The sequence below is a fragment of the Sanguibacter suaedae genome (assembly GCF_016342785.1).
GTDB lineage: Bacteria > Actinomycetota > Actinomycetes > Actinomycetales > Cellulomonadaceae > Sanguibacter > Sanguibacter suaedae.
The window spans coordinates 1-114,458 of sequence record NZ_JAEINH010000003.1; the positions used below are offsets into that span (position 1 = coordinate 1).

Sequence of the window (114,458 nt, forward strand, 5' to 3'; positions counted from 1 at the left end):
GGCGCGGGGTACGTCCCCGCCCCCCCGGGGGTGCCGCAGGTCGGCCCCGCTCGACGCACCGAAGTACGTCGCCCGGACGCGCGGGCCCGTCCGGGCGAACGCCCGGGCGACGGCGTCCCTCCCCGCGAACGGTCGGGACGGTCCCATGGTCCGGGCGAGCACCGCCTCCGGACCCCGACGGGTCCTGAGGACCACGTCGAGGAGAGGGCTGCCGAGGACGTTCAGCTCCGCCCGGGACACCGGTGCGCCGTGCGCGGCGCTCGCGGCCAGCACGAGACCCTGCGCGCCGACGTCGTCGCGGACAGCCGCGGACAGCGCGACGAGTCCCCCGCCCGAGTGGCCGACGAGCACGACGTCCCCGACACCGGCCCCGTCGAGGACGGTGACGAGGTCGCGCGTGAGGAGGTCGATCGTCACGGGGGTGCCGCCGAGGGGCGTGGCGCCGTGCCCCCGGAGCTCGACGCGCAGGACGGGGACGCCCTCCGCGACGAGGGCGTCGGCCACGTCGTCCCACGCCTCGGGACCGGACGCCCAGCCGTGGACGAGGACCACGTGGACGTCCGTCGAGCGGCGGAGCGGCTCGGTGACCAGCGCGCGCAGCTCGAGGCCGTCGTCCGCGGTGACGGTCGTCGTGGTGGCACGTGCCACGTCGGCGACCGAGGGCCGCTCCCCCGCACCGTCGACGGTCAGGCGGGCCGCGAGGGCGTCGAACGCGGTGCGCACGCCGATCGAGTGCTGCGCGCCCACGTCCACGACGCGCGCGAGGCCCCGGACCCATCCCTGGGGGACCGCGTCGAACGTCACCGAGAGGCGCGAGGCCGCCCCGTCCGCGAGCGCCTCGACGTCGAACCGCCAGGAGCCGCGGAAGCACCCGTCGACGAAGTCCATCGCGAGGCGGCGGTGCGGCTCGACGGTGCGCGTGGTGGCGACGAACGTCAGGACGGGGCCGCGCGAGTCGCGCCCGCCCGGCCGGACCTCGACGCGCAGGCTCGCGCCCACGCGGTCGACGGGTCCCGACAGCGGGACGAAGGTGTTGTTGGGCAACCACCACCGGGAGCCGCCCGCGAGCTCGGCGAGGAGCTCGCGCCACACGTCCGCGGGTGGCGCCGGGAGCTCCACCTCGTCGCGGAGATGGTACCGGGGCGCGGTCATCCGAAGAAGCCCTGTCCGGGAGTGAGGATCGACCGCGGGTCGTACGCCCTCTTGAGCCTCTTGAACGCGGCGTAGGTGGAGCGGCCCCAGTGGCGTTCCCAGTCGCGGGCCGTCATCCGCGGGATGGCACCGATGATGTACCGCTTCCCACCGAGGGCGACGAGCGCGTCGTAGAGCCTGCGGTTGCGCTCGAGCATGGCGTCGATGGCAGCGGGATCGGTCGTCGGGTGGGGGAACGCGAGGAGGTCGAAGAAGAACGCGGTGCCGTCCGCGCCTCCCTGGAGCGCGAAGAGCGGGGCCCGGACCCGCGCCGGGTCGATCGGGGACAGCAGGCAGAACCCGGCGCCGAGGTCGTCGGCCGTGAGGTCGGGCAGGACGGTCGCGAGGAAGCTCTCGACCTTGTCGCTGGGGACGAGGAGGCTCAACCACGGCTTGCGCTGCGTCCAGTAGCCCCCGGCGAGGAGGCCGGGCATGAGCGGCGCGAGCCGGAAGGCCCAGTCGCGGTAGGGCAGGGAGAACTCCTGGCGCTCGGCGGCGACGTCGCCCAGCCGGGCGAGGACGTCGTCGACGGCGGGCGCATGCTCGGTCGAGTGGTAGCTGCCGACCTCCATCTTGAAGCGCCAGGACGTCCCGTCGGCCGACCGGACGATCTCCCCGGCCTGGTAGTCGAAGCGCTGGGTGCCCATGACGAGGGTCTGGTCCGCGAGGAACCGCCGGATGTCGTCGTAGTAGAAGGACCGCATGGTCGCGGTGGTCTCGGCGGGGACGAGGGCGAGCTCGACCTTGGTGATGACGCCCACCTGGCCGCCGCCTGCGAGGACGGCGTCGAAGAGCGCGGAGTTCCGCCGGGCGGTCGCGGTGACGAGCCGCCCTGCCCCGGTGACCACCTCGACGGACCGGACCATGTCGGCCTGGAGGCCGGCCCGCTGCACGTTCCCGCCGATCCCCCCGACGGAGATGGTGCCGCCGACGGAGAGGTTGAGGTAGTCCGGCAGGGAGGCGACCGTCGACCCGACGGCCAGGGCGGCGTCGACGACCTCGCCCCAGGTGGCTCCCGCGCCGACGACCGCGCACGTCGCGTCGACCTTCTCGATGGTCCGGAACGAGCGGGCGTCGATCTGGATACCGCCGGGGGTGAGCGCCTGCCCGTAGTTCGAGTGGGACTCGAGGACCCCGGGTTCTCCGCTCTGCCCGTTGACTGCCACGGAGATGCAGTGGCGGCGCGCGAAGGTGATCATCGCGACGATGTCGGCCGTCGACCCGGGCCGCAGGACGGCCCAGGGCTCGGCGCGCACGAAGCCCCCGAAGTCGCTGTCGAACCCGGCGGGGACGCCGACCTCGAGGGTGCCGTCGAGGCGGGGGACGTCGGCGCGGCTCGACGAGGCGTGCGCCGTGTCGGCGGTGAGCCACCCGGAGCCGACGAGGCTCCAGGCGACGACGGTCGCGCCGGCCGCGAGGAAGGCGCGCCGCGACGTGCCCTCCCCCGTCGGCCCCACCTCCTGGGTGGTCATGGGGTCGACGGGTCCTGCTGCATCGGTTGCGTACATGGGGATCACCTCTCGGTCACGAGGTCCCGCGCGCGCGCGGAGACCGTCGTCAGCTGGTAGTCGGACGGGACGAAACTCTTGGTCATGCGTGCGAACCGCGCGGTCGTCATGGGCCACACGGACGGGTTGCGGCCGGAGGCGTCGGCGTACCAGCTGCGGCACCCGCCGTCCTCCCAGACGGTGCCGGTGAACCGACGGCGCAGCATCGCGTCGAACCGGTCCTGCACCTCGGTGCGGACCTCGAAGGCGGCGACGGACCGGTCGTCCATGCACCGCAGCGCGGAGAGGAGGTAGCCGACCTGGGCCTCGATCATCACGGTCTGCGAGGAGTGCCCGAGGGCCGTGTTGGGGCCGAGGACGAGGAAGAGGTTCGGGAAGCCGGCGACCGTGGACCCCAGGTAGGCGGACGCCCCGCCGGCCCAGTGCTCGGCGAGCGTGCGGCCGTCGGCGCCCTCGACGAGCCGCGCCACCGGGCGCTCCACGGAGCGGAACCCGGTGGCGAAGACGAGCACGTCGACGTCCCGGACGTCGTCCCCGGCGAGGACGGACGACCCGTGCACCGAGTCCACCCCGGCCGCGACGACGTCGACGCCGGGGCTCGTGAGCGCCTGGTAGTACGTGTTGGAGAACAGCACCCGCTTGCACCCGGCCACGTAGTCCGGGGTGAGCGCGTCACGCAGCGGGCCCTCCGGGACCGTGGCGTGCAGGTGCGCGAGGGCGGACGACTGGAGCGTCTTGCGCATGAGGTCGGGCCGGGCCATGAGGCCGACGACGATCTCGCGGCCCCGCTTGTTGAACTCCCGGCGGAAGCGCTGGTAGCCGGGGACGTTGCGGCGCAGCCACAGCTGACCCGGGCCGATCGCCTTGTCGGGCTTGGGTGCCACCCATGCCGGGGTCCGCTGGTAGACGGTGAGGCTCGCGACGTCCGGCTGGATGCTCGGGATGATCTGGATGGCGGAGGCACCGGTACCGACCACCGCGACGCGCTTGCCCCGGACGTCGAGCGTCGGGTCCCAGCGGGACGAGTGCACGACGGTCCCCTCGAAGCCCTCGAGGCCGGGCAGGTCCGGGACGGCGGGCTCGCTGAGGTACCCCGTCCCCAGGACGAGGACGTCCGCCGTCCAGGCACCCCGGGACGTCGTGACGTGCCAGAGCTTGCGGTCGTCGTCCCAGCGCGCCCGCTCGAGGGCGTGGCCGAAGCGGATGTGCGGGCGCAGACCGAAGGCGTCCGTCGTGCGCCTCAGGTACTCGAGGATCTCCGAGCGTGTGCCGAAGGTCCTGCGCCACTCCGTGGACGGCGCGAACGAGTACGAGTAGAGCAACGACATGACGTCGCACGCCGCTCCCGGGTAGTCGTTCTCGCGCCACGTGCCGCCGACGTCCTCGGCGCGCTCGAGGACGACGAAGTCGTCCCGCCCCGCGGCGAGGAGCCGGATGGCGGTCCCGAGGCCGGAGAACCCGGCCCCGACGATCGCCACGCGGGTGTGCGGCACGTCGCCCGGCCGCCCGGGGGCGTGCCCGCTCGGGGCACCGCCTGAGTTGGTCCGCCGGGCTTCGTCGGCGCTGGGCTCGTCCACGTCGTGTCCTCTCCTCCGGAGCGGACGGGCTTCGTCCCGTCCGGCTGCCAGGCCGATCGTGTCCTCGGACCGCAAGACGACCGTAAGGAGCGCGGCGGCGGCGGGCGGTGCGGGCTCTTGCGGTCCCGTTGCACGCACCGGGTTGCATGACGGTTGCCGCGGCACCGCGGCCGCGGACCCGACCAGGGGCCGACCGAGAGCACGACAGCAGAGGAAGAGCGCAATGATCCCCACCCTCGAAGTACTCGTCGAGCAGATGCAGGCCGTCTCGGGCGCACCGTCGATCGATCCCGACGCCCCGCTCGTCGAGCTGTCCGAGATCGACTCCATGGACCTCATGGAGTGGCTGTTCAGCTTCCAGTCGTCGCACCCCGACGCGGGCGTCGACGCCGCCGTCTTCGACAACGAGGACGGCTCCCTGACCATCCGGACGGTGCACGAGCGTCTCGAGCGCGCCGTCTCGGCGGACGCGGTCAGCGAGCGATGACGACGTTCGGGATCACCGGGTGGGGCACCGCCCTGCCGGAACGCACCCTCACCAGCGCCGAGCTGGGCGAGCGGTTCGGTGTGGACGAGCAGTGGATCGTCAGCCGGTGCGGCATCCGTGAGCGTCGGTGGGTCGAGGACGGGCAGACGACCGCGTCGCTCGCCGTCGACGCCGGTCGCGCCGCCATGGACCGGGCCGGCCTCACGGGCGAGGACATCGCGCACCTCATCGTCGCGACGGCCACCCCGGAGCAGCCGTCGCCCGCGACGTCGGCGTTCGTCCACCACGAGCTGGGCATCTCCGGCAGCGCGCACGACGTCAACGCCGAGTGCTCCGGGTTCGTGTACGCGCTCATCATGGCCACGGCTCTCATGCGCATCGACCCTCGCCCGATCCTCATCATCGGCAGCGACACGCACTCCCTGACGACCGCGCCGGACGACCGCGACCTGGGGATCCTCGTCGGGGACGGTGCGGGGGCCGTGGTCCTCACCCCCGGCGACGGTGAGTGGCTCCTGGGCTGGGACATGGGCGCGGACGGGAGCCGGACGAACAGCCTCAAGGTCCTGGCCGGCGGCAGCAGGATGCCGACCACCCCGCAGACCGTCGAGGACGGCCTGCACTTCGCCACCATCAACGGGAACGAGATCTACCTCAACGCGGTCCGGCTGACCATCGGGACCGTGCGCAGGACGCTCGCGTCCGCCGGGGTCGACGTCTCCGACGTGGACGTCGTCATCCCTCACCAGGCGAACATCCGCATCATCAACTCGATCGCCTCGCACACGGGGATCGTCGACGAGCAGGTGTTCACGAACCTCGAGCGGTACGGGAACACGGCGTCCGCGTCGATCCCGATCGCGCTGAGCGAGGCGCTCGACGCCGAGCGCGTCTCGGCAGGCGACCTCGTGCTCCTCGCCGGGTTCGGCGCCGGGATGACGTGGGCGTCGGTGCTGCTGCGCTGGGGCGGCGCGGAGGTGGCCGCATGAGCGCGCAGCCGGCAGGCCGTCCCGAGCGCCCCGTCGCGCTCGTCACCGGGGCGTCGAGCGGCTTCGGCCGGTCGATCGCCGTGGAGCTCGACGGCCTGGGCTTTCGGGTGGGCGTGCACTACAGGTCGTCGGAGACCGGTGCGAAGGAGACGGCGACGTCGTTGTCCAACGACTCGGCCGTCGTCGGGGGCGACGTCTCGTCGTGGGACGACGCGTTCCGGGTGCACGCCGAGGTCGTGGAGCAGCTCGGGCCCGTCGACGTCCTCGTGAACAACGGCGGGGTGCGCCACGACTCGCTCATGGCGATGCAGAACCCCGAGGAGTGGCGGTCGGTCATCGACACGAACCTCGTGGGCGCGTTCCACCTGAGCAGGTTGTGCCTGCCGTCGATGCTCACGCGGCGGTGGGGGCGGATCGTCAACGTCGTCTCACCGTCGGCCATCGTCGCCACGCCCGGCCAGACCGCCTACGCTGCCTCGAAGGCGGGACTCGTCGGGATGACCCGCACGCTCGCCGCGGAGTGCGCGGCCCGGGGCGTGACGGTCAACGCCCTGTCCCCGGGCTTCATGATCACGGGGATGACGGAGTCGCTGCCGGACAAGGTGAAGGAGGGCATCCGCACCAAGTGCCCGATGCGACGGTTCGGCACGACGGAGGAGATCGCCCGGTCCATCGGGTTCTTCGTCGACACGGACTACATGACCGGCCAGGTCGTGAGCATCGACGGCGGCGTCTCCATCACGTGAGACGGGCGACCGGGCCGCGCGCCCGGTCGCCCGTCCCACGGGCCTCACCCGCCCGTGCTCCCTCCCCGACGACCCGACCACGAGAGGCATCCCGTGCCCGACGCCCTCCACCTGCCCCTGCTCCTCCTCGCGACCGTGACCACCGGTCTCATGGCGGGGTTCTACTACGCGTTCGCGTGCGCCGTCATGCCCGGCCTCGCCCGCACCCGGGACGACGTCGTCGTCCCGGCGATGGTCGCCGTGAACACCGCCGTGCAGAACCTGCTCTTCGCGGTCGGGTTCTTCGGGTCCTTCCTCCTCGTCGCGGGGGCGCTCCTCACCGGTGTCCTCGCCGGGGGTGCGACCGTCCTGCCGACTGCTGCGGCGCTCGCCCTCTACGTCCTCTCGCTCGTCGTGACGTTCCGGGTGAACATCCCCCTCAACGTGGGGCTCGAGGTGGCCGCGACTCGCGGCGACGCCCGGGCCCGCCGCGACTTCGAGCGCCCGTGGGTCCGTGCCAACGCGGTGCGGGGCCTCTGCGCGACCGCCTCGCTCGCCTGCCTCGCCTGGGCTCTCGTCGTCCACGAGGCATGAGGTCCGTGCAGGACCTGCTCGCCGGGCTGATCCCTCCTGGTGCGGCGGCGTGCGCGTCCGCGGCCACCGTCGCGCACGAGCAGGGCGGGCCCGCGGCCCTGCCCGAGGAGGCCGGGCTCGTCGGGCCCGAGCTCTCACCACGACGGTTCCAGTCCCTCCTCGCGCGCGACTGCGCCAGGACCGCGCTCGCCCGCATCGGGGTGCGGCCCGTCGCCATCCCCCGGGGCCCGACCGGCGCCCCGGTGTGGCCGGACGGGGTGGTCGGCAGCCTCACGCACACCACAGGGCTCCAGGCCGCTGTCGTCGGGCCGCGCAGCGTCTACGCCGGGCTCGGGATCGACGTCGAACCCTGCCACCGCCTGCGGCCCGGCGTGGCGAGGACGTTCGCCGCGCCGGTCGAGCTCGCTGGAGCGGCGGAGGTCCTCGGCGACGCGGGGCCGCTGGCCGTCTTCTGCGCCAAGGAGGCGGCGTTCAAGGCCTGGTTCCCCTCGACCGGTGCGTGGATGTCCATGACGGACGTCACGGTGGCCTTCACGCCGGACGGCACGTTCGACGTCCGGGTGAGGGCACGGGGCGCGAGCCCCGACCGGGCGACCGTGCTGGTCGGAGGGCGTGCCGCGGTGCGGGACGGGTTCGTCGTGGCCGTGGCGGAGCGTGTGTCGCGTGTTCTCGATTCGTCGTCGCTTGGCACAGTATTTCATCCCGCGAGTGCGGCGGGACCGTCGCAGGACCTCCGGGGTGCCGACGTCCCGGCATCCGCTTCGTAGAATCGGACCATGCGCTTCCTCGAGGGCCACCGGCCCACCCACGACCTCACCTACGGCGACGTGTTCCTCGTCCCGTCCCGCTCGGAGGTCGCCTCCCGCTTCGACGTCGACCTCGCGACCACCGACGGGACGGGCACCACCATCCCCCTCGTCGTCGCGAACATGACCGCCGTCGCCGGACGCCGCATGGCGGAGACGGTCGCCCGGCGCGGCGGCATCGCCGTCATCCCCCAGGACATCCCCACGGACGTCGTCGCCGACGTCGTGGCCACCGTCAAGGCCAAGGACCCGGTCGTCGAGACCCCCGTCACGGTCTCCCCCACCGACACCGTCCACTCCGCCCTCACGCTCATCGGCAAGCGCTCCCACGGCGCCGCCGTCGTCGCCGACGGCGGACGCCCCGTGGGCATCATCACCGCCTCCGACTGCCAGGGCGTCGACCGCTTCACCCAGGTCCACCAGGTCATGACGAGCGACCCCACGCTCATCGACGCCGCGGTCCTCGAGGCCGGCGGAGCCGACGGGCTCCAGGCAGCCTTCGCGTCGCTCCACGAGTCGCGGCGGCGGCTCGCCCCCGTCGTGCGTGACGGACAGCTCGTCGGCGTCCTCACCCGCACGGGCGCCCTGCGCTCCAGCATCTACCAGCCCGCCCTCGACGCCCAGGGCCGCCTGCGGATCGCCGGTGCCGTCGGCATCAACGGGGACGTCGCCGGACGGGCCGCCGAGCTCCTCGAGGCCGGCGTCGACACCCTCGTCGTCGACACCGCGCACGGCCACCAGGAGAAGATGCTCGCCGCCCTGCGTGCCGTGCGCGCGCTGTCCCCCGACGTCCCCGTCGTCGCCGGCAACGTCGTCACCGCCCAGGGCGTCACCGACCTCGTCGAGGCCGGTGCGGACATCGTCAAGGTCGGGGTCGGCCCCGGCGCCATGTGCACCACCCGCATGATGACGGCCGTCGGCCGCCCCCAGCTGTCGGCCGTCCTCGAGTGCGCCGCCCGCGCCCGCGAGCTCGGCGCGCACGTGTGGGCCGACGGTGGTGTCCGCCACCCGCGCGACGTCGCCCTCGCGCTGGCCGCCGGGGCCTCGCAGGTCATGATCGGATCGTGGTTCGCCGGCACCCACGAGAGCCCCGGGGACCTCCACGACGACGGCTCCGGCCGCCTGTACAAGGAGAGCTTCGGGATGGCCTCGGCACGCGCCGTGGCCGCACGCACCGCGAGCGGCACGCCCTTCGACCGCGCCCGCAAGGCCCTGTACGAGGAGGGCATCTCCTCGTCGCGCATGTACATCGACCCGGCGCGCCCGGGCGTCGAGGACCTCATCGACCAGATCACGTCGGGCCTGCGCAGCGCCTGCACGTACGCAGGGGCCACGTCGCTCGAGGAGCTCGCCGAGCGGGCCGTCGTCGGCATCCAGTCGGCCGCCGGGTACGACGAGGGCCGGCCGCTGCCCGCGGGCTGGTGACGACACCACCGGGGTCGGTGCGGGACGCGCTCGACGCGCTGTGCCGGACCGGTGTCGTGTGGGGGCCGCCGGGAACCCGCCCCGCCCCGGACCTCCCGTCCACGGACGGACCAGGGCGCGGGGCGCCCGGCGTGCCCGTACGGCCCGCGGCGGTCCTCGTGCTCCTCGGCGCGCTCGGCGGCCGGACCTCGCCCCGCGGCGCCGAGGACGTCGAGGTGCTCCTCGTCGAGCGGGCCGCGTCGCTCAGCCACCACCCGGGGCAGGTCGCCTTCCCCGGGGGGAGGCTCGACCCCGACGACGCCGGACCGGTCGCGGCCGCCCTGCGGGAGGCGACGGAGGAGACGGGCATCGACACCGCTGGGGTCGACGTCGTCGGCACCCTCGCGCCGCTCCCCCTCCCCGTGAGCAACCACGTCGTCACGCCCGTCCTCGCCTGGTGGGCGGCTCCCTCCGCCGTCCGGGCCGTCGACGCGGGCGAGTCGGCCGCCGTGCTCAGCGTCCCGGTCTCGGGGCTCGTGGACCCGGACAACCGCCGGGTCGCCCGCATCGACCGGGGCGGGCGCCCCTTCGACACCCCCGCCTTCGTGGTGGGGACGCGCATCGTGTGGGGATTCACGGGGATCGTCCTCGACCGGGTCCTCGACGGTCTCGGATGGACGGTGCCCTGGGAACCCCGTCCGATCACGATGCCGCGCTGAGGCTCCGACGGCACGGAGCGCTCGTCCCCGGCACTCCCTGCCCGGACCCGCCGACCTCTACGCTGGTGCCATGCAGATCACACCAGACCGGTTCTTCGCACTCCAGAACGGACAGCCCGCCGGCTGCGCACACCCCCTGACCGTCCACGACCTCGGAGAGCTCCGCGTGCCGAGCGGACAGGTCGAGGCGTGCGATCCCTTCGTCACCCTGGGCGAGTCGGGATCCTTCCCCGTGCCGCCCGGCACGTACCCGGTCCGCGTCACCGTGGCCGACGTGTCCGACGCGGGCGAGGAGAACCACCTGCGCGAGGCGTATCTCAGCCTCGTCGTGGCGGACGGGGACGTCGCCGAGGTGCGACCTGCGGAGCTCGCCGGGGCCGACCTCCCGGCGGAGGACCGCTACTACGGTGTGGGGGTCGACGCAGGGACCGTCGCGTTCGTGGACGCCACCGCGGCCCGCACCCTCATGCCCGAGGGGACCGACTGGTTCGAGGAGCTCTTCGACACGGGAGCCGAGTCGAGCTGGTTCGCCCGCATGGACGACCCCGACCACCTCCGCCGCGGGGCCGCGAACATCGTCCTGCCCCGGGCGACCGACGGGGAGAACGTCGTCCTGTGCCACTCCGGGTGGGGCGACGGCTTCTACCCCGTCGTCACCACGCACGACGCGACCGGCGCGCTGCTCGGGCTGCATGTGGACCTCCTCGTCGCGGGCGATCTCGACGAGGCCGGGACGGACGAGGACGAGGACCCCCAGGTCGCCGGATGAGGACCTCCCAGCGCCCCGTCCTCGTCGTGCAGCACGTCCCGTGGGAGGGTCCGGGGCTCGTGGGGCGGGCGCTCGACGCCCGAGGCGTCCCGTGGCGCACCGTGACCGTCCTCGACGACGACGCCCCCGACCTGCCTGGCGTCGACGAGCTCGCCGGGCTGATCGTCATGGGGGGCGGCATGGGGGCTCTCGACGACGTGGTGCACCCGGGGCTGGCCACCGAGCGCGCGCTTCTCGCCGACGCGACCGCCGCGGACGTCCCCGTCCTCGGGATCTGCCTCGGAATGCAGCTGCTCTCCGTCGCCCTCGGCGGCGAGCTGTTACCCGCTCACGGCGAGGAGATCGGCGTCGGCCCGGTGTCCATCACCGGGGACGGGCTGCGCGACCCGTACCTCTACCCGCTGACGGTCGACGCCACACCCGAGCCGGAGGTGGTCCACTGGCACGCTGACGCCGCCACCCTCCCTCCGGGCGGGACGGTCCTCGCGTCGACGCCGACGACGCCGGTCCAGGCGTTCCGCCACGGGAGCGCGGTCGGGCTGCAGTTCCACCTCGAGCTCGATGGTCCGATGCTCGACGTGTGGCTGTCGACCCGCGCGATGGTCGCCGACCTCACACCGGAGACGGTCGGGACGTTGCGCTCCGACGCGGCCGCGCGTTTCTCGACCCTCGTCCCTCGCGCTCTCGTGGCGTTCGGTGCGTTCGCGGACGACGCAGCACGTCGTGGCTGACCGGCCGCCCGCCGAGGTCGAGGTGGGCCCGGGGCTCGTCCGGGCGCTGCTCGCCGAGCAGTGCCCGGTCGTCGACGGCATCGGTCCGGTGTCCGCGATGCCCGTGGAGCTCGTGGCGCAGGGCTGGGACAACTCGATGTTCCGGCTCGGCGAGGACCTGGCCGTCCGCCTGCCCCGTCGCCAGCTCGGCGCGGCCCTGCTCCGGAACGAGCAGGCGTGGCTCGGACAGGTCGCGGACCGGGTGGACGTCCCGGTCCCGGTCCCGGTCTTCGCCGGACGTCCGGGGGCCGGGTACCCGTGGCACTGGAGCGTCGTCCCGTGGATCGGCGGGCGGGCGGCGGGGACCGTCGACCGGACGGACCGACGTCGTCTCGCGGAGCCCCTCGGGCGGTTCGTCACGCAGCTCGCCGTTCCTGCACCCCCGGACGCGCCGGTGAACAGGTTCCGCGGCGTCCCCCTCGCAGCACGCGACGCCGTCGTCGACGAGCGGCTGGACCTGATCCGTCATCCACGGACCGACGACCTGCGCTCCGTGTGGGACGAGGCGCGGTCGGCACCGGCCTGGGACGGACCTCCGCTGTGGCTGCACGGCGACCTCCACCCGTTCAACATTATCGTCGACGACAGCCCGCTCCCCCGTCTCCGCGCAGTGGTCGACTTCGGCGACATGACCTCGGGCGACCCCGCGTGCGACCTCGCCGCCGCATGGCTCGTCCTCGACCCGGAGGGCCGCGAGACGTTCCGGCACACCGTGGATGCCGCTCGCGGTCCGGGCGAGGACGCGTGGCGTCGTGCGCGGGGGTGGGCCCTCGTCATGTCGACGTCGATGCTCGCCGACTCCGACGACGACCCGGTCTTCGCGCGACTGGGGGCCGACATCGTCGACGAGGTCCTCGTGGACCGTTGAACCCGCGACCGGCAACGACGACGGGCGCCCACCGTGGTGGGCGCCCGTCGTCGGTCGTGCGTCGTGCGGTCAGCTCGTGACGAGCGACCGGAGCACGTACTGGAGGATCCCGCCGTTGCGGTAGTAGTCCGCCTCGCCCGGGGTGTCGATGCGCACGACGGCGTCGAAGGTGACGACCGATCCGTCGGCCTTCGTCGCGGTGACGGCGAGCGTCGACGGCGTGGTGCCGTCGTTGAGCGCGGTCACGCCGGCGATGTCGAACGTCTCCGTGCCGTCGAGACCGAGCGAGGCCGCCGACTCCCCTGCCGGGAACTGCAGCGGGAGGACACCCATGCCGATGAGGTTCGAGCGGTGGATCCGCTCGAAGCTCTCGGTGATGACGGCCTTGACCCCGAGGAGCGCCGTGCCCTTCGCGGCCCAGTCACGGGACGAGCCGGAGCCGTACTCCTTGCCGCCGAGGATCACGAGGGGCGTGCCCTGGGCCGCGTAGTCCTGCGCAGCGTCGTAGATGAACGACTGCTCACCGGTGACGAAGTTGTACGTGTACCCGCCCTCGACGTCCTGGAGGAGCTGGTTGCGCAGGCGGATGTTCGCGAAGGTCCCGCGGATCATCACCTCGTGGTTCCCACGGCGCGAGCCGTACGAGTTGAAGTCCTTGCGCTCGATCCCGTTCTCCGCGAGGTACTCGGCCGCCGGGGTCCCGGGCTTGATCGCCCCAGCCGGGCTGATGTGGTCCGTCGTCACCGAGTCGCCGAGCTTCGCGAGCACGCGGGCGCCCGAGATGTCGGTGACCGGGTCGGGCGTCATCGTCATGCCCTCGAAGTACGGGGGCTTGCGCACGTAGGTGGACTCGGAGTCCCACGCGAAGGTGTTGCCCTCCGGGGTGGGCAGCGCGCGCCACTTGTCGTCACCGGCGAAGACGTCGGCGTAGTCCTTGGTGAACATGCCGCGGTTGATCGAGGTGTCGATGGTCGACTGGACCTCGTCGGCCGTCGGCCAGATGTCCGCGAGGAACACGTCGGTGCCGTCCTCGGCCTGCCCGAGCGGCTCGTTCTCGAAGTCGAAGTCCATGGTGCCCGCGAGGGCGTACGCGATGACGAGGGGCGGCGACGCGAGGTAGTTCATCTTCACGTCGGGGTTGATGCGCCCCTCGAAGTTGCGGTTGCCGGAGAGGACCGACACGACGGAGAGGTCGTGCTCGTTCACGGTGGCCGAGACCTCCTCCGGGAGCGGCCCGGAGTTCCCGATGCACGTCGCGCAGCCGTAGCCGACGAGGTGGAAGCCGAGCTTCTCGAGGTACGGCCAGAGCTCGGCCTTCTCGTAGTAGTCGGTGACGACCTTGGACCCGGGGGCCATGGAGGTCTTGACCCACGGCTTGGCGACGAGACCCTTGTCGACGGCCTTCTTGGCCAGGAGGCCGGCCGCGAGCATCACGGACGGGTTCGACGTGTTGGTGCACGACGTGATCGACGCGATGACCACGTGACCGTGGTCGAGCTCCGTCCGCGTGCCGTCGGCGAGCGTCAGCGGAGTGCGCTTGTGCGGACGCGTCTCCGAGTTGCCCGCGGGGACGTCGGCAGGTGCGGCGCTGCTGTCGGCGTGCGCACCGGCGGCGATCGGGTCCGATGCGGGGAAGGTCTCCGAGACGGACTCGTCGAGCCCTCGGAAGGCGGCGGCCGAGTCGGAGTCCACGTAGTCGAGGATGGACGTCGCGAACGACTCCTTGGCCGCGGTGAGCTCGATGCGGTCCTGCGGGCGCTTGGGCCCGGCGATCGACGGGACGACGGTGGAGAGGTCGAGCTCGAGGTACTCGGAGAAGACGGGCTCGGTGTACCCCTCGGCCTGCGGGTCGTGCCAGAGACCCTGCTCCTTCGTGTACGCCTCGACGAGCGCGAGCTGCTCCTCGCTGCGTCCCGTGAGACGCAGGTAGTCCATGGTGACCTCGTCGATCGGGAAGATCGCGGCGGTCGAGCCGAACTCGGGGCTCATGTTCCCGATCGTCGCACGGTTGGCGAGCGGCACTGCCGCGACGCCCTCGCCGTAGAACTCGACGAACTTGCCGACCACGCCGTGCTGGCGCAGCTGCTGCGTGATGGTGAGGACGACGTCGGTGGCGGTCACGCCGGACGGGATCTGTCCGGTGAGCTTGAAGCCGACGACGCGCGGGATGAGCATCGACACGGGCTGTCCGAGCATCGCGGCCTCGGCCTCGATGCCGCCGACCCCCCAGCCGAGGACTCCGAGCCCGTTGACCATGGTGGTGTGGGAGTCGGTCCCGACGCAGGTGTCAGGGTACGCGCGGACGACACCGTCGACCTCGCGGGTCATGACGGTCCGGGCGAGGTACTCGATGTTCACCTGGTGGACGATGCCGGTACCCGGGGGGACGACCTTGAAGTCGTCGAACGCCGTCTGGCCCCACCGCAGGAACTGGTAACGCTCGAAGTTGCGCTCGTACTCGAGGTCGACGTTGCGCTGGAACGCGTCCGCGCGACCGGCGACGTCGATCTGCACGGAGTGGTCGATGACCAGCTCGGCGGGAGCGAGGGGGTTGATCCGTGCGGGGTCACCGCCGAGGTCGGCGACGGCCTCGCGCATCGTGGCGAGGTCGACGACGCACGGCACGCCGGTGAAGTCCTGCATGATCACGCGGGCGGGCGTGAACTGGATCTCGGTGTCGGGCTGGGCCGACGGGTCCCAGGCGGCGATGGCCCGGACGTGGTCGGCGGTGATGTTCGCACCGTCCTCGGTGCGGAGAAGGTTCTCGGCGAGGACCTTGAGGCTGAACGGGAGACGGTCCGTCCCCTGCACTGCGGAGAGCCGGTAGATCTCGTACGAGGCGTCTGCGACCTCGAGAGTTCCCTTCGACCTGAACGTGTCGACGCTGCTCACGAACGCTCCTTCTTCTGTTGCGGGTGACATGCTCCGCTCCCGAGCCACGGCGTCGGCCGTCGTCAGGGTCCGGGACATCTGGTTCTGGGGCTGCTGTCCAGCCTACGCCGGACGCGTGCCGTGGCGACCTGCGCGGTCCCCCCACGGCCGTGGCCAGCATACCCCATGTATCTTGACGTCAAGATAGTTAGGGCAGGCTCACGTCGCACGACGGTTCACCGCGGTCGCGTGCGCGAGGACCAGGACGGCCGTCATCACGAGCAGCTCTCCCGCCGTCTCCGTGAGCGTCATGAGCGCGACGAGCCCTCGACCGGGTGATGGGTCGAGGGCTCGTCGGCCGCGGAAGACGGTCTTCCTGCCCGGGCACGGCAACCGTCACCCAGGCAGGCCTGTGGTCGTCACTTGTAGACGACGGCCTCGCGCGTGTAGATGCACTGCGAGCTGGGCCCGTTGCCGAGCTTCTTGGCGTCGCCACCCTGGCTCTTGAGGATGCCCCTGTACCACTCGCACACGGGGATCTTCTTGGAGGGGTCGCCGACGACGGTGAGGTTGGAGATGGTCGCCGTGTCGCCGTAGTTCGTGTTGAGACCCACGATCGACCCTGCCGGGGCGATGACGCGGACGTTGTCGACGATCACGTGGCGCTTGTGCTGCGTGGCGCAGTTGCCGCAGGACCGGTAGAGCTTCCCGATGTCCTCGACCTCGAAGTTCTTGATCACGAAGGTCCCCGGGCCGTTGTGCTGGAAGACCTTGTCGTGGGCCTTGCGAGCGCCACCGCCGTTGATGGTGAACGTCTGGGTCGCCTTGGTGCCCTTGAACGTGGCGGCGTCCTCGCCGACGTCCTCCCACCAGACGTTCTCGAGCGTGCAGGTGCCGAGGCAGTGCACGCCGTCGCCGGCGCCGGTGCCGATGATGACGTTCTTGAGGGTCGCGCCGTCGGCCAGCTGGAACATGGCGGGCTGCGACTCGCTCTGGTCACCGGCGGAGATCCCGTAGTAACGCCTGAGCTTGCCGTCGAACGACGTCGGGACCTTCTGGGTGGACGACACCTTGACGTCCGAGGTCGCCTTGGGCCACGCGCCCACGGCGGGGGTCGAGGGCGCGGTCACGGGCGCTCCGCCGGAGACCTTCACGAGCTGCCACTGCTGGTTGTACTGGTTGTTGTCCTTGGACTGCGTGATCGTGGCGCTGTTCTTGGTCGACCGGTCGGTGACCCCGATGGCCATGCCCGAGTTCTGGTTGACGAGGCGGACTCGGCCCCCCTCGGCGTCGACGAGCCGGAAGCGCTGGTTGGCTCCACCGAGGTCGGTGAACTGGCGGACCTCGGCACCGGAGGTCGTGCTCCACTCCCAGACGTCGAGGACCTTGCCGGAGCTGCGGCTCTTGACACGGTAGGTCCCGTCACCGTTCGCGATGAGCTGGAACTGCTGGTTGGCCGCATCGGTGCGGGTCCACTGGATGATCTTGGAGCCGTCGGCGCTGGACTTGCCCGAGACGTCCATGGCCTTGCCGCTCTGGCGGTTGACGAGCACGTACCACGCGCCCGAGTCGACCGTCGCGGCGCTGGCGGCCGTCGGGAGCGCGAGGGTGCCGACGACGGCGAGGGCTGCGGTGAGCACCGCGGCGAGCGCGGCGCGGAGCGGACGGCGGCTCGCTCCGCGGGGACTGGTTGCGCTGTGTGTTCGGCGCATAGGGGTTCCTCTCGACCTGCTGGAGGCCCGTGCCAGGACCAGATCGCCTGGCCACGGGGGTAGTACAACGTTGTACCGTAGCCATGTGGGGCATCCCCGTCAAAGGTGGACAGACTTGACGGATCGCGCGAGGCGACCCGCACCGGCCCGCAGCCGCCGGACACAGCACGAGGCGCCGGGGACCAGTGGTCCCCGGCGCCTCGGACGCCTCGGCTCAGAGCCGGACGCGCTTCGGGTTGCTCACCGAGCGCAGCTCGTCACGCCCCGTCTCGATCCCTCGGCCCTGGTCGTCGGTCTCGTTCATAACCATCTCCCCCCGGATGTGGTGCCAGTGCATCCAGTGTGCCGCAGCACTCGTTTCGCGCACGTCCTACGGAGGTGAAATCGGTGTGACGCAGGCCTCTCCTAGCGGGTGAGGACCGCCACGCACTCCACGTGGTGCGTCATGGGGAACAGGTCGAAGGCCCGCAGGTCGGAGAGGTTGTAGCCTGCCTCCGCGAAGTAGGCGACGTCGCGAGCCAGCGCCGCCGGGTCGCAGGCCACGTACACGACCCGTGACGGGGAGAGCGCCACGACCTCTCTCACCGTCTTCGCCCCGGCGCCCGTGCGCGGGGGGTCGAGGACCACGACGTCCGCGCCACCCACGGCACCGTGCCCGGACGTCCGCAGGACGGTCGCGACCTGGCCGTGGTGGATCTCCACCTGCTCGTAGGCGTGGGCGTTGCGCCGGGCGTCCTTGGCGGCGCGCTCGTCCCCCTCGACCGCGACCACGCGGCCCACCGGGCCGACGGCGCGCGCGAGGGGGACCGTGAAAAGGCCGGCGCCGGAGAAGAGGTCGAGCACCGTCGCGTCCGTGAGGTCTCCGTCGGCACCGCCCCTGGCCGCGTCGAGCACGACCTGCGCGAGGAGCGAGGGCGCCTCCCGGTGGACCTGCCAGAACCCGTCGGCCGCGACCCGGAAGTCGAGGTCCGTGCCGTCGACCCGCACCGACTCGGTGACGGTGCGCCGCGCGTTGGGGCGCTTGTCCACGTGCCCGCTGCGCCACACGAGACCGTCGACGAGCACCAGGGGGTCGGCGCCCGAGGCAGGTGCCACGACCTCGATGCGGGACCCGGCACGCCAGCGCCGCGAGAACACGCGCTCCGCCTCGGCCGCCTCGAGGACCTGCTCGGTCGCGAGCGGCATGGTGTGCAGCGGCAGGACGTCGTGCGAGCGTGGGCGGCGCATGCCGGCCCGGCCCTCGTCGTCGGCGACGAGCTCGATCCTCGTGCGCCACCCGAGGCCGCCGCGAGCGTCGTCCCCCGGCGCGCCCTCGACGACGACGTCACGCTCCAGCTTCGCCAGCCGGCTCATCTGCTCGGCGACGACGGAGGCCTTCCAGGTGCGCTGCGCGTCGAGCGACACGTGCGCGAGCTCGCCTCCGCCGACCCCTCCGGGGCCCGCCTGGGGCCAGGCGGACCGTACTCGGTCCGGGGACGCCTCGAGGACCTTCACCGCGTCGGCGCGCCAGAAGCTCGCCGCCTCCCCCGTGTCCGTGAGCCGCGCGAGGACCTTCTCCCCCGGCAGCGCGTGCCGCACGAACACGACCCGGCCCTCGTGCCGCGCCACGCAGTGGCCGCCGTGCGCGACGGGGCCCACCTCAAGCTCGACGGGTTCGGCCGGGGTCTCCGGGAGGGCGGCGGAAGTCGGGTCGGTGGGAACGGTCACGTCGGACGGGTCGGTAGGCACGCCCCCAGTATCCCCCGACGCCCCGGCGACGCGGGACGACCGCGACCGCGACCGCGACCGCGACCGCGCGAACCTGCTAGTAGCCGCGCTTGCGGCCGCTCGCGCCGTACCCCGTGCCCTCGAGCCCTGTCTGGCCGCGGATGGACTCGAGCTGCCACGGCACGGAGGCGACGACCACGCCCGGGGTGAAGAGCAGGCGCCCCTTGAGGCGCAACGCGCTCTGGTTGTGCAGCAGCTGCTCCCACCAGTGCCCCACCACGTACTCGGGGATGTACACGACCACGAGGTCGCGCGGGCTCTCCCGTCGCACGGAGCGCACGTACCCGAGGATCGGGCGTGTGATCTCCCGGAACGGGGAGTCGAGGACCCGCAGCGGCACCGGGAGGTCCAGACCCTCCCACTCGGCCGTGAGCCGGGCGATCGACTCCGGGTCCACCCCGACGGTGACGGCCTCGAGCGTGTTGGGGCGCGACGCCCGCGCGTACGCCACCGCGCGCATCGTCGGCTTGTGGAGGCGCGACACGAGCACGATGGCGTGGACCCTGCTCGGGAGCGCGCGGAGGGCCGCCGGGTCGTCCCCGAGCGCGAGCTCCTCCGACACCCGGTCGTAGTGCCTGTGGATCGCCTTCATGAGCGCGTAGCCGAGCCCCATGGCGAGGAGGGCCACCCATGCGCCGTGGGTGAACTTCGTGACGAGCACGATGACGAGGACGCTGGCCGTCATGGTGAGGCCGATGCCGTTGATGACGCGAGAGCGCTGCATGCGCGCCCGCTCCCGCGGCTCGGCCTCGGTCCGCAGGTGCGACGTCCAGTGCTTGACCATCCCCAGCTGGGAGAGCGTGAACGAGACGAACACCCCGACGATGTACAGCTGGATGAGCCTGGTGACCTGGGCGTCGAACACCACGATGAGGAACATGGCCGACGCAGCGAGCGTGATGATGCCGTTCGAGAAGGCGAGGCGGTCCCCGCGGGTGTGGAGCTGGCGGGGCAGGTAGCCGTCCTTCGCGAGGATCGACCCGAGCACCGGGAAGCCGTTGAACGCGGTGTTCGCCGCGAGCACGAGGATGAGCCCCGTGACGGCCGACACCAGGTAGAAGGCCGGCGGCAGCCCGCTGAAGACGGACTCGGCGAGCTGGCTGATCACAGGGTGCTGCACGTGGTCCGACGGCAAGGGTGCACCATCGAGCGTCAGCTGGGTGTGCGGGTCCTCGGCGTACCGCACCCCGGTCACCCGTGCGAGGTAGAGGATCGACATGATCATCGCCGCCGAGATCAGCCCGAGGAGGGCGAGCGTCGTGGCCGCGTTCCTCGACTTGGGCTTCTTGAACGCCGGCACCCCGTTGCTGATGGCCTCGACGCCCGTGAGGGCCGAGCACCCGGACGCGAAGGCGCGGGCCACGAGGAAGGCGCCGGCGATCCCGACGAGCCCCTCGTCGACCCCCGGCTGCGCCACCAGCTCGAAGGACGCGCTCTCCGCGGGGGGCAGACCACCGGCCAGGTGCCGGACGAAACCCACCACGGCCGTCGACCCGATGGCCGCCATGAAGAGGTACACCGGGAGCGCGAAGAGCCGCCCGGACTCCCGGACGCCGCGGAGGTTCGCGACGGTGAGGACCACCACGAGCCCCACCGCGACGGCGGTCTCGTGGTCGCGCAGGACGGGGATCGCGCTGGAGGCGTACTGGGCGCCCGCGGAGATGGAGACGGCGACCGTGAGGACGTAGTCGACGAGGAGCGCGCTCGCGACGCCGACCCCGGCGTTCGCGCCGAGGTTCACGGTCGCGACCTCGTAGTCCCCACCTCCCGACGGGTAGGCGCGCACGTTCTGCCGGTAGGAGGCGACGACCGTGAGCAGGACGACGACCACCACCAGCCCCACCCACGGGGAGACGGCCGTGGCGGTGAACCCGGCGACCGCGAGGGTGAGGAGGATCTCGTCCGGCGCGTAGGCGACCGACGAGAGCGCGTCCGAGGAGAACACCGGCAGGGCGATGCGCTTCGGGAGGAGTGTGTGCCCCAGGCGATCGCTGCGGACAGGGCGTCCGAGCAGCAGGCGTTTGGCGGCATCGACGATGTCCGACACGTTGAGCAATGCTAGGCCTCTGCCGGGGAAAGTCCACCGGCGCGCGCACGGGTCACCCGCGGATGTCCCCTCGGCTGAACCTGGTATAGCGTTCCCAGTTGTGCACTTCGTCATCATGGGCTGCGGGCGCGTCGGCGCCACGCTCGCCCACTCCCTCGAGAGCTACGGGCACTCCGTGGCCGTCATCGACCAGAACGCCGAGTCCTTCCGGCGCCTGCCGTCGGACTTCGGCGGCAAGAAGGTCACAGGCCTAGGGTTCGACCGGGACACCCTCCACCAGGCGGGCATCGACGACACGTTCGCGTTCGCCGCGGTCTCCGACGGCGACAACTCGAACATCCTCGCCGCCCGGGTGGTCCGGGAGACGTACGGGATCGAGAACGTGGTCGCCCGGATCTACGACCCGCACCGCGCGGAGATCTACCAGCGCCTGGGCATCTCCACCGTCGCCACCGTCCGCTGGACCGCCGACCAGGTGCTCCGCCGCATGCTCCCCCTCGGGGCGACGGACGAGTACCGCGACCCGTCGGGCCGTGTCCGTCTCTGCCAGGTGGACGTCCACCCCGGGTGGTTCGGGCGGTCCGTCCGGACGATCGACGAGGCGAGCGGTGCACGGTCCGCCTTCGTCACCCGGTACGGCGACGGCGTCGTCGTGGCACCGGACACCGTCCTCCAGGAGAACGACATCCTCCACATGCTCGTCGACGCCGACCACGCGGCCACGATGGAACGTGTCCTCACCCACGCACCGAACCTGGAGGACTGATGCGCGTCGTCATCGCCGGAGCCGGGTCGGTCGGCCGGTCCATCGCCCGTGAGCTGCTCCTCAACGACCACGACGTGACGATCATCGACAGGCAGCCGACGTCGATGCGCGTCGCCCAGGTGCCCGACGCTGACTGGCTCCTGGCCGACGCCTGCGAGCTCCCCACCCTCCGCGAGGCCAAGGTCGACGAGTGCGACGTCATCGTCGCCGCCACGGGTGACGACAAGGCGAACCTCGTCGTGTCACTGCTCGCCAAGACGGAGTTCGGGGTGCCGCGCACCGTGGCCCGGGTGAACAACCCCAAGAACGAGTGGATGTTCGACGAGTCCTGGGGGGTGGACGTCGCGGTGTCGACGCCGCGGATCATGACGGCGATGGTCGAGGAGGCCGTGGCCGTCGGCGACCTGGTGAAGATCTTCACGTTCCACCAGTCCGGGGCGGACATCCTCGAGATCACCCTCCCGGAGGAGTCCCCCGTGACGGGGCTGCGCGTGGGTCAGATCGTGTGGCCCACGGACACCGTGCTCGCGGCGATCGTCCGTGGCGAGCAGCCGATCGCCCCGAGCATCGACGACACCTTGGAGGTCGGGGACGAGCTCCTCATCGTCACGGGCCGTGACGCGTCGGAGTCGGAGCTCCACGACCTCCTGGTCGGCGGACGAGGATCCAGGTTCCCCACAGCACCAGCGCCCACAGAGGGATCCCCATCACCAGACGCGCCGTCCCCAGCCACCCAGCCTGGCCCGTGACCCACAGGGGGTACTGCACGGCCAGTCGGACCGCGAAGAGCCCGATCCACAACCACGTGGCGAGCAGGTAGCGGCGCATCAGGAACGGGTCCCTGCGCCACTCGGTGGGCCAGACAAGCGCCGTGGCCGGTCCCGGGTCGCTGGGCGTCTGCTCCGCGGCGTCGTGCTCGGCGGCAGCAGGACCTGTCACCGGGTCGGTCTTCCCGGGCGCGGCGCCGAACCCCGCGCGTAGCGCCTCGACCACAACGCCCACGGCGGGCCACCGGATGAGCACGGTCAGGAGGAGCGCCACGAGGTAGCCCAGGTTCGTCCACAGCCCGACGAGGTAGTAGTCGCTCGCGTCACCGGAGCGCCACGCCCAGAAGACGCCCACGGCGACCCCGAGGAGGCCGCCGAAGGCCTGGGTCATCGGCGTCCGCTGCAGGAGCCTAGCCGCAACGGCCAGCAGGGCGACCCCGAGCGAGGACACGAGAGCCGGGGTGAGCTCCTTCGTGATGACGTACACGACGACGAAGACGAGCCCCGGCGCCATCGCCTCGACGACTCCCCGAACACCCCCCACCGAGTCCGCGATGGAGAACTCGTCAGCGGTGAGCGACCGGACGCCTGGCCCCCCGGTCGTGACCTCGTCGGGAGCGTCGTCGCTCGGCGCTGGGACCGTCATGGGTGTGCTCTCACTCTCCCGGTCGCGCACGGAGCTCGTACCGGGGGTTGTAGATGGTGGGTCGGCCGTGGACCATGCTGACGAGTCCTTCGATGCGCGCACGGCGTCCCGGCTCGATGCCGGCGATGCGGCGTCGGCCCAGCCACACGAGGTCGACGGAGGCCGTGCCGTCGTAGAGCTCGGCCTCGAGCGCCGGCACTCCTTCGCGGGGTCGCAGCACGACCGACCGCACGACCCCGGACAGGACCACACGGGTGCGGTCGCCGACCCCCGCGCACGGGGTGCGACCCGTCTGCGCCGAGGAGACGGTGCGCTCCTCGTCGGCAGTGAGCTCCTCCTGCGAGGCGAGGACCGCGTGCATGGCGCTCCGGACGCCCATCAGCGGATCTCGGTGATCTCGGGGCCCCGGGTCAGGGGGTCGAAGCCGTTGTCGGTCCCGGGCGTCGGGACGTCGGCCGCGCGCGGCTTCCCCGGGAGCGCGAGCGCGAGGAGGTCGCGCGGGGGGCGGGCGTCGGTGCCGCGGATTACCACGGTGTCCGCGAACACGGCCTCGAGCGCCGCAGCAGCCTCGACGTCGATGGCGGCCTTCCCGCTGATCACCCCGCGGAGGAACCAGCGAGGGCCGTCGTGGCCGATGAACCGGGCAGGCCGGTGCCCGGTCCGCCCGTCGGGGGTGCGCGCGGGCAGACGGGCGAGGAGCTCCCGTCCGAAGGGCCCGGGGACATCGTCGACGGAGCCGCCCTGCTTCGTCACCGACTGCGCGATCTCGTCGCGGATCTCGTCCCAGATGCCCTCGCTGCGGGGGGCGGCGAAGGCCTGGAGCTGCAGCGCCGAGCCGTCGAGGGAGATCCCCACGCCCGTGACCCGCTGGGTCTTCTGGTCCATCTCCATGCGGAGCTCCATGCCCTGGACGCCGGGCAGCCAGATGGCGCCGAGGTCGACGCGCGCCCCTCGGTCCGCGACCTCGTCGGCGTCCCAGGGGCCGGTGCGACCGGCCGCCTGCGCGTCGTCACCGACCTCCGGCGTCCCGGGGTCGGGGTGCTGCGCGGACGCAGCAGCATCCTTGGAACCGCGTCGAAACAGAGCCACCGATTCGTCTCCTTCAGGTGTGCCCGGCGCTGCCCGCGAGGGCATCCGTCACCGGGCGCTTGCGTGATAGTCCCGTGACAACCCTAGGCCTGGTCCGGCGCACCGGACGACTCCTCCACGACGGGCGGCGTCCCCCAGCCCCCGCTGGACCCGAAGCCCCCGGTCCCGCGGGCGGACCCTGGCAGCCGGTCGGCGACCACGAACCGTGCCCGGGCGACCCGCTGCACGACGAGCTGGGCGATGCGGTCCCCACGTGAGAGGACGACGCTGTCGTGGGGGTCCGAGTTGTAGAGCGTCACCGCGATCTCACCCCGATATCCGGCGTCGACGGTGCCGGGGGCGTTGACGATGGTCAGGCCGTGGCGCGCGGCGAGGCCGGACCGGGGGTGCACGAACGCCGCGTAGCCGTCCGGGAGGGCGATCGCCACGCCCGTGGGGACGGTCCTGCGCTCGAAGGGGGCGAGCTCCACGTCGACGGTCGTCACGAGGTCGGCGCCCGCGTCACCGGGGTGGGCGTACGCCGGGACCGGGATCCCGTCGTCGAGCAGCGTGATGAGGATCTCGGGCAGGTCGGTAGTCACGGTGGGCCACTCTAGTGCGCGGCACGGCTGAGACAATGGGGGCATGACCCCAGCTCCTCACGCAGCCCGGCCCGACGACGTCCGCCACAGGGAGCGGCTCGTGCCCGGGCCCGGCGTGTGGGCCGGGGTGGTGGTGTTCGCGGCGGTGGTCGCGGTCGCGGTGTCCGTCGCGTCCTGGACCGTCTCGGCGGTCGTGGGGACCGTGGTGCTCGTCGTCGGCGTGGCCCTCGTCCTGTGGAGCTCCCCGGTGGTCGAGGTGGCGGCGGGTGAGCTGCGCGCGGGCTCGGCGCACGTCCCGCTCTCGGACCTCGGCGCGGTGAGCGTCCTCGACCGGGCGGGCGTCGGGAGGGCCATGGGCCCCGCGTGGGACGCCAGGGCCTTCGCGTGCCTGCGGACCTGGACGGGCGGGGCTGTCCGCGTCGAGGTGATCGACCCGTCGGACCCCACCCCCTACTGGATCGTCTCGTCCAGGGATGCGGAAGGCCTGGCCGCCGCGATCGCAGGATCCCGCTGAGCGGGTCCTGCCGCGGCCGCCAGGCCGAGGTGCGTACGTCGGTGCGTCCGTGTCAGGCAGCGCACTCCGAGCAGATGGGCTGCCCGTTCTTCTCACCGGCCAGCTGGCTGCGGTGGTGGACGAGGAAGCAGCTCGTGCAGGTGAACTCGTCCGCCTGTCGCGGCAGCACCCGGACGGACAGCTCCTCACCGGAGAGGTCGGCGCCCGGGAGCTCGAAGCCCTCGGCCGCTTCCGTCTCGTCCTCGTCGACGACACCCGAGCTCTTGTCGGATCGGCGCGCCTTGAGCTCCTCGAGCGAGTCCTCGCTGAGGTCCTCCTCGGTCTTGCGCGGGGCGTCGTAGTCGGTTGCCATGTGTGGGCTCACACTCCGTTGCAGATGTAGTGGTCCGCAGGTCCCTGAGGGACGTGCGGCGTGACGCAGCTCGTCGCGTACGCATGTAATGAACGTGACGGCCCGGTTGTTCCCGGGCCGCGATGGGATTGTGCACCATTTACGAGGCCACCGCGAACTTCCCCGAATGTGACGAAGGTCACCGGGTGAGAAATGGTGATAAACGCGGTGGTCAGGCGACGGTGGGTCGTCCGGGTGAAGTTCCTCAGGCCCCGCTGTCGGCGTTCGCGCCCTCGAGGATCTCGACCAGTGCGCGCACCGACGCCGCCGGTCCTGCGACGGTCATGTCGGGGCTCGCACCGCGCCCGCGCAGCCCCGTCACCACGCCCCCGGCCTCCTCGACCACGAGCCCTCCGGCCGCCATGTCCCACGGGTTGAGGCCGCGCTCGTAGGTGAGGTCCAGGCGACCGTCGGCGACCATGCACAGGTCGATCGCCGCGGCACCGATCCTCCGGATGTCACGGACCTGCGGGAGCACCTGGGCGAGCACCCCCGCCTGGGCAGCACGCCGCTCCGCCGCGTACCCGAACCCCGTCCCCACGAGGCTCTGCGCGAGCGGCCGTGCCGGGCGCAGGGAGAGCGCCCGGCCGTCGCGCGTCGCTCCCCCGCCGCGCGAGGCGGTCCAGCAGGTGCCGTCCGGCACCTGGACCACGCATCCGGCGAGCGCCGTCCAGCGCTCGGGCTCCGGCGGACCCGCGACGACCGCCACGGAGATCGCGTACGCCGGGATCCCGTAGAGGTAGTTCACGGTCCCGTCGATGGGGTCGAGGACCCACGTGAGACCGCTCGCACCCGCGACGTGCCCCTCCTCCTCGCCGAGGACGGCGTCGTCGGGGCGCTCGGCGAGGATGAGCCGGCGCAGCAGCGCCTCGGAGTCCGCGTCCATCTGCGTGACGACGTCCACGGGCGACGACTTGGTGGACGCCACCTCCACCTCGTCGGGCCGCGTGCTGCGCACGAGGTCGCCGGCCGCCCGGGCGACCCGCTCGGCCAGGTCACGCAGGGCGGCGATCTCGGTGGCGTCGGGCAGGTCGGTGGCGTCGGGTGCGCTCTGCGAGGTGGTCATGCGCCCATCCTGCCCGACGGCAGGCGCGAGGGGCGGACCGGGCCACCCTGGACCGACGACTGCGGAGGCGCACCGGGCCACCTCCGCACCTGGACCGCCCCGAGGTGGCACCCTGGCACTCATGCAGGTGTCACGGGAGGACGCATGGTTGAGCTGAGCGCCGGCGGGCTGCGGCTCGTCGGTTTGCACGACGACGGGGAGCACCTCGTGCTGGCCGGTGCCGGGGGCGAGAAGTTCATGCTCCCGATCACCGACGCGCTGCGGGCCGCCGTCCGGCGGGACCGCCCGCAGATGGAGCAGATCCGGTCGACGTCGGCCGGCTTCCTCCCGCCCCGAGAGATCCAGGCGCGTGTGCGCGCCGGTCAGACGGCCGAGGAGATCGCGGCGGAGTCGGGCATCACCGTCGAGCAGGTCCACCGGTACGACGGGCCCGTCCTCGCCGAGCGGGAGTTCGTCGCGAGCCAGGCCGCGGCCACCCGTGTGGGCAAGGACGACGGTTCCCCGACCCTCGGCGACCTCGTCACGGACAGGCTGGCAGCGCGGGGTGTCGACACCGACTCCCTGGAGTGGGACTCGGCGAGGCCGGACGGGCACGGCTGGATCGTCTCCGTGACGTTCGAGGTGGGCGGCACGGAGCGCGTCGCGCGCTGGACGTTCGACCACGCGACGCACACCCTGCACGCGCTGGAGGACGAGGCGCGGTGGTTGTCCGAGACGGAGATCGCCGACGAGCCGATCCCGCGCCGTCACCTCTCCGCCGTCCGCGGGGCGGTCTTCGACGTCGAGGTGGACGGCTCGGTCCGCCCCGTGCTCGACGCGGTCGACGAGACGGCGCACGGCACGGACCGCGCCCCCGTGGAGGATGACGCGACGGCCGCGCTGCTCGACGACCTCCAGGGCCGCCGCGGCGTGCGGCAGCAGGTGGACCTCGACGACGACGGTGTGTTCGAGGGCTTCGGTCCGCCGAGCACCTTCGACCTCGGCGGGAGCGGGCACCCGCGCCACGGTGACGACGTCCCGGGCGCGCACCCGGCGGCCGGCGCGGGCGACCCCCGGTCGGCCCGCGTGTTCACCATGCCGTCGAGCGGGCTCCGGCCCGCCGAGGAGAGCTTCGACGCGACCGGCGACACGTCCGCGCGAGGGGACGAGCGGGACGAGGGCGACGGACCGGCGAGCGGTCCGACGCCAGGTGCCGACTCGGAGGACCCTGCCGAGCAGACGGGCACCGTGCACGGTGACGGCAGCCCGGACGATCAACCTGCCCCCAAGGCCCGCGCCGCCCGTCGGGCGCGGTCGAAGGTCCCGAGCTGGGACGAGATCGTCTTCGGGGCGAAGCCCGACCAGTGAGCGGCGCCCCAGGACGCCCGGGGCACAGCTCAGGTGGTGAGGGTGAGGAACGGCACGCGCATCTCCCTCGGGGTCAACGACCCGTGCACGCCGACGAGCTCGAGGGACCGCGCGGACTGCGTCCTGGAGTCCACGACGGTGCCACGACCCGTCACGGCCACGACCACGTCACCGATGTAGGGCCGCACGTGGTCCGCGACCTCCCCGAAGAGCCCGAGCTCGACGGCCTCGTCCCGGGTGGCCACGACGGCGCCGTCACCGAGGACGTCCTGCCATCGCGCGACGACGGCCGCGACACCGGCGGCCCGCCGCGCGTGGACGTGGACGGCGCGCGGCTCGCCCGCGACGAGCTTCACTCCCTCGTGCAGGCCCGCGACCTCCGCGACGTCCCACCTCCGTGAGCGGTCGACGTCGATCATCCCGTGGTCGGCGGTCACGACGATCCGTGTCCCGCGAGGGACGGTCCTCGCGAGCCGGTCGAGCTCCTGGTCGGCCTGCTCGAGGGCGTCCCCCCACTGCCAGGAGTCGGAACCCAGATGGTGGCCGACCTTGTCCACGTCGCCCCAGTAGAGGTAGACGAGCCCGGGCGTGATGAGCTCGAACGCGGCGGCGTCGACGCGCGCCTCGAGGGACTCCGCACCCCGGTACCCGCCGCCCCGGAGCGCCGCGACGGTCATCCCGGAGTCCGCGAACCGCGCCGGGCCCACCGAGGTCACCCGGACGCCGGCCTCGACGACCGACTCGAACACGGTCTGCTCGCGCTGCAGCTCGGTCGGCGACCCGACACCCTCCCAGGACACCATGTTGGCGATGCCGCCCGTGTGGGGGTTGCGCACCGTGTACCCGAGCATCCCCGTGCGGCCCGGGCACGTCCCCGTCCCGAACGTGCCGATCGAGGCGGCCGTCGTGGACGGGTACCCGCACACGAGCGCGGACCCGTCCGTGACGAGCGACCTGAGGAACGGTGCGTGGCCGCTGCGCTCCAGGAGGTTCTCCAGCCCGAGCCCGTCGACGAGGACGACGCAGACCCGCTCGGCGGGGGCCAGCCCCAGCACCTCGCGGGACCGGGCGTACCGGCCGTCCGGACCGTCGACGCCGAGCGCCGAGGCCGCGGCGGGCAGGACGGCGGCGAGGCTCCGACCGTCGTACTCGGGCAGGACGAACCCGTGCCGGACGACCGCCTCGGAGAGAGGCCCTGACGGCTCCTGCGTCACCGCCGTCCGCCAGCCGCGTACCCCGTCGCGGCGGACAGCGCCCGGGCGAAGGACACGGCCGACCGCACGGCGTCGCGGCCCTCGGCCTGCGCGCTGATGCGGACAAGGACGTCGTCGTTGGCGACCGATCCCGACAGGCCGTGGTCCGCCTCGCAGTGCGGGTCGGCGCACTGGGTGGGCTCGAGGTCGATGCGGGAGACCGCGCCCCAGCCGATCGCGAGGGTGAGCTCGGCCGGCGGGTGGCCGGCCCGGTGCTTCTCCGGGGCGTTGACCATGTGCGTGAGCACGACCGACTTCACCTGCGACAGCGGGACGGCCTCGGTGGTGGCCGCGGCGCTCGCCCCGGCGTGCGGGTGCGCGTGGGGCTCCTCGCCCTCCTCGCCCGAGTGGTCGTCGACGTGGGCGAGGACCAGCCGCGACGCGGTGAGGACGAGCACGGTCACGTGCCGTCGCACCTCCGCCGTGGCGAAGGTGGTCTCGACGTGGACGAGGTGCGCCTCGACCGGCTCGTCGGCGAGGGCGACGTCGAGGACGTCGGCGACGAGCTCGGGGTAGTAGCCCGCACGGTCGAGCTGTCGGCGGAGGTCTGCACGGTGGTCAAGGGAGGACGAGGACACCCGACCATCCTAGTCAGTCGTCGTCGCACGACCGGTGGCCGACGTGCGGGCCACCGTCACTGGGGCAGCGCCCTGCGCAGGCCGTCGTTGCGGTTGGCCGCACCGAGGGTGACGCGCGCGCTGAGCACCGCCGCCCCCCGCTCGGCGACGACCACGGGGTACAGCTCGAGGGAGCTGATCTCGGGGTGGTCGTCGGCGAGCTGGGAGACGCGGGCGACGAGGTCCTCGACGGCGGCCGCGTCCGCCTCGGGCAGGCCCTTGTACCCGAAGAGGCGGGGCGCGGCGCGGATGGACCGCACCATCTGCGCGACGTCCGTGGTGGTCAGGGGCGGGACCCCGTAGCTCACGTCGTCGAGGAGGTCGACGGCGTCGCCGGAGAGCCCGAAGGAGATCACCGGACCGTACAGCAGGTCCTCCGTGGAGCGGACGACGCACGCCACCCCGCTGGGCGCCATGCGTTGCACCTCGAGCTGCACGTCGGCGCTCCCGTCGGGGCGTCGGGACGCCGGGACGTGCTCGGCGAGCGCCGCGCACATGGCCTCGTGGTCGGCCCGCAGCTCGGCCTCGTCGGCGATGTTCAGCCGTACGCCGCCGAGGTCCGCACGGTGGCGCAGCGACTCCGCGGTGCTCTTCAGCGCGACGGGCCACCCGAGCCGACGCGCCGCGGCGACGGCCTCCTCGACGTCCTCGACGTGCACCGACTCCCACAGCTCGATGCCGTAGGAGGCGAGGAGGCTGCGGACGTCCTCGGTGGGCAGTGGCCCGTCGTCCGCGGACTCGATGACCCGCCTGGCCGCGAGGGCGTCGACGCCGGTCGGGGCGAGCGGCTCGCCGTGGTCGCCGGAGCGCCACGAGGCGTACCGGACGACGGAGCCGAGGGCCAGGACCGCGTCCTCCGGGGTGGAGTAGGCGGGGACGTGGACCGTCGAGCCGTCGGGCGCGGTGGCGGAGAGGGCAGGCACGATGCCGTGGTGCCCGAGGACGCTCGCGACGGTGGGACGGCCCGTGCGCGCCGCGGCGCGGGCGACCTCGGCGCCGAACCGTGCGACGCCTCCGCCGAGGACGGGCACGTGGACGGCGACGACGACGTCGCACGCGTCGTCGTACACCGCGTCGACGACGCGTCGTGCCTCGTCGTCGGGGGCGTCCTCGTGGAGGATCCCGGGCGTGCCCGTGACGACGAGGCCGGCAGCACCGGCCGCCTCGGCGACGATCGCCGCGAGGTATTCGGAGCTGGCGAGCACACCGACGCGTCGGCCGCGGGGCAGGGGCTGGTGCGCGAGGAGCTGGACGATGTCGAGGAGCTGGTGGGTGTTCTCGGCGCGGATGACCCCGGCCTGGCGGAACATCTCCTCGAGGGTGCGCCGGGGCGCCCGGGTGGCGCGGACGGTGTGGCCCGGGGGCACGATGTGCCCGGAGCGTCCGGCGGTCACGACCACCACGGGCTTGGCGAGGCTCAGGCGTCGGGCGATCCGCGAGAACTTGCGCGGGTTGCCGATGGACTCCAGGTAGAGGCCGACGACGGTGGTCGAGTCGTCGTCGTGCCAGAACTGCATGAGGTCGTTGCCGGACACGTCCGCGCGGTTCCCGGCGGAGAGGAACGAGGAGACGCCCAGCCCGCGCCGCTCGACGGTCGCGAGGACGGTGACGGCCGTGGGTGCGGACTGGCAGAAGAGCCCGATCGTCCCGGAGGGCAGCGGGTCGGCGCGCAGGGTCGCGTCGAAGGTGGCGTCGGGCCGCCGGGCGAACAGCCCGTACGACGCGGGCCCCACGACGCGCATCCCGCCCGCGTGGGCGGCGCGGACGAGCTCACGTTGGAGACGGACGCCCTCGTCTCCCGTCTCCGCGAAGCCCTGGCTGAGGACGACGAGCCCGCGGGGCGCCAGCCGCGACAGGGACACGACGGCCGCCGGCACGTCGGCGGCCCTCGCGGTGACGACCACGAGGTCCACGGTGCCGGGGACCTCGTCGACGGTCTCGTACCGTTCGAAGGTGTCGCTCGTCCCGTGGGTGCCCAGGGCGTCGCGCACGGCGAGCGCGGGCAGACCGACGACGACGAGGCGCTGGCCGCGCACGAGGCCCCCTGCGAGCGCCGCCGCGGCGAGCCTCGCCTCGCGGGCATGGGCGGTGCCGCGCGCGGAGGCGAGGAGGAGCACGCTGCCAGGGGTGAAGAGCCCCAGCATGCTCCGCGCCTCGGCGCGGTGCTCGCGGTCGGCCATCACCTGGCGGGAGCGCTCGGTGGGGTCGAGGTCGATGCTCACGGTGACGATCCCGTCGTCGACGTGCTGCGTGGTCTCGTACCCGGCCTCGCGGAACACGGCGAGCATCTTGCCGTTCTGCGGGAGGACCTCGGCGGTGAACCGGGCGATGCCGACCTCGCGGGCCGCGACCGCGACGTGCTCGAGGAGCACGGACGCGAGCCCGCGTCCCTGGTGGCTGTCGCTCACGTTGAACGCGACTTCGGCCTCGTCGGCCTCGATGCGGTCGAAGCGCGCGACCCCGATGATCTCCTCGCTGCCGTCGGGGGCGACGGTCACCGCGACGAGGGCCACACGGTCCCGGTGGTCGAGGACCGTGAAGCGCGTGAGGTCCCGCGGCGAGAGCTGTTCCATCGCGGTGAAGAAGCGCATGTACGTGGACCGCTCCGACTGACGCCGGTGGAAGCGTTGGAGGGTCTCGCGGTCGTCCGCGCGGATGGGGCGCACGTGGGCGGTGCTGCCGTCTCGGAGGACGACATCGGCCTCCCAGTCCACGGGGTACGGCTCCGCCCCGGGGGTGGTCGAGCCCTCCGCCTGGACGTCGTCGTCTGCGCTGCTCATCGCCCCAGGCTATGCCGTGCACCGCCGGTGGCGACGGCGCACGTGCGGAGAGTCGCCCTGTGGGTGGGGCGTGCCACAATGTGGCGCGCCCGCCACCTGCCCGGTGGAGGGGCGACGATGGACCAGACCGCACTCCACCCACCCCGTAGGAGCAGCACACCGATGGCGCGTACACGGACCGGCAGCGCACAGCCGGTCGAACCCGGTGACTACACCGAGAAGATCGTCGACATCGACGTGGCCACGGAGATGGAGGGCTCGTTCCTCGAGTACGCCTACTCGGTGATCTACGCGCGGGCCCTGCCGGACGCGCGCGACGGGCTCAAGCCCGTCCAGCGGCGCATCCTGTACATGATGTCCGACATGGGCCTGCGCCCGGACCGCTCGCACGTGAAGTCGGCGCGCGTCGTGGGCGAGGTCATGGGCAAGCTCCACCCGCACGGTGACACCGCGATCTACGACGCGCTGGTCCGCCTCGCCCAGTCGTTCTCCCTGCGCCTGCCCATGGTGGACGGCCACGGGAACTTCGGGTCGCTCGACGACGGCCCCGCGGCTCCCCGGTACACGGAGGCACGTCTCGCGCCCGCAGCGTTGGTCATGACCACGGGGCTCGACGAGGACGTCGTGGACTTCGTGCCGAACTACGACAACAAGCTCACCCAGCCCGAGGTCCTGCCCTCGGCCATCCCCAACCTGCTCGTCAACGGGGCGTCGGGGATCGCCGTCGGGATGGCGACGAACCTCGCGCCGCACAACCTCATCGAGGTCATCGCCGCGGCGCGCCACCTCGTGGCGAACCCGGACGCCCCGCTCGAGGACCTCATGCGGTTCGTGCCCGGGCCGGACCTGCCCACCGGCGGGAAGATCGTAGGCCTCGAGGGGATCCGTGACGCGTACCGGACGGGTCGCGGGTCGTTCAAGACGCGCGCGACCGCGAAGATCGAGAACGTCACGCCCAAGCGCAAGGGCATCGTCGTCACCGAGCTGCCCTACCTCGTGGGCCCGGAGAAGATCATCGACAAGATCAAGGAGGGCGTGCAGTCGAAGAAGCTCTCCGGGATCACGGCGGTCACGGACCTCACCGACCGCGCGAAGGGTCTGCGCCTGGTCATCGAGGTGAAGACGGGCTTCAACCCGGAGGCCGTCCTCGAGCAGCTCTACCGCTACACGCCGATGGAGGACTCCTTCGGCATGAACAACGTCGCCCTCGTCGACGGGCAGCCCCGCACCCTGGGTCTGCGCGAGATGCTGCGGGTGTGGGTGGACCACCGGATCGACGTCGTCCGACGGCGCAGCGCGTTCCGCCTGGCGAGGAAGAAGGCGCGCCTGCACCTCGTCGAGGGGCTGCTGGTCGCGATCGTCGACATCGACGAGGTCATCCAGGTCATCAGGTCGTCCGACGACACCGGGGCTGCGCGCGCACGGTTGCGCGAGGTGTTCGACCTGTCCGAGCTGCAGGCCGACTACATCCTCGAGCTGCAGCTGCGCCGCCTGACGAAGTTCTCGCGCATCGAGCTGGAGAAGGAGCAGCAGACGCTCGGTGAGGAGATCGCCGAGCTCGAGGCGATCCTCGCCGACGAGGCGCGCCTGCGCCGCCTGGTGAGCGACGAGATGGCCGAGGTCGCACGGGTCTACGGCACGCCGCGCCGCACCATCCTCCTCGACTCGGCGGGGGCGGGGGTGAGCGGCGCGATCGGCACGGTGAGCGTCAAGACGTCGGCCGTGCCGCTGGAGGTCGAGGACACGCCGTGCTGGGCGATGCTGTCCGCGACGGGGCTCCTGGCCCGTTCGAGCGGCGCGGACGAGCCGCAGCGCGACGACCACCGGCACGCGCACGACGTCCTGCGGTCCGTGGTGCCGACGACCGCCCGTGCGGAGATCGGTGTCCTGACGTCCGCGGGTCGGGTGGTCCGGGTCTCCGTCCTGGAGCTGCCGTCGCTCCCGCCCACGCAGGGTGCCCCGAGCCTGTCGGGAGGTGTCCCGGTGGCCGAGGTGTGCACGCTCGAGCCCGGGGAGCGGGTCGTGACCGTCGTCAGCCTCGCCGAGGACGCCCCGACACTCGCCCTGGGGACGGCTGCGGGCGTGGTGAAGCGTGTCGCGAGGGGTGACGTCCCGAACCGGGAGAGCTGGGAGGTCATCGGCCTCAGGGACGGCGACTCGGTGGTGGGTGCCGCTCCGGTGTCGGACGAGGACGAGCTCGTGTTCGTGAGCTCCGAGGCCGCGCTGCTGCGCTACCCGGCGTCGGCCGTGCGTCCGCAGGGGCGTGCGGCCAGCGGCATGGCGGGCATGAAGCTGCCCGACGGCCAGCGGGTGGTGTTCTTCGGGGCGGTTCCTGCGGGTACAGACGCTGCAGCGGTGGTGACGATCGCGGGTGCGAGCGATGCGCTGCCGGGCACGCAGACCGGGAGCGTGAAGACGACCGCCTTCGATGTGTTCCCCGCGAAGGGGCGTGCCACCGGTGGTGTGCGTGCCCACCGGTTCCTCAAGGGCGAGGACGCGCTCATCCTCGCCTGGGTGGGTGTCGCTCCCCCGCACGCCACCGGGTCCGCTGGACAGCCCATCGACCTCCCCGAGGCCGACCCGCGCCGCGACGGCTCCGGTGTGGCGCTCCCAGCACCGGTCTACGCGATCGGCTGACCGGAGCGGGGACGCGGCTGGCCGCTCAGGACCCGTCGTCGTCGGTGAGGAGTGTGCGGCGTTCTTCGATGGTGAGGGGGTCGGTGGTGGTCGTGGTGGTGGCGGTGCCGGGGATGGGTTGATAGGTGGTTCCGGCGTCGAGGGAGTACTCGCCGGTCCATGTGGTGGTCAAGGTGATGGTGTACGTCCCGGTGGTCGTGTAGGAGCGCGAGACGGTGTGGTCGGGGTACGGGGCGCCGGGGTCCGTGGTGACCAGGGGCGTGGACCCGTCGCCGAAGTCCCACGTGAACGACGCCGGTGTGGCGCGCACCCGCACCGGTTGGCCCAGGATCGTGGTGTCGAGGACCTGTGGGGTGTTGTCGGTGTACGTGATGGTCGCGATGTTCACCAACGACACCAGGGTCGGTGGTTGGACCTGTACCGGGGACGCGGCCAACGGCAACGACCGGAAGTCCGCCTGCGTCACCGTGATGGGCACTGCACCCGGCGCCACGGCACATCTGACGTAGTCCACCCGGTCCCGCGTCCATTCCGATGACTCGTCCGCACGGACTTCGATCGCCCTCGGGTCGAACACAAAACCCGGCTCCATGCCGCAGTCGCGCACGACTTCACTCGCACTCCCCGTCAAACATCGGATGATCCCCGTCGTGAGACCGATGCCCGACGTCCCCTCCACGCACTGAGCATCGACGACACGGACGTTCGGATCGTCATTCACGGGCCCTCCTCCGCTGGGGAGACCCGCCTCGGCTGCAGCCACGCGGATTTCTACCCGATTTCGATCAACACCTTCCCCAAGACGGGAATCCCAGTCTTCGCCCGATGGTCCAGCGGTCATGAAGCTGACAGCAACAGCCCATGGCATTGCTAGAGCGAGATACCTCACTCTGCAGGCCCTGCGCTTACGTCAAAAATCCTCCAGTCACCGTCTCGGTAGACGAAGACACTGATCGACAAGTTGGCGGCAGGAGACCGGTCAATGGTCGCGCCGTCCGAGTCGGTGACCTGCCCCTCGCTCTCACGCACATCGAAAGACACCTCAATAACTGGAGTTCCGTCGACAGGAGAAATCACTGGTTCGCCAGACCATGTCAATTCCCCACCCGTTGACCTTTCGCCGCGTTCCGCGGAAGCGTCAACCGAGGCCGATACATTTCTGCAAAAACTGCACTCTGCGCCGCTGACACTCTTCCACAGGTCGGTCTCGCCAGACGAATAGGTGAACATGTAAGTCGAAAGAAAATACTCCGCTGCGGCCTTGGCGGCCTCGTTGTCCGTGCCGTCCATCGCGGCGGGGCGTTCGGGCGGTGTCGGGGTGGCGGAAGGTGTCGGGTCGGGCGTCTCGGTCACGGAGCTCGACGACGGCGCGACGCTCGTGGACGGTCCGGAGGGGTCCGGGGCGCTCGCGCACCCGCCCAGGGCCAGGGCTGTCAGCACCGTCGTCGCGATCATGGCTCCAGCCCGGAAGGGCGCACTTCTCCGAACACTCATGCGCGAGACCCTAGAGGTTCCCTCTCCCCACCACACCTCACCCCCGGAATCTGTGGACAACCGCAGGGGCGGTGAACACCGGTTCGAGCGGCACGCGGCGTGCTCTCGTGGACGGGGCGTGCGCTCTTGGGCCCGCCCGTACCAGGAAGGCACGCCGCGTCGGAACCCGGGGACGCCCCTTCGGGTACCGGGGGCCCGTCGGCCATCGGCACCCCCTGGCCAGACACCGACCATCTGGCGGGCGCCAGCATCCCTCCCACCGGACGCTGCCTAGACTCGATCGCATGCTGACCCCGCGCGCCGCCGCCCTGAAGTCCGCCCTGTCGGAGCGCGTCGTCGTGGCGGACGGCGCCATGGGGACCATGCTCCAGGCGTCCGACCTCACCCTCGACGACTTCGAGGGCCACGAGGGCTGCAACGAGATCCTCAACGTGACACGCCCCGAGGTGGTCGAGGCCGTGCACGACGCCTACTTCGCGGTAGGCGTCGACTGCGTCGAGACCAACACCTTCGGCGCCAACTGGTCCAACCTGGGCGACTACGGGATCGACCACCGCATCGTCGAGCTCGCCGAGGCCGGTGCGCGCATCGCCCGCCGGAGCGCCGACACCCACGCCTCGGCGGACCGGCCACGCTGGGTGCTGGGGTCCATGGGGCCGGGCACCAAGCTCCCCAGCCTCGGGCACACCACGTACGCGCACCTCAAGGACACCTTCGCCCAGCAGGCCACCGGCCTCCTGCGCGGCGGCGCGGACGCCGTCCTCATCGAGACCAGCCAGGACCTCCTCCAGGCCAAGGCCGCCATCAACGGGGCCAAGGAGGCCATGGCTACCGAGGGCCACGAGATCCTCGTCCTCGTGCAGGTCACCGTGGAGACCACGGGGACCATGCTCATGGGCTCCGAGATCGGCGCGGCGCTCACGACCCTCGCGGCGCTCGGCGTCGACTCGATCGGTCTCAACTGCGCCACAGGTCCCGCGGAGATGAGCGAGCACCTGCGCCACCTCGCCAAGCACTCCACGGTCCCGGTGACGTGCATGCCCAACGCCGGGCTCCCGGTCCTCGGGCCCAACGGCGCCCACTACCCGCTCACCCCGGAGGAGCTCGGAGCTGCGCACGCCCAGTTCGTCCGGGAGTTCGGCCTGGGCCTCGTCGGCGGGTGCTGCGGCACCACGCCCGAGCACCTGCGGCACGTCGTCGAGCGCGTCGGCGGTGTGCCCGTCGCACCGCGCTCCCCCGTACCGGAGAACGGCGTCGCGAGCCTGTACACGCACGTCGACTTCGAGCAGGACGCGTCGTTCCTCGCCATCGGTGAGCGCACCAACGCGAACGGATCGAAGGCCTTCCGGGAGGCGATGCTCGCGGAGGACTGGGACGAGTGCGTGCAGATCGCCCGCGCGCAGACGCGCGACGGCGCTCACCTGCTCGACGTGTGCGTCGACTACGTGGGACGCGACGGGGTGGCTGACGCCCGCGAGGTCGTCTCGCGCCTGGCGAGCGCCTCGACCCTGCCGCTGGTCCTGGACTCCACCGAGCCCGCCGTCCTGCAGGCCGGGCTCGAGCTCGTCGGCGGGCGCGCCGTCGTGAACTCGGTGAACTTCGAGGACGGCGACGGGCCGACGTCCCGGTACGCGCGGATCATGCCCCTGGTCCGCGAGCACGGTGCCGCGGTGATCGCGCTGACCATCGACGAGGAGGGCCAGGCGCGCACCGCCGAGAGCAAGGTCGCCATCGCATCGAGGCTCATCGATGATCTCACCGGCGCGTGGGGCATGGCGGTCGACGACATCGTCGTGGACACCCTGACGTTCCCCATCGCGACCGGGCAGGAGGAGACACGCCGCGACGCCATCGAGACGATCGCCGCCATCCGTGAGCTCAAGGCCCGGTACCCCGGGGTGCACACCACCCTCGGGGTGTCGAACGTGTCGTTCGGGCTCAACCCGGCGGCGCGCGTCGTCCTCAACTCCGTGTTCCTCCACGAGGCCGTCCAGGCGGGTCTCGACTCCGCGATCGTGCACGCCGCGAAGATCCTGCCGCTGTCGAAGATCCCCGACGAGCAGCGGGAGGCCGCCCTGGACCTCGTGTGGGACCACCGCCGGTTCGACGACACCGGTGCCATGACCCACGACCCCCTCGCGCACCTCCTCGACCTCTTCGCGGGCGTCGACACCGCCGCCGTGAAGGACGCGCGCGCCGCGGAGCTCGCCGCGCTCCCCCTGGGTGAGCGCCTCGAGCGACGCATCGTCGACGGCGAGCTCAAGGGCTTGGACGCCGACCTCGACCTCGCGCTCACCGAGGGGATGCGCCCCCTGGACATCGTCAACGACCACCTGCTGGCCGGCATGAAGGTGGTGGGCGAGCTCTTCGGGTCCGGGCAGATGCAGCTCCCGTTCGTCCTCCAGTCGGCCGAGGCCATGAAGACGGCCGTCGCCCACCTCGAACCGCACATGGAGAAGACCGACGAGGCGGGGAAAGGCACGATCGTGCTCGCGACCGTGCGCGGCGACGTCCACGACATCGGGAAGAACCTCGTCGACATCATCCTCACGAACAACGGGTACACGGTCATCAACATCGGGATCAAGCAGCCCGTCGCCGCGATGATCGAGGCCGCCGAGAAGCACGACGCGGACGTCATCGGCATGTCCGGGCTGCTCGTGAAGTCCACGGTGGTCATGAAGGAGAACCTCGAGGAGCTCAACGCCCGTGGCTACGCGCAGCGGTGGCCCGTCCTGCTCGGTGGCGCAGCTCTCACCCGCACGTACGTGGAGGACGACCTCGCGGACGTGTACGACGGCGAGGTCCGGTACGCGCGGGACGCCTTCGAGGGGTTGCGGCTCATGGAGCCGCTCGTGCGCATCGCACGGGGCGAGGCGCGCGACGCCGTGGGCCTGCCGGCCCTGAAGAAGCGCCGCCACGCGACGGTGACCGTCACGGAGACGGCACCCGAGGACCTGCCGGCCCGGTCGGACGTCGCCACGGACAACCCGGTCCCGACGCCGCCGTTCTGGGGCACCCGCATCGTCAAGGGCATCCAGCTCGCGGACTACGCCGCGTTCCTCGACGAGCGTGCGACGTTCATGGGTCAGTGGGGCCTCAAGCCGTCGCGCGGCGACGACGCCCGGTCCTACGAGCAGCTCGTGGAGACCGAGGGACGACCACGCCTGCGTGACTGGTTGGACCGCATCAAGACGCAGGACATGTTCGACCCGTCGGTCGTGTACGGGTACTTCCCCGCCGTGTCCGACGGGGACGACATGGTGGTGCTCCACCACGAGGGCCCTGACGGGGGCAGCGGTGGCGAGCCGGGCACCGAACGGGTGCGGTTCACGTTCCCCCGGCAGCGGCGCGACCGGCACCTGTGCCTCGCGGACTTCGTGCGACCGCGGGAGTCGGGCGAGGTCGACGTGGTGGCGTTCCAGCTCGTCACCGTGGGCGCCCGGGTCGACACGCACACGGCACGGCTGTTCGCGGAGAACCGGTACCGCGAGTACATGGAGCTCCACGGGCTGTCGGTGCAGCTCACGGAGTCCCTCGCGGAGATGTGGCACTCGCGCATCCGCGAGGAGCTCGGCTACGCCGCCGAGGACCCGGCGGATCTCGAGGGCATGTTCAAGGTGTCCTACCGCGGTGCCCGGTACTCGTTGGGCTACCCGGCGTGCCCCGACATGGAGGACCGCCGCAAGGTCATGGACCTCCTCGACGCCGGGCGTGTGGGCGTCGTGCTCTCCGACGAGCTCCAGCTGCACCCCGAGCAGTCGACCGACGCCATCGTCTTCCACCACCCGGAGGCCAAGTACTTCTCCGTATGACGGGTGGGATCACGGGGCGGTGGGTGTCCCGCTGGCACCACCGCGCAGGATCGACGTCATCCTCTTGCCGCGCGCGACCTCGTCGACGAGCTTGTCCATGTACCGGATCCTCTGCATGAGCGGGTCCTCGATGTCCTCGACCCGGTGACCGCAGATGAGCCCCGTGATGAGCGTCGCGTCGGGGTTCATGGAGGGCGCGTGCTCGAAGAACGACGCCAAGTCCCTCTCGTCCGCGAGCGCCGCCTCGAGACCGGCGTCGTCGTAGCCGGTGAGCCACCGGATCACGATGTCGACCTCGTCCTTGGTGTGCCCCTTGCGCTCCACCTTCGCCACGTAGAGCGGGTAGATGCTCGCGAAGCTCGTCCCGAAGATCCTGTGCCCCGTCATCGGTGCCCCTCGTCGGTCGCGGCGGCGCGGGTGGCGACGCCGAGCTCCAGGAGGACCTCCTCGGCAAGCGCGTCAGCGTGGAGCCGGATCGCCGCGAGGTGCCCCCTGCGTCGTCTCACTGGCTGAGTGTCCGCGAGCCGCAGGGCCGTGTCGAGGTCGGTGGCGCGGCGCCGCCACTGCTCCGCACGCTCCCTGAACGCATCGTGTCCTGCCCGGTCCTGCTCCATCGCGTCCACGGCGTCCCTGACGATCACGAGGACGTGACGCACCCGTCCCGCGGTGCTCTGCCGGACTCGCGCACCGCGCATCTGCTCACCGATCGTGCGTGCGGTGGCAGCAGCCCGGCCTGGCGCGTCGGGGAACCGACGGTTGAGCTCGTCGAGGCCACGGACCGCGATCCCGATCCTCGGACCCCACCGGACGCCCACCTGCACCGCCTTGCTCATCGAGACCATCGGGCTGCTCCTGTCGGTGACGTCATGATGCCGCGGTGGCACGGGTGGACCGTTGCTCCGCTCATTCAACAGCGCCGAGGCGTGCCCCGCACCTGTGCTGACGCGGTGGCGCCGTGCGGGCGGTCCTTCCCGTCGCCCTACCCGAACGACGCCGGTCGCCGCGCCCGGGCGAAGGTCCCGAGGACGGGCCTGCCGAGGGCGACGACAGCGACGACGCTGGTGACGGCGCGGACGGTGTCCCAGGCGAGGGATGTGGTGAGGGTGAAGAGGAGGAACCGGCGCAGGTTCTCCCCGAGCGTTCCTCCGGGCACGTAGGAGACGGCGGTGTCGCCGCCGAGGGCGAAGGGCCAGAACCAGAGGTTCATGAGGAGCCCGAAGGCGTAGGCGGCGAGCACCGCGTACGCGGCGAGCGCTGCCAGCTCGATCGTCCCGCGCGGAGCGACCCGGCCGCGGAGCAGGTGGCCGAGGATCCCGGCTCCGAGCCCCACCCAGGCGCAGGCCAGCACCTGGAACGGCAGCCAGGGCCCGACGCCTGCGGTGAGGAGCGCGGACGCGAAGAGGGAGACGGCGCCGAGGAGGAACCCGAAGACGGGCCCGAAGGCGTACCCGGCGAGGACGAGGAGGAAGAACACGAGCTCGATGCCACCGACCCCGGCTCCGACGAGCCGCAGGGCGGCGTTCACGGCGGACAGGACGCCGAGCATGGCGAGGGTGCGGGCGTCGAGGCCGCCCTGCCCGAGGTGCAGGAGCACGACGAGGACGAGGACGGGAAGGAGGACGAGGACGAGCCACGGGGTGCTCTGCCCTCCGCCCCTGGGCGTCACGCTCGCGACGAGGGGCCAGCAGAAGACGGCGAGCCCGACGACGCTCGTCAGGGCGAGGACCACTGCCGTGGCGCGTGGGTGGGCCACGGTCATGGTGCCTGGTCCGCTCCGAGGTAGAGGTCGGCGAGGCGCATCCACGGGCGGGGGGCCATGATCCTGGCGATCTGCGGCGCGAAGCCCGGCGAGCCGGTGAGCATGGCGCGGGCGGGTCCGTCGGCGACGATCTCGCCCTGCGCCATGAGGACGACCCGGTCGGCGAGGTCGGCGGCGAGCTCGACGTCGTGGGTGGCGACGACCACCGCGGTCCCGTCGCGGGCGAGGTCCCGCAGGCGCGCGACGAGGCTGGTCTTGGCGTCGTGGTCGAGGCCTCGGGTGGGTTCGTCGAGGAGCAGGACGCGGGGTGGTGCGGCCAGGGTGAGCGCGAGGACGAGCGCGAGCCGCTGACCCTCGGAGAGGTCGCGTGGGTGCGTCGCCCCGTCGACGTCGTCGACGAGCGTCCGCAGGAGCGCCGCCGTGGTCCCGGCGGACACACCGGCGTCGCGGTCCGAGGTGGCGCACTCGTCAGCGACGGTCTCCAGGTAGAGGAGGTCGGTGACGTCCTGCGGGACGAGGCCCACGAGCCGACGGGCGATGGTCGGCGCGACGTCGCGGGGGTCCTGGCCACGGACGTCCACGGTCCCTGCGTGCCGCGGGCCGATGCCGCGCAGCGCCCACAGGAGGGACGACTTGCCGGAGCCGTTGCGGCCCATGAGCGCGACGACCTCACCACCGGCCAGGTCGAGGTCCACGGACCGCACTGCGTCGACCCGCCCGTGGCGGACGCTCGTCCCCCGTGACCTGAGGAGCACCGGTCCCGCGGGTGCCGGCGCACCGCCGAGGGCACCGACAGGCTCGATGACGGCCATCGCGGCGCGGCGTCGCGCGTCGCGCACGGAGAGCGGGACGGGAGACCAACCGAGGGCGGTCGCGAGCCGCACCACGGGTGGCGCGAGCGCCGTGCCGGGCAGGATCTCCTGGGGCGTCCCCGCCGTGACACGCCCCTCGCGCACGTGGACGACTCGGTCCGCGAGCTGGACCACCCGTTCCAGGCGGTGCTCGGCGAGGACGACGGTGAGCCCGACGTCGTGGACGAGCCGGGCAAGGGTCGCGAGGACCTCCTCGGCGCCGACGGGGTCGAGGGCGGACGTCGGCTCGTCGAGGACGAGGACGCGGGGCCCGGCCGTGAGGACGGCACCGACGGCCACCCGTTGCTGCTGCCCCGCGGACAGCGTGTCGAGGCGCCGGTCGCGCAGGTCGGCGATGCCCACGAGGTCGAGGGTCTCCTCCACGCGGCGCCGCATGGCTGCCGGGGCGACGCCCTGCTGCTCCATCCCGAACGCGAGCTCGGACTCGACGTACGCGGTGACGAAGCCGTGGGCGGGGTTCTGGCCGACGGACCCGACGAGGTCGGCCATGTCCCGCGGGTGCGTGGTGCGCAGGGACCGTCCGGCGACACGGACCTCGCCGGTGACGTGCCCGCCCGTGCTGTGCGGGACCGACCCGTTGAGGAGCCGCAGGAGCGTCGACTTCCCCGCACCGGTGGCTCCCGCCACGACGACGAGCTCGCCCTCCTCGACGTGGAGGTCGACATCGCGGAGCACCGACGGGCCGGCGTGGTGGCGCACGCCCACGGCGGCGAGCTCGATCACGACGCGACCGTCCGCGACGGCCGGAGGAGGACGGGCGATCCGGCGACGATCGGGGCGACCAGCCCCGCCCACGTGAGGTCGGGGACCCTGTCCGGCGCCGGGGTCCGGATGTCCGCCGGGACGAGCGCGAGGAGGCCCAGCGCGGCGAGCACGGCACAACCGACGGTGACGTTCGCACCCAGCGTCCACGGCGTGGGTCGGTACACGGTCCGGCGGGCGGACCGGTCGAGCACGACCGCGCCACCGCCGCACAGGACCGCGCACCCGACGAACGCCACGGGGGCCCACGAGGGCCAGGCGTCGTCCAGCAGACCGTACGCGGCGAACCCGAGGAGGACGGTCGCGCCGAGCACGAGCGCCGTCTGGGAGCGCGGGCGGGACGTGCCACGGGCCCCACCGAAGCCGCGCGCCTCCATCGCCGCGGCGAGGGCGAGCGACCGGTCCATCGCTCCTTCGAGGACGGGGACGAGGGTGCCGCGGACACCGGACCGACCGCCGCGCAGGCGGGCGGCACGACGGACGTCGTGGACGGACCGCGTGAGCTGGGGGAAGACGGAGACGGCGATGACGAGGGCGGTGGACAGTCCGGCGAGCGCGGGAGGTGCGTGCTTGAGGAGCTCGAGCGGGTCGGCCAGGCAGTGGGCGGCGCCGATGGCGAGGATCATCGCGGCGAGCTGCATTCCTCCGCTGACGCCGGAGAGGAGGGCCTCGGCGCTGACCGGCCCGAAGAGGTGGAGAGGGCCGATGTCGACGGACGGCAGGGTGAGGACGGGCTCCCCCCGGTCGGCGGGGAACACGACGCGGAAGACGGTCCGCAGGACGACGACGGAGGCCGCGACGACGAGGTAGAGGCGGAAGTCACGGCGACGGTCCGTCCCGTGGACGGACACGACGAGTCCGACGACGGCGACGAGGAGCGCGAGGACGAGGAGGTTGGTCGTCGCGGCGGCGGCTCCGACGAGCACGAGCGCCCAGACCCACCACGCGGCGGGGTGCACGGTCATGGTCGTCGTCCGCGGGCGACGGCGACCCCGACGAGGAGCCCGACGACGACGAGCGCCAGCACAGGGACCACAGGGAACGGGGCAGCGTCCTGCTCGGGGCGCGACGTCACGTCGGGCTCGTCGCCGGGCGACGACGCCGGCCGCGCGGCCCACCCGGACGGGAGGTCCCCGGCCCGCGCAGAGGCGGGCGAGAGGTCAGGCCCCGTGGGCTCGGCGCCGCTGGTGGCGAAGGAGAGTCCGAGGACGTCCCCGGGCGCGAGCCGGAGCTCGGTGACGCCGACCGTCGCGTACGTCCACGCGCTCGCGTCAGCGGCGTGCCACACGGACCAGTAGGCGAGCTCCGACGGTGTGCGCGCGCAGGTCTCGCGCACGACGCCCCCGCCCGGGATCGTCACGTCCTCATCGGCTGCGGGTCGTCCGTCGACGCGGCACACGAACGCCGCCCCCCACTGCGCGGTCCCCGTGACGCCCACCCCCGCCGCGTCGAGGGCGGAGGACGCGGTCAGAGGTTCCTCCCCGGGCGCACAGCCCACGGACCCTGTTCCGTCGGCGTTCGCGAGCACGCCCAGGTCGACGACGACGGTGACACCTTCGCACGGCTGTGGCCGGTCCTCCGCCGCGGCGCCCCCGGGCGACGCCACGGCCGCGACGGCCGCGACGGCAGCCCCGAGCACCTGCGCACGCAGGCGCGGGCCGCTCACGGGCGCCGCCGTGGGCACGTCAGGCTCCGGCGCCGAGGACCTGCGCCAGTCCGGTCCCCGCGAGGGCGATCGTCGCCTGAGCGGTCGCCCGCGCGTCCGGTTCGCCCGCGACGGCGAACGTCCCGTCCTCACCGACCTGCCCGACGAGCCAGTCCCGCCCTGCGGAGCCGTCCTGGCCCGCGTCCTCGAGCGCGCTGACGACCACGGCGGTGCTGTTGGTGTTCGGGGTTTCCTCCCCGGAGGCGGCCCACGCAGCGCCCGAGTCCTCCTGGAGCCGCACGGAGTCCAGCCATCCCAGGGCGCGGCTCACCGTCTCGGCCTCCGGGTCCTCCCCCGCCGCGACGAGCGCCGAGACGGAGAACGCCGTGGCGTCCACGTCGCCCTCGCAGTCGCCGTCCGGCTCGTCGGCGAGCTGCGCGGGGTAGCCCCCGTCGGTGCACTGCTGGGCTACGAGGTAGGCGGTACCGCTGGGCGTCCCCTCGCCGACGGTGCTCGACGCGAGGAGCGCCCACGCCTGGGAGACGGTGTGCGAGTAGTCGTCCGCCCCGCGGTCGCTGAACCGTCCGGTGGGCGCCTCGAGACCTTCGAGCTCGGCGACGAGATCACGGCCGTCGACGTTGCGCGGGTCGAGCCCTGCGGTGTCGAGGACGGTGACGAGCTTGGCGAGAGAGCCCGCGTAGAGGGCGTCCTGGCCGTCGCCGACATACCCGAGGACGACGTCCGGTGCGGCGAGGGCCGTCGCGAGCTCTGCGGCGCCGGCGGTGTCACCGGCGGCGGTGAGCGCGAGGACGATGTCCGCGGTGAGGCCCTGGTCGGGGTACGTGGCACCGTCGAACTCCGTCTCGACGACCTGGCCGTCGCTGAGGTCGGCGAGCCACGTCGCGGAGGCCTGCGCGTGGTCTGCCGTCGTCCCGGCGTCCGCGGACACCGAGGCGGAGGGCGCGTCGGTGCCCTCGGGGTCGGACGAGCACCCGGAGAGCACGAGGGCCACGAGGCTCGCGGTGACGAGAACGGCACGGCGCCCGGGGACGGAAGGACACGAGGTGGATCGGTGTGTCAGCACGTCGGGAAGTCTAGGCGTGACGAGCCCGACGGGCGCGGCACGTCTCATACGCGCCCGTCCCCTCTCACAGCTCGAGGGAGTACATCCGTGATCCCTGGACCTTGACGAACCCCAGGCTCGAGTAGAGGCCGAAGGCCCCCGAGGGGTTGTCCGCGTCCACGTCGAGCTCCGCGTAGCCCATGCCGCTCGCGGTGTAGGCACGCATGGCTGCGGCGAGGAGGGCGACGGCGATCTTCCGCCCACGGTAGGCACGTCGCACACCGAGCGTCTCGATGTACCCGGTGGTCCGTCCCGTGACCTCCCAGTCCTGCTCGTAGCGCCCCGACAGGAGGTAGCCCACGACGTAGGGGACGTCGTCGGCCTTGCTGTCGTCGACGACGACGAAGCTCCACGTGGGCGCGAACATGCTCCTGCCGTGCTGCCACGACTCGCGGGTCGCCGGCTGGCTCCCCCAGTGGTCACGGAACGCGTCGTTGTGGGCGTGGCGAGCCGCGTCGTCGAGCTGGGACGACCAGGGCAGGACGCGGAGGCCGTCGGCGAGCGGGACGTCGAGGACGGGCTCCGAGAGGTCCCGCTGGAGGTTCGAGTAGAACCGCATGGCCCCGTACCCGGCACGCTCGAAGAGGTGCCACTGGTCAGGGGCCGTGTCGTCGAGGAAGACCGCGATCCGCCGCGGGACGTCGTCCGTCCTCTCGGCGAGCTTCTGCCGGGCCCGGGCGGTCATCCAGGCGACGACCTCCCGACCCACTCCTGCCCCACGCACCTCAGGGTGCACGCCACCCGCCAGGAAGGCCCGGATGACGGTCGTGTCCCCGGGCGGGCACTCGACGGTGCCGTAGGCGCGGAACACGCCCGCCTCGTCGATGCCCACGAGCGTGTCCCGCGCAGGGTCCTTCCAGTCACCGACGAACTGGTCGGCGACCTCGGCCAGGGCGGTACGGTACGGCGGCTGGTCCACGCCCTCGATCGCCGAGACCAGACCGTGGAGCGCCTCGCAGTCGGCGGGCTCCAGCGCACGCCAGCGCAGCCCGAGGTCGGACGATGGCAGCGGGACGGACGCGCGCGGACGCTCGGAGGTCTTGCTCATGGCCCCACCCTAGGGACTCCCGGCCTCCGCGGAACAGACCTTCGGCCCGGACCATCCCCTTCCGGCCCTGTGCACCCCACGCTCAGGCGTCGATCCGAGCACGGTCCAGGGCGTCGGCGCCGGCGACGATGAAGTCCTTGCGGGGCGCCACGTCGGACCCCATGAGCAGCTCGAAGACCCGCTCCGCGGACTCCGCGTGGTCGGCCGTCACCCGGCGGAGCGTCCTGTGCCGGGGGTCCATGGTGGTCTCGGCCAGCTGGTCCGCATCCATCTCTCCGAGACCCTTGTACCGCTGGATGTCCTCCTTGTACCGCTTGCCGCTCTTGTCGAGCCTCTTCAGCGTCGCGGAGAGCTCCTGCTCGGAGTACGTGTAGATGAACTCGTTCTTCCTGGAGCCTGCACCGATGACCTCGACCCTGTGCAGCGGCGGTACCGCGGCATAGACACGACCGGCATCGACGAGCGGGCGCATGTACCGGAAGAACAGGGTGAGCAGGAGGGTCCTGATGTGGGCGCCGTCGACGTCGGCATCCGTCATGAGGACGATCTTCCCGTAGCGCGCGGCCTCGAGGTCGAAGGAGCGCCCGGACCCGGCACCGAGGACCTGGATGATGGCAGCGCACTCGGCGTTGCGGAGCATGTCGCTCACGGACGCCTTCTGGACGTTGAGGATCTTCCCGCGGATGGGCAGCAGCGCCTGGAAGTCGGAGCTGCGGGCGAGCTTGGCGGTCCCGAGGGCGCTGTCCCCCTCGACGATGAACAGCTCGCTGCGCTCGACGTCGTCGCTGCGGCAGTCCGCGAGCTTCGACGGCAGGGCCGAGGTCTCGAGCGCGTTCTTCCGCCGGGAGATCTCCTTCTGCTTCCGCGCGGAGAGCCGCGCGCGCATCTCGGCGACGATCTTGTCGAGGAGGATCGTTGACTGTGTCTTGTCGTCTCGCTTCGGGGACGAGAACATCGCGTTGACCTGCTGCTCGACCACCCTGGCGACGATCGCCCGCACGGGCGCGGTGCCGAGCACCTCCTTCGTCTGCCCCTCGAACTGGGGCTCGGCGAGACGCACCGTGAGGACCGCGGTGAGGCCGGCGAGCACGTCGTCCTTCTCGATGCGCTCCGCGGAGTCCTTCGTGGAGACCTTCAGCCGTCGCGCGTTCGCCTCCACCGCCTTGCGCACGACCTTGAGGAGGCCGGCCTCGAACCCGGCGAGGTGGGCGCCACCCTTGGGGGTGGAGATGATGTTCACGAAGGTGCGGACCTCGGTGTCGTAGCCCGTGCCCCACCGCATCGCGAGGTCCACCTCGCAGTCCCGCTCGACCTCCTGGGCGACCATGTGCCCGCGCTCGTCGAGGACCGGGACCGTCTCCTTGAAGGTCCCCGAGCCGGTGAGGTGCCACGTCGCGGTGACGGGTGCGTCAGGTGCCAGGAACTCGACGAAGTCGACCGTCCCGCCGTGGTGGACGAACGTCTCCTCGTGCGGCCCGGACTCGCCGGGCGTCCCGGGGACGCCGCGCTCGTCCCGGACGGTGATCTGGAGGCCGGGGACGAGGAAGGTGGTCTGACGGACCCGGGTGACGAGCTCGTCGTAGGAGAAGACCGCGGACTTCGGGAAGACCTGGCGGTCGGCCCAGTACCGAACCCGCGTCCCGGTCTGTCCTCTCTTCGCCTTGCCCGCGACGACGAGCTCGGACCGGTCGGTGAACGGGGTGAACGGGGAGTCGGGCCCGATCCCCCGGGTGTCGTCGAAGTGCCCAGGCTCGCCGCGCCGGAACGTCATGCGGTGCACCTTGCTCGCCCGGTCGACCTCGACGTCGAGCCGCGACGAGAGGGCGTTGACGACGGACGCGCCGACCCCGTGGAGACCGCCCGACGCCGTGTAGGAGCCACCGCCGAACTTCCCGCCCGCGTGGAGCTTGGTGTAGACGACCTCGACTCCGCTCAGACCGGTCTTGGGCTCGACGTCCACCGGGATGCCACGGCCGTTGTCGCGGACGGTGACCGACGTGTCGGCATGGAGCACGATGCCGATCTCCGTGCAGTGCCCTCCGAGGGCCTCGTCGACGGAGTTGTCGATGATCTCCCACAGGCAGTGCATGAGGCCACGGGAGTCCGTCGACCCGATGTACATGCCCGGGCGCTTGCGAACCGCCTCCAGCCCTTCGAGGACAGAGAGGTGCCGTGCCGTGTAGCTGGATTCCGCGGATGCCGTCGTCACGGTGTCAGAGCCTAACGGGTCCCTCCGACACCCCCCGCCAAGGCTGCTCTCCACGGATCCGCGCGAATACGCGGGGAGCGAACCCGCCCCCACGCGGCGGAGGAAGGTGGTTTCATGGTCAGGTGACTACAACGACCGAAGCCCTGACCGTGGCCGACCGCTGCGACCGCTGCGGCGCTCAGGCCTACGTGCGAGTCGTCCTCCCCTCGGGCGAGCTCCTGTTCTGCGCTCACCACGCACGAGCGCACTCCGACGCCTTCACGGGCGTCGCCACGCACATCCAGGACGAGACCGACCGTCTGCTCGAGGAGCACGGGGCCGGCGCGAGGAGCTGATCTCCCGCCGGCACCCGCCGCTCGGCGTCCCTCGTCGGCGCCGATCACGCACAGACGACTGATGCCCACCCCCTCACCAGGGGGTGGGCATCAGTCGTCTGTGCCCGGGGAGCACGGCGCGAGCCGTGGGTGCCCGTCAGTCGAGGTAGTCGCGCAGCACCTGCGAGCGGCTCGGGTGCCGCAGCTTCGACATCGTCTTCGACTCGATCTGGCGGATCCGCTCACGCGTCACGCCGTAGACCTTGCCGATCTCGTCGAGCGTCTTGGGCTGCCCGTCCGTGAGACCGAAGCGCATGGAGACCACGCCGGCCTCACGCTCGGAGAGCGTGTCGAGGACCTGGTGCAGCTGCTCCTGCAGGAGGGTGAAGCTCACTGCGTCCGCGGGGACGACGGCCTCGGAGTCCTCGATGAGGTCGCCGAACTCGCTGTCGCCGTCCTCACCGAGGGGTGTGTGCAGCGAGATCGGCTCACGACCGTACTTCTGGACCTCGACGACCTTCTCGGGCGTCATGTCGAGCTCCTTGGCGAGCTCTTCCGGGGTGGGTTCGCGGCCCAGGTCCTGGAGCATCTGGCGCTGCACGCGGGCGAGCTTGTTGATGACCTCGACCATGTGCACAGGGATACGGATGGTGCGTGCCTGGTCGGCCATGGCGCGCGTGATGGCCTGCCGGATCCACCAGGTGGCGTACGTGGAGAACTTGTAGCCCTTCGTGTAGTCGAACTTCTCGACCGCACGGATCAGACCGAGGTTCCCCTCCTGGATGAGGTCGAGGAAGAGCATCCCGCGGCCGGTGTACCGCTTGGCGAGCGACACGACGAGACGCAGGTTGGCCTCGAGCAGGTGGTTCTTCGCCCGACGCCCGTCCCCGGCGATCCACTCGAGCTCGCGACGCGCCTTCGCCTCGAACTTCGTGTCGGACGCGAGGCGCTCCTCCGCGAACAGCCCGGCCTCGATGCGCTTGGCGAGCTCGACCTCCTGCTCGGCGTTGAGGAGCGCGACCTTGCCGATCTGCTTGAGGTAGTCCTTCACCGGGTCGGCGGTGGCACCTGCGGTGACGACCTGCTGGGCAGGTGCGTCGTCGTCGTCGGCGTCCGAGTAGACGAAGCCGCGTGACTCGTCGGGCTCCTCGCCGGCCTTGGCGGTGACGGTGGCCGGATCGACCTCGACGGGCTCGTCGACGACGACGCCGTCCGCCTCCGGGACCGAGTCGGCGGCCGTCTTGCGCCGCGTGCGCTTGGCGGGGGCTGCCGCCTTCGTCGCGGGCGCCTTCCGCGGAGCCCGCTTCGTGGTGGTCACCGGCGAGGCATCAGCGGACGCGTCCGCGTCGCCCTCGACGACCTTGGTCGCAGCGGCGGCCTTGGGCTTCACCGCGCGTGCCGTGGTGCTCGTGGCGCGGGTGGACGCGGCGGCCGCGACCTTCGTCGCCGGGAGGTCGACGTCGACACCGGCGGCAGCGAAGGCACGGAACACGGCCTTGAGCCGCTTCGCGTCGGCGACCTCCGCCTGCTCGCAGGCGTCACGGAAGCTCTCGGCGTCGATACGGCCGTGGGCGGACCCACGACGGATGAGTTCTTGCAGTGCTGGGTGCTCGAATTCGCGCGGGAGGGCGGGATTCGCAGAGATGGGCGCCACAAACGACCTTTCGGCATCTCAGGTAGGCGGTGTCCGGCTCTCTCAGGTGATCCACCGGAGGAGCCGTAAACCCCTATTGTACTTTGCCGACGCGCCCCGCAGGTCCTCCGGGAGGTCTTGGGGCGTGCCGCTGGCCGACGTGCCGGGTGAGAATCCGGGGCTCCCGAGGGGATGGCACGCCGTCGGCGTGCGCTCGGACGGCCCGTGGTCCCTCTCTCCGGCGTCGTCCGGTGCAACCGTCCGCACCCACGGAGTATTCCGTGCGCACGGCCCTACTGGGCGGCGCCCTGCCGCTGCGGCTTGACGGCGAGGACGGGGCACGGGCTCTCGAGGAGGATGCGCTGGGCGTTCGACCCGAGGATGAGCTTGCCGACCGGGCTGCGGCGTCGCAGACCGATGACGATGACGTCGGCCCGGACCTCCTCGGCGACGGCGATGAGGTCGTCCGCGACGTCGTGACGCTCGTCGAGGACCCGCACGTCGATGCTCACCCCTGCCGCGCCCGCCTGCTCCTCGAGCCCGGCCATGTCGGCCGCGCGCTGGTCGAGGACCTCCTGGGAGGGTGAGGACGACTTCTCGCTGACGACGACCACGAGGTCGGTGGACCTGCGCCCGGCCTCGGTCACCGCCGAGGCGAGCCCCTGGCGTCCTTCCGCGGTAGCGAGATATCCCACGACGACAGTCATCAGTCCTCCGGCCTTCGGCGACGGGCGCCGGTCGGCGCCGTCGTCACCGAAACTACCCGACTCAGGACCTCGGCGTCAGGTCGTCGCAGGTGGGCGGCACCGGCCCGGCGGTCACGGCACGCCCAGGACCGTCGCGGGCTCGCCGGAACGCTACCGCCCGAGCGCAGCCCACCCCGGTGGCATCCCCGCGTCGACCGCGCGGCGCAGGAGCGACGCGAGCCGGTACGAGGGGTCGGCCTGGTCCACGAGCGCGAGGAGGGACGCCGCACGGGCCCCGTCGCCGTGCCACCAGGCGAGGAGAGCGAGGAGGGTGAGGGCGGGCGCGCGTCGGCGCCTGCTCGCGTGGGACGCGACCTGCTCGAGGATGGCGCGGTCGGTCCGGGCGCGCTCGCCAGGTCGCAGTCCGGCGACCGGGTCGACGACGGCGGCGACGGCGTCACCTACGGCGCTGCTCGTGTCCTGTCCGGCGACGTCGCGCACCACGAGGGAGGCGAGAGCGTCCCTCCCCGGGACCAGGGAGACGAGGACCGCGTCGCGGACCCGCACGTCCTCGAGAGCTGCCTGCAGCCGCCCGAGGACGACCGGCGGGAGAGGTGCGCCGGCCGGCGTGGCGACCTGGGCGGCGCGGCACTCGGACCATGCCGCGAGCGCCTCGATGCGCCACGCCGTCGTGGCTGCGTCGCCGACGAGGTGCGCGCGGCGGGCACGGTTGCGGCGAGCGGCCGCCTGCGACCGTGCCCGGGCGTCGGCGGGCACCTCGGGGAGGCGGACGAGGTCCTCACGGCTCGGCGCGACGGCCACGCCCGCGAGGACCATCTGTGCCCCCACCTGGGTCGCGTCGAGGTCCTGGACCGGACGGCCGCGCTCGGGGCAGCACGTCCGGTCCGGGCATCCCGGGGAGAAGTACGCGTCGGGCGTGACGACCCAGACGTCGAGCGTGTCGACGTCTGTGGTGGCGCGCAGGCCGCGCAGGGCACGGTCGACCTGCGGGTCGGCGTCCGCCGGTCCCGTGAGGCGATCGGTGTAGACGACGAGGACCGCCGCGGTGCCGCCGTCGTCGGCCAGGTGCGAGGCGAGGACGGCGCACACGCCCGGACCGTCGGCAGGGTCGGCGACGTCGTCGAGGTCGGCACGCACGACGAGCCCGACGCGTCGCGCAGGGCCGCGCAGGCTCACGAGGACCACGCTCCTCGTCGGTCGGAAGCCGAGCTGGTAGGGCACGAGGGCGAGGATCTCGCGGGGTTCGTCCACCCGCAGTGTCGTGTTCATCGCCCGATCGTCGGTGCCGGGACGCCTCCACGTGAGTCGCGACGAGTCGCGGTGGGGACGAGAGGCCGGGCTCGGCACCGTGTGGGCGACGTCGGCCCGCCGGACGGCGCGGACGGCACGACGACCCTCTAGGCTCGGCCCATGACTTCCCAGGCGCCCTCCTTGCTCGACCTCGAGGACGTCCGGCGTGACGTCGACGACCGGCTCGCCGCCGTCCTCGCCGACCGCCGGGCCGTGCTGCGCGGCATCAGCGCCGACACGGACCCCCTGGTCGACGCGTGGGAGCAGATGCTCCGAGGTGGCAAGCGCATGCGCGCAGCCCTGTGCTACTGGTCGTGGCGCGCACACGGCGGCGACCCCACGACGGGCGCCCGGACCGGAGTCGTCGGGGTGGGGGCGGCGCTCGAGCTGTTCCAGGCGGCCGCCCTCTTCCACGACGACGTCATGGACAAGTCCGACACCCGTCGTGGTGTCCCGACGGCGCACCGCACCTTCGCCCGACGTCACGCCGACGAGCGGTGGGCGGGCGACGGGGACCAGTTCGGGCTGTCCGCCGCGATCCTCCTCGGCGACCTCAGCCTGGTGTCGAGCGAGGACGAGTACCTCGCCGCGACCGCGGGCTTCCCCGTCGAGGCAGCAGGACCCGCCCGTGACGTCTTCACCCAGATGCGCACCGAGGTGACGGTCGGTCAGTACCTCGACATGTACGCCCAGGTCCTCCCGTGGGGTGAGGACCTCGACGCGGACGAGCACCGGGCCCGCGAGGTCATCCGAGCCAAGTCGGCGCGGTACAGCGTCGAGTGCCCGCTCCTCCTGGGGGCGGCTCTCGCCGGTGCGAGCAGCGACGCCCTCGAGCGCTGCTCACGGTTCGGCCTGCCCCTCGGGGAGGCCTTCCAGCTCCGCGACGACCTCCTCGGCGTGTTCGGCGACCCGCGCACCACCGGCAAGCCCGCCGGCGACGACCTGCGCGAGGGCAAGCGCACCGTCCTCGTGGTCCGCGCGATGCGGGCGCTGGACGACGTGGCACGCAAGGACCTCTCGGGCGCGCTCGGGCGCCCGGACCTCGGTGACAACGAGATCGCCGGCATGCAGGACGTCATCGCACGCTCGGGGGCGGTGGAGGAGATCGAGGCGCTCATCGGGACGCTCACCGACGAGGCGTTCGGCGCGTTCGCCGCGCTCGACCTCCGCGACGGGCCGGGTGAGACCCTCGCGGCGATCGCAAGGTCGACGGTGCGCCGCAGCGCCTGACACACCTCCCCCGGCCTGGGCCGCCTGGGCGCTGCGTCACTGCACCCGGACGGGCCGGGGCGGCGAGCTCAGACCACGGCCTGGCCTGCTCGGCGAACGGCGCTCTTGCGTCCGGTGAGCAGCGCGCGCATGGGGGTCTCCCCGAGCATCTCCTCCTCGGAGAACAGCCACTCGAGGATCTCGACGTCCGTCAGGCCCTGGTCGGCGAGCATGATGACCGTCCCCTGGAGCGACGGGAGGATGACCACCTTCTCGTGCCCTCCCTCGGCCACGACGACCCGCTTGAGGTCGGCCGGGTTGGACATGTGGCTCGCGACGAGGAACACCGCGGGGATCGAGAAGATCTGCCGCTCGCCCCGCTTCACACCGACGATCCGCCGGTCGCGCAGGGCGCTCCTGACGGACGACACGCTCGTCCCGAGCCTGTCGGCGAAGCCGGGGAGGTTGAGCCACTCGCCGACGAGCGCGTCGAGACGCTCGAGATCGGCCGCGCTGCGCGCTGGGTCCTGGGGTGCGGTGTCGGAGGAAGTCACGTGCCACAGCCTACGGCGCGCCGCGCCCCGTGAGCGCTTTCGCTCGGGGGCGTCGTCGCTTACGGTCGACCTGGACGCGGTTTCACACCAGCACCACGCTCACCACCAGCACCACCCGCACCATCACCCCCTCGCAGACTCGACACCAGACCGCACGGCCCACGAAGGACCCGTGCCCTCAGAGATCGGACCGGACCATGCCGACACCCTGCGACGAGACCACCGCCACGCCCGCTCCACGCTCGTCCTCGCTCCCCCGCACCCTCGGCCGCTACGCCGTCCGGTACGGCACGACGGGCGTCGCGCTGGCCGCCGCGTCGATCGCGGCGAGCGCGTCGCCCGCTGCCGCCGACGAGACGTACGAGGTCCGGCTCGGGGACACGGTGAGCCACATCGCCCAGCGCACCGGCTCCACGACCGAGTCCATCAGGACCGCCAACGGGCTGGACTCCGAGTACCGGATCCGCGAAGGCCAACGGCTGACCATCCCCACCGCCGCGCCCGCGCCGTCGACGACATCAGGATCCGTCGCGCCCCCTCCGTCCTCGTCACCCGCGGCCATCCACCGGGTGGTCGCGGGTGACACCGTCTCGGGCATCGCCGCTCGTCACGGCACCACCGTGGCCCAGATGATCAGCCACAACGGGCTCGGCGCCGACGCCCTCATCCGGGTGGGCCAGACGCTCTCGGTGCCGACCGGCACCCCGGCTCCCGCCCTCCAGCTCGTCGGCGACACGTTCGCCGGCCGCACCTACTCGACCGACGTCGTCTCCGCGGCGAACCAGAACAAGGCCACGTTGCTGTCGATGACGGTCCCCAGCAAGGACGAGATGCGCCAGATCGTCAGGGACACCGCCGTCGCCCACGGCGTCGACCCGGCGCTCGCGCTCGCCGTCGCCACCCAGGAGTCCGGCTTCGACCAGCGGGCGGTGTCACCCGCCAACGCCATCGGGACCATGCAGGTCATCCCGACGTCGGGCGACTGGGCGTCGGATATCGTGGGCCGCGAGCTCAACCTCCTCGACGCCAGGGACAACGTCACCGCGGGCGTCGCCATCCTCGGGCGTCTCGTCGCCACGAGCCCCACGCTCGACGCCGCGATCGCCGGCTACTACCAGGGGCAGGCGTCGGTGCGGAACAACGGGATGTACGACGACACGAGGCGCTACGTCGCGAACGTCCAGACCCTCGCGGCCAAGAACCGGTGACCGGCCGACGCCCGCCCTCGGGACCGGCACGCCGTCCGACGTCGAGTTGTCCCTGTTATCCGGCCGTCGACCTCTAGAATCGAGCCGTGGCAAGCACCCTGACAGACTCGCTCGTCGGCCGGCTGGTCGACGGACGGTACAAGGTCGACTCCCGCATCGCGCGCGGGGGCATGGCGACCGTGTACCTCGCCACCGACCGTCGGCTCGACCGGCAGGTGGCGCTCAAGGTCATGCACGCGCACCTCGCCGACGGGGCGTCCGGCGCGGACTTCGTCTCGCGGTTCCGGCGTGAGGCTCGCGCCGCCGCACGCCTCACGCACCCCGGCCTCGTCGCCGTCTTCGACCAGGGCGTCGACGGCGAGACGAGCTACCTGACGATGGAGTACGTCGACGGGACCAATCTCCGGCGTCGGCTCCACGAGGACGGTCCCTTCGCCGTCGGCGAGGCCCTCCAGGTGGTCGGCGAGGTCCTCGACGCCCTGGCTGCCGCTCACCGCCAGAACCTCGTCCACCGCGACATCAAGCCGGAGAACGTCCTGCTCTCCACCGACGGCCGCGTCAAGGTCGCCGACTTCGGCCTGGCACGCGCTGTGACGGAGGTGACCTCCACGACGACGGGGACGATCCTCGGGACAGTCGCGTACCTGGGTCCGGAGCTCATCTCGACCGGTGCCTGCGACACGCGGACGGACGTCTACGCCGTCGGCATCATGCTCTTCGAGATGCTCACCGGCCGGCAGCCCTTCGTGGGCGAGACCCCCATCCAGGTGGCCTTCCAGCACGTCAACGACGACGTGCCCGTCCCCTCGACCGTCGTGCCGTGGCTCCCCGCGGAGATCGACGAGCTCGTGTGCGCCCTCGCGGCGCGCGCGCCGGAGGACCGCCCGCACGACGCGCCTGCCGCACTGGTCCACCTCCGCCGCGTCATGGCGCTCCTCCCCCCGGACGTCCTGGGCCGGCGGGCCGACGCCCCGCCGCCCGTGGTGTCGTTCGCCCAGGGGACCCCCGACGACACCGACGCGCCGTCGTCCGTCGGCGAGATCGACAAGATCGACGAGATCCGGGTCGGCGGCGACACCGACGAGGCCGACGGTCCCGTCAGGGGAGCTGGGGCCACCGACCACCTCACCCAGGCGCTCGACACCCGGGCCTCCGGCTCGACGATCGCCTTCACCCTGCCCGACCGGGACCGCCTCGCCCCGGCGACGGGCACCGCGCCTGCCGTCTCGACGTCCCCGACAGCACCTGTCGACGCCGACCGCCCGGGTCGCGACCGCCGACGCCCCCGGCGCCGCACTCTCGTCTCGGTGGTCTCGATCCTGTTGATCCTCGGTGCACTGGGTGGTGGCGCCTTCTGGTGGTTCGGCTACGGGCCCGGGTCCTTCACCTCCGTGCCCACCGGGCTGGCAGGGTCGACCCTCGAGGACGCCGAGGCGAGGCTCGATGCGGCTGCTCTGCTCCACGAGTCCGTCGAGGCGTTCCACGACACCGTGCCCGCCGGCGAGGTCATCTCGACGGACCCGGGTGACGGTGAACGCATCCCCAAGGACGGCACGGTCGAGCTCACCGTCTCGTCTGGCATCGAGCACTTCGTGGTCCCCGGGGGGCTCGTCGGCGCCTCGGTCGGCGACGCACGGGCCTCGCTCTCGTCGGTCGGTTTCACGGCCGTGACCGAGAGCGGGGAGTGGAACCTCGATCACCCCGAGGGAACCGTCCTGGGGCTATCCGTCGTCGAGGGCGAGTCGTTGCCCCACAACACGCCGGTGGTCCTCGCGGTGTCGAAGGGCCCGGAGCCCGTCGTGGTCCCCCAGGTGCAGTCCCTCACCCTGGACGAGGCCACGGAACAGCTCGAGCCGTGGACCCTGGCCCCGGTGGTGGTCGAGGAGTACAGCGAGACCGTGCCGGAGGGCAAGGTCATCTCGCAGGCACCCGAGCAGGGCTCGGCAGCACTGCGCGGTGACGAGGTGACCCTCAAGGTCTCCCTCGGGATGCCCTTCGTGGAGGTCCCCGACGTCCTCTTCACACCGGTCGCCGAGGCACGCACGATCCTCGAGGACGCAGGTTTCAAGGTCGAGGTCAACTACTTCATGGGCTTCCTCGGGAACGAGGTGCGCAGCCAGAGCGAGGCTCCCGGCACGGAGGTCCGCAAGGGGTCCACCATCACGCTGGACCTCTGAGCGCCGGGAGACCCGCGATCACCTGACCCGAGGGACCATGTTCAGGCCTGGAGCATCTCGGCGACCTGGAACGCCATCTCGAGGGACTGCTGGTGGTTGAGTCGCGGGTCCACGAGGGTCTCGTAGCGCAGCGCGAGACCTGCGTCGTCAATCTCCTCGCTGCCGCCGAGCACCTCGGTGACGTCGTCACCGGTGAGCTCGACGTGCAGCCCGCCCGGGATCGAGCCGAGCGCGCGGTGTACCTCGAAGAACCCTCGCACCTCGTCGAGCACGTCCTCGAGCCTGCGGGTCTTGTACCCGCTGTCGGACGTGATCGTGTTGCCGTGCATGGGATCCGTCACCCAGGTCACGGGCCCGCCCTGGGCGGTGACCTTCTCGACGAGGGGCGGCAAGGCCTCCCTGATCCTCGACGCACCCATGCGGGTGATGAAGGTGAGACGCCCGGGCACCCCGTCGGGGTTGAGCTTCTCCTGGAGCGCGAGCGCGTCGTCGGCGGACGTCGTGGGACCCAGCTTGACGCCCACCGGGTTGCTCACCCGCGACAGGAAGTCGACGTGCGCCCCGTCGATGTGCCGGGTGCGCTCCCCGATCCACAGGAAGTGCCCCGACGCGTCGTACGGGAGGCCGGACCGCGAGGAGATCCTCGTCATGGCCCGCTCGTAGTCGAGGAGCAGCGCCTCGTGACTGACGAAGAACTCGACGGTCCGCAAGGCCTCGAAGTCCGCGCCGCAGGCGGACATGAAGCGGATGGCGCGGTCGATCTCCGTCGCGGTGCGCTCGTAGCGGGAGTACGCGGGGTTGGTCATGAACCCGCGGTTCCACTCGTGCACGTGCCGGAGGTCGGCGAAGCCGCCCGTCGTCAGCGCCCGGACCACGTTGAGGGTCGCGGCCGAGATGTTGTACCCCTCGAGCAGCCGGGCCGGATCCGGGATCCGGGCCTCCTCGGTGAACGCGTGCCCGTTGACCATGTCACCCCGGTACGCGGGCAACGTCGTGCCGTCCCTCGTCTCCTCCGTGGAGCTCCGCGGCTTGGCGTACTGACCGGCCATCCGCCCCATCTTCACGACGGGCATGCTCGCGCCGTGCGTGAGGACCACGGCCATCTGGAGGATGGTCCGGACCTTGTTCCGTATCCGGTCCGCGTTCGCCTCGGCGAACGTCTCCGCGCAGTCCCCACCCTGGAGCAGGAAGGCCTCCCCCCGCCCGGCCGCCGCGAGGCGGTCGGTGAGGGTCTCCAGCTGGGTGGGGACGACGAGCGGAGGGACCTGCGAGAGGGTCTCGCGCACCGAGTCGAGACGCTCGGCGTCCGGCCAGACGGGCTGCTGGCCGGCGACGAGCGTCCGGAAGTGGTCGAGTCCGGCTGCGACGTCCGGGTCGACGGTCACGCTCATGACTGCGCGGGTACCAGCGGCTGGCCGATCTCGCCGAGCAGGTCCCCGAACCAGGGCTGCGAGACGTCGAAGGCCTTGCCCCCGGCGATGCGCGGGAAGGCGATGGCCTTGAGGCGATCGCCGTCCTCCTCGTCATGGCCGATGACGCCCGAGTCACCCTTGAAGGCGCAGTCCACGGCGAGGTCCGTCATCGACTTGATGAGGCGCAGGTCCTCGGCGTTCGCCGCGGCGGCCCGCGAGTAGTAGCCGGACTTCTGCACCATGGTCTTCTCGGCACCGAGGAGCTCCGCGAACTGCTTCGCGAACCAGGCACCGGGGTTGATGGTGTCGAGCTTCACGTGCCCGAAGGGGTCGCGCTCGACGGTCTCGCCGGAGGCCTCGAGCTGCGCCACGATCTCGTGCATCCCTGCTCCCTCGGAGAGGAAGATGTTGACGTTCCCGACCTCGTCCATGACGGTCCGCAGGCGGGCTGCCTCGGCCTCGATGTCGAGCTTGAGCTCGGGCAGGAAGACGGCGTGGACGTCCCACCGCTCCTTGGACAGCCCGAGGCTGGGGACGAACTCCTGGGTGTCCAGCCACTTGCGGTACTCGGCCGCCGCAGCCGCGGTGAGCCACCCGCAGTGCCGACCCATGACCTCGTGCACGATGAGCATGCGCGGCCCGGAACGGTGCTCCCCGATGACGTTGGCCGCGAACCCGGCCGCCTCCTCGGCGGCCGTCCATGCACCGAGGGACTGCTTGATCGGGACGACGTCGTTGTCGATGGTCTTCGGCAGACCGACGACGGTGAGGTGGTAGCCGTTCTCCTCGAGGTACGCGGCCAGGTCCGCGGCGGTCGTGTTCGTGTCGTCGCCACCGATCGTGTGGAGGACGTCGACGCCGTCGGCCTTGAGCCGCTCGGCCGCCACCGTCAGCGGGTTCTCGCCCTCGGCGACGAGACCACGCTTCACACAGTCCGCGGCGTTGGTGAGCTTGACCCGGCTGTTGCCGATCGGCGAGCCGCCGAACCGGTGGAGGAGGCCGGCCTTGGCCCGGGCCTCGTCGTCCACGACGATCTTGTTGCCCGTGAGCAGACCGTGGTATCCGTGCTGGTAGGCGATGATCTCGACCTCGGGAGCCAGCTCGGTGTAGCGCTCGATGAGCCCTCCGACGGCGGAGGACAGGCAGGGCGCGAAGCCACCAGCCGTGAGGAGCGCGACGCGACGGACCGTCATGGGACCAACCTCTCGTTGTGCCCACCGGCGGCGTGCGTGACGGACGTCGAGCGGGCGTGGATATCTCGTGTGGGACCGGGCTTCAGTCTACTGACGCACCCGGGAGATCCTGCGGGGGTTCCGGCACCTGGACGTCGGGGGCGGGACGCCCACCAGGGGCTGCGGTCGAGGGCGGCCCGCCCGTCTGCCGCACACCCGCGGCGAGCCGCGCCTTCTGCGTCGCCGCGTAGATGTCGACGTACTCCTGGCCGGAGAGGCTCATGAGCGAGTACATGATCTCGTCGGTCACCGAGCGCAGGATGAAACGGTCGCTCTCCATGCCGGTGTAGCGGCGGAAGTCGAGGGGCTCGCCGATGACGATGCCGATCCGCATCGGGCGCGGGATGCGGCGGCCGATCGGCTGCGCCTTGTCCGTGCCGACCATCGCGACGGGCACGACCGGGGCACCGGACTCGAGAGCGAGGCGCGCGACCCCCGTCTTGCCGCGGTAGAGACGGCCGTCGGGGCTGCGCGTGCCCTCCGGGTAGATCCCGAAGAGCCCGCCCTCGTCGAGGCGCTTGAGACCCGTCCGCAACGCCGCCTCGCTCGCCTTGCCGCCGGACCTGTCGACGGGGATCGTCCCGACGCCCCGCATGAACCCTGCAGTGATCCGCCCCTTGAGGCCGGTGCCCGTGAAGTACTCGGACTTGCCGATGAAGACGATCTCCCGGTCGAGGACCAGCGGGAGGATGAACGAGTCGATGACGGCGAGGTGGTTGCTCGCGACGATGGCGGGGCCGTCACCGGGGATGTTCTCGATGCCACGGACCCAGGGACGGAACAGCACGCGAAGCAACGGTCCGACGAGGACCCGCTTCATCAGCCAGTAGAACAACCCGCCTCCTCATGCGCCTCGCATTCGCGGGACTCTCATCCGACTCTAGAGTGATCCCCATGCCAGGAACCACCGACGACCCCGAGAACGTGCCGGACGACGCCGCACCGTCCGGGTCGGGCCCTGCGAGCGACCCGTCCGACCGGAGCACGACCGACGAGGCCTGGGCCCGGATCGTCGCGGAGCTCTCCGATCTTTCCACGGATCCCGAGCCGGAACGAACTCCGTCCGGCGAGGACGGCCCTCCCCCGGCCGAGGTCCTCGGATTTCCGACCGCCCCGTGGGTCGGCTCCCCACGCACCCCGCGACCGTCGGCCTCGGGCCCTCGCGACTGGGACGGGGACGACGGCGACGAGGGCGAGTTCGTGCCTCCCGACCCCGGTTTCCGTCTCGGGGACGACAAGGTCAGGAACCTGGGATGGGCGGCCGTCGTCGCCGCTCCCCTGCTCGGTGTCCTCGCCGCGATCTTCTGGAGGACCGCACCGACAGAGCTCTTCGTGGCCGCGACCGCCGTGTTCCTCACCGGCGTCGGTGTACTCGTGTGGCGGCTTCCGACCGACCGGGACGACCCGGGCGACGGCGGTGCCGTCGTCTGAGATCAGAGGCGAGCGAGGTCGGCCGCGCCGACGATCCCGGCCTCGTTGCCGAGCGCGGCGAGCTCGATCCGCGCCTCGGGCCGGTGACCGCGGGCCGGGAGTGCCTCGGCGTAAGCCTCGCGGGCCGGCTTGAGGAGGAGGTCCCCCGCGGCACCGACGCCGCCGCCCACGACGATGAGCTCGGGGTCGAGCAGGGCGGCGACGGACGCCGAGCCCTCACCGATCCAGCGCCCGAGGTCCGCGAGGAGCTCGATCGAGAGTGCGTCGCCCGACTGCGCGGCGAGGGTGACGAGCGGACCGGTGATCGCCTCGGCGACCCCTTCCGCCAGGTCGAGCAGGTACGCCGCCTCCCTGGGGCGCGAGATCGCTGCGGCCCGCGCGTCGCGGACGAGCGCCGAGCCGGAGGCGTACTGCTCCCAGCAGCCCTCGTGCCCGCACCCGCAGTAGTGGCCGCTCGGGACGACCCGCATGTGTCCCACCTCCGCGGCCATACCCCACCGTCCGCGCACGAGCTCGTTGCCGACGACGACCGCGCCGCCGAGCCCCGTACCCACCGTGAGCATGAGCATGTCTGTCGCCTCGCGGCCCACACCGAAGCGGAACTCGGCCCAGCCCGCGGCGTTCGCGTCGTTCTCGACGACGATCGGGACGTCGTCGCCCAGGAGCGCTCCCACGCGCCTGGCGATCGGGTAGTCCCTCCATGCGATGTTCGGTGCGAACAGCACGGAGGTCCGGTCGGGGCTGACGAACCCTGCAGCGGCGAGACCGACGGCCCCCACCTCGTGGTCGCGCGACAGCACCGCATACACCTCGGCGATCGCACGGTCGATGCTCGACGCGTCGTCGGGCTCCGTGCTGACTCGCGTCTGAGCGAGGATCCGACCCTCCTCGTCGACCACCCCGGCCGCGATCTTGGTCCCGCCGATGTCGACCCCGATGGCGTGCATGAACTGTTCCTCGCTCACTTGGTGTTGGCGCACGAGCGTGCGACCCGGATGAAGCCTACTCACCTCGACGGGCACGGTGCACACAGCCCGAGTTGTAGGGTCTACCCACCATCGACCAACTGTCACTGGAGCCAGAATGGACGAGTTCAGCACCCCACCGATCATCACGGTGCCCCCCGAGAAGAACCTCAACGACCTCCTGCTCGCCCGCGTCGCATCGACCGGTGACGCCCCCCTCATGGAGCGCAAGGACGTCGGTGCCAGCACCTGGACCCCTGTCACGGCACGAGACTTCGACGCCGAGGTCGTCGCTGTCGCGAAGGGTTTCGTCGCCGCCGGGATCGAGGTCGGGGACCACGTCGGGATCATGTCCCGCACCCGGTACGAGTGGTCGTTGCTCGACTGGGCGGTGTGGGCGGCCGGTGCCGTCTCCGTGCCCCTCTACGAGACGTCGAGCGCCGAGCAGGTCGAGTGGATCCTCACCGACGCGGAGGTCAGGTTCCTGGTCGTGGAGACGCAGGAGCACGCCTCGACCGTCGACGAGGTCCGGGGCTCCGTCCCCGGCCTCCTCGACGTGGCCGTCATCGACGACGGCGCCGTGGCCACGCTCACCAGGGCCGGCGCGGCCGTCAGCGACGAGGAGATCGCCCGCCGCCGGAGGGCGGCGCGCCTCGCCGACGTCGCGACCGTCATCTACACCTCCGGGACGACGGGGCGCCCCAAGGGGGCGGAGCTCACGCACGAGAACTTCTACGCCCTCACCGTCAACGCCACCGAGCGGCTCAAGGAGGTCCTGCACCACGGTGCACGACGCACCCTCCTCTTCATGCCACTCGCGCACGTCTTCGCACGGTTCATCCACGTGCTCGTCGTGCCGGCCGGGTCCGTTCTCGGGCACACGCCGGACACGAGGACCCTTCTCGAGGACCTCGCGTCGTACCGGCCCACGTACATCCTGTCCGTGCCTAGGGTCTTCGAGAAGGTCTACAACTCCTCGGAGCAGAAGGCGGCGGCCGGCGGCAAGGTGAAGATCTTCCGCTGGGCGGCACGGACCGCCATCGCCTACTCGAGGGCGCTGGACCGCGGCGGCCCCGGCATCGCGTTACGCGTCCAGCACACCGTGGCCGACGCGCTCGTGCTCAAGAAGATCCGGGCCGCCCTCGGGGGGCAGAACAAGTACGCCGTCTCCGGGGGCGCCGCGCTCGGCGAGCGCCTGGGGCACTTCTACCGAGGCGTCGGGCTCACCGTCCTCGAGGGGTACGGGCTGACGGAGACGACGGCACCCACGAGCGTCAGCCTCCCGGACAGGGTGAAGATCGGCACCGTGGGGCCACCGCTGCCCGGACACTCGGTGCGCATCGACGACGACGGCGAGGTACTCATCAGGGGGCCGCACGTCTTCGCCGGCTACCGGAACAACCCCGAGGCCACCGCGGAGGCCTTCGACGACGGGTGGTTCCGCTCCGGTGACCTCGGCAGCCTGGACGAGGACGGCTGCCTGCGGATCACCGGACGCAAGAAGGAGATCATCGTGACCGCGGGCGGGAAGAACGTCGCACCCGCGGTGCTCGAGGACCGCCTGCGGGCGCACCCGCTGGTCTCGCAGGTCGTCGTGGTCGGCGACGCCCAACCGTTCATCGCCGCCCTCGTGACCCTCGACGCCGAAGGGCTCCCGGGGTGGTTGTCGACGCACGGCAAGTCCCCGATGTCCGTCGAGGAGGCCGTCGAGGACCCCGACGTGCTCGCATCCATCGACGCCGCCGTGCAGCGGACGAACAAGGCCGTCTCGCGGGCGGAGTCCATCCGGAAGATCTCGCTCCTGCCGACCGACTTCACGATCGAGAACGGCTATCTCACGCCGTCGCTCAAGGTGAAGAGGTCGCTCGTCATCCGCGACTACGTGGGCGAGATCGACGCGATCTACGCCGACGTGCAGCGCTCCGACCGGGACTGACGGGGCCCGTCCGCCAGGAGCCCGCCGCCGACCTGTGAGGACGGCGACGGGCCCGCGGTGTCGGTGGGCGCCCTTAGCCTCTCCGCATGTCTTCCGGAACTCTCGCCCAGGAGCCGCGGCCCGCCTCCGGTGCCCGTGCCGCAGGCCGACGTCTCGTGGCGTCGGCCCCGGCGGCGGCCGGCCACGGCACGCCGGACCACCGGTCCGGGCTGCCGTTCCAGCCGGCTCTCGACGAGCTGGGAACCCCGCTCCACGAGGTCACCTTCGTGGTGGTCGACCTCGAGACCACGGGCGGGTCACCTCGCGACTGCGGGATCACCGAGATCGGCGCGGTGAAGGTCCGTGGGGGTGAGGTGGTGGGCGAGCTCCAGACGCTCGTCGACCCCGGTGTCCCTGTGCCGGCCTTCATCGCGCGGCTCACCGGGATCACCACGTCGATGGTCCTCGGGGCACCCCGGATCGAGGCCGTCCTGCCGTCGTTCCTCGAGTTCGCGAGAGGAAGCGTGCTCGTCGCCCACAACGCCCCGTTCGACGTCTCGTTCCTCAAGGCCGCCGCCACCCGGATGGACCTCGCCTGGCCGGACAACCCCGTCGTCGACACCGTGGCTCTCGCCCGCCGCGTGGTCACCCGGGACGAGGCCCCCAACCACAAGCTGGCGACGCTCGCGGCCCTCTTCCGCGCGACCATCACACCGGACCACCGGGCCCTGTCAGACGCGCGAGCGACCGTCGACGTCCTCCACGCCCTCCTCGCCCGGCTCGCCCCGCTGGGCATCACCCACCTCGAGGACCTCGCGACGGCCACGGACCCGGTGCCCCCGGACGTCCGGCGCAAACGGCACCTGGCCGACGGGCTCCCCGCCGGCCCAGGGGTCTACATGTTCGTCGGTCCCCGGCAGGAGGTCCTCTACGTCGGGACGTCGACGTCGGTCGCCAGGCGGGTGCGGTCGTACTTCACCGCCTCGGAGAAACGGCGGCGCATGACGGAGATGGTGCGGATCGCCGAGTCCGTCCGGGCGGTACCGTGCGCTACCGAGCTCGAGGCGCGGGTCCGGGAGCTCCGTCTCATCACCGAGCACGCCCCCAGGTACAACAGCCGGTCCAAGCACCCGGAGCGCATGCACTGGGTCAGCCTCACCACCGAGGCGTACCCGCGCCTCACCGTCCTGCGCCAGCTCCGCAGCACGGCCGACGGCCCGGTGCCGCACGTCGGGCCGTTCTCCTCTCGCGGCCGCGCCCAGGAAGCTCTCGAGGCCTTGCACGCCACCCACGACGTCCGGCAGTGCACCACACGCCTGCCGCTGAACCCGTCCGAGAAGGCCGCACCCTGTGTGCTCGCGGAGATGGGACGCTGCGGTGCGCCGTGCGTCCCCGAGGGGCGACGGCCCGCCTCCGCGCCCCGCGTTCCTTACGCCGACGTCGTGGCCGACGTCGCGACGACCATGTCGGGCGACCCCTCCACCGTGGTCAACGCCCTGGGTCGTCGGATCAGGGACCTGTCCCGCGACGAACGGTTCGAGGACGCCGCGAACGAGCGGGACCGACTGCAGTCCTTCCTCGGCGGGGCTGCACGCGCGCAGCGGGCGCGCCCGCTGCGCGAGTGTGCCGAGCTCGTCGCCGCACGTCCGCGGACCGAGGGCGGGTGGGAGATCGTCGTGGTCCGTCACGGACGGCTCGCGTCCACCGCCGTGTGCGGACCGCACGACGACCCTCATGCGACCGTGCGCTCCGCCGTCGCGCTCGCCGAGGACGTCGCTCCGCCGACGCCGTCGGCCCCGGCCTGCCACCCCGAGGAGACCGACATCGTGCTCGCTTGGCTCCGCACGCCCGGTGTGCGTCTCGTCTCGGTCACCGATCCCCAGACCTGCCCTGTGGGCGGGGCCGAGCGGTACCTGACGGACACGACGACCGCCGAGGTCGTGTCGAACGTCGTCTAGGGCATGATCGGACCAGCAGCGCGGCCCGCACCCGGAGCCGCCCACCCGACACCGAGGAGCGAACGGATGCCCACCGCCATCGTCATGATCGACACGGAGCAGGCCCGGATCCCTGAGGTGGCGACGACCGTCGCCGAGGTCGACGGGGTCACCGCTGTCTACTCGGTGACCGGCGAGGTCGACCTCATCGCGATGGTCCGGGTCACCGAGCACCACGAGCTGGCCGACGTCATCGCCGACCGGATCTCCAAGGTGCCCGGCGTCGTACGGACGCGCACGTACCTGGCCTTCCGGGAGTACTCGAGCAGCGACCTCGACGCCGCCTTCGCGCTGGGCCTCGAGGACTGACTCAGCGCGCCGCGGCCCACCGGTCGAGCACGGTGCGTGCACCACCCGAGTCGACCGCCTCGCGAGCGTGCTCGATCCCGCGGGCGAGCCGGTCGACGAGGGAGCCGTCGGACATGCCCTCGAGGGAGCCGTCCGCGACGAGCGCGGCTGCTGCGTTGAGAAGGACGGTCTCCCGGACGGCGCCGTCCTCCCCGTCGACGACCCGTCGAGCGACGGCAGCGTTGTAGGCCGCGTCGGCGCCACGGAGCTCTGCGACCGTCGTCGGTCGCAGGCCGAGCTCGGAGACCGGGTCGAGGGAGTGCTCGACGACGTGTCCGTCACGGACCTCCCAGACCGTGGCCACCGAGGTGGCCGCGAGCTCGTCGAGACCGTCGCCTCCCCTGAAGACGAGCGCTCTGGTCCCTCGCGCGGCGAAGACTCCCGCCATGATCGGCGCCAGGTCCGGGTCGCTCACGCCGACCGCCGTCGCCCCCGGTTGCGCGGGGTTCGTCAACGGGCCGAGGAAGTTGAACGCCGTGGGCAGGCCGAGCTCCCGGCGAGCCGAGGCCGCGTGCCGCATGGAGGGGTGGAACACCTGGGCGAAGCAGAACGTGATGCCCACCTCGGTGGCCAGAGCAGCCACTCGCTCCGGCGAGTGGTCGAGCCGCACACCGAGCGCCTCGAGGACGTCCGCGGACCCCGAGGAGGACGAGGACGCACGGTTGCCGTGCTTGACGACCCGGAGCCCCGTGCCGGCCAGGACGATGGCTGCCATCGTCGAGACGTTGACCGTGTGCGACCGGTCCCCGCCGGTCCCCACGATGTCCACCGAGGGCCCGTCCACGCTGAACCGGACGGCGTGGCGGAGCATCGCGTCGGCCAGGCCGGTGACCTCGTCGACCGTCTCGCCCTTCGAGCGCAGTGCCACGAGGAACCCGGCGAGCTGGACCGGCGTCGACCCCCCGGTCATCACCGTGTCCATCGCCCACGCGGTCTGCTCGGCGGTGAGGTCCTCTCCCGCGATCAGCGACGCGGTGAGGTCCTGCCACGTGGACCGCGGGCTGCCGGCACCGGTCACAGCGCCGCCTGCGCGGACGCCGCGACGAACGGGCGGACGGCCCGCTGCAGCTCGAGGGGATCGAGCGGCCGGGGCACGGCGGCGTCCGCGAGCGACCACGACGCGAGCCAGGCGTCCTGGGGCCTACCGGTGAGGAGCACGACGGGGGGCACCGGAAGACCTCGTTCTTCAGCTGGCGGCACACGCCCATGCCTCCGGCCTTGTCCGCCTCGCCGTCGAGGATCATGAGGTCCAGCCCACCGCGGTCCGCGCGGGCGACGACCGCGGCGTGGGTCGCGACCTCCACCCACTCGATCGACGGACCGCCGCCACCGGCGACGTCCCCGACCGCGGCGCGCACCGCCGCGCGCACCGAGCTGTCGTCGCTGTAGAGCAGGACCGTGCGCTGCAGGTCGGAGCCGGGACCGTTCGTCGACATGTGCATCCTCGCTTTCGGGCTGGGTGGGCGTCGGCGCCCTCCCTGGAGACTACTGGGCTCGACCCTCCCGACGAAGGAGGTCGCCACAGGGCGGCCGCGGCACCGTCGATTTCGTGACACTTCGACGACGTGCGTCATGAGAAGGTGCTCCCGCCCCCGCAAAGCGCCCCATTGTGAGATTCAACCCCCCGAATCGTTAGGTCCTAGGACCCACGCACACCCCTTCGTCGGCCATAATGAATCTTGTGTCGACTGCAACGGCTGCCCCCAACGCCCAACACCACGTGAGCGTCAACCGACCGAACCCTGTCTCGGTCGGGACGATCGTGTGGCTCGCGAGCGAGCTCATGTTCTTCGCGGGCCTCTTCGCGATGTACTTCACGATCCGCGCGACGATCCCCGCGGAGGAGTGGTCCGAGGGGACGGGTCACCTCAACCTGACCTTCGCCCTGATCAACACCTGCGTGCTGGTCGCGTCATCGGTGACGTGCCAGATGGGCGTCTGGGCGGCGGAGCGGTTCCAGCCGCGCCGGTCCGGGTCGCTGCTCGCCTTCACCAAGTGGGGCATGAACGAGTGGATGACCCTGACGTACCTCATGGGCGCCTTCTTCGTGGCGGGCCAGGTGTACGAGTACGCCGAGCTCGTCGAGCACGGCCTCACCATCTCCTCGAGCCCGTACGGCTCGGTCTTCTACCTGGCCACCGGCTTCCACGGCCTCCACGTCGTGGGTGGGCTGATCGCGTTCCTCTTCCTCCTGGGTCGCTCCTTCACCGCGAAGAAGTTCGGGCACCACGAGGCGACGACCGCCATCGTCGTGTCCTACTACTGGCACTTCGTCGACGTCGTCTGGATCGCGCTCTTCGGAGTCATCTACTTCCTCATGTAGCACCACACCGGCCGCGGGTCGCCCTCGGCCACCAGTTCCCTGCACCCCCATCTGCGAGACGAGGATCCATCCGTGAAGGCACTCGCCGCCCGCCGGCACCACCGGGCGACACCGGTCGTGCTGCTGCTGCTGGCACTGCTGGTCACGGGCGGCGTGTACGCCGCCCTGGCCTCCAGCCCAGCCAGCGCCGACACCACGATGTCGGACGACATCGAGACCGGTGACAAGCTCTTCCAGGCGAACTGCGCCACGTGCCACGGGCCTGACGCCGAGGGCACGGAGAGCGCTCCGTCCCTCATCGGTGTCGGGGCCGCGTCCGTCGACTTCCAGGTCGGCACCGGACGCATGCCGATGCAGGCCAACGGCCCTCAGGCCCTCGAGAAGCCCGTGCAGATGACGGCCGAGCAGACCCGCCAGCTCGCAGCGTTCGTCGCCTCGCTCGGTGCCGGACCTGCGATCCCCACCGCTGAGCAGGTCGACCCGACGCTCGGTGACGCGTCGAACGGTGCCGCGGTGTTCCGTACCAACTGCGCCATGTGCCACAACGCCGTCGGTGCAGGTGGCGCCCTCTCCGAGGGCAAGTTCGCGCCCGCGCTGTGGGACGTCACACCCACGCACATCTACGAGGCGATGGCTACCGGACCTCAGTCCATGCCGGTCTTCAACGACGCGACGCTCACCCCGGAGGAGAAGCGCGACGTCATCGCCTACCTCGTGGAGCAGCGCGAAGGTTCGGCCGGAGGCCTCGACCTCGGCTCGCTCGGACCTGTCAGCGAAGGTCTCTGGGTGTGGATCGTCGGGATCGGAGCCCTCATCGGTTGCTCGGTCTGGATCGGAGCGAAGTCCTCATGAGCACTCACCACACCTCCTCGGACATCACCACGACCAACCCCGCCGGAACACCCGAGCGCTTCAACGACCCGGGCATCCCTGAGCACCGCTCCCGCATGGCCGACCGCGACCCCAAGGCCGCGAAGCGGGCCGAGCGTCAGGTCGTCGTCCTGTTCGTCATCTCGATCCTCGGCACCATCGGCATGCTCGTCGCGTACTTCGCGATCCAGCCCGACGGCACCACCGCCGGGACGCGGAACTCGAACCTCGCGCTCGGCCTCGGCCTCTTCCTGTCGCTCATGGGGATCGGCCTCGCAGCCGTGCACTGGGCGAAGACGCTCATGTCGGACCACGAGAGGTCGGAGGAGCGGCACGACCAGCGGAGCCCCGACGAAGTGCGCGTCGCCGCCGTCACCGCACTGAAGGACGGCGCGGAGGACTCGGGCATCGCGCGACGGGGCGTGCTCAAGGGTGCGGTCGTCACCGCGCTCGGCCTCTTCCCGCTCACCATCGCGGTCCCCCTCATCGGCTCCGTCGGCAACGACTGGGACGTCAGCAAGTTCCGCCACACGATGTGGAAGAAGGGCACACGTCTGGCGACCGACCCTGCCGGCCGTCCCATCAAGGCGTCGGACGTGACCATCGGATCCGTCGTCCACGTCGTCCCCGACGCTCCTGAGGAGGAGCGCCGCACCCACCACTGGATCACGGAGAAGGCCAAGTCCGTCGTCCTCATCGTCCGTCTCGACCCGGCGGACCTCAAGGAAGCCGAGGACCGCAAGGACTGGTCCTACAACGGCATCGTCGCCTACTCGAAGATCTGCACCCACGTCGGGTGCCCCGTCGCCCTGTACGAGCAGCAGACGCACCACCTCCTCTGCCCGTGCCACCAGTCCACTTTCGACGTCGCCGACGGCGCAAAGGTCGTCTTCGGACCGGCGAAGCGGCCGCTCCCGCAGCTGCCCATCACCGTCGACGACGAGGGCTACCTCATCGCACAGGACGACTTCAACGAGCCGGTCGGCCCGAGCTACTGGGAGCGCCTCAAGTGAGCAGCACAGAACGCGCCGCGGCAGGTACCGCGGACTATCTCGACCAGCGCACCGGGGTCGCCTCAGCAGTCAAGGGGTTCGCCCGCAAGATCTTCCCGGACCACTGGTCCTTCCTCCTGGGTGAGATCGCCCTCTACTCCTTCGTCGTCCTGCTGATCTCGGGCGTCTTCCTCACCATGTTCTTCGTGCCCTCGATGGGTCTCATGGAGTACGAGGGCCCCATCGCGTCGATGAACGGGCAGCTCATGTCCGAGGCGTTCGCCTCGACGCTCGACCTGTCGTTCGAGGTCCCGGGCGGGCTGCTCATGCGGCAGATCCACCACTGGTCAGCACTGCTCTTCATGGCCGCGATCGTCACGCACATGATGCGCGTGTTCTTCACCGGTGCCTTCCGCAAGCCGCGTGAGCTCAACTGGATGGTCGGTTTCATCCTGATGATCCTCGGCCTCGCTGCCGGCTTCACCGGGTACTCGCTCCCCGACGACGTGCTCTCCGGCAACGGTCTGCGCATCACGGACGGCGTCGTGAAGTCCATCCCGCTCGTCGGCTCGTACATGTCGTACATGATCTTCGGCGGGGAGTTCCCCGGCGAGCACATCATCCCGAGGCTCTTCACCCTCCACATCCTCGTGGTGCCGGCGCTGATCCTCGCACTCATCGGGCTCCACCTGCTCTTCGTGGTCCTCCACAAGCACACCCAGTACCCCGGCGGCGGGCGCACCGACAAGAACGTCGTCGGCTTCCCCCTGTTCCCCGTGTACGTCGCGAAGGCTGGTGGGTTCTTCTTCATCGTCTTCGGTGTCCTCGCGCTCATGGGCGGCACCATGGCGATCAACAACGTCTGGAACTACGGGCCGTACGACCCCTCCCCCGTGTCGGCGGGCGCCCAGCCCGACTGGTACATGCTCTTCCTCGAGGGATCCCTGCGCCTCATGCCCGGGCAGACGGAGTTCGTCATCGCGGGATACACCCTGTCGCTGAACGTCCTCATCCCGGCAGTGGTGGTCCCAGGTCTGCTGTTCACCTTCCTGGCCGTGTACCCGTTCCTCGAGGCGGCCGTGACCAAGGACAAGCGCGAGCACCACGTGCTCGACCGCCCGCGGAACGTCCCCGTGCGCACGGGCCTCGGTGTCGCGTTCCTCGCCGAGTTCATCCTCCTTGCGCTCGCCGGTTCCAACGACCTCATCGCGACCCACTTCGACCTGTCGCTCAACGCCATCACATGGGTCTTCCGGGTCGGGTTCTTCGTCCTGCCCGTCATCGCGTTCTGGGTCACCAAGCGCATCTGCCTGGGCCTCCAGCGCAAGGATCGCGAGCTCGTCCTTCACGGGCACGAGACCGGTCGGATCGTCCGGTTCGCCAACGGTGAGTACATCGAGGTCCACAAGCCGATCAGCGACGAGGAGCGGTGGCTCCGTGTCAACTACGACGCGCACCGCCCGCTCGAGATCGAACCGCGCGAGGACTCCCGCGGGGTGCGCCGCAAGGGGTTCCGCAAGGACCAGGCGCTGCAGGCGCTCTCGCGATTCTTCTACGAGGACCGTGTGGAGCCAGTGACCCCGGCCGAGCTGGCCGCTGCTCACTCGCACGGCGACCACGACTCTCTCGGTTCCGCCGAGGACAGCGAGTCCGCCCTTGCGATCGCTGGTGCTCCCAGAGACGCCGCACCGGCACCAGACCAGCAGTCGGACGACCACGGGCACATGTCCTGATGGTGCTGCACTGTTGAGACGTGGCCCGCGCCTGTCTCCTCGCCTCGTGGCGCCCGGTCGCGGGCCACTCGCTTTCCCGCACGCACGGCTCTCACGCCGTGAACACACCCTCTAGGAGGACATCGGAATGGCTGCATACACCCTGCCAGATCTCGGGTACGACTACGGCGCGCTCGAGCCGCACATCTCCGGTCGCATCATGGAGCTGCACCACTCCAAGCATCACCAGGCGTACGTCACCGGCGCGAACACAGCCCTCGAGAAGCTCGCCGAAGCTCGTGAGAGCGGTGACCTCGCTGCGGTGAACCTCCACTCCAAGAACCTCGCGTTCAACCTCGGAGGGCACGTCAACCACTCCGCGTTCTGGTCGAACCTCTCCCCCGAGGGAGGCGGCGAGCCCACCGGTGACATCGCCGCTGCGATCGACGAGGACTTCGGGTCGTTCGAGGCGTTCAAGAAGCACTTCGCCGCCGTCGCCGCGGGCGTGCAGGGCTCCGGGTGGGCCATCCTCGCCTGGGACTCCATCGGGCAGAAGCTCATCATCGTCCAGCTGTACGACCAGCAGGGCAACATTCCCCTCGGCCTGACGCCCATCGTCCTCCTGGACGTCTGGGAGCACGCCTACTACCTGGACTACCAGAACGTGCGTGCCGACTACGTGACCGCGTGGTGGAACATCGTCAACTGGGCGGACGCCGACGCGCGTCTCGCGCGGGCACGCACCCAGACCGCAGGGCTCATCGTCCCCTCCTGACCGGTTCGCTGGGTCCGCCAGGCACACCCCAGGCCCAGCGAGAGTTACCCCGTGCCAGTCCATCGAGGGCGCCCACCACATACCGGTGGGCGCCCTCGACTCATATGGCAGCGCACCACGCCACGCCACGCCACGCCACGCCACGCCACGCCACGCCACGCCACGCCACGGGGCATGATGCAGAGCCCTAGCCAGGATTTCCCATGCGCGGTGCCAGACGGGCAACAAGAGACAGTGGCGAATCCTCGAAGGAGAGTGCATCACACGACGATCGCCCCCTCTCCGGTGTGGAGAAGGGGCGATCTCGAGATTGGCGCCCGCGCTTGGTCCTCGCGGGACGTGGGTGGGTCAGTGGGCGTGCTGTCCTCGGGAGAACTCGAAGACCCAGCCGACGAGGGCGATGATCGAGAACACCACTCCGATGCCGACGATCCACCACCCTGCAGCGAGCCCGAGGAACACGATCGCCGCTCCGGCGGCGATGGCGAGAGGCCACCAGCTCCAGGGCGAGAAGACGCCCTGCTCACCGGCGCCCTGCTCGATCTCTCCCTCGGGGTCGTCCTCGGGACGGGCATCGATGCGGCGTGCGGTGGCCGCGAGGTACCACCCGATCATCGCGACGAGACCGGCCGTGAGGAACAGGCCGACGATGCCGACCGGCTCGGACCACCCCGTCCAGAAACCGTAGACGAGCGCGACGAGGAGGAAGAACGGCGCGAGGTAGGTGAAGAGGTTGCTCTCGATCTTCATGACTGTCGGCCTTCCGTGGTCGTCCCTGCGTCCTTCTCGTCGACGCGGCGCTGCGCGTCCTCCTGCTCACCTCGGCGGTCCGGCTCGCCGTAGACCTTGTCGAGGACTGTCGGGTTGGCGAACTGGTGGTCCATGGCGGCGACCTCGGGGTGGTGGAGGTCGAAGGCGGGACGCTCCGAGCGGATCCGCGGCAGCGCCACGAAGTTGTGCCTCGGCGGCGGGCAGGAGGTGGCCCACTCGAGCGAGGCCCCGAAGCCCCATGGGTCGTCCACGGTGACCTTCGGCGCGTTGCGCCACGTGGTGTAGACGTTCCAGAGGAACGGCAGCGTCGAGGCCGCGAGGATGAACGAACCGACCGTGGACACCTGGTTCATCCAGGTGAAACCCTCCTCGGGCATGTAGTCCGCGTAACGGCGCGGCATGCCCTCGGCACCCAGCCAGTGCTGGATGAGGAACGTCGTGTGGAAACCGACGAAGAGGAGCCAGAAGTGGAGCTTGCCGAGCCGCTCGTCGAGCATGCGTCCGGTGAACTTGGGCCACCAGAAGTAGAAGCCGGCGAACATCGCGAACACGACTGTCCCGAAGACGACGTAGTGGAAGTGCGCCACGACGAAGTAGGTGTCGGAGACGTGGAAGTCCATGACCGGGCTCGACAGGATGATCCCCGTGAGACCGCCGAAGAGGAACGTCACGAGGAAGCCGAGCGACCAGAGCATCGGGGTCTCGTACGTGAGCTTCCCGCGCCACATCGTGCCGATCCAGTTGAAGAACTTCACACCGGTCGGGACTGCGATGAGCATCGTCATGAACGAGAAGAACGGGAGGAGGACCGCACCGGTGACGTACATGTGGTGCGCCCAGACGGTCACAGAGAGCGCTGCGATGGCGATCGTCGCGTAGACGAGTCCCTTGTAGCCGAAGATCGGCTTGCGGCTGAAGACCGGCAGGATCTCGCTGACGATCCCGAAGAACGGGAGGGCGATGATGTACACCTCGGGGTGCCCGAAGAACCAGAAGAGGTGCTGCCAGAGGATGGCCCCGCCGTTCTCCGGGTTGAAGATCTGGGCACCGAGGCGCCGGTCTGCGCCGAGGGCGAAGAGCGCGGCCGCGAGGGGCGGGAAGGCCATGAGCACGAGGAGGCTGGTGACCAGGGTGTTCCACGTGAAGATCGGCATCCGGAACATCGTCATCCCGGGTGCACGCATCGTGATGATCGTGGTGATGAAGTTCACCGCGCCGAGGATCGTCCCGAACCCGGTCATCGCGAGCCCGAAGACCCAGAGGTCACCACCCAGGCCCGGGCTGAAGGTCGCGCTGGAGAGCGGGGCGTAGGCGAACCAGCCGAACGAGGCGGCACCCTGCGGCGTGAAGAACCCTGCTGAGGCGATGATCCCGCCGAAGAGGTAGAGCCAGTAGGCAAACATGTTCAGACGCGGGAAGCAGACGTCGGGCGCACCGATCTGCAGCGGCATGATGATGTTCGCGAAACCCGCGAAGAGCGGCGTCGCGAACAGCAGGAGCATGATCGTCCCGTGCATCGTGAACAGCTGGTTGTACTGCTCGTTGCTCTGCACGATCTGGATCCCGGGCTCGAAGAGCTCGGCACGGATCACCAGGGCCATGAGGCCACCGATGCAGAAGAAGATGAAGGACGTGATCAGGTACATGTACCCGATCGTCTTGTGATCGGTGGAGGTGACCCACTTGATCACGGTGCGGCCCAGGGTCTGGCGCCGTGGGCCCAGACCGGGAACCGTCTCGTCTGCCGCTGCCATCAGTTCTCGCCTTCCCTGGAGTCGCCCTGCGCTCCGTCTTGCTGGCGGCGGAGCTCGAGACCGAGCTCTCCGCTCTGGCCCTTCGCCCGCAGCTCGTCCATGTGCGTGTCGAACTCCTCGCGGGACACGACCTCCACGTTGAAGAGCATCCCCGAGTGGAACTCCCCGCAGAGCTCGGCGCACTTTCCTGCGTAGACGCCCTCGCGGAGAGGCGTCACCTGCCACTCGTTGGTCCGGAAGGGGATCATGTCCATCTTGTCGAGGAAGGCCGGGATCCAGAACGAGTGGATGACGTCGCGGGAGTCGAGCTCGAAGCGGACCGTCTCACCCACGGGGAGGTAGAGGGTCGGGAACGAGGTGTCCGTGCCCGGCGCGCCGAGGTCGTCGGTGAGCTGACCGACGTTCACCGCGTGCTGCCCGGTCTCGTAGACGTCCTCGTCGAGGTAGTTGAAGTCCCAGCTCCACTGCTTGCCGATGACCTGCACGGTGAGGTCCGGCTCCGTGGAGAGGTCACGCATCTCCGTCATGTCGCGCTGGGTGAAGAAGAAGAGCACACCGACCATGACGATGGGCACGATCGTGTACATGATCTCGAGCGGCAGGTGGTAGCGGGTCTGCACGGGCAGGACATCATCGTCCTTGCGCTTGCGGTAGGCCACGACGCACCAGAGCATCAGGCCCCACGTGATCAGCCCGACCACGAGCGCTGCGGTCCACGACCCGACCCAGAGGTCGGTGGCGCGATCCGTCTGGTCGGTGACGGGGCCGTCCTCGAAGCCGGGCAGGAAACCACGCTGGGCTTCGGCCGAGCAGCCGGACAGGGCGAGCGCGACGAGCGCTGTGGCGACGACCAACCTGCTGGTCGTCCGCCGGGTGCGGGTGGGGCGTTCCGAGCGCAAGGGGTGGCCTTTCACATCACGTCCTGCGCACCACTCCTGCTCGGGCAGCACACAGGACCTTCGTCCTCGACGAGATGAAGCGTATCGCGGACTTGCCCTCCCCAGCGCCCTGGGCGCGCGCCCCGAGTGTGACAAATGCTGCACTCAGTCACAGTTGCTAACACGCGGACCCGGACTGTCATGAACCCTCCCGGTGCGGGGCTCGTCGAGGCTCTCTCGAGCGACGAGCGACGAGCGACGAGCGGCGCCCGACGCCCCCGCCCTCGAGAGTCCGAGCACCGGGTGCCCCGCCGCTACCGTGGTGCTGTGATCACTCCCGACCCCGCCGACGCACCCGGGCAGGACGCGGCCACGCAGGCCCCCCACCGCCCTCGTCGGGCCCATCTCGACGCCGGGGGCAGCGCCCGGCTGCTCCCGGCTGCGCGGCAGGCCTTCCTCGAGGCGCTCGAGGACGGATGGGCCGACCCTGCCCGCCTCCACTCGGAGTCGCGACGAGCGCGCTCGTTCCTCGACGCTGCGCGCGAGACCTTCGCCGCGCGTCTCGGCGCCCGGACCGAGGAGGTCCACCTCGCCCCCTCGCACGTCCTCGCGACGCACTCCGCGGTCCGCGCGGTCGTCTCGGGACGCCGCCGGACGGGTCGCGCCGTCGTCGCCTCCGCCGTGGAGCGCGCGGCGGTGCTCGACGCAGCCTCCTATGCCGCGGACGCCCGGACCACCGGCGCGCCGAGCCCCGCCGTGGTCCCGGTGGACCGGCTCGGACGGGTGGACGTCGACGCGTTCGCTGCCGCCGTCCGTCAGCCCGGTGTGGCGCTCGCCGCCCTGCAGCACGCGAACGGCGAGGTCGGCACGGTGCAGCCCGTGGACGCCATGCACGAGGCGGCGCGTGCCGCGCGGGTCCCGCTCCTCGTCGATGCGGGCGCGTCCGTCGGCCACGTCGCTCCACCGCGGTCGTGGGACCTCGTGACGGCCGATGCCGCCGACTGGGGTGGCCCGCAGGGGATCGCCGTCCTCGCCGTCCGGGCGGGGGTCCGATGGCGAGCGGAGTGGCCCGAGGCGCCCGACCCGTGGTTCCCCGGTGGTGTGAGCGTGCCTGCCGCGCTGGCCGCGGCGGTCGCCCTCGAGAGCGCCCTGTCCGACCAGGCGGCGCAGGACGCGCGTCGACGGGAGCTCGTCGCCGAGATCAGGGAGGTCGTCGCGCGGACGGTGCCGGATGTCGAGGTCGTCGGCGATCCCGTCGACAGGCTCCCTCACGTCGTGACGTTCTCGTGCCTGTACGCCGACGGCGAGGCCCTCCTCACCGAGCTCGACCGGGAGGGATTCGCGGTCGGGTCGGGGTCGGCATGCACGTCGGCGACCCTCCGTCCGAGCCACGTGCTCGCGGCCATGGGGGTGCTCACGCACGGCAACGTCAGGATCGCTCTCGACCGGACGACGACCCGCGACGACGTCGCGGCCTTCCTCGCGGCGCTGCCACCCGCGGTCGCCCGCGTCCGCGGCTCTCTGGGTGCCGGTGCTCTGTGACGCACGAGGACGCGGTGGTGGTCGACGCCCGCGGGAAGCGGTGCCCGGTCCCGGTGATCGACCTGGCCCGCGCGTGCCGTGGGCTCCCGGGAGGAGGTCTCGTGACGGTGCTCTGCACCGACCCGGCCGCGGAGCACGACGTCCCCGCGTGGGCACGGATGCGCGGTCACACCTTGGTCGGATCGTCGAGGATCGCGGGGTCGGAGGCACACATCGCGCTCACCGTACGACTCGGCCCCGACGCCTGAACGGTGTTCATCAGGCGCCGGGGCCGGTGTCCCGCGGGCGTGGCGTCAGCTGAAGGAGCCGCCGCAGGCGCAGCCCTCCCCGGCGTTCGGGTTGTCGATGGTGAAGCCCTGCTTCTCGATCGTGTCCGCGAAGTCGATCGTCGCGCCCTCGAGGTAGGGCACGCTCATCTTGTCGACGACGACCTCGACACCGTCGTAGTCGCGCAGCGCGTCGCCGTCGAGCACCCGCTCGTCGAAGTACAGCTGGTAGATCAGGCCGGAGCAGCCGCCGGGCTGGACCGCGACACGCAGGCGGAGGTCGTCGCGCCCCTCCTGATCGAGGAGCGTCCTGATCTTCTGTCCCGCGACGTCGGTCAGCAGGACCCCGTGCGTCGCGGTCTCGGTGGTCGCGGTCTCGGTGGTCTCGCTCATGGTCTCTCCCACTGTCAAGAAGTCGTGTGACGGACGGTCGGGCGGCGGGCACCCTGCGGAGCGTCCTCCAGGACCCTCCGCACACGTACCAACCGTGCGGGACCATCCCTTGTTCCCACCACCCTAAGCCCTCGTCCGGCGCGTCTCGCCGCTCCTGTCCGGAGCCACCTCGAGGGCCCCGTGCACCCGAGCGGGTGACCAGGTGCGGGACATCCGGTCCGCCGCTCGTCCCAGCTCCGGTGCGCCGACGGCACCACGGCCTCCGGGCTCGACGACGTACACCGCGGAGAGTCCCTCCGCCGCGCTCTCGCGACGTCCCATCGCGGCAGAGGTGACGAGCGCGACGCAGGGAAGCCCCCAGGCGGCGGCCGCCCGCGACGCCGAGACGGCGACCGACCCGCCGAACGTCCCACCGTCGAGGGCGCCGGTCCCGGTGAGGACGAGGTCCGCTCGCTCGGCGCGCGCGACCAGTCCGAGCGCCTCCGCGAAGACCGGCGCCGCCGGGAGGATCCGCGCGCCCAGGGCGGCGAGGGCGAAGGCCGTCCCACCTCCCGCGCCCGAGCCCGCGAGACCGGCCAACGGTCGGGGACGCGTTCCCGCTCGCCCCGCCTGCGCGAGGGTGAGACGTGGACCCGCCCCCGCGTCGACGGCCGCCTGAACGACGTGCGCGAAGCCACCGAGGGCGCGTTCGAGGGCGTGGGCGGCCTCGTCCGTCACGAGCCCGGCACGGGCGCTCGTCGCCGACGCGCCGTGGAGCCCGAGCAGGGGGACGTCGGACCCGGTGGCGACGACGAGGTCGACCGGGTCGAAGAGCCCGCGGGCGGTTCCGAGGCCGGCGAGGTCCCGCTCGCCGAGGGAGTCGAGAGCGGCGTCCGGGTGCAGGCCCCGAGGGACGGCCCCGAGCGCGGCGAGGAGGCCCGCGCCGCCGTCGGGCACCTCGATGTCGGGTCCCAGCCCGACGACGATTCGACCCGCGCGCGCGGCGAGCGCTACCGAGAGCCGGCCCGCGAGGACCTCTCCCCAGGACCCCGGGGGCACGCGCCCCGACACATAGGCGACCTTCGATGCCCCGTGCCCGACGACGAGGACCTCGCCCTCGGGGACGTCGGCCCCAAGGGCGGCAGCCAGGGTCGGGACGAGACCCTCCCCGCCGTCGGGCAGCCCGATCGCCTCGACGGTGTCGTGAGGCGCGCCGACCATCCACCCGTCGGCGAGGGCGCGGGCGGCGTCGAGAGCCGTCAGTGCGCCGAAGGCGTCGGCGGCGACGAGCACGTGCATACCGCCATCCTGCCCCACGACCAAGGGTCCGACGACCCCGCCGAGCGCCTGGGCCGCTGTGAGACGATGTGCCCCGTGAGCACCCTGCTGAACTCGTCCTTCACAGAACCGGCGGCCTCCCCCGCGCTCCTCCTCCTCGGGCAGGGGCGCGACCTCGCGTCCGAGCGCGGCGTCGAGTGCGTCGGAGAGCTCCCCCACGCGAGCGACCCCGACCTCGTCGAGCGCGCCAGGGCGGCTCGCGCCGCCCTCGGCGACCGCGCCTTCGTCCTCGGACACCACTACCAGCGCGACGAGGTCATCGACCTCGCCGACGTCACGGGCGACTCCTTCAAGCTCGCACGCGAGGCCGCCGCACGACCGGACGCGGAGTTCATCATCTTCTGCGGCGTGCACTTCATGGCCGAGAGCGCGGACATCCTCACCTCGGACACGCAGCAGGTGGTCCTCCCCGACCTCGCGGCCGGGTGCTCCATGGCCGACATGGCCGCCATCAACCAGGTCGAGGAGTGCTGGGACGTCCTGGAGGACGCGGGCATCGCCGACGTCACGCTCCCGGTGACGTACATGAACTCCACCGCAGCCATCAAGGCGTTCACGGGACGGCACGGCGGGACGGTGTGCACGTCGTCGAACGCCGAGGTCGCGCTCCGCTGGGCCTTCGACCAGGTGGGTGGGCTGGAGGGCACCGGGAAGGTGCTCTTCATGCCGGACCAGCACCTCGGGCGCAACACGGCGGTCCTCAAGCTGGGGCTGGACCTCGCGGACTGCGTCGTCTTCGACCCGCGCAAGCCCAACGGCGGCCTCACGGACGCCGAGCTGCGCGACGCTCGGATGATCCTCTGGCGCGGACACTGCTCGGTGCACGGCCGCTTCTCCGCACGGAACGTCTCCGACGTCCGGGCCGCCGTCCCCGACGTCACCGTCCTCGTGCACCCCGAGTGCACGCACGAGGTCGTCACGGGAGCGGACCTCGTCGGCTCCACGGAGTTCATCATCTCCACGCTCGACGCGGCGGCACCCGGGTCCTCGTGGGCCATCGGGACCGAGCTCAACCTGGTCCGGCGGGTCGCCGCCGCCCACCCCGACAAGAACGTCCACTACCTCGACTCGACGGTCTGCTTCTGCTCGACCATGAACCGCATCGACCTCCCCCACCTGGTGTGGACCATGGAGTCGCTCGTCGCGGGTCGAGTCGTGAACAGGATCGTCGTCGACGCGGACGACGCCCACTGGGCGAGGGTGGCTCTCGACCAGATGCTTGCGCTCCCGGGCCTCTGAGCGTTTAGTGGGACCTCAGGGGCCGCCCTCCGGGAGGCCGCGCGCGACCTGAGGAGTCCGATGAGCACCGGTGGACAGCTGAGGATCGGCCTGTACGTGTTCGACGACGCGGAGGAGCTCGACGTCGTCGGCCCGTACGCCGTGCTGGTGCGCTGGGCGGGGCGCAGCGCGCTCCACCCGCAGGTGATGACCTTCTCCGACGACGGCGCGGGCGTCAGGCTCTCCCACGGCTTGCGGTTGGTCCCGGACTGCTCGTGGGAGGACGTGGAGCCCCTCCACGTCCTCGTGCACCCGGGTGGGCCCGGGGCGACGCGCCTCATGGCCGACTCCGACCACCTCGCCCGGGTGCGGGACGCCCGTGCGCGGGTGCCGCTCCTCGTCTCCGTCTGCACAGGGTCGCTCGTGCTCGCCGCCGCGGGGCTCCTCGCGGGGAGGGCCGTCGCGGCCCACCGGGACCACGTCGACCTCCTGTCCCGTGCGGAGCCGGGGGCTCTGGTCGACGGCGAGGCGCGCTACGTGGACGACGGCGACCTCGTCACGACCTCGGGGACGTCCGCCGGTGTCGACGCGGCGCTGCACCTCGTGTCGCGCTTCGAGGGCGAGGACCTGGCGAGGGACCTGGGACACGAGCTGCAGCACGACCCGTGGCCGCCCGCCTGACCCAGGAGCGACTGACCGGTCGCTCCCGCCCGCCCACCGATCGACGTGACGAGATACCCGGTACCCCAGGTCCCGCACACCGGCGGCCCCGTAGTACGTTGAGCCGGTGACCCGCCAGATCTCCCTCGCCCTCGCCACCTACCTGCCCCGCAAGGCCGTCCCCGGACAGACGATCGTCGATCCCTCGATCACGCGGACCCGGGTGCGCCCGGGCGACCTCGACATCTACCTGCACGTGAACAACGCGGTCTACCTCAACATGATGGACACCGCGCGCAGCAACCTGCTCGCGGACTGCGGCGGCATGAAGACGCTCAACGCGAAGGGCTGGTACCCGGTGGTCGCCGCGTCCACCGTGAAGTACAAGCGGTCGCTGGTGCTCTGGGACCCTGTCGTCGTCACCACGCGCGTCCTGGGCTGGGACCCGAGGATCGCCTACCTCGAGCAGACGATCACCGTGCGCGGCGAGCTTTCCGCACGCGGCATCGTCGCGGGTCGGTTCCTCGGCAAGGGCGGCGTGCGGGTCCCCGCTCCCGACGTCGTCGAGCTGCTCGGCGGTCCGGGGACGAGCCCCGAGCTGCCCGACGACGTCATGACCTGGGCGAGGGCGGTCGACGTCGCCCACAGGTGACGACGACCTCGACGCGCCTGCGGCGCTAGCGCCGAGCCAGGCGTGCGAGGAGCAGGCTCTCCGCGAGGACGACCTTCTCGAGCTCCGCGAGGTGCACCGACTCGTCGGCGCCGTGCGCACGAGAGTCCGGGTCCTCGACGCCGGTGACGAGGATCGACGCGTCCGGGTAGACCTCGAGGAGGTCGGCGATGAACGGGATGGAGCCCCCGATGCCGATGTCGACAGGCGGCGTGCCCCACGCCTCCTCGAACGACTCGCGGGCCGCCCGCATCGCGGCCGAGTCCGACGGCGCGAGGAACGGACGACCGAGCTCCCCGTCGCGGACGACCACCTGCGCCCCGAACGGTGCGTGCGCCTCGAGGTGCGCACGCAAGGCAGCCATCGCCTCCGTCGGGTCCTGCCCTGCAGCGATGCGCAGCGAGAGCTTCGCGGTGACGCGTGGCGTGATCGTGTTCGACGAGAGCGCGACGCTCGGTGCGTCGAAGCCGATGACGGACAGGGCGGGGCGTGTCCACATGCGTGCCGAGATCGGCCCCGTGCCGGCGAGACGGGTCCCCTCGAGCATCCCGGAGTCCGTGCGGAAGTCGGCCTCGTCGTAGTCGACGGCAGGGTCGGGTGCGTGGGCGAGGCCCTCGACCGCGACGTCGCCGTTCTCGTCGTGCAGGGTCGCGACGAGCCGGGACATGAGCGTCACCGCGTCGAGCACGGGCCCGCCGAACATCCCGGAGTGCACGGCGTGGGACAGGACGCTCAGCTCCACGTCGCAGTCCACGAGACCACGCAGCGACGTCGTGAGGCCAGGGACGCCGACCTTCCAGTTCGACGAGTCCGCGACGACGATGACGTCGGCGCGCAGAAGCTCCTCGTGCTCTGCGAGGAACGCCCCGAAGGACGGTGAACCGATCTCCTCCTCCCCCTCGACGAAGACCGTGACACCGACCGCGAGGTCCTCACCCAGGGCACGCAGCGCGCCGACGTGGGCGACGATCCCCGCCTTGTCGTCGGCCGCGCCGCGCCCGTAGAGGCGCCCGTCACGCTCCACCGGCTCGAACGGGTCGGAGGTCCAGGCGGACGCGTCGCCCGGGGGCTGGACGTCGTGGTGGGCGTAGAGGAGGACTGTCGGGGCGCCCTCCGGTGCAGGACGTCTGGCGATCACCGCAGGCCTGCTGCCGCCCGCGGTGAGGATCCGGACGTCGTCGAGACCTGCGCCCCGCAGGAGCTCGGCGACCGCGTCGGCGCTGGCCGACACGTGCGCCTGGTCGAACGCCGGCGCGGACACGCTCGGGATGCGCACGAGGCTCTCGAGGTCGGCCCGCAGCGCAGGGAAGAGGTCATGGACACGGGCACGGAGATCGGCAGTATCGCTCACCCGAGCACCGTATCGCGCTCGGGGGTCGTCACAGGGTCGACTAGGATCGTCGCGTGTTCTCCCGCCGCAGCTCCTCGTCCGACGACCCGTCCACGACCCCGAAGGCCGTGACCCCCTCGACCACGGGCGACGACCTCGCACCGGTCGAGCGCGCCGCGGGCAAGGGGCACCCCACGCCCAAGCGCAAGGAGGCGCAGGCCGCCAACAAGCGTCCCCTCGTCCCGGACGACCGCCGCGCCGCCGCGAAGGCGGCCCGGGCCAAGGCCCGCGCGGAGCGCGAGCGCGAGTACCAGGCCATGCAGACCGGGGACGAGAAGAACCTCCCCTACCGCGACCGCGGCCCCGTGCGGCGTTACGTGCGCAACTACGTCGACGCCCGGTGGAACGTCGGCGAGTTCTTCCTCTTCCTCGCGCTCGGCTTCCTCGTCGTCACGCTCTTCGCCGGTCAGGCGCCGGTCCTCGCGCTCGTCGCGCTCGTCGCCCTCTACGTCGTGGTGCTCGTCGCCATCGTCGACGCGTTCGTCCTGTGGCGACTGCTCAAGAAGCGCCTCGTCGCCAAGTTCGGCGAGGACGCCCTCGGCCGTGGGCTCGCGATGTACGCCGTGATGCGCGCCTTCCAGATCCGTCGAGCACGGCTGCCCAAGCCCCAGGTGAAGCACGGCGAGTACCCGGTCTGAGGGTCGGCACGCACGCTCGCCCGGTGAGACCCGCACGACGTGGCTAGGGTCTGATCATGGTCAACTATCGCTACCTCGGCAGCTCCGGGCTGAAGATCTCGGAGATCACCTACGGCAACTGGCTCACCCACGGGTCCCAGGTGGAGAACGACACCGCGACGGCGTGCGTGCACGCCGCGCTCGACGCCGGGATCTCGACGTTCGACACGGCGGACGTCTACGCGAACACCGTCGCCGAGCAGGTCCTCGGGGACGCGCTCAAGGGTCAGCGGCGCGCGTCGCTCGAGATCCTCACCAAGGTCTACTGGCCGACCGGCCCCAAGGGCCCCAACGACTCGGGACTGTCACGCAAGCACATCCGGGAGTCCATCGACGGCTCGCTCCAGCGGCTGGGCACCGACTACGTCGATCTCTACCAGGCGCACCGGTACGACACCGAGACGCCGCTCGAGGAGACGATGCAGGCGTTCGCCGACGTCGTGCGGCAGGGCAAGGCCCTGTACATCGGCGTGAGCGAGTGGACCGCCGACCAGATCCGGGCCGGCCGCGCGCTGGCCGACGACCTCGGCTTCCAGCTCGTCTCGTCCCAGCCCCAGTACTCCATGCTCTGGCGTGTCATCGAGGGCGAGGTCGTCCCGGCCTCGACGGAGGTCGGGGTCTCGCAGATCGTCTGGTCGCCCGTCGCCCAGGGGGTGCTCAGCGGGAAGTACGCGCCCGGCGCCGAGCTGCCTGCCGGGTCCAGGGCCACGGACGACAAGGGGGGCGCGACCTTCATCAAGCGGTTCCTGCGGGACGACGTCCTCGAGCGCGTCCAGGGCCTGCGGCCCGTCGCGGAGGAGCTCGGGCTGACGATGCCGCAGCTCGCGGTCGCCTGGGTGCTGCAGAATCCCAACGTCGCCTCGGCGATCATCGGGGCGTCCCGCCCGGAGCAGGTCGAGGAGAACGTCAAGGCGTCGGGCGTGACGATCCCCGCCGAGCTCATGACGCGCATCGACGACGTCCTGGGTGACGTCGTCGAGAGGGACCCGGCCCGCACGGCGGAAGGTGCGCCTGCGTCCCGCCCCTCCTGACGTGTGCCGCAGGCCCCGCCTCCCACCCTCTGGTGGGAGGCGGGGCCTCTCCGTCGGATCAGCGAGGAGGCGGAGCCACCTCGGTCGAGAGCACGACGCCCGCGGCGGCCTGCGTCCCGTCGTTGTAGAGCTCTGCGACGGAGGCGCCCTGGCGCGCGAGGTCGCGCCACGACTCGCCGAGCCACTGCTCGGCGTCGAACCGGTTGGTGAACACCGGGCACCGCGGCTCGGTCATCTCGTCGCCCTGGGCGTCACGCAGGTGCCACACCCACCGCGGCGGGATCATCGCAGGAGCCCGCGGTTGACGCGCCGGGCCCAGAAGGGGCCCTCGTAGACGAATCCCGTGTACCCCTGGGTGAGGTCGGCACCGGCGTCGAGGTAGGCACGCGCGTCCTCGGCGGTGCGGATCCCGCCCGTCCCGATGATCACGGGCCCGTCGCCCAGCCGTGCGCGGAGCCTGCGGACGACGTCGACGCCGCGACCGAGCAGCGGCGCACCCGAGAGGCCACCCTCCCCGAGGTCGTGGTCGATCGTCGTGTTCACGGCCACCATCCCGTCGAGACCGAGCTCGAGGACGAGGTCGGCGACCGCGTCGACGTCCGGGTCCGCGAGGTCCGGTGCGATCTTCACCAGGAGCGGGACGCGCGGCCGCCCTGCCGACTCGGTAGCCCGGTCGGCCGCCTCCCGCACGGCCACGAGGATGGGTCGGAGCGCGTCGACCGACTGGAGGTCACGCAGCCCGGGCGTGTTCGGGGAGGAGACGTTGACCACGAGATAGTCGGCGAGCGGTGCGAGCAGGCTCGCGCTCGTGGCGTAGTCGCCGGCGGCCTCGGCCGCCGGGGTGACCTTGCTCTTGCCGATGTTGGCTCCGACGAAGACGGCCCGCCCCGACCTGGTGGAACGCAGGGCTCGCAGCCGCTCGGCCGCGGCGGCGGCCCCCTCGTTGTTGAAGCCCATGCGGTTGCGGACGCCACCCAGCTCGATCTCACGCCACATCCGGGGGCGTTCGTTCCCCGGCTGGGCGAGCGCGGTCACCGTGCCGATCTCCACGAAGCCGAACCCGAGCATCGTCAGCCCGCGCACGGCCTCGGCGTTCTTGTCGAAACCACCCGCGACCCCGAAGGGCGCGGGGACGCGCCGACCGAAGGCACGGACGCCCGACCCCACGAGGTAGGGCGCGAGAGCCCCCTGGACGACACCGCGGAGCACAGGGACACGCCCCGCGAGCGCGATGAGCCGGAAGGCGAGGGTGTGGGCCCGTTCCGGGTCCATCCTCTGGAAGACGGTGCGGAAGATCGCGCGGTAGATCATCGGTCCGGTGCATCCTTCGGGTCGGGGTCCGTGGGGTCGGTGGGGTCGGTGGCCGGTCCCACGGTCGTGCTGCTCGCGGCTCCGCGACGTGTTCGAGCGAGCCAGACGAGCCCGACGACGGGGAGGACGAGGGGGACGTACCCGTAGCCCTGACCGAACGACGACCACACCGTCGCCTCCGGGAAGGCGTCCGCGTCGACGATCGTCGCGACGCCCACGGCGAGGACACCGCCGAGCTCGACGGCGCAGGCGACCCAGGCGACCCTCCGCGCGCCGGGCGTGCCGCGACCGAGTGCGAGGGTCGCGACGACGTAGACGACTCCCGCGCCGAGGGACAGGCCGTAGGCGAGGGGCGCGCTGGCACCGTCGGTGGCGAGCTGGTAGGCGCCCCGCACGGTCGCCGCGACCGCCAGGATGCCGTACACGAGGACGAGCAGGCGCCCGAAGCCCGCGCTCGTGGAGGACGGTGACGACGGTGCGGTGGGGGTGCGCTGCATCAGCGGCTCCAGATCTGGACGAGGCGCCACTCGAGGAAGACGACGGTGAGCGCGGCGACGACGAGCACGACCGAGCTCCAGCGGGAGCGCTCGGCGAAGGCCCAGGCAGCCGCGAACGGGAGGATGAGCAGGACCGTGACGAGGTAGCCCCAGAGCTCCCAGACCTCGATGTCCGGGGAGCCGGTGGCGATCAGGACCGCCGCGACGACGAGCTGGACGACGAGGAGAGCCTCGACGACCGCGGCGCCCAGGAGCTGGCGCAGGACCACCGCGCGGTCCGTGACCGCGAACCACGCCGCCCACCCCGAGAGCACCAGGGCCGCGGCGACGACGAGGAGGGTGAGGGGGGCGACCACAGGCACGAGACTACCGTCCGCGGGGATACGATCGAGCCGTGTCAGACCTCACCTTCACGTCCAGAGACCTCCGTTCCCTGCGTACCGACGCCCTCGTCGTCGGCGTCACGAGCACCTCGGGAGGGCCGCGGCTCGTCTCCGTCGACGGCTTCCCCGACAGCGCCCGCCCGGGTGTCGACCTCGAGCTGCTCGGGGTGAGCGCCGACGTCTGCTCCGTCTCACGTGTGCCCGCCGGCACCGAGCTCGGGGCCGACGTCCTCGTCCTCGTCGGTCTCGGTGCCGCCGACCGGGTCACCCCGGAGACGCTCCGTCGTGCCGCGGGCGCCGCGGTCCGCTCCCTCGCGGGTGTCCCGTCCGTCGCGGTCGCGCTGCCCACCGCCGACGAGGCGGACGTCGCCGCGGTCGCCGAGGGCGCGCTCCTCGGCGCCTACGCGTTCCGCACCTACCGCACCGGCGACGCCGCGACGTCGGGCTCGCCGGTCGAGGCGATCCAGGTGGTGACGCCCCTGGCGCGCCAGTCCTCGGTGAAGAAGGCCGGCGAGCGGGCGGCCGTGGTCGCCGCGGCGGTCCACGGGACCCGTGACCTCGTGAACACCGCACCGAACGACCTCTTCCCCGCCGCGTTCGCCGACATCGCCAAGGCGTCGGCGAAGGGCACGGGCGTGAAGGTCACGGTGCTCGACGAGAAGGCGCTCGCCGCGGGCGGCTACGGCGGTCTCCTGGGGGTCGGGCTCGGCTCGAGCCGGGGCCCGCGCCTCGTGAAGCTCTCCTACGCGCCCTCCCGCGCGAAGGCGAAGGTGGCGCTCGTCGGCAAGGGCATCACCTTCGACTCCGGGGGCATCTCCATCAAGCCCGCCAAGGGCATGGAGGCGATGAAGTCCGACATGGCCGGCGCCGCCGCCGTTCTCCACACCGTCCTCGCCGCTGCCCGGCTCGGCCTGCCCGTGGCCGTCACGGGCTGGTTGTGCCTGGCCGAGAACATGCCGTCCGGGACGGCTCAGCGCCCCTCGGACGTCATCACCATCCGCGGCGGCAAGACCGTCGAGGTGCTCAACACCGACGCCGAGGGACGTCTGGTCCTCGCGGACGGTCTGGTGGCGGCCGGCGAGGAGAACCCCGACGTGATCCTCGACGTCGCGACGCTCACCGGCGCGCAGATGGTGGCCCTCGGCAACCGCGTCTCGGCCGTGATGGGCAGCGAGGACGTGCGCACCGCCGTGCTCGAGGCGGCGGAGCGGACCGGCGAGCAGTTCTGGCCCATGCCTCTGCCCGAGGAGCTGCGGGCGAGCATGGACTCCCCCGTCGCCGACATCGCGAACATCGGCGAGAGGTTCGGCGGGATGCTCGTCGCCGGGCTGTTCCTCAAGGAGTTCGCGGGAGACTTCCCGTGGGCGCACCTCGACATCGCGGGACCGTCGTTCAACGAGGGAACGGCCCACGGGTACACCCCGGTGGGCGGGACCGGCGTGGCCGTCCGCACCCTCGTGGGCTTCCTCGAGTCGCACGCGACCCGCTGATCCCTCCTCCGGGTGACGGGGCTCGGCTCAGCGCTTCTTCCTGCGCTGGGCCGAGTTCCAGTCCCGCATGCGCTGCGGGTATCCGGTGAAGTTCACGTCGTAGACGGGGATACCGATCTCGGCGGCGATCTTCCGCGCCACGAAGGCGTCGGGCACGCGGCGCCTCGTCCACTCGCCGGTCGTGGCGACGAGCAGGAGCGACGTCGGTTGGTCGTGGGTCGGCGGCTCGATGTACGACTCCACCCCGACCCGGGAGCGGGTGAACTCGGCGAGGTGCTCCACCGTCTCGCGGCGCCGGTCGCGGTCGTCGGGCACGGAGGGCGAACCCACGGGAGTCTCGGGGGCTCGGCGGGTGAAGAGGCGGGTGTACCAGGACGGGCGTGCCATGCGGGAACACTACCTCCGGGAGATGTCTCGAGCATCACACCGCCCGAGCGCTCGGATCAGCGCTGTTCCGCTTTGGAGACCCGCCACTTGGTGACAAGATGGGCTGGTAACGAATCCATCGCGCCTTAGGAGCTGCACGTGGCCGAGACCCCCGGCACAGATTTCGACATCGTCGTCCTGGGCGGAGGCAGCGGCGGCTACGCCACCGCGTTGCGCGCCGCTCAGCTCGGTCAGAAGGTCGCACTCATCGAGGGAGACAAGCTCGGCGGGACGTGCCTCCACTACGGCTGCGTCCCCACGAAGGCACTCCTCCACGCGGCCGAGCTCGCGGACAACGCACGTGACGGTAGCCACTTCGGTGTGAACACCGAGCTCAAGGGCATCGACATGGAGGGCGTCAACAAGTACAAGGACGGCGTCGTCTCCGGTCTCTTCAAGGGACTCCAGGGCCTCGTGAAGTCCCGGGCCATCACCATCGTCGAGGGATGGGGCAAGCTCGTCGCGGAGAACGCCGTCGAGGTCGACGGGCGTCGCATCACCGGCAAGCACATCGTCCTCGCGACCGGCTCGTACTCCCGCTCCCTCCCCGGCCTCGAGATCGGCGGCCGGGTGCTCACGTCGGAGCACGCCCTCAAGCTGGACTCGGTGCCGAAGTCCGTCATCGTCCTCGGCGGCGGGGTCATCGGTTCGGAGTTCGCGAGCGTCTGGAAGTCCTTCGGCGCGGACGTCACCATCATCGAGGGCCTCCCGCACCTCGTCCCCGCGGAGGATGTCGCACTGAGCAAGGCGCTCGAGAGGGCCTTCCGCAAGCGCGGCATCGCCTTCAACCTCGGTGACCGCTTCAAGTCGGTGACCCAGGACGACTCCGGCGTGCACGTCACCCTCGAATCCGGCAAGACGTTCGACGCCGAGATCCTCCTCGTCGCCGTCGGCCGCGGGCCTCGCACCGCGGACCTCGGCTACGAGCAGCAGGGCGTGACGCTCGACCGCGGCTTCGTCATCACCGACGAGAAGCTCCACACGGGCGTCGGCAACATCTGGGCCGTCGGCGACATCGTCCCCGGTCTGCAGCTCGCGCACCGCGGCTTCGCGCAGGGCATCTTCGTCGCGGAGCAGATCCTCGGCATGAACCCCGCACCCATCGTCGAGTCCGGCATCCCCCGAGTCACGTACTCCGACCCGGAGATCGGCTCCGTCGGTCTCACCGAGGCCAAGGCCAAGGAGCAGTTCGGCGACGACTCGGTGGAGATCCTCGAGTACAACCTCGCCGGCAACGGCAAGAGCAAGATCCTCGCGACCCAGGGCTTCATCAAGCTCGTGCGCCAGAAGGACGGCCCCGTGGTGGGCGTCCACATGATCGGCGCACGCGTGGGTGAGCTCATCGGCGAGGGCCAGCTCATCGTCAACTGGGAGGCGTACCCCGAGGACGTCGCCGCGCTCGTCCATGCTCACCCCACTCAGAACGAGGCACTCGGAGAGGCGTTCCTGGCTCTGGCCGGCAAGCCCCTGCACGCCCACAACTGACCAAGCGATCGAAGGAGACCGGAGAGGTCATGTCTGACAACGTGCAGATGCCCGCACTGGGCGAATCAGTCACCGAAGGCACCGTTACGCGCTGGCTCAAGCAGGTCGGCGACACCGTCGAGCTCGACGAGCCCTTGCTCGAGGTCTCGACCGACAAGGTCGACACCGAGATCCCGTCGCCGTTCGCGGGCGTGCTCGAGAAGATCCTCGTCGAGGAGGACGACACCGTCGAGGTCGGTGCTCCCCTCGCCGTCATCGGTTCCGGCGACGGTGCGGGCGACGCGCCCGAGGAGGCCCCGGCCGAGCCGGACGCCGAGCCCGAGGCGCCGCAGGCCGAGCAGGAGTCCGGCTCCGGTGGCGGGTACGAGGCACCGGCACCGGCCGACGAGTCCGTGGCCGCATCGGAGCAGTCGGAGCCGTCGGGCGAAGCGCAGCAGCAGGAGTCGGAGTCGTCGGGTGACGCGCAGCAGCAGTCGGGCGGCGAGGAGATCACCCTTCCCGCGCTCGGCGAGTCCGTCACCGAGGGCACCGTGACCCGCTGGCTCAAGCAGGTCGGCGACACCGTCGAGGTCGACGAGCCCCTGCTCGAGGTCTCGACCGACAAGGTCGACACCGAGGTCCCGTCCCCGGTCGCCGGCACCGTCCAGCAGATCCTCGTCCAGGAGGACGAGACCGTCGAGGTCGGCGCCGTGCTCGCCGTCGTCGGCTCCGGTGCCGCCCCGGCGAAGCCCGCCGAGGCTGCCGCCGCACCCTCACCGGCCGAGAAGCCGCAGACCCCTGCCGCGGAGGCGACCCCGGTCGCTGCCGAGGAGGTCGTCCAGGCACCCGAGCCCGAGAAGGCGCAGGCCGAGGCACCCACCGAGAAGGCACCTGAGAAGGCGCCCACCGAGAAGGCCCCCGAGAAGGAGTCGGCCGGCACGCCCAAGCCGTCGCCGGCTGCGGGCGGCTCATACCTCACTCCCCTCGTCCGCAAGCTCGCAGCGGAGAAGGGCGTCGACGTCGGTTCCCTCACGGGCACCGGTGTGGGCGGACGGATCCGTAAGGAGGACGTGCTCGAGGCCGCGGCGAAGGCCGAGCAGGCCGCCAAGGACGCGGCTGCCGAGAAGACACCTGCCGACAAGGCACCCGAGGCGACCTCCGCACCCGCCGGCAAGGCAGCGAGCATCCCGGACGTCTCGCCGCTGCGGGGCACCACCGAGAAGGCGAGCCGTCTGCGCAAGATCATCGCCGAGCGCATGGTCGAGGCCCTGCACACGCAGGCGCAGCTCACGACCGTCGTCGAGGTCGACGTCACGAAGGTCGCACGCCTGCGGACCAAGGCGAAGGACGGGTTCAAGGCACGCGAGGGAGCGAACCTCACGTTCCTGCCGTTCTTCACCCTGGCGGCTGTCGAGGCGCTCAAGGCCTACCCCAAGGTCAACGGTGTGCTCGAGGGCGACACGATCACCTACCACGGCCAGGAGAACGTCGGCATCGCCGTCGACACCCCGCGCGGGCTCCTCGTCCCCGTCATCCGTGACGCCGGTGACCTCAACCTCGGGGGCATCGCCCGCAAGATCGCGGATCTCGCGACGCGGACCCGCGACAACAAGGTGACCCCGGACGAGCTCGGCGGGGCGACCTTCACCATCACCAACACCGGATCGGGCGGGGCGCTCATCGACACCCCGATCGTGCCCGGCGGCACCTCTGCCATCCTCGGCACCGGGACCATCGTCAAGCGCCCAGCAGTCATCAAGGACGCGGACGGCGAAGAGGTCATCGCCATCCGTTCCATGTGCTACCTGTCGCTGTCGTACGACCACCGGCTCGTCGACGGCGCGGACGCGTCGCGCTACCTCACCGCGATCAAGAACCGCATCGAGGAAGGTGCGTTCGAGTCCGAGGTCGGACTCTGACGGACCACTACCCGGCTGCACCCGGGTGACACGCGGGAGAGCCCGCAGCCGACCCGGCTGCGGGCTCTCCCGCGTCCCGGGCCCGGGTGCGTGCCGCCCCGGGCACAGCCTTCGGGACGCACCTAGGATGAGGCGATGGACACCCCCCGCCGCTCCCCCCGGACCATCCTCGTCGCGGGGTCGAGCGGACTCATCGGGACCGCCCTCGTCGACTCGCTCCGTGCGGACGGCGACACGGTCCGCACACTGGTGCGGCGCCCGCCCCGCCGCTCCGACGAGCACCGGTGGGACCCTGCGCTCGGTCACCTCGACCCCGACGTGCTCGCCGGCGTCGATGCGGTCGTCAACCTCGCCGGCGCCGGTGTCGGGGACCACCGCTGGACGTCGTCCTACCGGCGGACCATCCGCACCTCCCGGACGTCCACCACCGGTCTCCTCGCCACTGCGATCCGCGACCACGGCGGAACGATCCCCCTCATCCAGGGAACGGCCATCGGCTACTACGGGGACCGGGGCGACGAGGTGCTCACCGAGTCCTCGTCCCAGGGGGACGGTTTCCTCGCCGAGGTCGTGGCCGACTGGGAGCGCGCTACCGCCCCGGCGAGCGACGCGGGCAGCAGGGTGGTGCTCGCCCGCACCGGCATCGTCCTCAGCGGGTCCGGCGGGGCCCTCGGTCGGCTCCTCCCCCTCCTGCGCCTCGGTGTCGGAGGTCGCCTCGGAGGAGGGACCCAGTTCTGGAGCTGGATCACCCTCGAGGACGAGGTCCGCGCCCTGCGTCACCTCGTCGACGTCGACGTGGCCGGGGTCGTGAACCTGACCGCTCCGTCACCGGCGCGCAACTCCGAGATCACGCAGGCTCTCGCCCACGCGTTCCACCGCCCGGCGGTCGTCGCCGTGCCCGGCGTCGCTCTGAAGGTCGCGCTCGGCGAGTTCTCCACCGAGATCCTCGGGTCCCAGCGAGTCCTGCCGACGGTGCTCGAGAAGTCGGGGTTCGAGTTCTCGCACGCCACCCTCGACGCCGCAGCCGGATGGGTGGCCGGCGCCTCAGGCTGACGGTTCCGTCACGGACCCGACCCGCCACCCCTGGTCCGTCCGGACCAGGTCGAGCACCACCTCCCGCGACGGCTCCGCAGCGACCGACCTCGTTCCGTCCGCCGACTCGACCGTGTACCCACCGAGCACGTAGACGACCTCGACACGGGCGTGGCCGTCCACCTCCTCGAGCACCTCGACGGAGACGACCTCGGTGCTCAGGTCGGAGAGGACCTCGCCCTCGATCAGCTCTTCCGCGAGCATCACAGCCTGGGCGTGGGCGGGTGACCCGGGCACGGTCACGCGGTCCCAGGCATCGGCCGCGGCAGTGCCGGCCGAGATCTCCATGAGGACGTCGAACCTGGCCTGCGTCAGCTCTTCCGCGGCGTCGGACACGGTCACGTCCCGCGGAGTGTCCGACGCCGCACCGTCCACCGTGACGTCCTGGGCCACGACGGCCGGCGCGTCGTGTCTGGCTGCGAGCGCGGCGCCCGCCCCGACGACCAGCGCTCCGACCGCGCATGCCACCACGAGCCTCGCCGGGGGGCGTCGGCGTCGCTCCGGTGGGTCTCCGAGGGCCCGCAGCCCTGGGCGGGGTGAACCCGAGGCCCCGGTGTCGTCCTGGGTGGCCCGGGCGTGCGTCGCAGGCCCGCTGGGCTCGTGCCCCGACCCGCCCGCAGCGAGCGCGGTCCGGTCTGCGACGCCGCGGATGACGAGCGGCCGACACGGCGCGACGGCGTGGCTTCGCGCAGCGAGGGTGCCCACGCCGGGCCGGTCCTGGGCGTCGCCGAGGGTGCTGGTGACGAGCCGCGCGAGCGCCCTGAGGGGACCGAGGTCGCCCGGTGGGGCGGAGGGTCCGTAGGTCTCGGCCATGACGGACCGGGCGAGCGACGCGAGGTGGTACGCGTCCTCCACGGCGGAGGACGCGATCGGCCGGGGGTCGTGGGCGGGGAGGGGGACCGTGAGGACGGGTTCGCCGTGCCCGAGGAGGACGGCCGAGGTGGTGATCGGACCGTAGTGCAGGCCTGCGGCGTGGAGGCGCGCGAGGGTCCGGCCCAGGACGACGAGGAGGGTGCTCGTGTGCCCGGCGGTGAGGGGTCCTTCCTCGCGGACGAGGTGCGCGAGGTCGTGGCTGTCGGTCGGGTGAGTCACGACGGCCGCGCGGTCCCCGAGGTCCACGGCGTCCATGAGCCGTTCGAGGCCGGGGTCGTCGACGTCGCGCCACCGCGCGAGGTGGTCCTTGAGCACCTGGCGGGTGACCTCCTCGTCGTACCGGACGATCTGGACGACGTGGGTCGCCCCGGGCACGGGCCCGTGACCGGTGTCGCGGTCCGTACCTCCGCGGTCGGCCCCGGTCCGCGCCTCGGGCCTGCGTACCCGTGCGCGTCCGGTGAGGGGGCACGGGTCCGCAGGGACGTAGCCCGCGGCTGCGAGCACCTCGAGCTGGGGGTCTGTCAGGGCGTGCATGTGCCCATCCCACCCGACGGGGACGCCTCGGAGAGGTTGTCCACAGGCACGGAGCGTGCGGCGCGGCACTCAGACGGTGACCCGCTCCCCCGTCCTCGCGCTGACCCGGGCGGCGTCGAGGACGCGCGCCGTGCGCACGACGTCCTCGGGGTCGACGGGCGCCGGGGCGCCGTCGAGCACCCACGCCGCGACGGCGGGGTAGAAGTCCTCGTGCCCCCCGGGCGCCTGCGGCACCGCGGTCCGCTCGCGGCCGCGCGCGATCCACCCCTCGCTGCCCTGCGGCGCGTCGGCGTCCATCTCCTCGAAGGGCGAGGCGTCGTTCTCAAACGTGGTGACGACGTACGCGCCCGCGTCGCCGAGGACGCGTGTGCGCGGCCCTGGCGCCCCGACGACGGAACCGGCCGTGAGGTGGCTCACCACCCCGCGGCCGGTCCCGCTCGCCGGGACATGGTGCAGGGAGAGGAACACGTCGTCCTCGGTGGGCGTCGTGATGGCCCGGAGCTCCGCGTACACGGACTGCACCGGTCCGAAGAGCTGGACGGCCGAGTCGACGAGGTGCGTCCCGAGGTCGAGGAGGAGTCCTCCTCCGTCGGGGTCCTGCTCCTTCCAGCGCTGCTGGGGCACGGGCCGCCACCGCTCCCAGCGTCGTTCGAACCGGTGGACGGTCCCGAGATCCCCGGAGGCGAGGACCGCGCGGAGGGTGAGCTGCTCTGGGTCCCAGCGGCGGTTCTGGAAGACGGTGAACGGTGTCCCGGTGCTGCGGGAGACGTCGAGGACGGCGGCCGCTCCGTCGCCCGACAGCGCGAGGGGCTTGTCCATGAGCAGCGGGACACCGGCGCGCAGGACGGCTGCGGCGTGCTCCTCGTGGAGCCCGGTGGGGCTGGTGACGACGACGAGGTCGACCTCGTCGTGGGTGGCGAGCAGCGTGTCGAGGTCCGGGTGGACCACGGCGGCGGGCCAGTCGGCCCGCACCTGGGCGACCCGCTCCTCGGAGCGCACGACGACTCCCCGAACGTCGTGCCCTGCCTTCCGGGCCAGGCGGGCGTGGATGCCCCGCCCCGATCCCCCGTACCCGACGATGCCGATCCTCAGCCTGTCCTCTGCACTCATGAGGACACGGTATCCGCCGTCCGCGCACCGGTCCCGGCCCCGCCGTCCGCCTCGTCGGCACCGTCGGTGCGTGCGAGGCGCGACGGCCACCACACGACGGGGCCGAGGTCGTGGACGAGGGCCGGCACGAGGAGACTGCGCACGACGATGGTGTCGAGGAGGACACCGAAGGCGACGATGAACGCGAGCTGCGCGAGGAAGAGGAGCGGGATGATGCCGAGCGCCGCGAACGTCGCCGCGAGGACGATGCCTGCGGACGTGATGACGGACCCGGTGACGGCGAGGCCCCGGACCACGCCCTCGCGCGTGCCGTGGACGAGCGACTCCTCGCGCACCCGGGTCATGAGGAAGATCGTGTAGTCGACGCCGAGGGCGACGAGGAAGCAGAAGGCGTAGAGGGGGACGGTCGGGTCGGCCCCGGGGAACCCGAAGACGTGCTCGAAGAGGATCGCGGAGACACCGAGGGCCGCCCCGAAGGACAAGATGTTCGCGGCCATGAGGAGCACCGCGGACAGGACCGACCTCAGCAGGAGCATGAGGATGAGCAGGACGACCACGAGGACGACGGGGACGATGACCTGGAGGTCGCGCGTGCCGGCGTCCTGGGTGTCGAGCCGTTGGGCGGCGGCGCCCCCGACGATCGCGTCGTCGGACGCTGCACGGACCGCTGCCCGCAGCTCCTCGACCGTGCGCACCGCCTCCTGGGAGTCGGAGGGTGCAGAGGTGAGGGCGTCGATGCGGACGGTGCCGTCGACCACGAGAGGTGGCTCACCGGCCGACGCGCCGGGCGGGCCGCCCTGGGCGGAGGCGGCGGTGACCGCGGAGGCGTCGTCGATGCCGGGCACCTCCTGGGCTGCGGAGAGGACGGCGTCGAGGTCTGCCTCAGGGGCGAGGACGATCGCGGGCTGCACCCCGAGCCCGTCGAAGTGCTCGGTGAGGACCTGCTCGCCGTCGACGGAGTCCACCTGCGTGAGGAAGACGTCACCTTCGCCGGTGCCGTCCGCGTCGAGGGTGGGGACGAATGCGGCAGCGGCCACGAGGACGAGAGCTGTGACCATCCACACGGGTCGATCGTGCCGGGTGACGAACCGGGCGACACGCGTCCAGAGGCCGCCGGCCGCGGAGACCTCGTCGACGCGGTCGTCGACCTGCTCGTGGAAGGCGGGGACTCGCGGCCAGAACACGGCGCGCGACCGCCGCCCGGCGACGAGGAGGAGCGCTGGGAGGAAGGTCATGGCACTGAGGAAGGCCGCGATGATGCCGACGGCTGCGACGGGTCCCAGGCTCCGGTTGGACGCGAGGTCGGAGAGGAGGAGGCACAGCAGGCCGGCGATGACGGTGCCGGCGCTCGCGAGGATCGGTTCGACGGAGGCCCGCAGGGCGGTGCGCAGCGCGTCGAACGGGTCGCGGACCCGTCCGAGCTCCTCGCGGTATCGCGCCACGACCAGCAGAGAGTAGTCGACGGAGGCCCCGACCACGAGGATCGACAGGATCCCCTGCGCCTGGCCGTTGAGGACGAGCACGCCGGCGTCGGCGAGGTGGTAGACGACGAGCCCGGCGAGGGACAGCGCGAGCACCGCGGTGACGATGACGATGAAGGGCAGCACCGGCGACCGGTAGACGAACGCGAGGATGAGCAGGACCGCGACGAGCGCGACGAGGAGGAGCACCGTGTCGATGCCTCCGAACGCGACCACGAGGTCGGCGACGAAGCCCGCGGGCCCTGTGACGAGTGCGACGAGCCCGCTGTCACCGAGGCTGTCGTCGGCCGCGCCACGGACGGCGTCGACGACGGCCGGGGTGAGGCCCTCGCCGTCGGCGAGGGTGTTGCCCGCCGAACCTGCGTCGAGCGGCACGGTGAGCAGGGCTGCCAGCCCGTCCTCGGAGGGGACGACGACGACCGGCCCGACGAGGACGTCGGCGAGGGTCTGCGGGTCTCCGGTCCCCGCACCGGGGACCGGCTGTGCCGGGAGGGCCTGGGCGAGGTCGTCCGCCGCACCCAGCTGCTCCGGGGTCAGGGGCGAGCCGTCGTCGCTCTCGAGGACCACGAGCGCGGGGAGCGCCTCGGTATCGACGAACTCCGAGGCGAGACCGTCGACGCGGGTCGACTCCGCGCTCGTGGGCAGGGAGGCACCGGCGTCGTTGGTCTGGACGGAGCTCAGCTTCCCCTGGGCCTGTCCCCCGATCCCGCCGATGCCGAGCCAGACCACGATGGCTGCGACAATGACCAGACCCCGAAGGACACCCGACTTTTTACTAAGCATGCTGAGTACTATCGGTGCTCGGGCACCGATCCGCAACCGCACCTGGAGGTGACGTGGCCGAGGACCCGTCGACCTGGCCCACCGGCCGGCTGCTCTCCCACGTCGCACGCCGCCTGGAGAGGGAGTGGAACGCGCACCTCGAGCAGTGGCACCTCAACCACGCGAGCCTGCCGGTCCTCCTGGCCCTGCTGCGCAGCGACCATTCCCAGCGCGAGCTCGCAGCGGCGTCGGACGTCACCGAGCAGACCATGAGCCGCACCGTCGCCCGGCTGGAGCGGACCGGGTACGTCACGCGCGTCACCTCCCCCTCCGACGCACGACGTCACGTCGTGCGTCTCACCGATGCCGGCCGCACGACGGTCACCCACGCCGCCCAGGTGGGCCCGGGCGAGGACATCGTCGCGCGCGGCCTGCGCCCCGACCAGGTCACCGCGCTGCGGGAGATCCTCGTCACCATGGTGGCCTCGGGCGACACGGACGACGAGGACTAGCCTGGTCCCATGGAGTTCCTCGACATCGACCTCGGATCCGCACTCGCCGACTACGAGGAGACCTGGGCCCTCCAGCGGCGCGTCCACGACGAGGTCGTCGCCGGGACCCGGCCCTCGACGACCATCCTCGTCGAGCACGCGTCGGTCTACACCGCAGGACGCCGGACGCGCGCCGCCGAGCGGCCCGCGGACGGGATCCCCGTCGTCGACGTCGACCGCGGCGGCAAGATCACCTGGCACGGGCCCGGACAGCTCGTCGCCTACCCCATCGTCGCCCTCCCCGACCCCGTCGACGTCGTCCGGTACGTGCGCACCCTCGAGGAAGCCGTCATCGACCTCTGCGCCTCCCTGGGGCTCGAGACCGTCCGGGTCGAGGGGCGCAGCGGCGTGTGGTTCCCCGCGACGCCCGAGCGCCTCGAGCGCAAGGTCTGCGCCGTCGGGGTGCGCGTCGCCAAGGGCGTGACGATGCACGGGCTGGCGCTCAACTGCGACCCGGACCTCGACGCCTTCGCACGGATCGTGCCCTGCGGGATCACCGACGCCGACGTCACGTCGCTGACCGCCGAGCTCGGCCGACGGACCACCGTCGAGGACGTCGCCCCCCTCCTCCGTGACCACCTCGGGACGCACCTGGACGGCCTGTCACGGAGATCACGTCCCGCCCCCGCGCAGGACGCCCGCACGACCACGGCGCTGGCGTACGCTGGGACGAATCAACCTCTGGGAGACAGCGCGTGACGATCGCACCTGAAGGACGGCGGATGCTCCGGGTCGAGGCCCGCAACAGCGCCACCCCCATCGAGAAGAAGCCCGAGTGGATCAAGACCCGGGCGACCATGGGGCCCGAGTACACCGAGCTCAAGGGGCTGGTGAAGAAGGAAGGGCTCCACACCGTCTGCGAAGAGGCAGGCTGCCCCAACATCTTCGAGTGCTGGGAGGATCGCGAGGCGACCTTCCTCATCGGCGGGGACCAGTGCACGCGTCGCTGCGACTTCTGCCAGATCGACACCGGCAAGCCCGCCGACTTCGACGCCGACGAGCCGCGACGGGTCGCCGAGTCCGTCAAGGCCATGGGCCTGCGCTACTCGACCATCACCGGCGTGGCGCGGGACGACCTGCCCGACGGCGGCGCATGGCTGTACGCCGAGACCGTGCGCCAGATCCACACGATGAACCCGGGGACGGGCGTCGAGCTCCTCATCCCCGACTTCAACGCCATCCCCGAGCTCCTCGACGAGGTCAACTCCTCGCGCCCCGAGGTCCTCGCGCACAACCTCGAGACCGTCCCGCGGATCTTCAAGCAGATCCGTCCGGCGTTCCGCTACGAGCGGTCGCTGTCCGTCATCACCAGCGCCCGCGACGCAGGCCTGGTCACCAAGTCGAACATCATCCTCGGCATGGGCGAGACCATGGAGGAGGTCGTCGAGGCCCTCCAGGACCTCCACGACGCAGGGTGCGACCTCATCACCATCACCCAGTACCTGCGTCCCTCCGTGCGCCACCACCCCGTCGACCGGTGGGTCCGTCCGGAGGAGTTCGTGGAGCTCTCCGACGAGGCCGAGCGCATCGGGTTCCTCGGCGTCATGTCCGGCCCTCTCGTGCGCTCGTCGTACCGCGCCGGACGTCTGTGGGGCCAGGCGATGAAGCGCCGCGGCCAGGAGATCCCCGAGGCTCTAGCGCACCTCGCCGAGCCGACCACGTCCCGCCAGGAGGCGGCGAGCCTGATCCGTCGCTGAGCAACGGCGCGGCGCACGACGCGCTCCCGGACGCCCTCGGACCACCGCTCGCCGGTGTCCGAGGGCGTCCCCACCTGGCCGGTAGACTGACGACCATGGCTCGCAAGAAGACTGACGCTCCCACCGCGGGCGGCGCCCCGGCGACGAAGAAGCCCAAGAAGGTCCGCTGGTACCACCAGGTCGCGCAGGCGTACCGCATGACGTACGCCCGGGACCGCAATCTCCCGTGGCTCATGCTCGCGGTCTTCGCCGCGATCCTCGCCGTCGCCGTCCTCATCGGTGCGTGGTGGGGCCAGATCGTCTACATGATCATCATCGGGCTCCCGTTCGCGCTCCTCGGTGCCATGTTCGTGCTCGCCCGACGCGCGGAGCGCGCCCAGTACACGGAGATCGAGGGCCAGGCCGGTGCCTCGCGGGCCGCACTGGGGACCATCCGCCGCGGGTGGTCCTTCGACGAGGAACCCGTCGCGGTCGACCCGAAGACCCAGGACCTCGTCTTCCGCGGCCTGGGACGCCCCGGCGTCCTGCTCGTGAGCGAAGGACCGCCGCACCGCGTGAAGAAGCTCATCGACGCCGAGCAGCGCAAGCTCTCCCGCATCCTCTCCGGCGTCCCGGTGGTCGTGGTCCAGTGCGGCAACGAGGAGGGCCAGGTGCCCCTCCCCAAGCTCGCGCGGCACGTCCAGAAGCTCAAGCCGAGGCTGACGAAGGCCGAGGTCGGCGAGGTCGGCAAGCGCCTGACCGCGCTCGGGCGGATCCGCATGCCCATCCCCAAGGGCATCGACCCGAACAGGGCGCGGCCCGACCGCAAGGGCATGCGGGGACGTTGATCGTCGCCCGCCGCACAGAGGGCTGACGCGCGGCGGCGGCACGTCGAACCGGTCGAACGAGGAGGGCCCGGTCGCAGCACGCGACCGGGCCCTCCTCCGTGTCCGCCCTGCGAGCGGGCCAGGGGCGTGACTCGGGGCGAGCGGTTCAGGACCGCACGATGATGGTCCGCGCCGCCCGGTCGTGCATCCCGCGTCCGTCCGCGTCCCAGATGGCCGCGGGGATGACGAGGCACAGCAGGACTGTCCGGATCGCCCCGCGCAGGAGGCCGACCACCGGGGCGCGCTCGTCCTCGGGGCGCACACGCAACCCGAACAGCCGGTGCCCGACGGTGTAACCGGTCGACGAGACGAGGACGAGGTTCTCCACCGCGAACACGGCGAGGGTCGCCATCGGGGCGGAGTCGAAGAGCAGCAGGCTCACCGCCATGGACAGGAACCAGTCGACGACGAGCGCCCCCACGCGTCGCCCCACGGGGGCGAACGAGCCGGAACCTGTCGCGGGAAGGCGCAACCTGTCGTCGCGCGAGGACCGTCCGTCACCCGCTCCCTGCGGTGATCCGTCCAACCACGAGCCCATGTCCTCACGAGATGCCACGGTGCAAGCGTACGACTCCCCGCATGCGGCTTCGCGGTAGTCTCGAGGCGATCCCCCGGGGCCACGTCATCCGGACGTCACATGATCGACGCGTTCGTAACACGGTCGAAACATGAAGCACACGGAAGAGAAACTCGCCCGCTCTAGTTTCGAGGTGCCCGGGTAAGAGGGCGACACCGATCAAGGAGCAACGGATGTTCAAGAACGCCGAGGAGGCCATTGCCTTCACCCAGAACGAGGGCGTCGAGTTCGTCGACGTCCGGTTCTGCGACCTGCCGGGCGTCATGCAGCACTTCAACATTCCGATCTCGCAGTTCGCCGAGTCGGCCTTCACCGACGGCATGATGTTCGACGGGTCCTCGATCCGCGGCTTCCAGGCGATCCACGAGTCGGACATGAAGCTCATCCCCGACGTGACGACCGCCTACGTCGACCCCTTCCGCAAGCGCAAGACGCTCATCGTGAACTTCTCGATCGTCGACCCCTTCACCGACGAGGCGTACTCCCGCGACCCCCGCAACGTCGCCGCGAAGGCCGAGGCTTACCTCAAGAGCACCGGCATCGCGGACACCGCCTTCTTCGCCCCCGAGGCCGAGTTCTACGTCTTCGACTCGATCCGCTTCGCGACGAACCAGCACGAGAGCTACTACCACATCGACTCCGCCGAGGCCGCCTGGAACACGGGCCGCGAGGAGGAGGGTGGCAACAAGGGCTACAAGACGCGCTACAAGGGTGGGTACTTCCCCGTGTCGCCGTCCGACCAGTTCGCAGACCTCCGTGACGAGATGTGCGCCGTCCTCGGCGAGGTGGGCCTCGACGTCGAGCGCGCGCACCACGAGGTGGGCACCGCCGGCCAGCAGGAGATCAACTACCGCTTCAACACCCTGCAGCACTCCGCCGACGACCTGATGAAGTTCAAGTACATCATCAAGAACGTCGCGTGGGAGGCCGACAAGACGGTCACCTTCATGCCGAAGCCGATCTTCGGCGACAACGGCTCGGGCATGCACTCGCACCAGTCCCTGTGGAAGGACGGCAAGCCGCTCTTCTTCGACGAGAAGGGCTACGGCGGCCTGTCCGACATGGCTCGCTGGTACATCGGTGGTCTCCTCAAGCACGCACCGGCCCTGCTGGCCTTCACCAACCCGTCGGTGAACTCCTACCACCGCCTGGTGCCCGGGTACGAGGCCCCCGTGAACCTCGTCTACTCGGCCCGCAACCGGTCCGCCTGCATCCGCATCCCGGTGACGGGCAGCTCGCCGAAGGCCAAGCGCATCGAGTTCCGCGTGCCCGACCCGTCGGCGAACCCGTACCTGGCCTTCTCCGCCCAGCTCCTGGCCGGCATCGACGGCATCAAGAACCGCATCGAGCCGCCGGAGCCCGTCGACAAGGACCTCTACGAGCTTCCTCCGGAGGAGCACGCGGCCATCCAGCAGGTCCCCGCGTCGCTCGGCGAGGCGCTCGACGCGCTCGAGGCCGACCACGACTTCCTGACCGTCGGGGACGTGTTCACCCCCGACCTCATCCAGACGTGGATCGACTACAAGCGCACCCACGAGATCGACCCGATCCGTCTGCGCCCGCACCCGCACGAGTTCGACCTCTACTACGACATCTGAGCCGACCGGAGCTCGGCACCACGGGCCCCCTGGCCCGGCACCCTCCACGGGCGTCGGGCCAGGGGGCCGCGTCGTGCAGCACGACGATCAGCCGCGTGTTCCAAGCCCCCGCCAAGGCCCGCCACGGTACGATTCAGCGCCCCTCACGGAAGGACGCCACCAGTGGCCCTGAACGACACCCGTCCCGTCGGCGCGGATCGACCGCCCCGATGGTTCGGACGCGCCCTCGTCATGACCGTCCTCGCCGTCTTCGTCGCGATCTTCGTCTGGCGTGCCCTCGGCTCGCTGTCCGGCCTCGTCGTCAACCTCGTCATCGCGCTCTTCTTCGCGCTCGCCATGGAGCCGATGATCCTGTGGCTCGTCCGGCACGGTTGGAAGCGCGGGGCAGCGACCGGGGTCGTCATGTTCGGGATCCTCGCGGCGACCGCGGCCGTGCTCGCCCTCTTCGGCGGGATGTTCGTCGAGCAGGCGGGGCAGCTCGCGAAGACCCTGCCCGACACCTACGCGTCCGTGTCCGTCTGGTTGGAGGACCGCCTGGCGGTGGAAGTCCCGCCCATGGCACAGCTCCAGACCCAGCTCGTCGACGACTGGGGCGACGAGGTGGCCACCCGGGCCCTCGCGATCGGGTCGTCCGTCATCGGCGGCATCTTCGCGTTCAGCGTCATCCTCCTCGTGGCCTACTACCTCGCCGCAGCCGGTCCCCGGTTCCGGGCGTCGATCTGCGCCTGGTTGAGCCCCAAGAACCAGACCGAGGTCCTGCGCCTGTGGGAGGTCACCCAGCTGAAGATCTCCGACTACATCAACTCGCGGATCGTCCTCGCCGTGGTCGCGAGCGTCTTCACCGGTGTCTTCCTCACGATCATCGACATCCCCTACGCGCTCCCCCTGGCCCTCTTCACCGGAGTGGTCTCGCAGTTCGTCCCCACCATCGGGACGTACATCGGCGGGGCCCTGCCGATCATCTTCGCGGTGACGACCGACGGCCCCCAGAAGGCCGTCATGGTGCTCGTCTTCATCGTCCTCTACCAGCAGGTCGAGAACTTCTGGTTCGCCCCGAAGGTGTCCGCCCGGGCGCTGCAGATGAACCCGGCCGTCGCGTTCGTGTCGGTCCTGGCCTTCGGTGCCGTCTTCGGGGCGCTCGGGGCGTTCCTCGCCCTGCCGGTCGCCGCGACCATCCAGGCCGTCGCCTCGACCTACCTGCAGCGGCACGAGCTGGTGGACTCCCACATGTTCCGGGACCCCGAGCAACGGCCCGCAGAGAGCGAGCAGGCCGGGACCGAGGAACCTCAGACCTCCTCGCCGTAGAAGACCCTCTCCATGACCGTCCTGGCGCGTCGCGCCGCACGGAGGTAGTCCTCCTCGAGATCGCTGCCGCTCGCCGGCGGGTAGTGCAACGTCCGAGCGATGCCGGCGAGCGCGACCCTGTCGGCGGGCAGGACGTCCGCCGTGGCTCCACCTGCCCTGCCGGACCAGAGGACCACGGAGTCGCGGAGGTTCGACGCGAGCTGCCACGCGATCTCGAGTGTCTCGGCGTCGGAGGCGTCGAGGAGCCCGGCGTCACGGGCGGCGCGGAGCCCGGCCAGGGTGCCGGTGGTGCGCAGCCCCGGGACGGCGGCGGCGTGCTCGAGCTGGAGGAGCTGGACGGTCCACTCGACGTCGGTCACGGCACCTCGTCCGAGCTTGAGGTGGCGGGTCGGGTCGGCGCCTCGAGGCAGCCTCTCGGCCTCGACCCGCGCCTTGATGCGTCGGATCTCGCGGACCGTGGCCGGGTCGAGGCCACCCTGCGGGTAGCGCAACGGGTCGACGAGCGCCGTGAAGCGTCGACCGAGGTCCGGGTCCCCGGCGACGGGGCGTGCCCGGAGGAGCGCCTGGCTCTCCCAGGGCGAGGACCACCGGCCGTAGTACTCGGCGTACGAGTCGAAGGACCGGACCAGCGGGCCGTTGCGGCCCTCGGGCCGGAGGTCGGCGTCGACCTCGAGCGACGGCTCCTCCCCCGTCGCCCCGAGCAGCTGACGGACGCGCTGGGCGACGGCCAGCGCGTACGTCTGCGCGACGGACGGGTCGGCACCGTCGGTGGCGTCGTGCACGAAGAGCACGTCGGCGTCGGACCCGTAGCCGAGCTCGCGCCCACCGAGTCGTCCCATCGCGATGATGCTCATCGCAGCCGGGGGGCGGGCGAGGTCATGGCCCTGCTCGTCGCACACGACGTGCTGGGCGACGCGCAGACCCCCGACGAGGACCGTGTCGGCGGCGTCGGAGATCCCGGGCGCCGCGTCCTCGGGCTCGCAGACGCCGAGCAGCTCCGCACAGGCGATGCGGGCCAGCTCTCGGCGGCGCAGGGCCCGGAGCAGGGTGACGGCCTGGCGCGGGTCGTCGGCCCGCGTGAGGATCGCGTCGGCCTCGACGAGGAGGCGCGCGACCGGTCGCGGGGCGAGGTCCGCGTCGTCCGCGAGCCACGTGACGGACTCCGGCGACCGACCGAGGGCGTCGGCGACGTAGCTCGACGAGGAGAGGAGGTACGCGAGCCGGAACGCAGCCGAGCCGGAGTCGCGCAGGAGCTTGAGGTACCAGGGCGTGGTGCCGAGCTCGTCGGACAGCCGCCGGAACGCGAGGAGGCCACCGTCGGGGTCCGAGCCCTCCGCGAACCAGCCCAGCATGACGGGCAGGAGCTGGCGCTGGATGGCGGCCCGGCGGCTCACGCCGTCCGTGAGGGCGGCGATGTGCCGGACCGCACCGGTGGGGTCGCGGTACCCGATGGCGGCGAGGCGCGCCCGCGCCGCGTCGGGCGCGAGGCTGGCCTCCTCGGCGGAGAGCTGGGCGGTCGCGGGCAGGAGCGGCCTGTAGAAGAGCTCCTCGTGGAGCGAGCGGACGTCCCGACGGACGGTGCGCCAGCGTGCGAGCAGGCCCTCGGCACCCTCGGCGCGCATCCCCACGGACCGTGCGAGGCGTCGCAGGTCGTCCTCGGACGTGGGCATGAGGTGGGTGCGGCGCAGGTTGACGAGCTGGATACGGTGCTCGATCGACCTCAGGAAGCGGTAGCAGACGGCGAGCTGGGCGGCGTGCTCGCGCCCGACGTACCCGGCGGCGGCGAGGGCGGCGAGCGCCGTGAGCGTGTTCGAGCTCCTGATGGCGGGGTCGGAGCGTCCGTGCACCAGCTGGAGGAGCTGGACGGTGAACTCGACGTCCCGGAGACCTCCCTTGCCGAGCTTGAGCTGGCGGTCGGCCTCGGCGGCCGGGACGTTGTCCTCGACGCGGCGGCGCATCGCCTGGGAGTCCTGGACGAAGTTGTCGCGCTCCACCGCGGTCCACACGAGCGGGGTCACGGCGTCGACGTACGCGGCCCCGAGCTCGCGGTCGCCGGCGACGTGCCGCGCCTTGAGGAGAGCCTGGAACTCCCAGGTCTTGGCCCAGCGGTCGTAGTAGGACACGTGGCTGGACAGGGTGCGCACGAGCGGCCCGTTCTTGCCCTCCGGTCGCAGCGCCGCGTCGACGGGCCACAGCGCGGGTTCGCCGCTGGGCCCGGCGCACACCCGGGCCAGGCTCGAGGCGAGCCTCGTCCCGACGGTGATCGCGTAGTCCTCGTCGTACCCGTCGCGGGGCTCGACGACGTAGATGACGTCGACGTCGCTCACGTAGTTGAGCTCTCGGCCACCGCACTTGCCCATGCCGAGGACTGCGAGCCGCACACCCTCGCCGTGGTCGTCGACGTCGGCCCTGGCGACGGCGAGCGCGGCCTCCAGGGCGCCGGCCGCCAGGTCGGCGATCGCTGCGGCGACGGCGGGCAGGAGGGAGAGGGGCTCACGTGAGGTGAGGTCGCTGGCGGCGATGCGCAGCAGCCTGCGCCGGTAGGCGCGTCGCACGGCGTCGACGGTCGCCGGTGCGGCGTCGCGGGCGACGGGCACGTCGGCGTCGGGATCGGCGCCGACGGCGTGGAGCATCTCACCACGGACGGCGCGGACGTCGACCCCCACGCCGGAGGTGACGTCGTCGACGACGTCGAGGAGCTCGGGGTGGCGGACGAGCTCGTCGCCGAGCGCCGTGGAGGCGCCGAGGACCGAGACGAGGCGGCTGCGGACCTGGACCGCGTCGCTCTGGCTGGCGGCGTCGCGCATCGTGAGGAGGGTCGCGAGGCGTGTACGACGTTCCTCGGCGCCTGGGTCGCCGGCCCCGGCCTCGGCGCAGGCCGCCTCGCAGAGGCGGACGAGCGCGAGGAGCGCGAGGTCGGGGTCGGCCGACTCGGCGAGCGCGTCGAGGACGGGGTGGTCGGGCGCGACGGCACCGACGACGGCCGTGAAGTCCTTGTCCGTGCACAGGTGGATCGCGCGGGCGACGTCCCTGAACCCGAGCCGGGTCAACCGACCTCCGAGCGTGGCCGTCCTCGACGTGCTCACCATCACAGGACCTGGAGGAGCCGCTTCAGCTCGAAGGGCGTGACCTGCGCGCTGTACCCCGCCCACTCCTGGCGCTTGTTGCGGAGGACGAAGTCGAAGACGTGCTCGCCGAGCGTCTCTGCGACGAGCTCGGACCGCTCCATGAGCTCGATGGCGTCGTCGAGGGACTGGGGCAGGGGCTTGATGCCGAGCGCCCGGCGCTCGGCATCGGTGAGCTCCCACACGTCGTCCTCGGTGGCGTCGGGGAGCTCGTAGCCCTCGGTGATGCCCTTGAGCCCGGCGGCGAGCATGAGGGCGAAGGCGAGGTACGGGTTCGCCGCGGTGTCGAGCGCCCGGTACTCGACCCGGCTGGAGTTGCCCTTGCCGGGCTTGTACATGGGCACCCGCACCAGGGCCGAGCGGTTGTTGTGGCCCCAGCAGATGTAGCTGGGCGCCTCGGCGCCGCCCCACAGCCGCTTGTAGGAGTTCACGTACTGGTTGGTGACCGCGGTGATCTCCGCGGAGTGGTGCAGGAGCCCGGCGATGAACTGGCGGGCCGTCTTCGACAGCTCGTACTGGGCCCCGGGCTCGTGGAAGGCGTTGCGGTCGCCCTCGAAGAGCGAGAGGTGGGTGTGCATGCCGGAGCCGGGCTGGTCGGCGAGGGGCTTGGGCATGAACGACGCGAAGACGCCCTGCTCGAGCGCGACCTCCTTGACGACCGTGCGGAACGTCATGAGGTTGTCGGCGGTGGTCAGCGCGTCCGCGTAGCGCAGGTCGATCTCGTTCTGGCCCGGCCCGGCCTCGTGGTGGGAGAACTCCACGGAGATGCCCATGGACTCGAGCATCGTGATCGCCGCGCGCCGGAAGTCGTGCCCCTGCGTCCGTGCCACGTGGTCGAAGTAGCCTCCGTGGTCGATCGGCACGAGGGGCCCGCCGGCCGTCGGCGGCTCGAAGAGGTAGAACTCGACCTCGGGGTGCGTGTAGAACGTGAAGCCCTGGTCGCTGGCCCGCGTGAGGGTCCGCTTGAGGACGTTGCGCGAGTCGGAGAGCGAGGGTTCGCCGTCGGGCGTGAGGATGTCGCAGAACATCCTCGCGGTCCCCTGGTGGTCGCCGCGCCACGGCAGGACCTGGAACGTCGTCGGGTCGGGGCGAGCGACCATGTCCGCCTCGTAGACGCGCGTGAGGCCCTCGATGGCGCTGCCGTCGAACCCGATGCCCTCGGCGAAGGCCGACTCGAGCTCCGCGGGGGCGATGGCCACGGACTTGAGCATGCCGAGCACGTCGGTGAACCAGAGACGGATGAAGCGGATGTCGCGCTCCTCGACCGTGCGGAGCACGAACTCTTGCTGCCTGTCCATGCGTACATCCTGCCTGATGTGCGTCCTCCTGTGGTGCTCGCGGCCCGAAAAAGGTCGGACGACGCAATAGGGTGAGTCGCATGGCGGAGATCAGGATCGCGCTCGCGCAGATCGACACGTGCGTGGGCGACATCGACAACAATGCCCGGACCATCCTCGAGCGGGCGCAGCAGGCCGCCGGTGCGGGGGCCGACGTGGTCGTGCTCCCCGAGATGACGGTGACCGGGTACCCCATCGAGGACCTCGCTCTGCGGGCCTCCTTCCAGCGGGGCGCGCACGCAGCGCTGGAGCAGGTCGCCGCCGACCTGGCGTCCCGAGGGTTGGGATCGCTCACCGTCGTGGTGGGGACGGTGGGCGCCACGCGCCCGAGCAGCGACCACCCCGAGCCCCGCCCGACGAACCGTGCCGTCGTCCTCCAGCACGGTGCGGTCGTGGCGTCCTACGACAAGCACCACCTGCCCAACTACGGGGTGTTCGACGAGTTCCGGATCTTCGCCCCGGGCCACGAGACGTGCGTGGTCGAGGTCCGGGGTCGGCGGCTCGGGCTCGTCGTGTGCGAGGACATCTGGCAGGACGGCGGCCCCGTCGCGCAGATGGCCGCCGAGGGCGTCGACGCCCTCCTCGTCCTCAACGGCTCGCCGTTCGAGGAGGGCAAGGGGCACGTCCGGACCGAGCTCGCCGCCCGCCGTGCCCGCGAGGTCGGGGCACCCCTGGTCTACGTGAACATGGTGGGCGGTCAGGACGACCTCGTCTTCGACGGCGGCTCCTTCGTGGTCGGCGCCGACGGGACGGTCCTCACGAGCGCCCCGCGCTTCGTCGAGCACCTCCTGCTGTGGGACCTCGCCGAGGACGCCGACGCGCCGCACCGCGGCGAGGTCGCCCCCGAGCTGGACCAGGACGAGGAGATCTACCGGGCGCTCGTCACCGGCCTCACGGGGTACGTGCGCAAGAACGGCTTCCGCAGCGTCGTCCTCGGGCTGTCCGGCGGCATCGACTCGGCTCTCGTCGCGGCGGTGGCCGCCGACGCGGTGGGTGGCGAGAACGTCGTCGGCGTGTCGATGCCGTCGGTGTACTCCTCCGAGCACTCCAAGGACGACGCCAAGGACCTCGCGGAACGCATCGGTGCCACCTACCGGGTGCAGCCGATCGCGCCGATGGTCGACGCCTTCCAGGGCGAGCTCGCCCTCGACGGTGTCGCCGCGGAGAACCTCCAGGCCCGGGTGCGCGGCATGATCCTCATGGCGCTGTCCAACGCCGAGGGGCACCTCGTGCTCGCCACCGGCAACAAGTCCGAGCTCGCCGTCGGGTACTCGACCATCTACGGCGACGCCGTCGGGGGGTACGCCCCCCTGAAGGACGTCGACAAGTCCCGCGTGTGGGCGCTGTCCCGGTGGCGGAACAACCTCGCGCTCGACCGAGGCGAGATCCCACCGATCCCGGAGAGCTCCATCACGAAGCCGCCCTCGGCGGAGCTGCGCCCCGGCCAGGTGGACCAGGACTCCCTGCCGCCGTACGACCTCCTCGACGAGGTCCTCGACGCGTACATCGAGCACGCCGAGGGCCGGGTCGAGCTGCTCGCGCGCGGCTTCGACGCCGACGTCGTCGACAGGGTCCTCGCGCTCGTGGACCAGGCCGAGTGGAAGCGGCGGCAGTACCCGCTGGGCCCCAAGGTCACGGCTCTCGCCTTCGGGCGGGACCGCCGCCTCCCCATCACCTCACGCTGGCGCGAGCCCCTGTCCTGACCGGAAGGCTCACGCCCCCTGCACCACAGACCACGACCCCGCGGCCGCACCCACAGGCCGCCCGACGGACACCAGAGGGAACCATGCACCTCCACTCCTCGACCGGACCCGACACCCCCGCCCCGGCAGCGCCGGTGCGCAAGCGGATCCGCGTCCATCACCTCGCCGAGGACAAGGCCGCCGGGCGCCGGACGACCATGCTCACCGCGTACGACGCGCTCACGGCGCGCATCTTCGACCAGGCGGGCATCGACATGCTGCTCGTCGGCGACTCCCTCGGGAACGTCGTCCTCGGCCACGAGACGACCATCCCCGTGACCCTCGACGAGCTCGTCGTCGCCACGCGGTCCGTCGCGCGGGCCACGACGCGCGCCCTGGTCCTCGCCGACCTGCCCTTCGGATCGTACGAGGCCTCCCCGCAGCAGGCCCACGCGAGCGCGGTGCGGCTGCTCAAGGAGGGCGGTGCGCACGCCGTGAAGCTCGAGGGAGGCGCCCGGGTCGCCGAGCACGTCGCGCTGCTCACCGGCTCCGGCATCCCCGTGTTCGGTCACCTGGGCTTCACCCCCCAGTCCGAGAACATGCTCGGGGGCAAGCGCGTCCAGGGCCGCAGCGACGAGGCGGCCGAGCGCATCTGCGAGGACGCCGTCGCCCTGCAGGAGGCGGGCGTCGTGGCCGTCGTCCTCGAGATGATCCCGGCACCCGTCGCCGCCCGGGTCACGGAGATCCTCCGTGTCCCCACCA

Annotated in this window: 102 protein-coding genes and 1 pseudogene (1 of these 103 running past the window's edge); 49 read left to right on the top strand and 54 right to left on the bottom strand. The window is 71.6% G+C overall.

What is annotated here, in order from left to right; translation table 11 throughout:
- The 3 genes from JAV76_RS04075 to JAV76_RS04085 all read right to left on the bottom strand — a co-directional run.
- Window positions 1-1,152, bottom strand: a 1,152-nt coding sequence (locus tag JAV76_RS04075; protein WP_198732764.1) for an alpha/beta fold hydrolase, incomplete at its 3' end; no start/stop codon positions are given.
- Window positions 1,149-2,699 carry an FAD-binding protein gene (locus JAV76_RS04080; RefSeq protein WP_198732765.1) on the bottom strand — a complete coding sequence of 517 codons (1,551 nt, stop codon included), beginning with the start codon at window positions 2,697-2,699 and terminating at the stop codon, window positions 1,149-1,151. The genes JAV76_RS04075 and JAV76_RS04080, both read right to left, overlap by 4 nt.
- A 5-nt stretch (window positions 2,700-2,704) precedes the next feature.
- A complete protein-coding gene (locus tag JAV76_RS04085; RefSeq protein ID WP_307843980.1) occupies window positions 2,705-4,276 on the bottom strand; it encodes a flavin-containing monooxygenase in 1,572 nt (523 codons plus the stop codon).
- Between the two features lie 223 nt (window positions 4,277-4,499).
- Here JAV76_RS04085 and JAV76_RS04090 point away from each other — a divergent pair, with 223 nt between their 5' ends.
- The 10 genes from JAV76_RS04090 (at window position 4,500) to JAV76_RS04135 (ending at window position 12,407) form a co-directional block, all read left to right on the top strand.
- Entirely contained in the window at window positions 4,500-4,763 is a 264-nt protein-coding gene (locus tag JAV76_RS04090; RefSeq protein ID WP_198733082.1) for a hypothetical protein, read from the top strand.
- Window positions 4,760-5,752 carry a 3-oxoacyl-ACP synthase III family protein gene (locus JAV76_RS04095; RefSeq protein WP_198732767.1) on the top strand — a complete coding sequence of 331 codons (993 nt, stop codon included), beginning with the start codon at window positions 4,760-4,762 and terminating at the stop codon, window positions 5,750-5,752. Before JAV76_RS04090 ends, JAV76_RS04095 begins: the two co-directional genes overlap by 4 nt.
- On the top strand, window positions 5,749-6,498 hold the full coding sequence (locus tag JAV76_RS04100; RefSeq protein WP_198732768.1) for a 3-oxoacyl-ACP reductase family protein: 750 nt from the start codon (window positions 5,749-5,751) through the stop codon (window positions 6,496-6,498). The genes JAV76_RS04095 and JAV76_RS04100 overlap by 4 nt, the downstream gene beginning before the upstream one ends.
- Before the next feature lie 93 nt (window positions 6,499-6,591).
- Complete coding sequence (locus JAV76_RS04105; RefSeq protein WP_198732769.1) at window positions 6,592-7,071, top strand: anthrone oxygenase family protein; 480 nt, start codon at window positions 6,592-6,594, stop codon at window positions 7,069-7,071.
- Entirely contained in the window at window positions 7,068-7,838 is a 771-nt protein-coding gene (locus tag JAV76_RS04110; protein ID WP_198732770.1) for a 4'-phosphopantetheinyl transferase family protein, read from the top strand. The genes JAV76_RS04105 and JAV76_RS04110 overlap by 4 nt, the downstream gene beginning before the upstream one ends.
- A 9-nt stretch (window positions 7,839-7,847) precedes the next feature.
- Window positions 7,848-9,302, top strand: a complete 1,455-nt coding sequence (locus JAV76_RS04115) for a GuaB1 family IMP dehydrogenase-related protein (protein WP_198732771.1) — start codon at window positions 7,848-7,850, stop codon at window positions 9,300-9,302.
- Window positions 9,299-10,000, top strand: coding sequence for an NUDIX hydrolase (locus JAV76_RS04120; RefSeq protein ID WP_307843981.1), 702 nt, complete (start codon window positions 9,299-9,301; stop codon window positions 9,998-10,000). The genes JAV76_RS04115 and JAV76_RS04120 overlap by 4 nt, the downstream gene beginning before the upstream one ends.
- A 70-nt stretch (window positions 10,001-10,070) precedes the next feature.
- Entirely contained in the window at window positions 10,071-10,769 is a 699-nt protein-coding gene (locus JAV76_RS04125) for a DUF4241 domain-containing protein (protein WP_198732772.1), read from the top strand.
- Window positions 10,766-11,500, top strand: a complete 735-nt coding sequence (locus JAV76_RS04130) for a type 1 glutamine amidotransferase (protein WP_198732773.1) — start codon at window positions 10,766-10,768, stop codon at window positions 11,498-11,500. The genes JAV76_RS04125 and JAV76_RS04130 overlap by 4 nt, the downstream gene beginning before the upstream one ends.
- Window positions 11,493-12,407: an aminoglycoside phosphotransferase family protein gene (locus tag JAV76_RS04135; RefSeq protein WP_198732774.1), complete on the top strand. Its 915-nt coding sequence runs from the start codon at window positions 11,493-11,495 to the stop codon at window positions 12,405-12,407. The genes JAV76_RS04130 and JAV76_RS04135 overlap by 8 nt, the downstream gene beginning before the upstream one ends.
- Before the next feature lie 69 nt (window positions 12,408-12,476).
- On the opposite strand, the gene acnA is transcribed toward JAV76_RS04135, so the two are convergent.
- The 4 genes from acnA to JAV76_RS04155 form a co-directional block, all read right to left on the bottom strand.
- Window positions 12,477-15,299: an aconitate hydratase AcnA gene (acnA, locus tag JAV76_RS04140; RefSeq protein WP_307843982.1), complete on the bottom strand. Its 2,823-nt coding sequence runs from the start codon at window positions 15,297-15,299 to the stop codon at window positions 12,477-12,479.
- Between the two features lie 398 nt (window positions 15,300-15,697).
- Window positions 15,698-16,990: a pectate lyase gene (locus tag JAV76_RS04145; RefSeq protein ID WP_198732776.1), complete on the bottom strand. Its 1,293-nt coding sequence runs from the start codon at window positions 16,988-16,990 to the stop codon at window positions 15,698-15,700.
- Between the two features lie 405 nt (window positions 16,991-17,395).
- On the bottom strand, window positions 17,396-18,697 hold the full coding sequence (locus tag JAV76_RS04150) for a class I SAM-dependent RNA methyltransferase (protein WP_198733048.1): 1,302 nt from the start codon (window positions 18,695-18,697) through the stop codon (window positions 17,396-17,398).
- Between the two features lie 97 nt (window positions 18,698-18,794).
- On the bottom strand, window positions 18,795-20,804 hold the full coding sequence (locus JAV76_RS04155) for an APC family permease (RefSeq protein ID WP_198732777.1): 2,010 nt from the start codon (window positions 20,802-20,804) through the stop codon (window positions 18,795-18,797).
- A gap of 115 nt (window positions 20,805-20,919) precedes the next feature.
- Between JAV76_RS04155 and JAV76_RS04160 the strand changes: the two genes are divergently transcribed.
- Window positions 20,920-21,570 (top strand): potassium channel family protein, encoded by a 651-nt coding sequence (locus JAV76_RS04160; RefSeq protein ID WP_198733049.1) that lies wholly within the window; start codon window positions 20,920-20,922, stop codon window positions 21,568-21,570.
- The gene (locus tag JAV76_RS04165) at window positions 21,570-22,319 is read left to right on the top strand and encodes a potassium channel family protein (RefSeq protein ID WP_198732778.1); all 750 of its coding nucleotides are present in this window, start codon (window positions 21,570-21,572) and stop codon (window positions 22,317-22,319) included. Before JAV76_RS04160 ends, JAV76_RS04165 begins: the two co-directional genes overlap by 1 nt.
- Here the strand turns inward: JAV76_RS04165 and JAV76_RS04170 are convergent.
- The 4 genes and pseudogenes from JAV76_RS04170 to dut all read right to left on the bottom strand — a co-directional run.
- Window positions 22,279-22,983 (bottom strand): annotated as a pseudogene (locus JAV76_RS04170) (DUF3159 domain-containing protein); the annotation flags it as partial. The gene JAV76_RS04165 and the pseudogene JAV76_RS04170 sit on opposite strands and share 41 nt — an antisense overlap.
- Window positions 22,984-22,993: 10 nt before the next feature.
- Window positions 22,994-23,362 carry an OB-fold nucleic acid binding domain-containing protein gene (locus tag JAV76_RS04175; protein ID WP_198732779.1) on the bottom strand — a complete coding sequence of 123 codons (369 nt, stop codon included), beginning with the start codon at window positions 23,360-23,362 and terminating at the stop codon, window positions 22,994-22,996.
- The gene (locus JAV76_RS04180) at window positions 23,362-24,072 is read right to left on the bottom strand and encodes a DUF3710 domain-containing protein (RefSeq protein ID WP_307843983.1); all 711 of its coding nucleotides are present in this window, start codon (window positions 24,070-24,072) and stop codon (window positions 23,362-23,364) included. Before JAV76_RS04180 ends, JAV76_RS04175 begins: the two co-directional genes overlap by 1 nt.
- 83 nt (window positions 24,073-24,155) lie before the next feature.
- Complete coding sequence (gene dut, locus JAV76_RS04185) at window positions 24,156-24,653, bottom strand: dUTP diphosphatase (protein ID WP_307843984.1); 498 nt, start codon at window positions 24,651-24,653, stop codon at window positions 24,156-24,158.
- A 43-nt stretch (window positions 24,654-24,696) separates the two neighbouring features.
- Between dut and JAV76_RS04190 the strand changes: the two genes are divergently transcribed.
- A complete protein-coding gene (locus JAV76_RS04190; protein WP_198732782.1) occupies window positions 24,697-25,167 on the top strand; it encodes a DUF3093 domain-containing protein in 471 nt (156 codons plus the stop codon).
- A 52-nt stretch (window positions 25,168-25,219) separates the two neighbouring features.
- Here the strand turns inward: JAV76_RS04190 and JAV76_RS04195 are convergent, their stop codons facing one another.
- Window positions 25,220-25,519, bottom strand: a complete 300-nt coding sequence (locus JAV76_RS04195) for a DUF4193 domain-containing protein (protein ID WP_198732783.1) — start codon at window positions 25,517-25,519, stop codon at window positions 25,220-25,222.
- Window positions 25,520-25,763: 244 nt separating this feature from the next.
- Entirely contained in the window at window positions 25,764-26,624 is an 861-nt protein-coding gene (locus JAV76_RS04200; RefSeq protein WP_198732784.1) for an inositol monophosphatase family protein, read from the bottom strand.
- Window positions 26,625-26,768: 144 nt separating this feature from the next.
- On the opposite strand from JAV76_RS04200, the gene sepH reads away from it, so the two are divergent.
- Window positions 26,769-27,971 (top strand): septation protein SepH, encoded by a 1,203-nt coding sequence (gene sepH / locus JAV76_RS04205; RefSeq protein WP_198732785.1) that lies wholly within the window; start codon window positions 26,769-26,771, stop codon window positions 27,969-27,971.
- Between the two features lie 29 nt (window positions 27,972-28,000).
- Here the strand turns inward: sepH and JAV76_RS04210 are convergent, their stop codons facing one another.
- From JAV76_RS04210 to JAV76_RS04220, 3 genes are read right to left on the bottom strand one after another with little or no spacing between them, the layout of a single operon-like run.
- Window positions 28,001-29,185 carry an alkaline phosphatase family protein gene (locus JAV76_RS04210; RefSeq protein WP_198732786.1) on the bottom strand — a complete coding sequence of 395 codons (1,185 nt, stop codon included), beginning with the start codon at window positions 29,183-29,185 and terminating at the stop codon, window positions 28,001-28,003.
- Window positions 29,182-29,802 carry a DUF5998 family protein gene (locus JAV76_RS04215; RefSeq protein ID WP_198732787.1) on the bottom strand — a complete coding sequence of 207 codons (621 nt, stop codon included), beginning with the start codon at window positions 29,800-29,802 and terminating at the stop codon, window positions 29,182-29,184. The genes JAV76_RS04210 and JAV76_RS04215 overlap by 4 nt, the downstream gene beginning before the upstream one ends.
- 56 nt (window positions 29,803-29,858) lie before the next feature.
- Window positions 29,859-32,621, bottom strand: coding sequence for a bifunctional acetate--CoA ligase family protein/GNAT family N-acetyltransferase (locus JAV76_RS04220; RefSeq protein WP_198732788.1), 2,763 nt, complete (start codon window positions 32,619-32,621; stop codon window positions 29,859-29,861).
- Window positions 32,622-32,783: 162 nt separating this feature from the next.
- On the opposite strand from JAV76_RS04220, the gene JAV76_RS04225 reads away from it, so the two are divergent.
- Window positions 32,784-35,258, top strand: a complete 2,475-nt coding sequence (locus JAV76_RS04225; protein ID WP_198732789.1) for a DNA gyrase/topoisomerase IV subunit A — start codon at window positions 32,784-32,786, stop codon at window positions 35,256-35,258.
- Between the two features lie 25 nt (window positions 35,259-35,283).
- Here the strand turns inward: JAV76_RS04225 and JAV76_RS14835 are convergent, their stop codons facing one another.
- Both JAV76_RS14835 and JAV76_RS04235 read right to left on the bottom strand, forming a co-directional pair.
- Complete coding sequence (locus JAV76_RS14835; protein ID WP_198732790.1) at window positions 35,284-35,751, bottom strand: PKD domain-containing protein; 468 nt, start codon at window positions 35,749-35,751, stop codon at window positions 35,284-35,286.
- Window positions 35,752-36,143: 392 nt separating this feature from the next.
- The gene (locus tag JAV76_RS04235; protein WP_198732791.1) at window positions 36,144-36,611 is read right to left on the bottom strand and encodes a DUF6318 family protein; all 468 of its coding nucleotides are present in this window, start codon (window positions 36,609-36,611) and stop codon (window positions 36,144-36,146) included.
- 425 nt (window positions 36,612-37,036) lie between these two features.
- Here JAV76_RS04235 and metH point away from each other — a divergent pair, with 425 nt between their 5' ends.
- On the top strand, window positions 37,037-40,567 hold the full coding sequence (gene metH, locus JAV76_RS04240; RefSeq protein WP_198732792.1) for a methionine synthase: 3,531 nt from the start codon (window positions 37,037-37,039) through the stop codon (window positions 40,565-40,567).
- Window positions 40,568-40,576: 9 nt separating this feature from the next.
- Here the strand turns inward: metH and JAV76_RS04245 are convergent, their stop codons facing one another.
- The 9 genes from JAV76_RS04245 to JAV76_RS04285 form a co-directional block, all read right to left on the bottom strand.
- Window positions 40,577-40,954 (bottom strand): DUF2200 domain-containing protein, encoded by a 378-nt coding sequence (locus tag JAV76_RS04245; RefSeq protein WP_198732793.1) that lies wholly within the window; start codon window positions 40,952-40,954, stop codon window positions 40,577-40,579.
- Window positions 40,951-41,409, bottom strand: coding sequence for a hypothetical protein (locus JAV76_RS04250; protein WP_198732794.1), 459 nt, complete (start codon window positions 41,407-41,409; stop codon window positions 40,951-40,953). The genes JAV76_RS04245 and JAV76_RS04250 overlap by 4 nt, the downstream gene beginning before the upstream one ends.
- Window positions 41,410-41,546: 137 nt before the next feature.
- Entirely contained in the window at window positions 41,547-42,326 is a 780-nt protein-coding gene (locus JAV76_RS04255) for an ECF transporter S component (RefSeq protein ID WP_198732795.1), read from the bottom strand.
- Entirely contained in the window at window positions 42,323-43,921 is a 1,599-nt protein-coding gene (locus JAV76_RS04260; RefSeq protein ID WP_198732796.1) for an ABC transporter ATP-binding protein, read from the bottom strand. The genes JAV76_RS04255 and JAV76_RS04260 overlap by 4 nt, the downstream gene beginning before the upstream one ends.
- Window positions 43,918-44,925: an energy-coupling factor transporter transmembrane component T family protein gene (locus JAV76_RS04265; protein WP_198732797.1), complete on the bottom strand. Its 1,008-nt coding sequence runs from the start codon at window positions 44,923-44,925 to the stop codon at window positions 43,918-43,920. Before JAV76_RS04265 ends, JAV76_RS04260 begins: the two co-directional genes overlap by 4 nt.
- Entirely contained in the window at window positions 44,922-45,644 is a 723-nt protein-coding gene (locus tag JAV76_RS04270; RefSeq protein WP_198732798.1) for a hypothetical protein, read from the bottom strand. The genes JAV76_RS04265 and JAV76_RS04270 overlap by 4 nt, the downstream gene beginning before the upstream one ends.
- Window position 45,645: 1 nt before the next feature.
- Window positions 45,646-46,689, bottom strand: coding sequence for a prenyltransferase/squalene oxidase repeat-containing protein (locus JAV76_RS04275; protein WP_198732799.1), 1,044 nt, complete (start codon window positions 46,687-46,689; stop codon window positions 45,646-45,648).
- Between the two features lie 64 nt (window positions 46,690-46,753).
- The gene (locus tag JAV76_RS04280; protein ID WP_198732800.1) at window positions 46,754-47,776 is read right to left on the bottom strand and encodes a GNAT family N-acetyltransferase; all 1,023 of its coding nucleotides are present in this window, start codon (window positions 47,774-47,776) and stop codon (window positions 46,754-46,756) included.
- A gap of 82 nt (window positions 47,777-47,858) precedes the next feature.
- The gene (locus JAV76_RS04285; protein ID WP_198732801.1) at window positions 47,859-49,985 is read right to left on the bottom strand and encodes a DNA gyrase/topoisomerase IV subunit B; all 2,127 of its coding nucleotides are present in this window, start codon (window positions 49,983-49,985) and stop codon (window positions 47,859-47,861) included.
- 122 nt (window positions 49,986-50,107) lie between these two features.
- On the opposite strand from JAV76_RS04285, the gene JAV76_RS04290 reads away from it, so the two are divergent.
- Window positions 50,108-50,320 (top strand): DUF7455 domain-containing protein, encoded by a 213-nt coding sequence (locus JAV76_RS04290; RefSeq protein WP_198732802.1) that lies wholly within the window; start codon window positions 50,108-50,110, stop codon window positions 50,318-50,320.
- Window positions 50,321-50,456: 136 nt separating this feature from the next.
- Here JAV76_RS04290 and JAV76_RS04295 read toward each other — a convergent pair whose 3' ends face one another.
- The 3 genes from JAV76_RS04295 to JAV76_RS04305 all read right to left on the bottom strand — a co-directional run bounded on the left by JAV76_RS04295 (window position 50,457) and on the right by JAV76_RS04305 (window position 53,908).
- The gene (locus JAV76_RS04295) at window positions 50,457-51,953 is read right to left on the bottom strand and encodes an RNA polymerase sigma factor (RefSeq protein WP_198732803.1); all 1,497 of its coding nucleotides are present in this window, start codon (window positions 51,951-51,953) and stop codon (window positions 50,457-50,459) included.
- Between the two features lie 272 nt (window positions 51,954-52,225).
- On the bottom strand, window positions 52,226-52,639 hold the full coding sequence (locus JAV76_RS04300) for a universal stress protein (protein WP_198732804.1): 414 nt from the start codon (window positions 52,637-52,639) through the stop codon (window positions 52,226-52,228).
- 150 nt (window positions 52,640-52,789) lie between these two features.
- Window positions 52,790-53,908, bottom strand: coding sequence for a DUF4192 domain-containing protein (locus JAV76_RS04305; RefSeq protein WP_198732805.1), 1,119 nt, complete (start codon window positions 53,906-53,908; stop codon window positions 52,790-52,792).
- Window positions 53,909-54,049: 141 nt separating this feature from the next.
- Between JAV76_RS04305 and JAV76_RS04310 the strand changes: the two genes are divergently transcribed.
- The gene (locus tag JAV76_RS04310) at window positions 54,050-55,159 is read left to right on the top strand and encodes a polyprenyl synthetase family protein (protein ID WP_198732806.1); all 1,110 of its coding nucleotides are present in this window, start codon (window positions 54,050-54,052) and stop codon (window positions 55,157-55,159) included.
- A gap of 68 nt (window positions 55,160-55,227) precedes the next feature.
- Here JAV76_RS04310 and JAV76_RS15205 read toward each other — a convergent pair whose 3' ends face one another.
- The gene (locus tag JAV76_RS15205) at window positions 55,228-55,692 is read right to left on the bottom strand and encodes an Rv2175c family DNA-binding protein (protein WP_198732807.1); all 465 of its coding nucleotides are present in this window, start codon (window positions 55,690-55,692) and stop codon (window positions 55,228-55,230) included.
- Between the two features lie 197 nt (window positions 55,693-55,889).
- Between JAV76_RS15205 and JAV76_RS04320 the strand changes: the two genes are divergently transcribed.
- Together JAV76_RS04320 and pknB are read left to right on the top strand one after the other, a co-directional pair.
- Window positions 55,890-56,900 (top strand): lytic transglycosylase, encoded by a 1,011-nt coding sequence (locus tag JAV76_RS04320; protein WP_198732808.1) that lies wholly within the window; start codon window positions 55,890-55,892, stop codon window positions 56,898-56,900.
- A gap of 86 nt (window positions 56,901-56,986) precedes the next feature.
- Window positions 56,987-59,077, top strand: a complete 2,091-nt coding sequence (pknB, locus tag JAV76_RS04325; RefSeq protein WP_198732809.1) for a Stk1 family PASTA domain-containing Ser/Thr kinase — start codon at window positions 56,987-56,989, stop codon at window positions 59,075-59,077.
- A gap of 41 nt (window positions 59,078-59,118) precedes the next feature.
- Here the strand turns inward: pknB and JAV76_RS04330 are convergent, their stop codons facing one another.
- The 3 genes from JAV76_RS04330 to JAV76_RS04340 all read right to left on the bottom strand — a co-directional run bounded on the left by JAV76_RS04330 (window position 59,119) and on the right by JAV76_RS04340 (window position 62,556).
- A complete protein-coding gene (locus tag JAV76_RS04330; protein ID WP_198732810.1) occupies window positions 59,119-60,468 on the bottom strand; it encodes a class II 3-deoxy-7-phosphoheptulonate synthase in 1,350 nt (449 codons plus the stop codon).
- On the bottom strand, window positions 60,465-61,682 hold the full coding sequence (locus JAV76_RS04335; RefSeq protein WP_198732811.1) for a pyrophosphate--fructose-6-phosphate 1-phosphotransferase: 1,218 nt from the start codon (window positions 61,680-61,682) through the stop codon (window positions 60,465-60,467). Before JAV76_RS04335 ends, JAV76_RS04330 begins: the two co-directional genes overlap by 4 nt.
- Window positions 61,683-61,764: 82 nt before the next feature.
- Window positions 61,765-62,556 (bottom strand): lysophospholipid acyltransferase family protein, encoded by a 792-nt coding sequence (locus JAV76_RS04340; RefSeq protein ID WP_230401853.1) that lies wholly within the window; start codon window positions 62,554-62,556, stop codon window positions 61,765-61,767.
- A 59-nt stretch (window positions 62,557-62,615) separates the two neighbouring features.
- Here JAV76_RS04340 and JAV76_RS04345 point away from each other — a divergent pair, with 59 nt between their 5' ends.
- The gene (locus tag JAV76_RS04345; RefSeq protein ID WP_198732812.1) at window positions 62,616-63,152 is read left to right on the top strand and encodes a hypothetical protein; all 537 of its coding nucleotides are present in this window, start codon (window positions 62,616-62,618) and stop codon (window positions 63,150-63,152) included.
- Window positions 63,153-63,154: 2 nt separating this feature from the next.
- On the opposite strand, the gene JAV76_RS04350 is transcribed toward JAV76_RS04345, so the two are convergent.
- Entirely contained in the window at window positions 63,155-64,099 is a 945-nt protein-coding gene (locus JAV76_RS04350; RefSeq protein ID WP_198732813.1) for an ROK family glucokinase, read from the bottom strand.
- 136 nt (window positions 64,100-64,235) lie between these two features.
- On the opposite strand from JAV76_RS04350, the gene JAV76_RS04355 reads away from it, so the two are divergent.
- The 3 genes from JAV76_RS04355 to JAV76_RS04365 all read left to right on the top strand — a co-directional run bounded on the left by JAV76_RS04355 (window position 64,236) and on the right by JAV76_RS04365 (window position 68,338).
- Window positions 64,236-66,053: an AMP-dependent synthetase/ligase gene (locus JAV76_RS04355; RefSeq protein WP_198732814.1), complete on the top strand. Its 1,818-nt coding sequence runs from the start codon at window positions 64,236-64,238 to the stop codon at window positions 66,051-66,053.
- 86 nt (window positions 66,054-66,139) lie between these two features.
- Entirely contained in the window at window positions 66,140-67,990 is a 1,851-nt protein-coding gene (locus tag JAV76_RS04360; RefSeq protein WP_198732815.1) for a DEDD exonuclease domain-containing protein, read from the top strand.
- 66 nt (window positions 67,991-68,056) lie between these two features.
- Window positions 68,057-68,338 carry an Lrp/AsnC family transcriptional regulator gene (locus JAV76_RS04365; RefSeq protein ID WP_198732816.1) on the top strand — a complete coding sequence of 94 codons (282 nt, stop codon included), beginning with the start codon at window positions 68,057-68,059 and terminating at the stop codon, window positions 68,336-68,338.
- A 1-nt stretch (window position 68,339) separates the two neighbouring features.
- Here JAV76_RS04365 and trpD read toward each other — a convergent pair whose 3' ends face one another.
- The gene (gene trpD / locus JAV76_RS04370; protein ID WP_198732817.1) at window positions 68,340-69,395 is read right to left on the bottom strand and encodes an anthranilate phosphoribosyltransferase; all 1,056 of its coding nucleotides are present in this window, start codon (window positions 69,393-69,395) and stop codon (window positions 68,340-68,342) included.
- Window positions 69,392-69,547, bottom strand: a complete 156-nt coding sequence (locus JAV76_RS15210) for a hypothetical protein (RefSeq protein ID WP_307843985.1) — start codon at window positions 69,545-69,547, stop codon at window positions 69,392-69,394. The genes trpD and JAV76_RS15210 overlap by 4 nt, the downstream gene beginning before the upstream one ends.
- 72 nt (window positions 69,548-69,619) lie before the next feature.
- Between JAV76_RS15210 and JAV76_RS15215 the strand changes: the two genes are divergently transcribed.
- The 6 genes from JAV76_RS15215 to JAV76_RS04400 all read left to right on the top strand — a co-directional run bounded on the left by JAV76_RS15215 (window position 69,620) and on the right by JAV76_RS04400 (window position 75,049).
- Window positions 69,620-69,766: a hypothetical protein gene (locus tag JAV76_RS15215; protein ID WP_307843986.1), complete on the top strand. Its 147-nt coding sequence runs from the start codon at window positions 69,620-69,622 to the stop codon at window positions 69,764-69,766.
- Between the two features lie 283 nt (window positions 69,767-70,049).
- The gene (gene ctaE / locus JAV76_RS04380; protein WP_198732818.1) at window positions 70,050-70,700 is read left to right on the top strand and encodes an aa3-type cytochrome oxidase subunit III; all 651 of its coding nucleotides are present in this window, start codon (window positions 70,050-70,052) and stop codon (window positions 70,698-70,700) included.
- 72 nt (window positions 70,701-70,772) lie between these two features.
- The gene (gene qcrC / locus JAV76_RS04385; RefSeq protein WP_198732819.1) at window positions 70,773-71,552 is read left to right on the top strand and encodes a cytochrome bc1 complex diheme cytochrome c subunit; all 780 of its coding nucleotides are present in this window, start codon (window positions 70,773-70,775) and stop codon (window positions 71,550-71,552) included.
- Window positions 71,549-72,583, top strand: coding sequence for a cytochrome bc1 complex Rieske iron-sulfur subunit (qcrA, locus tag JAV76_RS04390; protein WP_198732820.1), 1,035 nt, complete (start codon window positions 71,549-71,551; stop codon window positions 72,581-72,583). The genes qcrC and qcrA overlap by 4 nt, the downstream gene beginning before the upstream one ends.
- On the top strand, window positions 72,580-74,295 hold the full coding sequence (gene qcrB / locus JAV76_RS04395; RefSeq protein ID WP_307843987.1) for a cytochrome bc1 complex cytochrome b subunit: 1,716 nt from the start codon (window positions 72,580-72,582) through the stop codon (window positions 74,293-74,295). The genes qcrA and qcrB overlap by 4 nt, the downstream gene beginning before the upstream one ends.
- Window positions 74,296-74,422: 127 nt before the next feature.
- Complete coding sequence (locus tag JAV76_RS04400) at window positions 74,423-75,049, top strand: superoxide dismutase (protein ID WP_198732821.1); 627 nt, start codon at window positions 74,423-74,425, stop codon at window positions 75,047-75,049.
- Between the two features lie 348 nt (window positions 75,050-75,397).
- Here the strand turns inward: JAV76_RS04400 and JAV76_RS04405 are convergent, their stop codons facing one another.
- From JAV76_RS04405 to ctaC, 3 genes are read right to left on the bottom strand one after another with little or no spacing between them, the layout of a single operon-like run.
- Window positions 75,398-75,799, bottom strand: a complete 402-nt coding sequence (locus tag JAV76_RS04405; protein ID WP_198732822.1) for a cytochrome c oxidase subunit 4 — start codon at window positions 75,797-75,799, stop codon at window positions 75,398-75,400.
- The gene (gene ctaD / locus JAV76_RS04410) at window positions 75,796-77,574 is read right to left on the bottom strand and encodes an aa3-type cytochrome oxidase subunit I (RefSeq protein WP_198732823.1); all 1,779 of its coding nucleotides are present in this window, start codon (window positions 77,572-77,574) and stop codon (window positions 75,796-75,798) included. Before ctaD ends, JAV76_RS04405 begins: the two co-directional genes overlap by 4 nt.
- Window positions 77,574-78,473, bottom strand: coding sequence for an aa3-type cytochrome oxidase subunit II (gene ctaC, locus JAV76_RS04415; protein WP_198733052.1), 900 nt, complete (start codon window positions 78,471-78,473; stop codon window positions 77,574-77,576). The genes ctaD and ctaC overlap by 1 nt, the downstream gene beginning before the upstream one ends.
- 309 nt (window positions 78,474-78,782) lie before the next feature.
- On the opposite strand from ctaC, the gene JAV76_RS04420 reads away from it, so the two are divergent.
- Window positions 78,783-79,994 (top strand): cysteine desulfurase family protein, encoded by a 1,212-nt coding sequence (locus tag JAV76_RS04420; protein WP_372403194.1) that lies wholly within the window; start codon window positions 78,783-78,785, stop codon window positions 79,992-79,994.
- Between the two features lie 17 nt (window positions 79,995-80,011).
- Window positions 80,012-80,242 carry a sulfurtransferase TusA family protein gene (locus JAV76_RS04425; protein WP_307844012.1) on the top strand — a complete coding sequence of 77 codons (231 nt, stop codon included), beginning with the start codon at window positions 80,012-80,014 and terminating at the stop codon, window positions 80,240-80,242.
- 45 nt (window positions 80,243-80,287) lie between these two features.
- Here JAV76_RS04425 and JAV76_RS04430 read toward each other — a convergent pair whose 3' ends face one another.
- Together JAV76_RS04430 and JAV76_RS04435 are read right to left on the bottom strand one after the other, a co-directional pair.
- Window positions 80,288-80,653 carry a HesB/IscA family protein gene (locus JAV76_RS04430; protein ID WP_198732825.1) on the bottom strand — a complete coding sequence of 122 codons (366 nt, stop codon included), beginning with the start codon at window positions 80,651-80,653 and terminating at the stop codon, window positions 80,288-80,290.
- A 123-nt stretch (window positions 80,654-80,776) separates the two neighbouring features.
- The gene (locus JAV76_RS04435) at window positions 80,777-81,931 is read right to left on the bottom strand and encodes a glycerate kinase (protein WP_198732826.1); all 1,155 of its coding nucleotides are present in this window, start codon (window positions 81,929-81,931) and stop codon (window positions 80,777-80,779) included.
- 66 nt (window positions 81,932-81,997) lie between these two features.
- Here JAV76_RS04435 and nadA point away from each other — a divergent pair, with 66 nt between their 5' ends.
- The 3 genes from nadA to JAV76_RS04450 all read left to right on the top strand — a co-directional run bounded on the left by nadA (window position 81,998) and on the right by JAV76_RS04450 (window position 84,500).
- A complete protein-coding gene (nadA, locus tag JAV76_RS04440; RefSeq protein WP_198733054.1) occupies window positions 81,998-83,209 on the top strand; it encodes a quinolinate synthase NadA in 1,212 nt (403 codons plus the stop codon).
- Window positions 83,210-83,269: 60 nt separating this feature from the next.
- Entirely contained in the window at window positions 83,270-83,869 is a 600-nt protein-coding gene (locus JAV76_RS04445) for a DJ-1/PfpI family protein (protein WP_198732827.1), read from the top strand.
- A 106-nt stretch (window positions 83,870-83,975) separates the two neighbouring features.
- Complete coding sequence (locus JAV76_RS04450; protein ID WP_198732828.1) at window positions 83,976-84,500, top strand: acyl-CoA thioesterase; 525 nt, start codon at window positions 83,976-83,978, stop codon at window positions 84,498-84,500.
- Window positions 84,501-84,525: 25 nt separating this feature from the next.
- Here the strand turns inward: JAV76_RS04450 and JAV76_RS04455 are convergent, their stop codons facing one another.
- Window positions 84,526-85,869 carry a dipeptidase gene (locus JAV76_RS04455; RefSeq protein WP_198732829.1) on the bottom strand — a complete coding sequence of 448 codons (1,344 nt, stop codon included), beginning with the start codon at window positions 85,867-85,869 and terminating at the stop codon, window positions 84,526-84,528.
- A gap of 53 nt (window positions 85,870-85,922) precedes the next feature.
- On the opposite strand from JAV76_RS04455, the gene JAV76_RS04460 reads away from it, so the two are divergent.
- Together JAV76_RS04460 and JAV76_RS04465 are read left to right on the top strand one after the other, a co-directional pair.
- Window positions 85,923-86,546, top strand: coding sequence for a DUF3043 domain-containing protein (locus JAV76_RS04460; RefSeq protein ID WP_372403122.1), 624 nt, complete (start codon window positions 85,923-85,925; stop codon window positions 86,544-86,546).
- 56 nt (window positions 86,547-86,602) lie between these two features.
- The gene (locus tag JAV76_RS04465; protein WP_198732830.1) at window positions 86,603-87,616 is read left to right on the top strand and encodes an aldo/keto reductase family protein; all 1,014 of its coding nucleotides are present in this window, start codon (window positions 86,603-86,605) and stop codon (window positions 87,614-87,616) included.
- 58 nt (window positions 87,617-87,674) lie between these two features.
- Here JAV76_RS04465 and JAV76_RS04470 read toward each other — a convergent pair whose 3' ends face one another.
- The 4 genes from JAV76_RS04470 to JAV76_RS04485 are packed head-to-tail and all read right to left on the bottom strand — an operon-like array spanning window position 87,675 to window position 89,780.
- A complete protein-coding gene (locus JAV76_RS04470; protein ID WP_198732831.1) occupies window positions 87,675-87,902 on the bottom strand; it encodes a hypothetical protein in 228 nt (75 codons plus the stop codon).
- Window positions 87,899-88,927, bottom strand: coding sequence for a quinone-dependent dihydroorotate dehydrogenase (locus tag JAV76_RS04475; protein WP_198732832.1), 1,029 nt, complete (start codon window positions 88,925-88,927; stop codon window positions 87,899-87,901). Before JAV76_RS04475 ends, JAV76_RS04470 begins: the two co-directional genes overlap by 4 nt.
- Window positions 88,924-89,424 (bottom strand): hypothetical protein, encoded by a 501-nt coding sequence (locus JAV76_RS04480; RefSeq protein ID WP_198732833.1) that lies wholly within the window; start codon window positions 89,422-89,424, stop codon window positions 88,924-88,926. Before JAV76_RS04480 ends, JAV76_RS04475 begins: the two co-directional genes overlap by 4 nt.
- Window positions 89,424-89,780: a hypothetical protein gene (locus JAV76_RS04485; protein ID WP_198732834.1), complete on the bottom strand. Its 357-nt coding sequence runs from the start codon at window positions 89,778-89,780 to the stop codon at window positions 89,424-89,426. The genes JAV76_RS04480 and JAV76_RS04485 overlap by 1 nt, the downstream gene beginning before the upstream one ends.
- Before the next feature lie 38 nt (window positions 89,781-89,818).
- Here JAV76_RS04485 and JAV76_RS04490 point away from each other — a divergent pair, with 38 nt between their 5' ends.
- On the top strand, window positions 89,819-91,297 hold the full coding sequence (locus JAV76_RS04490; protein WP_198732835.1) for a leucyl aminopeptidase: 1,479 nt from the start codon (window positions 89,819-89,821) through the stop codon (window positions 91,295-91,297).
- 27 nt (window positions 91,298-91,324) lie between these two features.
- Here JAV76_RS04490 and JAV76_RS04495 read toward each other — a convergent pair whose 3' ends face one another.
- Window positions 91,325-91,684 carry an oxidoreductase gene (locus JAV76_RS04495; protein ID WP_198732836.1) on the bottom strand — a complete coding sequence of 120 codons (360 nt, stop codon included), beginning with the start codon at window positions 91,682-91,684 and terminating at the stop codon, window positions 91,325-91,327.
- 138 nt (window positions 91,685-91,822) lie between these two features.
- On the opposite strand from JAV76_RS04495, the gene lpdA reads away from it, so the two are divergent.
- The 3 genes from lpdA (at window position 91,823) to JAV76_RS04510 (ending at window position 96,159) form a co-directional block, all read left to right on the top strand.
- On the top strand, window positions 91,823-93,208 hold the full coding sequence (lpdA, locus tag JAV76_RS04500; protein WP_198732837.1) for a dihydrolipoyl dehydrogenase: 1,386 nt from the start codon (window positions 91,823-91,825) through the stop codon (window positions 93,206-93,208).
- A gap of 29 nt (window positions 93,209-93,237) precedes the next feature.
- Entirely contained in the window at window positions 93,238-95,106 is a 1,869-nt protein-coding gene (sucB, locus tag JAV76_RS04505) for a 2-oxoglutarate dehydrogenase, E2 component, dihydrolipoamide succinyltransferase (RefSeq protein WP_198732838.1), read from the top strand.
- A 135-nt stretch (window positions 95,107-95,241) separates the two neighbouring features.
- A complete protein-coding gene (locus JAV76_RS04510) occupies window positions 95,242-96,159 on the top strand; it encodes a TIGR01777 family oxidoreductase (protein WP_198732839.1) in 918 nt (305 codons plus the stop codon).
- Here JAV76_RS04510 and JAV76_RS04515 read toward each other — a convergent pair.
- The 3 genes from JAV76_RS04515 to JAV76_RS04525 form a co-directional block, all read right to left on the bottom strand.
- Window positions 96,151-97,605 (bottom strand): hypothetical protein, encoded by a 1,455-nt coding sequence (locus JAV76_RS04515; protein WP_198732840.1) that lies wholly within the window; start codon window positions 97,603-97,605, stop codon window positions 96,151-96,153. The genes JAV76_RS04510 and JAV76_RS04515 overlap by 9 nt on opposite strands.
- A gap of 69 nt (window positions 97,606-97,674) precedes the next feature.
- Window positions 97,675-98,715, bottom strand: coding sequence for a Gfo/Idh/MocA family protein (locus JAV76_RS04520; RefSeq protein WP_198732841.1), 1,041 nt, complete (start codon window positions 98,713-98,715; stop codon window positions 97,675-97,677).
- Window positions 98,712-100,979 (bottom strand): MMPL family transporter, encoded by a 2,268-nt coding sequence (locus JAV76_RS04525; RefSeq protein WP_198732842.1) that lies wholly within the window; start codon window positions 100,977-100,979, stop codon window positions 98,712-98,714. The genes JAV76_RS04520 and JAV76_RS04525 overlap by 4 nt, the downstream gene beginning before the upstream one ends.
- Before the next feature lie 53 nt (window positions 100,980-101,032).
- On the opposite strand from JAV76_RS04525, the gene JAV76_RS04530 reads away from it, so the two are divergent.
- From JAV76_RS04530 to JAV76_RS04545, 4 genes are all read left to right on the top strand, one after another.
- The gene (locus JAV76_RS04530; protein ID WP_307843989.1) at window positions 101,033-101,470 is read left to right on the top strand and encodes a MarR family winged helix-turn-helix transcriptional regulator; all 438 of its coding nucleotides are present in this window, start codon (window positions 101,033-101,035) and stop codon (window positions 101,468-101,470) included.
- Window positions 101,471-101,479: 9 nt separating this feature from the next.
- Window positions 101,480-102,208, top strand: a complete 729-nt coding sequence (gene lipB, locus JAV76_RS04535) for a lipoyl(octanoyl) transferase LipB (protein ID WP_198732844.1) — start codon at window positions 101,480-101,482, stop codon at window positions 102,206-102,208.
- Window positions 102,205-103,206, top strand: coding sequence for a lipoyl synthase (lipA, locus tag JAV76_RS04540; RefSeq protein ID WP_198732845.1), 1,002 nt, complete (start codon window positions 102,205-102,207; stop codon window positions 103,204-103,206). The genes lipB and lipA overlap by 4 nt, the downstream gene beginning before the upstream one ends.
- A 95-nt stretch (window positions 103,207-103,301) precedes the next feature.
- On the top strand, window positions 103,302-104,033 hold the full coding sequence (locus JAV76_RS04545) for a DUF4191 domain-containing protein (protein WP_198732846.1): 732 nt from the start codon (window positions 103,302-103,304) through the stop codon (window positions 104,031-104,033).
- A gap of 145 nt (window positions 104,034-104,178) precedes the next feature.
- On the opposite strand, the gene JAV76_RS04550 is transcribed toward JAV76_RS04545, so the two are convergent.
- Complete coding sequence (locus tag JAV76_RS04550) at window positions 104,179-104,628, bottom strand: RDD family protein (protein WP_198732847.1); 450 nt, start codon at window positions 104,626-104,628, stop codon at window positions 104,179-104,181.
- A gap of 194 nt (window positions 104,629-104,822) precedes the next feature.
- Here JAV76_RS04550 and glnA (JAV76_RS04555) point away from each other — a divergent pair, with 194 nt between their 5' ends.
- Together glnA (JAV76_RS04555) and JAV76_RS04560 are read left to right on the top strand one after the other, a co-directional pair.
- Complete coding sequence (glnA, locus tag JAV76_RS04555) at window positions 104,823-106,247, top strand: type I glutamate--ammonia ligase (RefSeq protein ID WP_198732848.1); 1,425 nt, start codon at window positions 104,823-104,825, stop codon at window positions 106,245-106,247.
- 162 nt (window positions 106,248-106,409) lie between these two features.
- Window positions 106,410-107,552: an AI-2E family transporter gene (locus JAV76_RS04560; RefSeq protein WP_307843990.1), complete on the top strand. Its 1,143-nt coding sequence runs from the start codon at window positions 106,410-106,412 to the stop codon at window positions 107,550-107,552.
- Here the strand turns inward: JAV76_RS04560 and JAV76_RS04565 are convergent.
- A complete protein-coding gene (locus tag JAV76_RS04565) occupies window positions 107,534-110,641 on the bottom strand; it encodes a bifunctional [glutamine synthetase] adenylyltransferase/[glutamine synthetase]-adenylyl-L-tyrosine phosphorylase (protein ID WP_198732849.1) in 3,108 nt (1,035 codons plus the stop codon). The two genes, JAV76_RS04560 and JAV76_RS04565, sit on opposite strands and share 19 nt — an antisense overlap.
- Window positions 110,641-111,975 carry a type I glutamate--ammonia ligase gene (gene glnA, locus JAV76_RS04570; protein ID WP_198732850.1) on the bottom strand — a complete coding sequence of 445 codons (1,335 nt, stop codon included), beginning with the start codon at window positions 111,973-111,975 and terminating at the stop codon, window positions 110,641-110,643. Before glnA (JAV76_RS04570) ends, JAV76_RS04565 begins: the two co-directional genes overlap by 1 nt.
- An 80-nt stretch (window positions 111,976-112,055) precedes the next feature.
- On the opposite strand from glnA (JAV76_RS04570), the gene JAV76_RS04575 reads away from it, so the two are divergent.
- Both JAV76_RS04575 and panB read left to right on the top strand, forming a co-directional pair.
- Window positions 112,056-113,717, top strand: coding sequence for an NAD+ synthase (locus JAV76_RS04575; RefSeq protein WP_198732851.1), 1,662 nt, complete (start codon window positions 112,056-112,058; stop codon window positions 113,715-113,717).
- Between the two features lie 83 nt (window positions 113,718-113,800).
- Window positions 113,801-114,458, top strand: the 5' portion of a protein-coding gene (gene panB / locus JAV76_RS04580) for a 3-methyl-2-oxobutanoate hydroxymethyltransferase (RefSeq protein WP_198732852.1). 197 nt of this gene lie beyond the right edge of the window; only the first 658 of its 855 coding nucleotides appear in the window; the start codon lies at window positions 113,801-113,803; the stop codon falls past the right edge of the window.

Coding starts and splice junctions, on each gene's coding strand:
- JAV76_RS04350 (WP_198732813.1), bottom strand. CDS start 64,099: ATGCACGCCATCGGGGTCGACATCGGCGGGACCAAGATCGCGGCCGGG.
- JAV76_RS04190 (WP_198732782.1), top strand. CDS start 24,697: ATGACCCCAGCTCCTCACGCAGCCCGGCCCGACGACGTCCGCCACAGG.
- JAV76_RS04090 (WP_198733082.1), top strand. CDS start 4,500: ATGATCCCCACCCTCGAAGTACTCGTCGAGCAGATGCAGGCCGTCTCG.
- JAV76_RS04165 (WP_198732778.1), top strand. CDS start 21,570: ATGCGCGTCGTCATCGCCGGAGCCGGGTCGGTCGGCCGGTCCATCGCC.
- JAV76_RS04480 (WP_198732833.1), bottom strand. CDS start 89,424: ATGCAGCGCACCCCCACCGCACCGTCGTCACCGTCCTCCACGAGCGCG.
- JAV76_RS04435 (WP_198732826.1), bottom strand. CDS start 81,931: ATGCACGTGCTCGTCGCCGCCGACGCCTTCGGCGCACTGACGGCTCTC.
- JAV76_RS15215 (WP_307843986.1), top strand. CDS start 69,620: ATGAGGTCCAGCCCACCGCGGTCCGCGCGGGCGACGACCGCGGCGTGG.
- JAV76_RS04545 (WP_198732846.1), top strand. CDS start 103,302: ATGGCTCGCAAGAAGACTGACGCTCCCACCGCGGGCGGCGCCCCGGCG.
- JAV76_RS04280 (WP_198732800.1), bottom strand. CDS start 47,776: ATGAGCAAGACCTCCGAGCGTCCGCGCGCGTCCGTCCCGCTGCCATCG.
- JAV76_RS04575 (WP_198732851.1), top strand. CDS start 112,056: ATGGCGGAGATCAGGATCGCGCTCGCGCAGATCGACACGTGCGTGGGC.
- JAV76_RS04130 (WP_198732773.1), top strand. CDS start 10,766: ATGAGGACCTCCCAGCGCCCCGTCCTCGTCGTGCAGCACGTCCCGTGG.
- JAV76_RS04245 (WP_198732793.1), bottom strand. CDS start 40,954: ATGACGGGGCACAGGATCTTCGGGACGAGCTTCGCGAGCATCTACCCG.
- JAV76_RS04355 (WP_198732814.1), top strand. CDS start 64,236: ATGGACGAGTTCAGCACCCCACCGATCATCACGGTGCCCCCCGAGAAG.
- JAV76_RS04525 (WP_198732842.1), bottom strand. CDS start 100,979: ATGCTTAGTAAAAAGTCGGGTGTCCTTCGGGGTCTGGTCATTGTCGCA.
- JAV76_RS04330 (WP_198732810.1), bottom strand. CDS start 60,468: ATGAGCGTGACCGTCGACCCGGACGTCGCAGCCGGACTCGACCACTTC.
- JAV76_RS04475 (WP_198732832.1), bottom strand. CDS start 88,927: ATGATCTACCGCGCGATCTTCCGCACCGTCTTCCAGAGGATGGACCCG.
- JAV76_RS04345 (WP_198732812.1), top strand. CDS start 62,616: ATGCCAGGAACCACCGACGACCCCGAGAACGTGCCGGACGACGCCGCA.
- lipB (WP_198732844.1), top strand. CDS start 101,480: ATGGAGTTCCTCGACATCGACCTCGGATCCGCACTCGCCGACTACGAG.
- JAV76_RS04265 (WP_198732797.1), bottom strand. CDS start 44,925: ATGACCGTGCACCCCGCCGCGTGGTGGGTCTGGGCGCTCGTGCTCGTC.
- JAV76_RS04125 (WP_198732772.1), top strand. CDS start 10,071: ATGCAGATCACACCAGACCGGTTCTTCGCACTCCAGAACGGACAGCCC.
- JAV76_RS04145 (WP_198732776.1), bottom strand. CDS start 16,990: ATGCGCCGAACACACAGCGCAACCAGTCCCCGCGGAGCGAGCCGCCGT.
- sucB (WP_198732838.1), top strand. CDS start 93,238: ATGTCTGACAACGTGCAGATGCCCGCACTGGGCGAATCAGTCACCGAA.
- JAV76_RS04110 (WP_198732770.1), top strand. CDS start 7,068: ATGAGGTCCGTGCAGGACCTGCTCGCCGGGCTGATCCCTCCTGGTGCG.
- JAV76_RS04305 (WP_198732805.1), bottom strand. CDS start 53,908: ATGAACACGACACTGCGGGTGGACGAACCCCGCGAGATCCTCGCCCTC.
- JAV76_RS04400 (WP_198732821.1), top strand. CDS start 74,423: ATGGCTGCATACACCCTGCCAGATCTCGGGTACGACTACGGCGCGCTC.
- JAV76_RS04080 (WP_198732765.1), bottom strand. CDS start 2,699: ATGTACGCAACCGATGCAGCAGGACCCGTCGACCCCATGACCACCCAG.
- JAV76_RS04115 (WP_198732771.1), top strand. CDS start 7,848: ATGCGCTTCCTCGAGGGCCACCGGCCCACCCACGACCTCACCTACGGC.
- JAV76_RS04100 (WP_198732768.1), top strand. CDS start 5,749: ATGAGCGCGCAGCCGGCAGGCCGTCCCGAGCGCCCCGTCGCGCTCGTC.
- JAV76_RS04520 (WP_198732841.1), bottom strand. CDS start 98,715: ATGAGTGCAGAGGACAGGCTGAGGATCGGCATCGTCGGGTACGGGGGA.
- JAV76_RS04510 (WP_198732839.1), top strand. CDS start 95,242: ATGGACACCCCCCGCCGCTCCCCCCGGACCATCCTCGTCGCGGGGTCG.
- nadA (WP_198733054.1), top strand. CDS start 81,998: ATGTGCCCCGTGAGCACCCTGCTGAACTCGTCCTTCACAGAACCGGCG.
- glnA (WP_198732848.1), top strand. CDS start 104,823: ATGTTCAAGAACGCCGAGGAGGCCATTGCCTTCACCCAGAACGAGGGC.
- qcrA (WP_198732820.1), top strand. CDS start 71,549: ATGAGCACTCACCACACCTCCTCGGACATCACCACGACCAACCCCGCC.
- JAV76_RS04470 (WP_198732831.1), bottom strand. CDS start 87,902: ATGATCCCGCCGCGGTGGGTGTGGCACCTGCGTGACGCCCAGGGCGAC.
- JAV76_RS04495 (WP_198732836.1), bottom strand. CDS start 91,684: ATGGCACGCCCGTCCTGGTACACCCGCCTCTTCACCCGCCGAGCCCCC.
- glnA (WP_198732850.1), bottom strand. CDS start 111,975: ATGGACAGGCAGCAAGAGTTCGTGCTCCGCACGGTCGAGGAGCGCGAC.
- JAV76_RS04220 (WP_198732788.1), bottom strand. CDS start 32,621: ATGAGCAGCGCAGACGACGACGTCCAGGCGGAGGGCTCGACCACCCCC.
- JAV76_RS04430 (WP_198732825.1), bottom strand. CDS start 80,653: ATGAGCGAGACCACCGAGACCGCGACCACCGAGACCGCGACGCACGGG.
- sepH (WP_198732785.1), top strand. CDS start 26,769: ATGGTTGAGCTGAGCGCCGGCGGGCTGCGGCTCGTCGGTTTGCACGAC.
- ctaE (WP_198732818.1), top strand. CDS start 70,050: ATGAATCTTGTGTCGACTGCAACGGCTGCCCCCAACGCCCAACACCAC.
- metH (WP_198732792.1), top strand. CDS start 37,037: ATGCTGACCCCGCGCGCCGCCGCCCTGAAGTCCGCCCTGTCGGAGCGC.
- JAV76_RS04445 (WP_198732827.1), top strand. CDS start 83,270: ATGAGCACCGGTGGACAGCTGAGGATCGGCCTGTACGTGTTCGACGAC.
- JAV76_RS04160 (WP_198733049.1), top strand. CDS start 20,920: ATGGGCTGCGGGCGCGTCGGCGCCACGCTCGCCCACTCCCTCGAGAGC.
- JAV76_RS04300 (WP_198732804.1), bottom strand. CDS start 52,639: ATGACTGTCGTCGTGGGATATCTCGCTACCGCGGAAGGACGCCAGGGG.
- JAV76_RS04200 (WP_198732784.1), bottom strand. CDS start 26,624: ATGACCACCTCGCAGAGCGCACCCGACGCCACCGACCTGCCCGACGCC.
- JAV76_RS04365 (WP_198732816.1), top strand. CDS start 68,057: ATGCCCACCGCCATCGTCATGATCGACACGGAGCAGGCCCGGATCCCT.
- JAV76_RS04465 (WP_198732830.1), top strand. CDS start 86,603: ATGGTCAACTATCGCTACCTCGGCAGCTCCGGGCTGAAGATCTCGGAG.
- JAV76_RS04225 (WP_198732789.1), top strand. CDS start 32,784: ATGGCGCGTACACGGACCGGCAGCGCACAGCCGGTCGAACCCGGTGAC.
- JAV76_RS04175 (WP_198732779.1), bottom strand. CDS start 23,362: ATGGGCGTCCGGAGCGCCATGCACGCGGTCCTCGCCTCGCAGGAGGAG.
- JAV76_RS04320 (WP_198732808.1), top strand. CDS start 55,890: ATGCCGACACCCTGCGACGAGACCACCGCCACGCCCGCTCCACGCTCG.
- JAV76_RS04250 (WP_198732794.1), bottom strand. CDS start 41,409: ATGGTCTCGATGAGCAAGGCGGTGCAGGTGGGCGTCCGGTGGGGTCCG.
- JAV76_RS04565 (WP_198732849.1), bottom strand. CDS start 110,641: ATGGTGAGCACGTCGAGGACGGCCACGCTCGGAGGTCGGTTGACCCGG.
- JAV76_RS04335 (WP_198732811.1), bottom strand. CDS start 61,682: ATGACGGTCCGTCGCGTCGCGCTCCTCACGGCTGGTGGCTTCGCGCCC.
- JAV76_RS04360 (WP_198732815.1), top strand. CDS start 66,140: ATGTCTTCCGGAACTCTCGCCCAGGAGCCGCGGCCCGCCTCCGGTGCC.
- JAV76_RS04095 (WP_198732767.1), top strand. CDS start 4,760: ATGACGACGTTCGGGATCACCGGGTGGGGCACCGCCCTGCCGGAACGC.
- JAV76_RS04255 (WP_198732795.1), bottom strand. CDS start 42,326: ATGACCGTGGCCCACCCACGCGCCACGGCAGTGGTCCTCGCCCTGACG.
- JAV76_RS04515 (WP_198732840.1), bottom strand. CDS start 97,605: ATGCACGCCCTGACAGACCCCCAGCTCGAGGTGCTCGCAGCCGCGGGC.
- JAV76_RS04310 (WP_198732806.1), top strand. CDS start 54,050: ATGACTTCCCAGGCGCCCTCCTTGCTCGACCTCGAGGACGTCCGGCGT.
- JAV76_RS04405 (WP_198732822.1), bottom strand. CDS start 75,799: ATGAAGATCGAGAGCAACCTCTTCACCTACCTCGCGCCGTTCTTCCTC.
- JAV76_RS04195 (WP_198732783.1), bottom strand. CDS start 25,519: ATGGCAACCGACTACGACGCCCCGCGCAAGACCGAGGAGGACCTCAGC.
- ctaD (WP_198732823.1), bottom strand. CDS start 77,574: ATGGCAGCGGCAGACGAGACGGTTCCCGGTCTGGGCCCACGGCGCCAG.